Source organism: Alteromonas sp. WD8-37 (assembly GCF_055326825.1).
The window spans coordinates 980,413-1,095,755 of sequence record NZ_JBUZOV010000001.1; the positions used below are offsets into that span (position 1 = coordinate 980,413).

The 115,343-nt window shown below is 52.9% G+C and carries 95 protein-coding genes and 4 tRNA genes (2 of these 99 only partly in view); 43 read left to right on the forward strand and 56 right to left on the reverse strand.

The features are described from left to right. From ACTUJZ_RS04355 to ACTUJZ_RS04385, 7 genes are all read right to left on the reverse strand, one after another. On the reverse strand, nucleotides 1-716 hold the 5' portion of the coding sequence (locus ACTUJZ_RS04355; protein WP_463635030.1) for a response regulator. The gene continues 277 nt to the left of window position 1, outside the view; 716 of the gene's 993 nt are visible here — the first part of the coding sequence; its start codon is at nucleotides 714-716; its stop codon lies off the left edge, out of view. Beyond that, nucleotides 697-4,065 (reverse strand): MHYT domain-containing protein, encoded by a 3,369-nt coding sequence (locus ACTUJZ_RS04360; protein WP_463635031.1) that lies wholly within the window; start codon nucleotides 4,063-4,065, stop codon nucleotides 697-699. The genes ACTUJZ_RS04355 and ACTUJZ_RS04360 overlap by 20 nt, the downstream gene beginning before the upstream one ends. 236 nt (nucleotides 4,066-4,301) lie before the next feature. Beyond that, nucleotides 4,302-6,014, reverse strand: a complete 1,713-nt coding sequence (locus ACTUJZ_RS04365) for a thiamine pyrophosphate-dependent enzyme (RefSeq protein WP_463635032.1) — start codon at nucleotides 6,012-6,014, stop codon at nucleotides 4,302-4,304. Nucleotides 6,015-6,164: 150 nt separating this feature from the next. Beyond that, nucleotides 6,165-6,241 (reverse strand) — tRNA-Met (locus ACTUJZ_RS04370). Between the two features lie 43 nt (nucleotides 6,242-6,284). Further along, nucleotides 6,285-6,361, reverse strand: a tRNA-Met gene (locus ACTUJZ_RS04375). Nucleotides 6,362-6,438: 77 nt separating this feature from the next. Next, nucleotides 6,439-6,515: transfer RNA gene (locus tag ACTUJZ_RS04380), tRNA-Met, on the reverse strand. 180 nt (nucleotides 6,516-6,695) lie between these two features. Beyond that, nucleotides 6,696-6,998, reverse strand: coding sequence for a 4a-hydroxytetrahydrobiopterin dehydratase (locus ACTUJZ_RS04385; RefSeq protein WP_463635033.1), 303 nt, complete (start codon nucleotides 6,996-6,998; stop codon nucleotides 6,696-6,698). Between the two features lie 387 nt (nucleotides 6,999-7,385). On the opposite strand from ACTUJZ_RS04385, the gene ACTUJZ_RS04390 reads away from it, so the two are divergent. From ACTUJZ_RS04390 to ACTUJZ_RS04405, 4 genes are all read left to right on the forward strand, one after another. Continuing rightward, nucleotides 7,386-8,390 (forward strand): mechanosensitive ion channel family protein, encoded by a 1,005-nt coding sequence (locus ACTUJZ_RS04390; protein ID WP_463635034.1) that lies wholly within the window; start codon nucleotides 7,386-7,388, stop codon nucleotides 8,388-8,390. Nucleotides 8,391-8,466: 76 nt separating this feature from the next. Then, nucleotides 8,467-8,580, forward strand: a complete 114-nt coding sequence (locus tag ACTUJZ_RS04395) for an entericidin A/B family lipoprotein (RefSeq protein ID WP_463635245.1) — start codon at nucleotides 8,467-8,469, stop codon at nucleotides 8,578-8,580. A 154-nt stretch (nucleotides 8,581-8,734) separates the two neighbouring features. Beyond that, on the forward strand, nucleotides 8,735-9,664 hold the full coding sequence (locus tag ACTUJZ_RS04400; RefSeq protein ID WP_463635035.1) for a LysR family transcriptional regulator: 930 nt from the start codon (nucleotides 8,735-8,737) through the stop codon (nucleotides 9,662-9,664). 338 nt (nucleotides 9,665-10,002) lie between these two features. After that, a complete protein-coding gene (locus tag ACTUJZ_RS04405; protein ID WP_463635036.1) occupies nucleotides 10,003-10,398 on the forward strand; it encodes a DUF3718 domain-containing protein in 396 nt (131 codons plus the stop codon). A 261-nt stretch (nucleotides 10,399-10,659) separates the two neighbouring features. Here ACTUJZ_RS04405 and ACTUJZ_RS04410 read toward each other — a convergent pair whose 3' ends face one another. Beyond that, on the reverse strand, nucleotides 10,660-12,456 hold the full coding sequence (locus tag ACTUJZ_RS04410; protein ID WP_463635037.1) for an acyl-CoA dehydrogenase C-terminal domain-containing protein: 1,797 nt from the start codon (nucleotides 12,454-12,456) through the stop codon (nucleotides 10,660-10,662). Nucleotides 12,457-12,698: 242 nt separating this feature from the next. On the opposite strand from ACTUJZ_RS04410, the gene ACTUJZ_RS04415 reads away from it, so the two are divergent. Further along, on the forward strand, nucleotides 12,699-13,466 hold the full coding sequence (locus tag ACTUJZ_RS04415; RefSeq protein ID WP_463635038.1) for an SDR family NAD(P)-dependent oxidoreductase: 768 nt from the start codon (nucleotides 12,699-12,701) through the stop codon (nucleotides 13,464-13,466). A 327-nt stretch (nucleotides 13,467-13,793) separates the two neighbouring features. Here the strand turns inward: ACTUJZ_RS04415 and ACTUJZ_RS04420 are convergent, their stop codons facing one another. From ACTUJZ_RS04420 to moaB, 11 genes are all read right to left on the reverse strand, one after another. Further along, nucleotides 13,794-14,768 (reverse strand): NADPH:quinone oxidoreductase family protein, encoded by a 975-nt coding sequence (locus ACTUJZ_RS04420; RefSeq protein ID WP_463635246.1) that lies wholly within the window; start codon nucleotides 14,766-14,768, stop codon nucleotides 13,794-13,796. A gap of 20 nt (nucleotides 14,769-14,788) precedes the next feature. Next, nucleotides 14,789-15,817 (reverse strand): phosphotransferase family protein, encoded by a 1,029-nt coding sequence (locus ACTUJZ_RS04425; RefSeq protein ID WP_463635039.1) that lies wholly within the window; start codon nucleotides 15,815-15,817, stop codon nucleotides 14,789-14,791. 2 nt (nucleotides 15,818-15,819) lie between these two features. Continuing rightward, complete coding sequence (locus ACTUJZ_RS04430) at nucleotides 15,820-17,037, reverse strand: acyl-CoA dehydrogenase family protein (protein WP_463635040.1); 1,218 nt, start codon at nucleotides 17,035-17,037, stop codon at nucleotides 15,820-15,822. Between the two features lie 13 nt (nucleotides 17,038-17,050). Beyond that, complete coding sequence (locus ACTUJZ_RS04435) at nucleotides 17,051-17,710, reverse strand: histidine phosphatase family protein (RefSeq protein WP_463635041.1); 660 nt, start codon at nucleotides 17,708-17,710, stop codon at nucleotides 17,051-17,053. 150 nt (nucleotides 17,711-17,860) lie between these two features. Further along, a complete protein-coding gene (locus ACTUJZ_RS04440) occupies nucleotides 17,861-18,868 on the reverse strand; it encodes an ATP-binding cassette domain-containing protein (RefSeq protein ID WP_463635042.1) in 1,008 nt (335 codons plus the stop codon). Next, nucleotides 18,853-19,530 carry a molybdate ABC transporter permease subunit gene (gene modB / locus ACTUJZ_RS04445; RefSeq protein WP_463635043.1) on the reverse strand — a complete coding sequence of 226 codons (678 nt, stop codon included), beginning with the start codon at nucleotides 19,528-19,530 and terminating at the stop codon, nucleotides 18,853-18,855. Before modB ends, ACTUJZ_RS04440 begins: the two co-directional genes overlap by 16 nt. Beyond that, nucleotides 19,523-20,347 carry a molybdate ABC transporter substrate-binding protein gene (gene modA, locus ACTUJZ_RS04450; RefSeq protein WP_463635044.1) on the reverse strand — a complete coding sequence of 275 codons (825 nt, stop codon included), beginning with the start codon at nucleotides 20,345-20,347 and terminating at the stop codon, nucleotides 19,523-19,525. Before modA ends, modB begins: the two co-directional genes overlap by 8 nt. After that, a complete protein-coding gene (locus tag ACTUJZ_RS04455) occupies nucleotides 20,344-20,826 on the reverse strand; it encodes a molybdenum cofactor biosynthesis protein MoaE (RefSeq protein ID WP_463635045.1) in 483 nt (160 codons plus the stop codon). Before ACTUJZ_RS04455 ends, modA begins: the two co-directional genes overlap by 4 nt. A 1-nt stretch (nucleotide 20,827) precedes the next feature. After that, a complete protein-coding gene (locus ACTUJZ_RS04460; protein WP_463635046.1) occupies nucleotides 20,828-21,073 on the reverse strand; it encodes a MoaD/ThiS family protein in 246 nt (81 codons plus the stop codon). Continuing rightward, nucleotides 21,070-21,552, reverse strand: a complete 483-nt coding sequence (moaC, locus tag ACTUJZ_RS04465) for a cyclic pyranopterin monophosphate synthase MoaC (RefSeq protein ID WP_463635047.1) — start codon at nucleotides 21,550-21,552, stop codon at nucleotides 21,070-21,072. The genes ACTUJZ_RS04460 and moaC overlap by 4 nt, the downstream gene beginning before the upstream one ends. After that, nucleotides 21,549-22,058 (reverse strand): molybdenum cofactor biosynthesis protein B, encoded by a 510-nt coding sequence (moaB, locus tag ACTUJZ_RS04470; protein ID WP_463635048.1) that lies wholly within the window; start codon nucleotides 22,056-22,058, stop codon nucleotides 21,549-21,551. Before moaB ends, moaC begins: the two co-directional genes overlap by 4 nt. A gap of 125 nt (nucleotides 22,059-22,183) precedes the next feature. Here moaB and moeB point away from each other — a divergent pair, with 125 nt between their 5' ends. Both moeB and ACTUJZ_RS04480 read left to right on the forward strand, forming a co-directional pair. Then, nucleotides 22,184-22,939 (forward strand): molybdopterin-synthase adenylyltransferase MoeB, encoded by a 756-nt coding sequence (moeB, locus tag ACTUJZ_RS04475; RefSeq protein ID WP_463635049.1) that lies wholly within the window; start codon nucleotides 22,184-22,186, stop codon nucleotides 22,937-22,939. A 2-nt stretch (nucleotides 22,940-22,941) separates the two neighbouring features. Next, nucleotides 22,942-24,060, forward strand: a complete 1,119-nt coding sequence (locus ACTUJZ_RS04480) for a M14 family metallopeptidase (protein WP_463635050.1) — start codon at nucleotides 22,942-22,944, stop codon at nucleotides 24,058-24,060. A 6-nt stretch (nucleotides 24,061-24,066) separates the two neighbouring features. Here the strand turns inward: ACTUJZ_RS04480 and ACTUJZ_RS04485 are convergent, their stop codons facing one another. The 4 genes from ACTUJZ_RS04485 to recC all read right to left on the reverse strand — a co-directional run bounded on the left by ACTUJZ_RS04485 (nucleotide 24,067) and on the right by recC (nucleotide 35,279). Next, a complete protein-coding gene (locus ACTUJZ_RS04485; RefSeq protein WP_463635051.1) occupies nucleotides 24,067-26,478 on the reverse strand; it encodes a zinc-dependent metalloprotease in 2,412 nt (803 codons plus the stop codon). Between the two features lie 97 nt (nucleotides 26,479-26,575). Further along, nucleotides 26,576-28,441 (reverse strand): exodeoxyribonuclease V subunit alpha, encoded by a 1,866-nt coding sequence (recD, locus tag ACTUJZ_RS04490; RefSeq protein ID WP_463635052.1) that lies wholly within the window; start codon nucleotides 28,439-28,441, stop codon nucleotides 26,576-26,578. Continuing rightward, on the reverse strand, nucleotides 28,438-32,010 hold the full coding sequence (gene recB / locus ACTUJZ_RS04495) for an exodeoxyribonuclease V subunit beta (RefSeq protein ID WP_463635053.1): 3,573 nt from the start codon (nucleotides 32,008-32,010) through the stop codon (nucleotides 28,438-28,440). Before recB ends, recD begins: the two co-directional genes overlap by 4 nt. Further along, nucleotides 32,007-35,279 (reverse strand): exodeoxyribonuclease V subunit gamma, encoded by a 3,273-nt coding sequence (gene recC, locus ACTUJZ_RS04500; protein WP_463635054.1) that lies wholly within the window; start codon nucleotides 35,277-35,279, stop codon nucleotides 32,007-32,009. The genes recB and recC overlap by 4 nt, the downstream gene beginning before the upstream one ends. Nucleotides 35,280-35,712: 433 nt before the next feature. Between recC and ACTUJZ_RS04505 the strand changes: the two genes are divergently transcribed. Further along, nucleotides 35,713-36,366, forward strand: a complete 654-nt coding sequence (locus tag ACTUJZ_RS04505; protein ID WP_463635055.1) for a dUTP diphosphatase — start codon at nucleotides 35,713-35,715, stop codon at nucleotides 36,364-36,366. Between the two features lie 145 nt (nucleotides 36,367-36,511). Here ACTUJZ_RS04505 and ACTUJZ_RS04510 read toward each other — a convergent pair whose 3' ends face one another. Next, nucleotides 36,512-36,715, reverse strand: coding sequence for a hypothetical protein (locus ACTUJZ_RS04510; RefSeq protein WP_463635056.1), 204 nt, complete (start codon nucleotides 36,713-36,715; stop codon nucleotides 36,512-36,514). Between the two features lie 142 nt (nucleotides 36,716-36,857). Next, nucleotides 36,858-38,537, reverse strand: coding sequence for an AMP-binding protein (locus ACTUJZ_RS04515; protein ID WP_463635057.1), 1,680 nt, complete (start codon nucleotides 38,535-38,537; stop codon nucleotides 36,858-36,860). 226 nt (nucleotides 38,538-38,763) lie between these two features. On the opposite strand from ACTUJZ_RS04515, the gene ACTUJZ_RS04520 reads away from it, so the two are divergent. Next, nucleotides 38,764-39,222, forward strand: coding sequence for a (2Fe-2S)-binding protein (locus tag ACTUJZ_RS04520; RefSeq protein WP_463635058.1), 459 nt, complete (start codon nucleotides 38,764-38,766; stop codon nucleotides 39,220-39,222). Further along, nucleotides 39,219-41,474: a xanthine dehydrogenase family protein molybdopterin-binding subunit gene (locus tag ACTUJZ_RS04525; RefSeq protein WP_463635059.1), complete on the forward strand. Its 2,256-nt coding sequence runs from the start codon at nucleotides 39,219-39,221 to the stop codon at nucleotides 41,472-41,474. Before ACTUJZ_RS04520 ends, ACTUJZ_RS04525 begins: the two co-directional genes overlap by 4 nt. Before the next feature lie 252 nt (nucleotides 41,475-41,726). Here the strand turns inward: ACTUJZ_RS04525 and ACTUJZ_RS04530 are convergent, their stop codons facing one another. The 4 genes from ACTUJZ_RS04530 to ACTUJZ_RS04545 all read right to left on the reverse strand — a co-directional run bounded on the left by ACTUJZ_RS04530 (nucleotide 41,727) and on the right by ACTUJZ_RS04545 (nucleotide 50,603). Next, complete coding sequence (locus tag ACTUJZ_RS04530; protein ID WP_463635060.1) at nucleotides 41,727-45,920, reverse strand: EAL domain-containing protein; 4,194 nt, start codon at nucleotides 45,918-45,920, stop codon at nucleotides 41,727-41,729. A gap of 591 nt (nucleotides 45,921-46,511) precedes the next feature. Beyond that, on the reverse strand, nucleotides 46,512-47,918 hold the full coding sequence (locus tag ACTUJZ_RS04535) for a ribonuclease J (protein ID WP_463635247.1): 1,407 nt from the start codon (nucleotides 47,916-47,918) through the stop codon (nucleotides 46,512-46,514). A gap of 112 nt (nucleotides 47,919-48,030) precedes the next feature. Further along, nucleotides 48,031-50,205 (reverse strand): S46 family peptidase, encoded by a 2,175-nt coding sequence (locus tag ACTUJZ_RS04540; RefSeq protein WP_463635061.1) that lies wholly within the window; start codon nucleotides 50,203-50,205, stop codon nucleotides 48,031-48,033. A 149-nt stretch (nucleotides 50,206-50,354) separates the two neighbouring features. Further along, on the reverse strand, nucleotides 50,355-50,603 hold the full coding sequence (locus ACTUJZ_RS04545) for a DUF2789 family protein (protein ID WP_463635062.1): 249 nt from the start codon (nucleotides 50,601-50,603) through the stop codon (nucleotides 50,355-50,357). A 300-nt stretch (nucleotides 50,604-50,903) separates the two neighbouring features. Between ACTUJZ_RS04545 and ACTUJZ_RS04550 the strand changes: the two genes are divergently transcribed. Then, complete coding sequence (locus tag ACTUJZ_RS04550) at nucleotides 50,904-51,854, forward strand: transposase (protein ID WP_463635063.1); 951 nt, start codon at nucleotides 50,904-50,906, stop codon at nucleotides 51,852-51,854. A gap of 330 nt (nucleotides 51,855-52,184) precedes the next feature. On the opposite strand, the gene ACTUJZ_RS04555 is transcribed toward ACTUJZ_RS04550, so the two are convergent. From ACTUJZ_RS04555 to ACTUJZ_RS04575, 5 genes are all read right to left on the reverse strand, one after another. Beyond that, on the reverse strand, nucleotides 52,185-52,541 hold the full coding sequence (locus tag ACTUJZ_RS04555) for a DUF2750 domain-containing protein (RefSeq protein WP_463635064.1): 357 nt from the start codon (nucleotides 52,539-52,541) through the stop codon (nucleotides 52,185-52,187). Nucleotide 52,542: 1 nt separating this feature from the next. Continuing rightward, a complete protein-coding gene (locus ACTUJZ_RS04560) occupies nucleotides 52,543-53,952 on the reverse strand; it encodes a M16 family metallopeptidase (protein ID WP_463635065.1) in 1,410 nt (469 codons plus the stop codon). Between the two features lie 2 nt (nucleotides 53,953-53,954). After that, nucleotides 53,955-55,337 carry a M16 family metallopeptidase gene (locus ACTUJZ_RS04565; RefSeq protein WP_463635066.1) on the reverse strand — a complete coding sequence of 461 codons (1,383 nt, stop codon included), beginning with the start codon at nucleotides 55,335-55,337 and terminating at the stop codon, nucleotides 53,955-53,957. Between the two features lie 97 nt (nucleotides 55,338-55,434). Continuing rightward, nucleotides 55,435-56,283 carry a LysR family transcriptional regulator gene (locus ACTUJZ_RS04570; RefSeq protein WP_463635067.1) on the reverse strand — a complete coding sequence of 283 codons (849 nt, stop codon included), beginning with the start codon at nucleotides 56,281-56,283 and terminating at the stop codon, nucleotides 55,435-55,437. A gap of 106 nt (nucleotides 56,284-56,389) precedes the next feature. After that, complete coding sequence (locus ACTUJZ_RS04575) at nucleotides 56,390-56,554, reverse strand: hypothetical protein (RefSeq protein WP_463635068.1); 165 nt, start codon at nucleotides 56,552-56,554, stop codon at nucleotides 56,390-56,392. Nucleotides 56,555-56,860: 306 nt separating this feature from the next. On the opposite strand from ACTUJZ_RS04575, the gene ACTUJZ_RS04580 reads away from it, so the two are divergent. The 3 genes from ACTUJZ_RS04580 to ACTUJZ_RS04590 all read left to right on the forward strand — a co-directional run bounded on the left by ACTUJZ_RS04580 (nucleotide 56,861) and on the right by ACTUJZ_RS04590 (nucleotide 59,448). Continuing rightward, a complete protein-coding gene (locus tag ACTUJZ_RS04580; protein ID WP_463635069.1) occupies nucleotides 56,861-57,220 on the forward strand; it encodes a MaoP family protein in 360 nt (119 codons plus the stop codon). Nucleotides 57,221-57,399: 179 nt separating this feature from the next. Next, nucleotides 57,400-58,131 (forward strand): PRC-barrel domain containing protein, encoded by a 732-nt coding sequence (locus tag ACTUJZ_RS04585; protein ID WP_463635070.1) that lies wholly within the window; start codon nucleotides 57,400-57,402, stop codon nucleotides 58,129-58,131. Between the two features lie 3 nt (nucleotides 58,132-58,134). Continuing rightward, the gene (locus ACTUJZ_RS04590; RefSeq protein ID WP_463635071.1) at nucleotides 58,135-59,448 is read left to right on the forward strand and encodes a class II fumarate hydratase; all 1,314 of its coding nucleotides are present in this window, start codon (nucleotides 58,135-58,137) and stop codon (nucleotides 59,446-59,448) included. A gap of 2 nt (nucleotides 59,449-59,450) precedes the next feature. On the opposite strand, the gene ACTUJZ_RS04595 is transcribed toward ACTUJZ_RS04590, so the two are convergent. Further along, nucleotides 59,451-59,771 carry an ArsR/SmtB family transcription factor gene (locus ACTUJZ_RS04595; protein ID WP_463635072.1) on the reverse strand — a complete coding sequence of 107 codons (321 nt, stop codon included), beginning with the start codon at nucleotides 59,769-59,771 and terminating at the stop codon, nucleotides 59,451-59,453. Nucleotides 59,772-59,950: 179 nt separating this feature from the next. On the opposite strand from ACTUJZ_RS04595, the gene ACTUJZ_RS04600 reads away from it, so the two are divergent. The 3 genes from ACTUJZ_RS04600 to ACTUJZ_RS04610 all read left to right on the forward strand — a co-directional run bounded on the left by ACTUJZ_RS04600 (nucleotide 59,951) and on the right by ACTUJZ_RS04610 (nucleotide 63,412). After that, on the forward strand, nucleotides 59,951-60,301 hold the full coding sequence (locus tag ACTUJZ_RS04600) for a rhodanese-like domain-containing protein (RefSeq protein WP_463635073.1): 351 nt from the start codon (nucleotides 59,951-59,953) through the stop codon (nucleotides 60,299-60,301). 80 nt (nucleotides 60,302-60,381) lie between these two features. Next, on the forward strand, nucleotides 60,382-61,299 hold the full coding sequence (locus ACTUJZ_RS04605; RefSeq protein ID WP_463635074.1) for a LysR family transcriptional regulator: 918 nt from the start codon (nucleotides 60,382-60,384) through the stop codon (nucleotides 61,297-61,299). Nucleotides 61,300-61,534: 235 nt separating this feature from the next. Further along, entirely contained in the window at nucleotides 61,535-63,412 is a 1,878-nt protein-coding gene (locus ACTUJZ_RS04610) for a putative bifunctional diguanylate cyclase/phosphodiesterase (protein ID WP_463635075.1), read from the forward strand. On the opposite strand, the gene ACTUJZ_RS04615 is transcribed toward ACTUJZ_RS04610, so the two are convergent. After that, on the reverse strand, nucleotides 63,393-63,971 hold the full coding sequence (locus ACTUJZ_RS04615; protein WP_463635076.1) for an exopolysaccharide biosynthesis protein: 579 nt from the start codon (nucleotides 63,969-63,971) through the stop codon (nucleotides 63,393-63,395). The genes ACTUJZ_RS04610 and ACTUJZ_RS04615 overlap by 20 nt on opposite strands. A gap of 224 nt (nucleotides 63,972-64,195) precedes the next feature. On the opposite strand from ACTUJZ_RS04615, the gene ACTUJZ_RS04620 reads away from it, so the two are divergent. The 10 genes from ACTUJZ_RS04620 (at nucleotide 64,196) to ACTUJZ_RS04665 (ending at nucleotide 72,563) form a co-directional block, all read left to right on the forward strand. Beyond that, nucleotides 64,196-65,530 carry a sigma-54-dependent transcriptional regulator gene (locus ACTUJZ_RS04620; RefSeq protein ID WP_463635077.1) on the forward strand — a complete coding sequence of 445 codons (1,335 nt, stop codon included), beginning with the start codon at nucleotides 64,196-64,198 and terminating at the stop codon, nucleotides 65,528-65,530. Between the two features lie 14 nt (nucleotides 65,531-65,544). Continuing rightward, nucleotides 65,545-65,772: a hypothetical protein gene (locus ACTUJZ_RS04625; protein WP_463635078.1), complete on the forward strand. Its 228-nt coding sequence runs from the start codon at nucleotides 65,545-65,547 to the stop codon at nucleotides 65,770-65,772. Beyond that, entirely contained in the window at nucleotides 65,741-67,291 is a 1,551-nt protein-coding gene (locus tag ACTUJZ_RS04630; RefSeq protein ID WP_463635079.1) for a sensor histidine kinase, read from the forward strand. The genes ACTUJZ_RS04625 and ACTUJZ_RS04630 overlap by 32 nt, the downstream gene beginning before the upstream one ends. Next, nucleotides 67,281-67,733: a response regulator gene (locus ACTUJZ_RS04635; RefSeq protein WP_463635080.1), complete on the forward strand. Its 453-nt coding sequence runs from the start codon at nucleotides 67,281-67,283 to the stop codon at nucleotides 67,731-67,733. Before ACTUJZ_RS04630 ends, ACTUJZ_RS04635 begins: the two co-directional genes overlap by 11 nt. Before the next feature lie 20 nt (nucleotides 67,734-67,753). Then, entirely contained in the window at nucleotides 67,754-69,811 is a 2,058-nt protein-coding gene (locus ACTUJZ_RS04640; protein WP_463635081.1) for a response regulator, read from the forward strand. A 390-nt stretch (nucleotides 69,812-70,201) separates the two neighbouring features. Then, nucleotides 70,202-70,540 carry a DUF883 domain-containing protein gene (locus ACTUJZ_RS04645; RefSeq protein WP_463635082.1) on the forward strand — a complete coding sequence of 113 codons (339 nt, stop codon included), beginning with the start codon at nucleotides 70,202-70,204 and terminating at the stop codon, nucleotides 70,538-70,540. Nucleotides 70,541-70,555: 15 nt separating this feature from the next. Next, nucleotides 70,556-71,047, forward strand: a complete 492-nt coding sequence (locus ACTUJZ_RS04650; protein ID WP_463635083.1) for a hypothetical protein — start codon at nucleotides 70,556-70,558, stop codon at nucleotides 71,045-71,047. A 2-nt stretch (nucleotides 71,048-71,049) separates the two neighbouring features. Further along, nucleotides 71,050-71,301 carry a hypothetical protein gene (locus tag ACTUJZ_RS04655; protein ID WP_463635084.1) on the forward strand — a complete coding sequence of 84 codons (252 nt, stop codon included), beginning with the start codon at nucleotides 71,050-71,052 and terminating at the stop codon, nucleotides 71,299-71,301. Between the two features lie 9 nt (nucleotides 71,302-71,310). Further along, nucleotides 71,311-71,886, forward strand: coding sequence for a CC0125/CC1285 family lipoprotein (locus ACTUJZ_RS04660; RefSeq protein ID WP_463635085.1), 576 nt, complete (start codon nucleotides 71,311-71,313; stop codon nucleotides 71,884-71,886). Nucleotides 71,887-72,122: 236 nt separating this feature from the next. Continuing rightward, entirely contained in the window at nucleotides 72,123-72,563 is a 441-nt protein-coding gene (locus ACTUJZ_RS04665) for a DUF2383 domain-containing protein (protein ID WP_463635086.1), read from the forward strand. A 17-nt stretch (nucleotides 72,564-72,580) separates the two neighbouring features. On the opposite strand, the gene yfbR is transcribed toward ACTUJZ_RS04665, so the two are convergent. Continuing rightward, the gene (gene yfbR, locus ACTUJZ_RS04670) at nucleotides 72,581-73,228 is read right to left on the reverse strand and encodes a 5'-deoxynucleotidase (protein WP_463635087.1); all 648 of its coding nucleotides are present in this window, start codon (nucleotides 73,226-73,228) and stop codon (nucleotides 72,581-72,583) included. Between the two features lie 229 nt (nucleotides 73,229-73,457). Here yfbR and ACTUJZ_RS04675 point away from each other — a divergent pair, with 229 nt between their 5' ends. Together ACTUJZ_RS04675 and ACTUJZ_RS04680 are read left to right on the forward strand one after the other, a co-directional pair. Continuing rightward, nucleotides 73,458-73,634, forward strand: a complete 177-nt coding sequence (locus ACTUJZ_RS04675; protein WP_018982048.1) for a DUF1328 domain-containing protein — start codon at nucleotides 73,458-73,460, stop codon at nucleotides 73,632-73,634. A 23-nt stretch (nucleotides 73,635-73,657) separates the two neighbouring features. Beyond that, nucleotides 73,658-73,885 (forward strand): hypothetical protein, encoded by a 228-nt coding sequence (locus ACTUJZ_RS04680; protein ID WP_463635088.1) that lies wholly within the window; start codon nucleotides 73,658-73,660, stop codon nucleotides 73,883-73,885. Nucleotides 73,886-74,144: 259 nt separating this feature from the next. On the opposite strand, the gene ACTUJZ_RS04685 is transcribed toward ACTUJZ_RS04680, so the two are convergent. The 4 genes from ACTUJZ_RS04685 to ACTUJZ_RS04700 form a co-directional block, all read right to left on the reverse strand. Next, nucleotides 74,145-76,616 (reverse strand): efflux RND transporter permease subunit, encoded by a 2,472-nt coding sequence (locus tag ACTUJZ_RS04685; protein ID WP_463635089.1) that lies wholly within the window; start codon nucleotides 76,614-76,616, stop codon nucleotides 74,145-74,147. After that, nucleotides 76,576-77,463, reverse strand: coding sequence for an MlaA family lipoprotein (locus ACTUJZ_RS04690; protein ID WP_463635090.1), 888 nt, complete (start codon nucleotides 77,461-77,463; stop codon nucleotides 76,576-76,578). Before ACTUJZ_RS04690 ends, ACTUJZ_RS04685 begins: the two co-directional genes overlap by 41 nt. A gap of 294 nt (nucleotides 77,464-77,757) precedes the next feature. After that, on the reverse strand, nucleotides 77,758-77,940 hold the full coding sequence (locus tag ACTUJZ_RS04695; protein WP_463635091.1) for a hypothetical protein: 183 nt from the start codon (nucleotides 77,938-77,940) through the stop codon (nucleotides 77,758-77,760). A gap of 296 nt (nucleotides 77,941-78,236) precedes the next feature. After that, nucleotides 78,237-78,887, reverse strand: a complete 651-nt coding sequence (locus ACTUJZ_RS04700) for a BON domain-containing protein (protein ID WP_463635092.1) — start codon at nucleotides 78,885-78,887, stop codon at nucleotides 78,237-78,239. A gap of 523 nt (nucleotides 78,888-79,410) precedes the next feature. On the opposite strand from ACTUJZ_RS04700, the gene ACTUJZ_RS04705 reads away from it, so the two are divergent. Then, the gene (locus ACTUJZ_RS04705; protein ID WP_463635093.1) at nucleotides 79,411-80,229 is read left to right on the forward strand and encodes an endonuclease/exonuclease/phosphatase family protein; all 819 of its coding nucleotides are present in this window, start codon (nucleotides 79,411-79,413) and stop codon (nucleotides 80,227-80,229) included. Here ACTUJZ_RS04705 and ACTUJZ_RS04710 read toward each other — a convergent pair. After that, nucleotides 80,226-80,630 (reverse strand): response regulator transcription factor, encoded by a 405-nt coding sequence (locus ACTUJZ_RS04710; RefSeq protein WP_463635094.1) that lies wholly within the window; start codon nucleotides 80,628-80,630, stop codon nucleotides 80,226-80,228. The genes ACTUJZ_RS04705 and ACTUJZ_RS04710 overlap by 4 nt on opposite strands. Nucleotides 80,631-80,798: 168 nt before the next feature. Beyond that, the gene (locus tag ACTUJZ_RS04715) at nucleotides 80,799-81,386 is read right to left on the reverse strand and encodes a hypothetical protein (RefSeq protein WP_463635095.1); all 588 of its coding nucleotides are present in this window, start codon (nucleotides 81,384-81,386) and stop codon (nucleotides 80,799-80,801) included. Between the two features lie 313 nt (nucleotides 81,387-81,699). Here ACTUJZ_RS04715 and ACTUJZ_RS04720 point away from each other — a divergent pair, with 313 nt between their 5' ends. Together ACTUJZ_RS04720 and ACTUJZ_RS04725 are read left to right on the forward strand one after the other, a co-directional pair. Next, nucleotides 81,700-82,359 (forward strand): DsbA family oxidoreductase, encoded by a 660-nt coding sequence (locus ACTUJZ_RS04720; protein ID WP_463635096.1) that lies wholly within the window; start codon nucleotides 81,700-81,702, stop codon nucleotides 82,357-82,359. Nucleotides 82,360-82,409: 50 nt separating this feature from the next. Further along, a complete protein-coding gene (locus tag ACTUJZ_RS04725) occupies nucleotides 82,410-83,408 on the forward strand; it encodes an NADP-dependent oxidoreductase (protein WP_463635097.1) in 999 nt (332 codons plus the stop codon). A gap of 9 nt (nucleotides 83,409-83,417) precedes the next feature. On the opposite strand, the gene ACTUJZ_RS04730 is transcribed toward ACTUJZ_RS04725, so the two are convergent. Beyond that, nucleotides 83,418-84,548 carry a GGDEF domain-containing protein gene (locus ACTUJZ_RS04730; RefSeq protein ID WP_463635098.1) on the reverse strand — a complete coding sequence of 377 codons (1,131 nt, stop codon included), beginning with the start codon at nucleotides 84,546-84,548 and terminating at the stop codon, nucleotides 83,418-83,420. Between the two features lie 203 nt (nucleotides 84,549-84,751). Here ACTUJZ_RS04730 and ACTUJZ_RS04735 point away from each other — a divergent pair, with 203 nt between their 5' ends. Together ACTUJZ_RS04735 and ACTUJZ_RS04740 are read left to right on the forward strand one after the other, a co-directional pair. Further along, nucleotides 84,752-86,824: a catalase gene (locus ACTUJZ_RS04735; RefSeq protein ID WP_463635099.1), complete on the forward strand. Its 2,073-nt coding sequence runs from the start codon at nucleotides 84,752-84,754 to the stop codon at nucleotides 86,822-86,824. 220 nt (nucleotides 86,825-87,044) lie between these two features. Next, entirely contained in the window at nucleotides 87,045-88,928 is a 1,884-nt protein-coding gene (locus ACTUJZ_RS04740) for a monovalent cation:proton antiporter-2 (CPA2) family protein (RefSeq protein WP_463635100.1), read from the forward strand. A gap of 75 nt (nucleotides 88,929-89,003) precedes the next feature. Here the strand turns inward: ACTUJZ_RS04740 and asd are convergent, their stop codons facing one another. Beyond that, nucleotides 89,004-90,122, reverse strand: coding sequence for an aspartate-semialdehyde dehydrogenase (gene asd / locus ACTUJZ_RS04745; RefSeq protein WP_463635101.1), 1,119 nt, complete (start codon nucleotides 90,120-90,122; stop codon nucleotides 89,004-89,006). A 112-nt stretch (nucleotides 90,123-90,234) separates the two neighbouring features. After that, nucleotides 90,235-91,767, reverse strand: a complete 1,533-nt coding sequence (gene glpD / locus ACTUJZ_RS04750) for a glycerol-3-phosphate dehydrogenase (protein WP_463635102.1) — start codon at nucleotides 91,765-91,767, stop codon at nucleotides 90,235-90,237. A 143-nt stretch (nucleotides 91,768-91,910) separates the two neighbouring features. On the opposite strand from glpD, the gene glpK reads away from it, so the two are divergent. Next, entirely contained in the window at nucleotides 91,911-93,395 is a 1,485-nt protein-coding gene (gene glpK / locus ACTUJZ_RS04755) for a glycerol kinase GlpK (RefSeq protein ID WP_463635103.1), read from the forward strand. 92 nt (nucleotides 93,396-93,487) lie between these two features. Here the strand turns inward: glpK and ACTUJZ_RS04760 are convergent, their stop codons facing one another. From ACTUJZ_RS04760 to sbcD, 3 genes are all read right to left on the reverse strand, one after another. Next, nucleotides 93,488-94,789, reverse strand: coding sequence for an OmpP1/FadL family transporter (locus ACTUJZ_RS04760; protein WP_463635104.1), 1,302 nt, complete (start codon nucleotides 94,787-94,789; stop codon nucleotides 93,488-93,490). 305 nt (nucleotides 94,790-95,094) lie between these two features. Next, nucleotides 95,095-98,781 carry an AAA family ATPase gene (locus tag ACTUJZ_RS04765; protein ID WP_463635105.1) on the reverse strand — a complete coding sequence of 1,229 codons (3,687 nt, stop codon included), beginning with the start codon at nucleotides 98,779-98,781 and terminating at the stop codon, nucleotides 95,095-95,097. Beyond that, nucleotides 98,778-99,998 (reverse strand): exonuclease subunit SbcD, encoded by a 1,221-nt coding sequence (gene sbcD, locus ACTUJZ_RS04770; RefSeq protein WP_463635106.1) that lies wholly within the window; start codon nucleotides 99,996-99,998, stop codon nucleotides 98,778-98,780. Before sbcD ends, ACTUJZ_RS04765 begins: the two co-directional genes overlap by 4 nt. A 204-nt stretch (nucleotides 99,999-100,202) precedes the next feature. On the opposite strand from sbcD, the gene ACTUJZ_RS04775 reads away from it, so the two are divergent. The 3 genes from ACTUJZ_RS04775 to ACTUJZ_RS04785 all read left to right on the forward strand — a co-directional run bounded on the left by ACTUJZ_RS04775 (nucleotide 100,203) and on the right by ACTUJZ_RS04785 (nucleotide 103,896). Next, a complete protein-coding gene (locus ACTUJZ_RS04775; protein ID WP_463635107.1) occupies nucleotides 100,203-101,669 on the forward strand; it encodes a DUF3360 family protein in 1,467 nt (488 codons plus the stop codon). Between the two features lie 182 nt (nucleotides 101,670-101,851). Then, nucleotides 101,852-103,336 carry a bifunctional 2-methylcitrate dehydratase/aconitate hydratase gene (locus ACTUJZ_RS04780; protein ID WP_463635108.1) on the forward strand — a complete coding sequence of 495 codons (1,485 nt, stop codon included), beginning with the start codon at nucleotides 101,852-101,854 and terminating at the stop codon, nucleotides 103,334-103,336. A gap of 92 nt (nucleotides 103,337-103,428) precedes the next feature. After that, nucleotides 103,429-103,896, forward strand: coding sequence for an SRPBCC family protein (locus ACTUJZ_RS04785; RefSeq protein ID WP_463635109.1), 468 nt, complete (start codon nucleotides 103,429-103,431; stop codon nucleotides 103,894-103,896). A 30-nt stretch (nucleotides 103,897-103,926) separates the two neighbouring features. On the opposite strand, the gene ACTUJZ_RS04790 is transcribed toward ACTUJZ_RS04785, so the two are convergent. After that, the gene (locus ACTUJZ_RS04790) at nucleotides 103,927-105,357 is read right to left on the reverse strand and encodes a trypsin-like serine protease (protein WP_463635110.1); all 1,431 of its coding nucleotides are present in this window, start codon (nucleotides 105,355-105,357) and stop codon (nucleotides 103,927-103,929) included. A gap of 530 nt (nucleotides 105,358-105,887) precedes the next feature. Further along, nucleotides 105,888-105,964, reverse strand: a tRNA-Pro gene (locus tag ACTUJZ_RS04795). Nucleotides 105,965-106,291: 327 nt separating this feature from the next. On the opposite strand from ACTUJZ_RS04795, the gene ACTUJZ_RS04800 reads away from it, so the two are divergent. Next, entirely contained in the window at nucleotides 106,292-106,969 is a 678-nt protein-coding gene (locus ACTUJZ_RS04800) for a hypothetical protein (RefSeq protein WP_463635111.1), read from the forward strand. Nucleotides 106,970-107,070: 101 nt separating this feature from the next. Here ACTUJZ_RS04800 and dcd read toward each other — a convergent pair whose 3' ends face one another. The 4 genes from dcd to apbC form a co-directional block, all read right to left on the reverse strand. Further along, nucleotides 107,071-107,667 (reverse strand): dCTP deaminase, encoded by a 597-nt coding sequence (dcd, locus tag ACTUJZ_RS04805; protein WP_463635112.1) that lies wholly within the window; start codon nucleotides 107,665-107,667, stop codon nucleotides 107,071-107,073. A 77-nt stretch (nucleotides 107,668-107,744) separates the two neighbouring features. Further along, nucleotides 107,745-107,951: a hypothetical protein gene (locus tag ACTUJZ_RS04810; RefSeq protein ID WP_463635113.1), complete on the reverse strand. Its 207-nt coding sequence runs from the start codon at nucleotides 107,949-107,951 to the stop codon at nucleotides 107,745-107,747. An 80-nt stretch (nucleotides 107,952-108,031) separates the two neighbouring features. Then, a complete protein-coding gene (locus ACTUJZ_RS04815) occupies nucleotides 108,032-108,208 on the reverse strand; it encodes a hypothetical protein (RefSeq protein WP_463635114.1) in 177 nt (58 codons plus the stop codon). A gap of 109 nt (nucleotides 108,209-108,317) precedes the next feature. Next, nucleotides 108,318-109,406, reverse strand: a complete 1,089-nt coding sequence (apbC, locus tag ACTUJZ_RS04820) for an iron-sulfur cluster carrier protein ApbC (RefSeq protein ID WP_463635115.1) — start codon at nucleotides 109,404-109,406, stop codon at nucleotides 108,318-108,320. 107 nt (nucleotides 109,407-109,513) lie between these two features. Here apbC and metG point away from each other — a divergent pair, with 107 nt between their 5' ends. After that, nucleotides 109,514-111,577 carry a methionine--tRNA ligase gene (gene metG, locus ACTUJZ_RS04825; RefSeq protein ID WP_463635116.1) on the forward strand — a complete coding sequence of 688 codons (2,064 nt, stop codon included), beginning with the start codon at nucleotides 109,514-109,516 and terminating at the stop codon, nucleotides 111,575-111,577. 27 nt (nucleotides 111,578-111,604) lie between these two features. On the opposite strand, the gene ACTUJZ_RS04830 is transcribed toward metG, so the two are convergent. Continuing rightward, nucleotides 111,605-112,366, reverse strand: coding sequence for a methyltransferase domain-containing protein (locus ACTUJZ_RS04830; protein ID WP_463635117.1), 762 nt, complete (start codon nucleotides 112,364-112,366; stop codon nucleotides 111,605-111,607). Between the two features lie 86 nt (nucleotides 112,367-112,452). On the opposite strand from ACTUJZ_RS04830, the gene gloB reads away from it, so the two are divergent. The 3 genes from gloB to ACTUJZ_RS04845 form a co-directional block, all read left to right on the forward strand. Beyond that, nucleotides 112,453-113,250: a hydroxyacylglutathione hydrolase gene (gloB, locus tag ACTUJZ_RS04835; protein WP_463635118.1), complete on the forward strand. Its 798-nt coding sequence runs from the start codon at nucleotides 112,453-112,455 to the stop codon at nucleotides 113,248-113,250. An 84-nt stretch (nucleotides 113,251-113,334) separates the two neighbouring features. After that, nucleotides 113,335-115,014 carry a LysM peptidoglycan-binding domain-containing protein gene (locus tag ACTUJZ_RS04840; protein ID WP_463635119.1) on the forward strand — a complete coding sequence of 560 codons (1,680 nt, stop codon included), beginning with the start codon at nucleotides 113,335-113,337 and terminating at the stop codon, nucleotides 115,012-115,014. Nucleotides 115,015-115,022: 8 nt separating this feature from the next. Further along, nucleotides 115,023-115,343, forward strand: the 5' portion of a protein-coding gene (locus ACTUJZ_RS04845; RefSeq protein WP_463635120.1) for an ion transporter. 744 nt of this gene lie beyond the right edge of the window; only the first 321 of its 1,065 coding nucleotides appear in the window; the start codon lies at nucleotides 115,023-115,025; its stop codon lies off the right edge, out of view.

Here is a 115,343-nt window from a genome sequence, read left to right on the forward strand (position 1 = left end):
GTTTTGGCGATTTGCAGTAATTCACTGTCGGCATCGCCGAGAATTTCCGCACCGATTTGCGGATGGGTTTTCATTACCGCAAATTCTTCCTCGGTCAGCTTTCCAGGTTTAAGCATGATGCTATCGGGAATTCCGATTTTGCCGATATCATGCATGGGGGCTGCGTGCAGCAGCACTTCTGCTTGTTGCTCACTAAAGCCATAGGCCCGTGCCAATACTTTAGAGTAATGGCTCATGCGCAGCACATGCATGCCGGTTTCATTGTCTTTGTATTCGGCCGCTCGCCCCAGCCGCTGCACTACCTGCAACCGGGTACGCTTAAGCTCATCAGCCTGCACCAGCGACAAATGGGTTTTGACCCGCGCCAGCACCACAGGGGCACTGATGGGCTTGGTGATATAGTCAACCCCGCCTACTTCAAAACCGTGGGCTTCATCGTGCTCGTCGTTGAGTGCAGTGACAAAAATCACCGGCAGGTGCGCGGTGGCCGCGTCGGCCTTAAGCGCTTTGCACACCTCAAAGCCGGTCATATCGGGCATCATCACATCGGTAAGCACCAGGTCCGGGCGCTGTTCGTGGGCCAGCCGGATCGCCTGCTCACCATTTTTAGCAAAAATCAAATGATAGTACGGGGCCAGTAACTGTTTTAGCACCCGCAAATTTACTGGTTCATCATCGACCAGTAACAAAGAAGATTTAGAGGCTGTCGACGGCATGGCTGTCCTCTTGGTTCGGTTTCTCTTGGTTTGATTTGTTTAGCACAGCCTGCAACTGTTGCAATTGGCCCAGCGCTGTATCAAATTCAAAATCATCGATGGCCGTTAAGATGGTTTCCACAGTGCCCTGATAAGCGCCTAACGAGACCGCCTGCAACTCAGCGACCACTGCTTCATCTAGCTGATTGCGACCGACACTCAGTTGTAGCTGGTTAAGCTTATCGACCAGCCAGGTGTTTTCCACAGCCGGGCGGTCTACCTCTTTGATGGCATGTTCACGCACCCAGGGGTGGCGGCGTAGTGCCTGCTGCTGTTGCCCAATCTCTGCTAACTTGGTTTGCGCAGCCTGAGGGTCGTTATGCTGTTGCTCCAGCGCAGCAAACAAAGGGGTCAGGCTTATCAGGGCCAGATTGCCACTTACCCCTTTTAAGCTGTGGGCCAGCATTTTGAGCTGGCTAAAGCGCCCGGCTGCCAGGTGGCTGTCCAGTGCGCTGATCTCCTCGGTCAGGCGGTGTAAAAAGCGCTGTACCTCTAGACCCAGGCGCGGTTCATCGCCCCATAGCATCACGCCCTGACGCACATCAATCAGTTTGGCAGAGGCTTTTGGATGTGTAGCGGAGTCATCCGGCATGGCGGGTAGTGCCACTGATAACACCCGCGCCATTTCGGCATTCAGTTGCGTATAATCCACCGGTTTGTTGGCAAAGCCCTGCATTCCGGCAGCGTGGGCGGCATCTTTATCCTGCAGCAACACACTGGCAGTCAGAGCAATAATAGGCAGTGATGGCAAAGAATGAGCCTGTTCATACGCGCGCCGTTCGCGCGCGGCAGCCAATCCGTCCATCACCGGCATCTGCAAATCCATTAATACCAAGTCAAACGAATGGTCACGCATCATCGCCAAGGCTTGTTCGCCATTTTGCGCGGTAGTCACCGTATGGCCGTGGCGGCCTAGCAACAGCTCAATGAGATCCAGATTTTGCTGGATATCGTCCACCACCAAAATGCGTTGCGCAGGTAGCTCTGTCAGTTGCCCACTGACTTCCAGCGCCGGTGTGCTGGCTGGCTGCACTGGCAGTTCAAACCAGAACGTGGAGCCCCGGCCCAAGGTTGAATTGGCTTCGATACGCCCACCCATCAGCTCCACCAGTTGTTTGGAAATGGTGGTGCCTAAGCCGGTACCGCCATAGCGGCGGCTCATGGATGCATCAGCCTGGGCAAAGGCATCAAATACCCGCGCCAGTTGCTCCTCATCCATGCCAATGCCGCTATCTTCGATGGTAAATCGCACGCCGGTGGCCACCGGTGCCACAGTCACGGTCACCGCGCCCTGCTCGGTAAACTTGATAGCATTGCCGATAATATTAGACAGCACCTGACGCAGGCGCTCAGGGGCACCGTGAAACGCGCGTTGCAATCCGGTATCCAGACGCACTTCGAAATTCAGCGATTTACGCCGCGCTTCCAGCCAGAAGGTACTGATGACAGTGTCTACTTCATCGGCCAGAATAAAGTCGCGGTATTCTAAGTCCAGCTTACCTTTATCTAGCTTGGCACTGTTAAGAATATCATTGAGCAAGTGCAGCAAAGAGCGTGCTGAGCGGTTGATGGTTACCACATGTTTGTGCTGTTCTGCCGGTAAGGCCGAGTCCATTAACACATCGGAAAAGCCGATAATGGCATTCATGGGCGTGCGAATTTCGTGGCTCATGTTGGCCAAAAAGGCAGCGCGCGCAGCCGCAGCTTGTTCGGCGGCTTCTTTGGCCACCACCAGTTGCTCTTCCATTTCCCGGCGCGCAGTGATATCAAAAATAAATCCGTCTATCCAGGTGTCGCGGGTTTCAACATCACAAACTTTTACGCCCTGCTCCTGCAACCAGCGTATCCGGCCATCTTTGTGGATAATCCGGTATTCTAAAAAGAAAGCATTGTTGGTCGTGACATCTTTAAGCACATTGTCTTTGTCGTCGGGATGGTACAAATCGTTGAAGCTGCGCGTTGGGTTCGGTAATTCAAAATCGACGGCCGGATAACCGGTGATTTCTTCCACCGCGTCGGTGATAAACACCATCGGCCAGTCATTGTTATCTAAGCAGCGGTAGGCGATACCTGGTACGTGGTTGAAAAACGAGCGGAATTTAGCTTCGCTCTCGCGCAAGGCTTTTTCCATTTCAATGCGCTCACGGATATCACTGATAAACGCGACAAAATAATCGTTGTCATTGACGGTGGTATGCCCCACCCCGACGCGTACGGCTATCGCGTGGCCGGCTTTATGAATAGCAGCAACATCCCGGTTGGCTCCCACGATGTGCAGCCAGGCACTGCTGGTCTTGCGCTCACCGTTAAACAACTGCCGGTAGATACTGTGTTTGTCCTGCGGGATCAGACGCAAAATACTGTTGCCGCGTAATTCATGCGGTTGGTAACCAAAAATCAGGCTGATCGCCGGGTTGGTATTTAAAATGGTGCCATCACCGTTCAGGGTGATAACGCCATCGACCGCGGTATCCATCATCGCTTTTAACGTGCGCTCGCTTTCGTGGGCACGCTGCATGGTATTTTTATATTTCACCAGCAGGCTCACACCCAGCGCTAGAATGATAAATACAACGATGATAAAGGTGACCGCGGCAGCCAGCAGTACAGAAAACTCGTCTGCAGCAGTTGCCATATCCGAGCCAGCAGGCCGCACAAACCGCGCCGCCGCCATGCCAGTGTAATGCATACCGCATATCGCCAGTCCCATCACCACACTGGCGATCGCAGTGACAAACCGGCCGGTACCGCGCAATATTTGGATGCGGTTTAACCCATATCGGATCCATAACGCCAGCATCGCCAGGATCACCGCTACACCGATAGATAAACCGAAAGTAGCCGGGTCATAGCGCAGCATCATAGACATTTTCATGGCAGCCATGCCGGCATAATGCATGCTGCCAATGCCAGCACCCACCAATATGCCACCGACCATAATGTGCATGCGGTTGAGCCGTGGTCGGCTCAAAATGTGCAGCGCAATCCAGGCAGCACTCCAGCCAGGTAAGAAGGACACAGCAGTCAGCCCCCAGCTGTATATTACCGGGGTACCTAAATTAAACGCCAGCATGCCCACAAAATGCATGCCCCAGATCCCAGTGCCAAGCGCCAGACTGCCCACCGCCAATAGCAAATGCTTTTGCACAGCTTTGGTGACCACCGCTGCCTGGCCGGCAACAGTAAAGGCCATAAACGAGGCAAAAATTGCAATAAATAACGACAAACTGACCAGCGGCAGGGAATAGCTGCCCTGCATCACAGTGCCGGATTGAGGGATGGCGAACTGCGCAAGTAACCACTCAAGCATGAGGTAAATTCCGTATCACAGCTATCAGGGCACCGGGACGGTATCGGGTACGATGCGTATCAGCACCTGATGAGTATTAATAGCGGCTTGTTTTGACGACAAAAAAAGCGCTCAACCAGGGCCTATACGATAGCATTAGCCAGGCTGCAGCCCTACGGCCGAGCCTGACTGGCAGTGATACAAAGGTATTGTATTTTGTACTTAAAATCTAAGTTATTGAGTGATCCAACAACGAATCAGCGTAAAAAATTATCTTTTAGCAGGTCAATCACTTCATCCGTGCGCCCGTTAAGCACGGCTTTCATACCAAACAACGAGGTCTTGGCCACCTGCCCGGCTTCGATTTCTGGCGGCATTACCAGCTCCATGCGATTGACCTTTACGTCCAGCAGCGCTGGGCCGTCGTGGGCCAGCCATTGTTGCACCGACTGCTCAAGCTGGTCAGGGTGCGTAACCTGCCAGCCAGTCATACCGCAGGCTGCGGCCACATTGGCAAAATTCGGATTTTTCAGACCGGTGTAATTGTCCAGCATGCCTTCCACCCGCTGTTCCATTTCTACAAACCCCAGCGACGCATTGTTAAATACCGCCAGTTTGACCGGCATTTCTTGTTGCACCAGGGTCAGCAAATCCCCCATCAACATGGTCATACCGCCATCCCCGCACAGCGCAATCACCTGGCGTTGCGGGTATGCATGGCTGATCCCCAGCGCCTGCGGATAGGCATTGGCCATGGTGCCGTGTGACATACTGGCTAAAAAGCGCCGGTCGCTGTGGGCCCGGATATGGCGTAGCATCCATACCATGGGAGAGCCGCCATCAGCGGTAAAAATGGCATCGTCAGCAGCGTATTGATCAATATACTGGGCCAGCCGCTGCGGATGAATCAGGCCCTTATCAGAGCGGGCGCTCTGTTCATAGTGTGCCAGATCATCCTGCCACTGCGCCTGGATAGCGTCCAGATGCTGGCTGTCGGTGTTATCCGGACAGTGCTTCAGTAATTCCTGTGCGGTATGTTTGGCATCCCCCACCAGGCCAATATCCACCGGCGCCCGTTTGCCAATATTGGCCGGATTGGTGTCAATCTGCACAATGGTCGCGTGTTCTGGCCAGTACTGGGTGTAGGCAAAATCAGTCCCAAAGCACAGTACAAGATCGGCTTCCTGCATGGCGCGCAGCCCGGCTTTGTTGCCCAGGATACCGGTCATGCCAACACTTAACGGGTTATCTCGCTCGATAAATTCTTTGGCTTTAGTAGTATGCACAATCGGTGCGTTGAGCTTGTTGCCCAGAGCAATCAATTCATCGCGCGCCTGCCGGGCACCGATTCCGGCATAAATAGTGATTTTGCTATGCTCGGCCAGCAGTTGGCGCACCGGTTCAAGCGCTTGTGGCGATGGTGTAATGTGCGGCGGGCTGACCCGCACCTGCCAGGGCATGGAATCATCACATTGTTGTTTAAACATATCGCCATTGACCACGACCACTGCCACGCCACCTTTGGCCAGTGCCGCCTGTGCGGCCATGGTCACCATGCGACGGGTTTGATCAGGGTGACTCAGGCGCTCACAAAAGACCGAGTATTGTTCGTACAACTTTTTTTGGTCAACTTCCTGCGGAAACTGAAAGCCTTCTTCGGCGCGATCGATATTGGTGGCAATAAATACCACGGGAGCGCCATTGCGATGGCTCTCAAACAGGCCATTAATAAAGTGCAAGCTGCCCGGGCCACAGGTGCCGGCACACACCGCCAGCTGGCCGGTCATGTAGGCCTCGGCGCCAGCGGCAAATCCGGCCACTTCTTCGTGGCGCACCGACACCCATTCCAGATCAGAACCGGCAATAGCATTGGTAAAATGATTGATGGTGTCGCCCACAATGCCATAACAGCGGCGTGCGCCAGCCTTTAATAAGGTGGTAGTGATAACTTCTGAAACGGTTTTGCTCACAGGAATGCTCCATGCCAGTGACAGAGCCAGGGGTGATAAGAGCGGCTCTGTGAAGAAAGATGGCATAGGTACGCGCCGCTAAGGAAGCCGGCCCAGCCGGACTAACGCGCATACAAAAAAACCGCTGATTTCAGCGGTTTTTTCAAAATGTGGTTGCGGGAGCTGGATTTGAACCAACGACCTTCGGGTTATGAGCCCGACGAGCTACCAGACTGCTCCATCCCGCGCTTGTATTGTATATGCCTGTTACTGGTATAACAAGCTAAGTGCTGGTTGCGGGAGCTGGATTTGAACCAACGACCTTCGGGTTATGAGCCCGACGAGCTACCAGACTGCTCCATCCCGCGCTTGTGCACTTATTGTCACGCAGCATCGCTATGCTTATCTGCGTATTTTATTGGCTGGTCTTACCGGCCAATAAAGGTGGTTGCGGGAGCTGGATTTGAACCAACGACCTTCGGGTTATGAGCCCGACGAGCTACCAGACTGCTCCATCCCGCGTCTGAATCTTGTTTGAACTGTGAGAGCTTCTGGTGTCTCCCGTTCAAGTGGTGCGTATTATACATAGCGTTTGAGGCTTGGCAAGAGCCACAACAACGAAACTCGTAAACTTTTGATTAAACGCTGCTTTATTAGCCAACCTGCTGATTAAACCGGCAATACCGCCTCTTTCAGCCCACCCTAACGGAATTTTTCCATCTTTTCAGCCAGCTTAAAATCCAGTTCTGTTAACCCGTCGGCATCATGGGTAGTCAATGTTACCTCTACCTTATTATATACGTTGAACCACTCTGGATGGTGCGACAATTTTTCAGCCCAAATGGCAATTTGCGACATCCAGCCAAATGCGCGGATAAAACTTTTGAATTTAAATGTCTTGCTGATCTTATCGCCTTGCTGCTGCCACTGGGCATCGTCGGCGGCCAGCTGATTAAGTTGTGCCAGTGCTGAATCAATCTGTGCTTGCGAAAGTTTATCTGCCATATCTGCTCCTGTAGCCGGCTGGGCCGGTTGCTATATTGAAAAAACTACGTTAGCACGAAGTATGCAGAATTTTTGCTCAACCTGGGCAAATTTTTCGTATAAACCGCACATAAGAGTTTACAGCTTGATTTTATAGCAAATTTTCACTGTATCGGTAGCTTTTACCGGCGGTCTGTCGCGCTGAGTAGTCAAAACAGGACGGCCAGTGTGGTGGCATGACTGGCTTTAGCCGGGCGAGGACAAGGCTCCTGCCGGTATTGCACCCCAAAGTTGGACGGCGCGCTCATAATGGAACAGATTTTGATTCACTGGAACAGATTCTGATAGTGCTATTGCATAGTGGCTGGTAACCAGGCTGACCTGCGGTCGGTAAGATAAAGGAGAGGCATGGAATTTCCGCAATTAGACAAAGTCTATGAGCTGGTAAATGGTAAGTTACAAACCTGGCTGGAAGAAGGCATTAAGCATCTGCCTAATCTGGTAGTGGCTATTTTGATTGCCATCGTGTTTGGCATTTTAGCCAAAACCCTGGGCAGCGCGTTACGCCGCATTCTGCGCCGGGCCTTTGAATCGCGTCAGATTGCCGATTTGCTTACTGCCATTGCCAAATCCGTGATTGTCATTGCCGGGATATTTATTGCACTGGATTTTGTCGGCCTGCAGGGCACAGTAACCTCGTTGCTGGCTGGTGCCGGTATAGTAGGCCTGGCCATCGGCTTTGCGTTTCAGGATATGACCGAAAATTTTATTGCTGGCATTGCCATGGGGATCCGCAAGCCTTTTGAAATTGGTGATGTAATAAAAGCTGATGGGGTATTTGGCAATGTAAAGTCGATAAATTTGCGAAACACGCTGGTGGAAACCTTTTATGGCCAGCTGGAGATCATCCCTAACAAGATCTTGTTTCGCAATATTTTGACTAATTACAGTGTGCTGGGCTACCGGCGCATTGAAGTGCCGGTGGGCATTTCCTACGCCGATGATCCGCAAAAAGCGCGCGAGGTCATTGTGGCGGCGTTAAAGGAAAAGCCTTATGTGATCCGTAAAGAAGAAACCAACGTGTATGCCGAATCGTTTGGCGACAGCAGTGTGAATTTGCTGGTTTGGTTTTGGATCCAATACCCGGGCGAGCATGATTTTATGAGTGTACGACATGATGCGGTGGTGACAGTGCGGCAGGTCTTAAATGACAACGACATTCTCATCCCCTTTCCTATTCGGACACTGGATTTTGATGCCAAGGGCGGCAAACCCCTGGACGGCATGTTGCAAAATGTCCGGCCAGCCACGCAGGATGCGTCAACCGAGCAACACCCAGATTCAGACCACCAGCGTGGCGCGACAGGCAATGCCGATGCGCCCGACCAGGGCGAGTCTGCACCTGATCAATAAAACCCAACGTAAGGAGCTACACATGAAAGCATTGTTTACTTCAAGAACTGTCAGAACCCGTTATTTTGTCATTTTAATGGCCTTTTTGGGCTCGCTGATGACAGGGTGCGCCACGATGGAAGGTGCCGGCGAAGATATCGAGTCAGCCGGTGAAGAAATATCTGAAACCGCAGAAGACGCTTCAAACTAAGATCACAGGGCCGCTCAGGCCCTGTTCTTTTTAAGTTTATCGTCCTGCTACTCATCCATCTTACTGGCCACCCAACGAATATCACTATCAAAGCCTTGTATGCATCCGCCTGTTTTTTATAAGATGCAGTTATTATCCAGCACAGAGATAGCATGTGACAGGCACGCGGCAACCCCTACCGGTAAATCTTAATCGAATCGACCTCAATTTATTTGCAGTGTTTGACGCTATTTATACTGCAGGCAGCCTGACCAAAGCTGCTGATGTGTTATGTATCACCCAGCCGGCAGTATCTAATTCACTGGCCCGCTTACGCGACATGCTCAATGATCCCTTATTTGTTCGTACCGGCCATTCCATGACCCCTACGCCAGTAGCCCAGAATATCATTGTGCCGGCCCGCGAAGCTCTGCGGTTGTTACGCACCAGTGTACAAGATAGCCATGTATTTAATCCGCAAACCTCGCAAAAGTCCTTTAATTTTGCCAGTCGGGACTTGCTGGAAGTCAGTATCATGCCGCGCCTGATGGCTCGATTACAGCAGGTTGCGCCCGGGATCAGCCTGACCAATTATGAAATCAGCCGGGCCCAGGTGGTGGCAGCCATGGCCAGCGGCAGCCTGGATTTTTTTGCCGATGCCTCAGCATTTACCGACCCGCATCTGTGCAAACAAAAAATTGCTGAAGATCAGTTTGTGGTGCTGGCTCGCCCGGATCATCCAGCACTGCAGGATGGCCTGGATTTGAAAACCTTTTTGCAGCTGGGACATATTCATGTGTCACAGCGTAAGAGCGGCCCCGGTCCTGTAGATATCGAATTAGATAAATTAGGCAAAAAACGTCGTATTGTGATGCGTGGCCAGCATTTTTTGACAGTCCCCAGTGCCATTGTAAAAACCGACCTGATTGCGTGTATGCCTTATCATCTGGCCAAACATTATGATTTGGCTATTTTTGACCTGCCTTTTGAATTGCCACCCATCGAGTATTTTTTATATTGGCATGTGAGTGCTGATCATGATCAGGCCCATATGTGGATGCGCGATCAAATCACCCGTGTCGCTACGGCTTACCAACCGCACTGATGATTGGGCGCTGTTGATTGCGTACTGCTTATCGCTCTGAACACGAACCTGCCAGTCAGGCTCACGCTCAATCCCTGCGCTAAAATGTTAATTCACCCCAGCAGAATGTTATAACTTGCTGATCATGCGAAAAATATTTCTAACCTTCCTGCTCACGTATTGACTAAAAAGCTTTATTTTCAAACACTTGATTGTGAAAAAACACACTTATGCAGGGTTTTGTTATTAAGCAACATACTTAAGTATCGGCGTTGCTGTTTTTCTAAACAACGGATTTTTGTTTAATAGCTCCCGAACAAACACACCGCTCGGTATTAAAAAGCAATTAGGAAAAAACCATGTTGAAAATCGTTAAAACCTCTTTAGCTGTTGCTGCTGCTTCTTTGCTGTTTTCAGGTTCTGCTAACGCAGGGGTTGAAGATGCGCTGGCCAACATTTGTACAATTGTACAAGCAAACGACAAGGGTGAACTGCGTAAAAAAATGCGTGCTGTTCAGTCGGATTACCGTTTAAAACTGCATGATTACTATGCAGGCGTGAGCTGCAACGGCCTGAGCCTTATCCGTACCGCCATTGAAAGCAATGCGGTAGATGTAGGCACACTGCTGGTGAAAAAAATGCCTTCTCGCGAACTGCAAAACCCTGAAGCTGATGGCAAAACGCTGCAAGCGTGGATTGCTGAAAATGGCTTTCAAAGCAGCCCTATCGCCAGTGAGCTGCAATCACGCATCTAAGCGTGCCAGTTACATGACCATGTACCCTTTCAACATGGTTGCGGGCTTCGGCCCGCGCAAGCGGCCCTCATTGAGGGCCGCGACTTATTAAGCGTGTTGATGACACACGCAACCTAAAAACGACCTGCGGGTCGTTTTTTTGTGCTTAATATTTGCCAGCCTGTTATCTTTTCACGGTCAAAAAGCAAACCTGCATCTGACTCAAATAAAAAAGGGTAAGCCTCAAACCGGCCTGCCCTTTTTTAACATAATGTCAGGCTCTTAAGCCGGACGGAACATCTCCTCGCCCATACTCATCAGGGTATCTGCACCGGCGGTGATGGCACTGGCGTGAGCACCTGCCCGCGGCAGTAAACGCCCAAAATAAAACCGGGCAGTAGCCACCTTACCTTCGTAAAAGGCTGTTTCTGATGCCCCTTCGGCCAACTTGGTCTGCGCCACACTGGCCATTTTCAACCAGTAATAGCCCAGCGCCACGTAGCCAGAGAACATCAAATAATCCACTGCCGCACTGCCCAGCTCATCAGGGTTTTGCAACGTTTGCTGGCCCACCTGCTGGGTCAGGGTTTGCCATTGCTGCAGGTAGGTCTGCAGCTGACCGGCCCAGTGCGCGGCTTCACCATCCAGTTTGGTCTGATCGCAGAACTTGCGGATCTCGTCCACATAGATTCCCAACAACTCGCCTTTGGTGCCCAAAATTTTGCGGCCCAGCAGGTCCAATGCCTGGATCCCGGTGGTCCCCTCATATAGCGCACTGATGCGGGTATCCCGCGCCAGCTGTTCCATGCCCCATTCCTGAATGTAACCGTGCCCGCCCAGTACCTGGATACCATGACTGGTGGATTCCTGCGCGGTTTCGGTCAAAAAGGCTTTTACGATAGGCGTGAGCAGCGCCAGACGCGACTGAGCCAGCTGGACCTGTTCCGGGCTGTCACTGTGCTGGGTAATATCAACCTGTTGCATACAGTCATAAGCCAGCGCCCGGCTGCCTTCGGCAAAGGCTTTTTGGGTTAACAACATGCGCCGCACATCCGGATGAACGATTATCGGGTCCGCCTGGCGTTCGCCGCTGCGCTGGGTAGGTGAACGAAACTGCGTGCGATCCTGGGCATAGCGCAGCGCGCCCTGAAAAGCGGCTTCTGAGGCCGCCAGCCCTTCCAGGCCAGTGCCAATGCGGGCAATGTTCATAAAAGTGAACATATGGTTGAGGCCGCGATTGGCTTCGCCCAGTAGATAACCGGTGGCCCCGTCAAAGTTAATCACACAGGTGGCACTGCCTTTGATGCCCATCTTGTGCTCAATACTGCCACAGCTGACCTGATTGCGTTCGCCTAGCTCCCCGGCTTTGGTTACATTGACTTTAGGCACAATAAACAGGGAAATGCCCTTGGTGCCGGCCGGTGCATCTGGCAGACGCGCCAGCACAATATGCACAATATTATCGGCAAAATCGTGTTCTCCGGCAGAGATAAAAATTTTGGTGCCGGTGAGTTTGTAGCTGCCATCATCAGCCGGCTCGGCTTTACAGCGTAACATGCCCAAATCAGAGCCGCAGTGCGCTTCGGTTAGACACATGGTGCCGCACCAGGTACCTTCCACCAGCGCCGGCAAGAAGCGCTGTTTTTGCGCATCAGTGCCGTGGGCCAGAATGGTCGAGATACAACCCTGCGATAAGCCCGGGTACATCGCCCAGGAATGATTAGCGCCGGAAAAATACTCAGCAATACTGGTGGCCAGCGAATAGGGTAAGCCCTGACCGCCCCACTGCTCCTGGTGCGCCATGCCCGGCCAGCCGCCAGCCACATATTGTTGATAGGCTTCTTTGAAACCTGGCGGAGTGGTCACCTCGCCATCCTGCCACTGGCAACCGTGCTGATCACCGGCCTGATTGATGGGCGCCAGTACATTGTCAGCAAACTTAGCTGCTTCGGCATGAATGGCACTGACCAGGTCCTGAGTGACCTCGCCTAAACCCAGCTGTTCATAGTGCGACTGAAAGTCGAACAGTTCATAGGCAACAAAGCGGGCATCGCGTTGGGGTGACTGATAATGTTCCATGGACAATCCTGTAGAAGATTTTTACAAAAAAATTACGTCTGACGATACTAAGAAAGCACAGCGAATCAGCCAAGTTGATTGGGTTAATAACCTACTATCACAAATTTGAATACATCAGCGGGATAGGCACGCTATGCTGAAGCCACATTGAACACTGTCGCTTGCGTTGCACCACTTTCAAAAATGCTACGTAACCAGTTGTTTATCTTATTTTTCAGCTAACTTTGCAGGGAGTTTGGGGTATGGACCAACTACTTAATTTTCAGGGCCAGGTAGCCATCATCACCGGCGCAGCAGACGGTTTTGGCCGCTTGCTGGCCGACGCACTGGCCTATCGCGGGTGCAAACTGGTGTTAACCGATATTAATGAAGAAAAGCTGGCCATCACTGTCAAAGATTTGCGGGAAGCTGGCGGCGATGTGGTGAGCATGGGCGGTGATATCGCTCTGGAAAGCACCAACAAAGCCCTGGTTGCGCTGGCACTGGAAAGCTATGGTCAGCTGGATATTGCGGTTAACAATGCCGGCGTAGCACACACCCCGGGGGCTTTACACACGCTGGATGAAAGTGTCATTGATCAGCAGTTGGCGGTCAATTTAAAAGGTGTGATGCTGGGCATGAAACACCAGGTACCGGCCATGTTAGCCAACGGCAAAGGGCATATTTTAAATGTCAGTTCAATGGCTGGCCTGGGCGGCGCGCCGAAAGCTGCTCCCTACGCTGCAGCGAAACATGCGGTGGTGGGCGTGACCAAAACAGCAGCGGTGGAATATGGCCGCAAAAATGTGCGGGTGAATGCTATCTGCCCGTTTTTCAGCCCGACCAATCTGCTCAATCTGGGCGGCTTTACCAGTGATGAAAGCCGTGCTCAGCTGGCCACTGGCAGCCCGATGAAACGCATGGCTGACCCGCAGGAAGTGGTCAATGCGATGGTGTTGCTGCTGTCACCCGGCAATTCATTTATGAATGGTCAGGCTATCGCCATTGATGGCGGCATGAGCAGCTGGTAATACATCTGACTGATTAATGATAAGAGCAGCCTGAACCTGCCTCAGCGTATCAGGCCTGATACTTCGGTATGGCTGTATACCTTTCGCCCGCCCGGCGAAACAGCTTTAATATACCCAAGTATCCTGGGAACGCGCGGCAGGCTGGCAACCCGTCACTGTTTTTCGCTGTTCTGCTCTTTTATCGCGTCCCCGCCGATACTTCGACCCGGCAAATGGAATGTTGCCAACCACAAACGACGATCGCGCAATCGCAACGTCAGGCAGCCCCGTCACTGGGGCTGTTCTCTTGTTATCGGTATTACACGTTTACACCGTTCGCTGTCAGGCTCAGGGCACCAACACCAACTTTCCCTGCACTTGCCGTTCGCTTAATCGTTGTAGTGCGGTGGCTGCTTCTGCCAGCGGCAGCGCGCTGTCCACAACCACCTTAACCTTGCCTTGCTGGTACCACTGCATCAGCTGCTGCATATTGCTGGCAAACACTTTAGGCTCTTTTTGCGTGAAGGTGCCCCAAAAGACCCCCACCACGGCGTAGCCTTTTACTAACGGCAGGTTGACGGGCAGTTTTGGAATTTCACCACTGGCAAAGCCGACAACCAGCAAACGGCCATTCCAGGCCATACTGCGGCTCAAGGTGGCAAAGGTATCGCCGCCCACACACTCATACACCACATCAGCGCCGCGCCCGTCGGTCAGTGCTTTAAGTGACTCTTTCAGATCTGCCTGGTGATAGTTGATGCCCTCATCCGCGCCGTGGGCTTTGGCTAGCGCCAGCTTTTCTTCGCTAGAGCACACCGCAATCACTCGCGCGCCCATGGCTTTACCGATTTGCACTGCAGCCAGGCCGGTGCCGCCGGCTGCACCGGTAACCACCAGGGTTTCGCCAGCCTGCAAATTGGCCCGCTGTAACAGGCCATGGTGCGCGGTGGCGTGAGCAGTAATGAGTGCCGCCGCTTCATTGTCGGGAATAAAATCCGGCAGTGGCATCACCTGGGCTGCCGGCACCACAACCTGCTCGGCGTAACCGCCCACCTGACAGACCGCCACCACTCGCTGGCCCGGTTTAAGATGTTCGACGCCCTCGCCGGTTTCCATCACCGTACCGGCTACTTCGCAGCCAGGAATAAATGGTGTTTCCGGCTGAATTTGATACAGCCCCTGCACCAGCAGTGCATCGGGAAAATTCACCCCGGCAGCATTCACAGCAATGCGCACCCCGCCACGAGTCAGCGCCGGTGCCTCTGTTTGGGTATACTGTAAATTCGATAATGGGCCAAATTCATTGCAGACCATGGCCTGCATCATGTTTATTTCGGTCATCGTTAATGTCCTTTTTTCACCACATCCAGCGCCATATTGGCCAACGGCTCAACCATGGTGCCGAGTGTTTTGGCTTGTTCACTGGAGGCATTGCCTGCTTCGGCCCGTTTGGCCACTCCTTGTAAAATTGCCGCCAGGCGGAAAAAGCTAAAGGCCAGATAAAACGGCCAGTGCTCAATGGCGTTTATATTACGCCGCGCACAGTAAGCTTCCACATATTCCTGTTCCGAAGGGATCCCCAAATCGGCCCGATCAACCCCGCCCAACCCAGGTGCCTGCGGCAGGTTGGCCGGCAGGCGTAGCTGCATACATTGATATGCCAGATCCGCAAAGGGATGACCCAGGGTAGACAGCTCCCAGTCCAGCACGGCCAAAATACGCGGACGCTCGGCGTGTTTGGAAAAAATCATATTGTCGAGGCGAAAATCACCGTGCACCAGTGCTACCTGGCCATCATCGGCGGGCAGATTTTGCGCCAGATAATCCATCAGGCTTTCCATGCCAGGCAGGTTTTGGGTCTGCGAGGCGCGGTATTGCGTGGTCCAACGCTCGACCTGGCGAGCAAAATAGTTACCCGGCTTGCCAAATTCCTCCAACCCGAGTGCGGCAGGATCCAAATTATGCAAATCAGCCAGCGTCTGGTTCATGGCATCATACATATGGGCGCGGGTATCGTTATCAGCCACCTCACTCAGTGCAGCCTGCCAGTAGATATTGCCCGGCACATATTCCATCACATAAAACATGCTACCAATAATGTCAGGGTCGCGGCACAGAGTCAGCACCTCGGGCACCGGAACTGGCGTGCAGGCCAGCGCCCGCATCACGGTAAATTCGCGGTCGACCGCATGGGCGGATTTAAGCAATTTACCGGGGGGCTGGCGGCGCAGCACAAACTGGCCACGCTTGGTGGTCAGCAAAAATGTGGGGTTAGATTGCCCGCCACTGAATTTTTCATACTGGCTGATGGTGCCGATGGTCTCTGCCAGATAGTTATTGAGTACCGCTAGATCCAGTTGATGTACACTCATCTTCAGCCCTCCTGCGCACGCTCGATCAGGCTTTTGCCTAGTTGCATCATATGCACCTGGTCTGGACCGTCGGCTAAGCGTACAGTACGGGCATAAGCGTACATGGCTGCCAGCGGCGTATCCTGGCTGGTGCCCTGGGCACCATGCATCTGAATGGCTTCGTCTATCACCCGGCAGGCCATGGCCGGCGCCACAATTTTAATCGCAGCAATCAAATCTTTGGCGACTTTATTGCCATAGCGATCCATCTGGTCGGCGGCTTTAAAGGTCAGTAAGCGCGCTTGCTCAATCTCACAGTGCATGCTGGCAATACTTTCACGCACAGACTGTTGCTTGGCTAACGGCTTTCCGAAAGCAACCCGCTGATTGACTCGACGGCAGGCCAAATCCAGTGCGCGCTGGGCACAGCCAATCAGGCGCATACAATGATGGATGCGGCCCGGCCCTAACCGGCCCTGGGCGATTTCAAAGCCACGGCCTTCGCCCAGAATAATATTGGCCGCCGGCACAGTGACATTATCAAACACAATTTCAGCATGGCCCACGGGCTCATCCAGGTAACCCATGGCGCCCATGGGTCGCACTATGGTCACTCCGGGCGTGTCCATAGGCACCAGGACTTGGGATTGCTGCTGATGACGCGGCGCATCCGGGTTGGTTTTGCCCATTACAATCATCACCTGGCAGTTTTTGTTCATGGCGCCACTGGTGTACCATTTTTTGCCATTGATCACATATTCATCGCCACGGCGCTCGATCCGGGTTTCGATGTTGGTGGCATCGCTGGAGGCCACATCCGGTTCGGTCATGGCAAAGGCGGAGCGAATCTGGCCTTCTAACAAAGGCTGCAGCCACCGCGCTTTGTGTTCTTCGCTGCCATATTTAGCCAGCACTTCCATGTTGCCGGTATCCGGCGCACTGCAATTAAATATTTCTGCCGAGAAAGGCACCCGGCCCATGATTTCGCACAGCGGCGCATATTCCAGATTGGTCAAGCCAGCCCCGTAAGGCTTGTATTCTTCGGGTAAAAATAAATTCCACAAGCCGGCCTCACGCGCTTTGTGTTTAAGCTGCTGCATGAGCTCCGGGGTCACCCAGGGATCGTCGGCCTGTTGCAGACTGTGATGGTAGTCGTGTTCGATGGGGTAAACATGCTCTTCCATAAATGCCGACAGCTTTTCTGCCAGCCCCTGGGTTTTGGTATTCGGTTCAAAATGCATACGGATTCCTGCGTTATGCGTAAGTAACAGATTCTGCGCGCGCGGTACTGCTAAGGTGCGGCAGGCAATTAAAGCTGTGCAGCGACCAGTGTTGATTACTGCAAAAAAATCGGGTGACGCTGGTATTTTGAATTTGCAGATTCAGCCGGATGATGGCAGCTGCATCCAGACCCAGCGCGTGGCCCATGGCCATGGCGATGACACCGCCCGAGGTCACTACCAACACTCGCTTATACGATTCGTTTAACTGAGCATGAATGGCATCGTGCACCCGCGTGGCAAAGCCCTGCCAGGTTTCAGCGCCCTGTGGCAGCGCCAGATCATTGTGCGACCAGCACTGCATGCTGTCGCGCAAAATGGTAAACCAGTCGCGGCGGGTAAGTTGGTCTTTGCGTTGTGCAGGATGCTGGTGCAGATAGGCATTAACCACCTGCATAAAATCAAACTCATTGAAGCGCGGATCCTGCTCAGCCGGCTGGCCGGGGGCGATCTGTGCCAGCGTATCGACCTGGCGCACCAGGCTGCCGGAGATCACGGCATCAAAACGTGCGCCACTTTGGGTAAAATGCTCGCCCAGCCAGCGCGCCTGCTGGCTGCCCAGTTCGCTTAGGGCGTCATAATTATCCTGCCCCAGTGAGGCCTGGCCGTGACGTATCAATATCAGTTCTGTCATGAAGAGGTCTGCTGGCAAATGTTGATTTTATGTTAGAAAACTCGCCCGCATAAGTTTAATTATTATTGTGAATGAGGTGTTATTCAGCCAGATGATAGAGTAAGGGGGAGTTGGCTTGCGGCGAGAGCCACTGCATTTAAGCGGTTTGTATTAAAACGCCGCAGCAAAACAGGCCACCACAGCCTGCCCTGGATGTAGCTGCAAATTGTGCAGAGCCTGAGATGAGATCTCTGCGTAAAGAGTTTGCCCACCCACGTTGAGGGTCACCAGGTGATGGTTGCCATCAGCATAGGGCATTGGCGCAATGGCCATTACTGTGGCATCTAGCGCATTTTCCAGGCTGGTGGGCAACCCTGGCTGGCTATGCAATATAACGGCGGCTGCCGGCACACTCAGGCGGCCCGAATCGCTTTCGCTACCCTGGCGGGTGAGCACGCGTTGCTTGCCCACGGTAAACGCCTTATACCCGGCCGGGGCGCCGTCAGTCGTGGGCCCGCTTAGCACACTCACCGTTTCGCCGGCTGCGTCAACGCTGTGGGTAAAATAATGATCCAGCACCTGCTGGGCGCTGCCTTGATGGGTGAGTTGGCCATTTTCCAGTAACAATACCTGCTGGCAACAATGTAGCAGGTCGCTCACATCATGGCTGACCATAAGGATCTTGAGCCCCGTATCGGCCAGCCCGGCCAGATAGTGCAGGATCTGCTGGCGGGTCGGTCCGTCTACAGCACTTAAGGGTTCATCCAGTAACAACAACCGGGGCTGGTTCATCAGCGCCCGGGCCAGCGCCACCCGCTGTGCTTCACCGCCGGACAACTCGGTAGGATGGCGGTCAATAAGGTGCGCACAGTGACAGCCTGCGGTAATCGCGTCTGTCTCCAGCCAGGCGGGCCCGGCATAGCGCCGCGCCAGGGCCAGATTTTGCGCCACTGTTAAATGCGGGAACAGCAGATTGTCCTGAAACACCAGCCCCACCGGCCCATGTTCTGTCACTGGCCGGTGCAAGGTGGCGCCGGCTTCCAACCCGGCCAGCGCGCGCAACAGCGAGCTTTTGCCAGCGCCGGACGGGCCGGTCACGCCGCAAAACGCCTGCTGCAATTGCGTATCGATGTGCAGGGTAAATTGCGGCGGGCGGGCAAAGGTTAGCGAAAGGTCCACTGCCGCCCCCCGCCACGGTTAAACCGGTACAACAAGCACAATAAGGCAAAGGCTGCCACTACCAGGCCCAACGCTAGCTGATGAGCGCGGGCAAAATTGCCCTGCTCCACTTCATCATACAAGGCGATGGACACCACCTGAGTCACCCCGGGAATATTGCCGCCAATCATCAGCACCACCCCGAACTCGCCCAGAGTGTGGGCAAAACTCAAGCCGAAAGCGATAAAAAAGTAGCCCTGGCACAGCGGCAAAATCACATGCCGGACCCGCGCCAGGCGGCCCATGCCTAACACCTGGCCAGCTTCCAGATAGCGCGGGTCGAGCTGGGTAAACCCGGTATACAGCGGTTGAACTGCAAATGGCAGTGAGTAAATTACCGATCCCACCACCAGACCGGCAAAGGAAAACGCCAGCGGTCCGCCGGTCAAGCTTAGCCAGGCCTGGCCTAACAGGCTGTCTGGCGCAAATGCCAGTAACAGATAAAAGCCCAGCACGGTTGGCGGCAGTACTAACGGCAAGGCAATGATGGCCAGCACGCCTTGTCTTATCGGGTGTTGCCAGTGGGCCAGCCACCACGCCAGTGGCGTAGCTACTACCAGTAGAATCAGGCTGCTGACCAGCGCCAGTTGCAGGGTCAGCCAGACCGCATCAAGATTAGCCATCAGCAGCGCATGCTCCGCTTGCCGCGCCGGGTTGATAGCCCCACTTTGGTAATTGCTGTTGAACAGCTGCGGATAACAGCCAGCAGCTAAACTGGCGCGCCCGGGTGGGCTGCGGGGCTTGTTTGGGAATGATGAGCTGCTGCCGGACCGGCCGGTACCAGCTAGCGGGCAATGGCATGGTGGCATGGGGGCTATCCAGTACCAACGATGCCGCCACCAGCGCACTGTCCACCAGCCCGGTCTGCAGATAGCGATAGGCCTGCAGCACATTGGTGGCGCGCACCAGGCGCGGCTGCATGGTTTCCCACAGGCCCAGCCTGGTCAGCACCTGGCGGGCAGCCTGGCCGTAAGGCGCCAGCGTCGGGTTGGCAATGGCGAGCCGCTGGCTACTGTTGCTCAGCTGCTTCACAAGCAGAGCTTGAAGATCAGGATTTGTAGTCGATATCCCCGCTGGCAGCTGCCGGCTCACCCATACCAATTGCCCCACCGCATAAGTGGCGCGGCTACCCGGTATGATGCGCTGTTCACCGGCCAGCCGCTGCGGGCGGGCGGTATCAGCAGCCAGAAACACATCGAAAGGGGCGTGCTGTTGCAGCTGGGCAAATAAGGTGCCGGTGGAAGCCACCGTGATAACCACCGGAATGCCGGTTTGCTGTTCAAATTGCGGGAGCAATGCCTTTAGTGGCGCAGCAAAATTGGCTGCCACCGCGATACGCAGTGGCTCAGTCGCGTAGGCCGGGTTGCCAACACCCGCCAGCAGCAACAGCATTAGCCCTGCCAGCAGGCGTGTTGCGTCCCACCCTGCATATTTTTTCATGCCGACTTATCGTCGTCGGTGGCTGTGCCCAGCCAGCGCTGCGCTGCGGCACGGTCACTGGCTTTGGCTGCCACCCAGTGCGCCTGGCCATCCTGAAATTCTTTTTTCCATAAAGGTACAGCCTGTTTGAGCGTGTCCATGATATAGGACGCGGCATCAAAGGCTGCCTGACGATGCGCTGCAGCGCAGCCCACCCAAACAATAGGCTCAGCATTATGTAGCCGGCCAACCCGGTGCACAATGCCTGCGCTGGTCAGCTTGAAAGTGCTGCTGGCCTGGTTTGCCAGCGTGTGCATAACCTGTTCGGTCATACCCGGGTAATGCTCCAGTTCCAGCCCGTCGATGGGCCCTTGGGTATTATAATCACGCACCAGGCCGGTAAAAGTGACGATGGCACCAGGGCACTGAGCACAGTCGTCGCGCAGCTGATCGTACAAGGTTTGCTGGCAAAACAGCTCATGCTGCACAGTTACAAACATATCAGCCCCCGGTCACCGGTGGGAACAGCGCCAGTTCATCACCGTCACGCAATGGCTGCTTTGCATCGGCCAGAGTTTGGTTTACCGCAATCAGTACTTCCCCGGCCAGCGCCTGCTGCCAAGCCTCTGAACGGGCTCGCAGCTGGGCCAGCGCCTCGGCCACAGTGGTGATGCCGGTTGCCGGCAAGGCCAGCTGATCGGTGCCACACAGTTCACGGATTTGAGCAAAACATTTAACAGTGATCATACCGGCGCCTGCCAATGGCCGGACTTGCCGCCCTGTTTATCCAGCACCCGGATATCGCTCATGCGCATGGCCGGGTCGACCGCTTTACACATATCAAATAAAGTCAGTAGCGCGACATTGACCCCGGTAAGGGCTTCCATTTCCACTCCGGTAGTGCCGGCCAGCTTGCACAGGCAGGTCACCTCGATCCGCTGCTGATCGGGTTGAATGGCAAAATCGACACTGACTTTTGACAGCGCCAGTGGATGACACAATGGGATCAGCTCGGCGCAGCGTTTGGCGCCCTGGATCCCGGCTACCCGGGCCACCGCCAGCACATCGCCTTTGCCTAATGTGGCATCGGCCAGGCCATCAAACACCGCCTGGTTGGCATATAAATAGCCCTGGGCCAGCGCCTGGCGTGCGGTCACCGGTTTATCGGTCACATCCACCATGTTGGCTTCACCGCGGGTGTTGAGATGGCTAAAGGGCTGACTCATATTGCCCCCTGCAGATGACTGACAAAGTTACATGGTTTAAAGTGGGCGTCTAACTGACTGGCGATGATCTGCTCCCAGCCTGTGCGACAGGCACCGGTGGAACCAGGCAAACAAAAAATCACCGTATGATTGGCAAAGCCGGCCAGCGCCCGGGATTGAATAGTGGCGGTGCCAATTTCGGCATAACTGAGCTGACGAAACAGCTCGCCAAAGCCGTCCACCTGTTTATCAAACAAAACAGATAAGGCTTCCGGGGTGGAATCGCGCCCGGTAAAGCCGGTGCCGCCTGTAGTGATCACCGCCTGAATATCGGGCCGGGCGATCCAGGCTGACACCAGAGCACGTTGCTGATAAATATCGTCTTTGACCAGCGCCCGGTCGGCCACAGTATGGCCGGCGTCGGTCGCGGCGGCCACCAGATAATCACCAGATTTGTCGGTCTCCAGACTGCGGGTATCAGAAATGGTCAGCACCGCAATGTTCAGTCCGGTGGTTGGCTGTGACATAGTACTCCTACAAGATAAAATTGCCTGACAGGCGTTCATGTATGCTAGGATTCAGGCTCGATCAGCTCGCGGTTACGCCTGCTATCACGCGCCTGTTTGCAACACAATTTCAGTAAGTTATCACTATGCCAGATTCCATCAGCCATGCCCAGTTAATGCGCTTTAATCGCCAGATTGTTCTGCCCCAGGTGGACATTGACGGCCAGGAAGCGCTGCTGGCCGCCAGCGTATTGGTTATCGGTTGTGGCGGTTTGGGCTGCAATGCCTTACAGCAGCTGGCTGCGGCTGGTGTGGGCCGGCTCACCCTGGTGGATGATGATACCGTGAGCGCACATAATCTGCCGCGGCAGATCTTATTCAGCGATGCCGATGTGGGCGCGCGTAAAGTGGATGCCGCGCAGCAGGCGCTGGCACGGCTAGCGCCCCACTGTGAGATCACCAAAGTGGCGCAGCGGTTGGCAGAAGATGATTTGATTCGCGCGGTAGGCAAGCACGATCTGGTACTGGATTGCACCGACTCATTGGCCAGCCGGCTGCAGCTGAATCATGCCTGTGCCCGCGCCGGCGTGCCACTGGTCAGTGGCGCTGCCATCCGCTTCGAAGGCCAGCTGTTTGTCACCGACTACAGTGCCGGGCAGCCCTGTTACAGCTGTGTCAGCCAGCTGTTTGCCGAGCCAGCCCAAAGCTGTACTGAAACCGGGATCTTCGGCCCGGTGGTTGCCACCATCGGCGTTCAGCAAGCCCAGCTGGCCATGCAATGCCTGATTGGCTTTGGCCGACTGCCACTGGGTACACTCATGTTATACGACGGGCTGAGCGCACAGTGGCAACACTTTACTGTGCCTCGCCATCCTTCTTGTTCTGTTTGCCAGCCAGATTAATTATGACAACCTCAATTACAAAACATCATATCGTGGTGGCGCAAAATGCCTCCGGCCGCAACATGCAGGTTCCGGTGTACCGGATGAGCAGCGGCCTGCCCGGCCCCACCGTGTATATTCAAAGCTCTATTCATGGCGCTGAAGTGCAGGGCAATGTGGTGATTTACCAGCTTATCCAACAACTGCGTGAGCACACCGTGGCCGGTGAAATCATTTTAGTGCCCAACTGCAACCCGGTGGGCACCAATATTAAAGCTGGTGAGTACACCTTAGGTCGCTTTGACCCGGTCAACGGCACCAACTGGAACCGGGGCTATTTTTATAATGAAGCACGAGTACGCGAGTTCGCCGCGCAAGTGACATCCTCAGCTCCGGCAGAAATCAAGCCGCAGTTTAAAGCCTTTTGGCGCCAGGCCATTGAAGACAAGCTGGCCAGCCCGTGGGGCTTAGGCCTGGCCCAGCAGCTGAATTTAAAACTTCAGCGCCTGGCGGTGGAGGCCGACATTGTGCTGGATTTGCACAATGGCCCGGTGTCTACCCGGCATATTTATATTCCTGAATATGCACGCGAAGTCGCACCCTGGTTTAATATTCCCCACTGTATTTTTATTCCTAATGTGTTTGCCGGCGCGCTGGACGAGGCCACCTTTTGCCCCTGGTGGACGCTGCAGGACTGCCTGAGCGAGCGGTTTGGCCAGCAAGTTCACTTAGGTGTAGAAGCAATGACGCTAGAAATGGGTAGCCAGGAAGTGATCGACTTTGATGAAGGGCGCACCGATGCCAACAGCATTTTGAGCTATCTGGGCCAGCGCGGCGTGCTGCCGGCGTGTCCGCATCAGCCACAAGCTATGACCCGTTATGGTGTTGCACTTAGCGATTACAAAACCCTGTTTACGGATTTTGGTGGCATGGTGGAGTATCTGGCCAAACCGGGCACGGCCGTGTCGGCCGGAGAGCCGTTGGCCAGGGTGTTAAATATCGATGAACTGGATAATGCGCGCGCCACCTTTACGGTGGACGCGCCGTGCGATCTCATCCCTATCCTGCACTTTCCGTCAGCGTCGGTGTTAAGCGGCACCCAACTGTATAAGGTGTTTACCCGCTACACCCGCCTGACCTGAGCAGGCTTAAATTGGCGAACCCGGCGGTAGCGCCGGCACCTCAAATGCGCCCGGCCAGTTGCCGGTTTGCCAGTAGGTTAACAGCTGTTGATGTAAAACCGGCGCCGCCGCCAATTCGCTTTCATCCGCCAGCCAGCGGGTGAATTTCATCACCACCGCCTGCATGTCGGCACGCACCTCCGGGGCCAGTTGGTCATCTTTTAGGGTGCGCATGACCGCATTTAACGCCACCATGGCCAGGCGTTGATTGAGCCCGTAATCTGCAGTGTTGGCATACCAGTGGGTTTCAAACAGACGAGTGACCACGGCATCCACCCCGGGGATGCCGCGCTGCTGGCTAGCTTGCCAGGCCAAACGATTTAAACGCTGCGGCGAAAGCAATAATTCCAGGCTGTAATTGGCAGCAGAGGCTGCTGCGGTGACCGGGTCCAGCGGCGTACCCATACGACTGGCAAAGTCTTCGCGGCTGATGTCCTGACCAAAGGCGGTGGGCGTCAGCAGGCTAAGCACCTTATCAGGCATGCGTAAAAAGGCCGGAGAAGTGGAAGCAATCAATTGTTTGATAGCCGATTTTTGCTGCTGGGCAGGCACCATACTCACCCCTTTGGGGCTGTCGTGGTCGCCTTTTAATTCATAGCTATAATGCACGCCGCCCACTTGCTTGGCCACCGCCTGCAGCTGATAGCGGTGCAGCAGATACACCGGCACCAGATACGATTCCAGCGCTGACAACGCCTCACCTTCGCGCAGGGTATTCTGGCCTAAGTTATCCAGTGCCCTGCTGCGCAGTCCGACAATCTGCTCATAAGCGGCCAGCGGATCGCCACCATTGTCCCACATGTGGCCATCGGCAGATGCCGAGGCCGGATTGCGGGTATCAAAATCGGTTTTAAATGCCAGCCCAGCCTGCCGGGCCTGTTCAATCTGTGCCGCCAGGCCATTTTGCATCGACGCCTCATCGGCATAATCCTGATAACCATAAGCAATGGCGTGCTTGTCCCACGCGCCCATGCCACTGTCATACGCCTGACTTAAATCCACCTGGCCATTTTTAAACCGGATCAGCGGATGGGGATAGTCCATTACCGAAGCACGGCTGTTTTCGCTGGCGGCAAAGTTATGCGCCAGGCCCAGGGTATGGCCAATCTCGTGGGCCGATAATTGCGCTATGCGAGCCAGCGCCATATCCTGCTGGCGTGAGGTGTCTGGGTTTTCACTGTCAAACGGGCTGGTTAGGCCCAGCGCAATCAGATAATCCTGGCGCACCCGCAGCGAGCCCAGGGTGACATGGCCTTTGATAATTTCACCGGTGCGCGGATCCACCACCGAGCTGCCGTAAGACCAGCCGCGGGTAGCCCGGTGCACCCACTGAATGACATTATAGCGAGCATCCATGGGGTCGGCATCGGCGGGTAAGGTCTTAACCACAAACGCATTGTCATAGCCGATGGCGTCAAACGCCTGGTTCCACCAGCGCGCGCCTTCAGTTAATGCCCCGGCAATTTGTTCCGGCACGCCCGGATCCAGATAATACACAATGGGCTCGACCGGCTCGCTGCGCTCGGCTTCAGGATCTTTTTTGTGTAAGCGATGGCGCGTGATATAGCGCTGCTCCAGGGGGGCATCAATGGCGGCTGAATAATCAAAATGGCTGGTTTTCCAGTAGCCGGAGTACGGGTGAAACGGCCGTGGCTGATAGCCATCATCCGGCAAGCGCACAAACGAATGATGCAAATGCACGGTTAAACTGGTGGGTTCGGGCGCCACCTGGCGCACATACTGGCCGGGTTTGGACCCGGCATAGGTAACCACTGCTTCCAGCTCGGTATTATCGGCAAAGGCTTTGGTGCGCGCCGGATACACCGCGCTGCGCTTCGGGTCCACCGCATAACTGCCTTGCTGCTGGCTGTCCAGGCGCGGGCCCACCTGGTGAATGTCACTTAATAAAAACGGCGTGTAGTCGATGAGTACCTGGTCGTCAGTGCGCGCCACAATCTTAAAGCCGGCCAGCACCGAATCGGCAAAGGCTTCATCCACACTCTGGCGCTCTGCGGCGTTGCTGGCACTCGCGCGATAAGCGGTATTGAGCTGCTTTAATAATACCTTGTTGCCGTAGCGTTCAAACTGCACCAGGCGAGTGTCGCCCAGCTGGCCGCGGTCCAGGCCGATGTCATTGGAGCCTAAGCCATGGGGCATGGCTGAATGAAACAGCATGGGCTGATTAAAGCTTTTGACCGACACATACAGCTTGCCACTGGCTTCATCATAATAAAACGGCACAAAGCCCTGCTGCACCTGCATGGATTCGGTGTATTTGCTGATGGCCGGAATTTCATCAGCCATGGCGGGTAGCGGCATGGCCAGCGTAGCCACGCAGGTCGCTACAGCAGCCAGTTTAAACAAAGGGTTACGCAGCATAGTCATCCTTTTCCTTATTATGTTTTAGAGGGCAATCAGGCATTTATCTACCCTAGCCCATCCGTGGCGCGCGTGTCTATCTTTTCGCCTTTCAGGCTTAGCAGCCTAGAGCATCCTGCTGCGCGCTCAACTGGGCCGCCAAGCCCGAATGACGCTGCTGACGGGTGGCCACCACCTGTTCAAAACGGCGGCTGCCGGAAACCACCAGGCAGCCTTGCTTGGCCCGGGTCAGGCCGGTGTACAATAACTCGCGGGTACATAGCTGGGCCATCTGCGAGCTGCTGGGTTCGGGCAACGGCAGGATGACCCGGGCAAATTCTGAGCCTTGGGATTTATGCACAGTCATGGCAAACACCGTCTCTACTGCCGGTAGCCGGCTTAAACTGACTTTTTTGAGCCCCTGCGGGGTCTCAAACCAGGCTCTAAGATGCTGGTTTTCATCGGGCCAGATGATGCCCACATCGCCGTTAAACAATTGCTGGGCATAGTTGTTTTGCACCACCATCACCGGCCGGCCGCGATAATGGCGACCCGGCGTGACCGTGATCCCCAAGGCCTGTTCGATGGCCCGGTTTAGCTGCACCACGCCCAGCGGCCCCTGGCGCACCGGCGTCAGCCAACGCCAGTGCTGCAGGCACGCTAATGCTTCGGCAGCAGAGCCTGCTGAGCGCACCGGGCCAAAACACCAGCGCGCCAGTGCGGACAGATCATCATTAAACGGCTCGACTGCCAGTTGGGCCACGCCCTGTAACTGGGTCACGGTGCTGGCCAACAGCGGTTGCAGGGTATACATGTGACTTTGCGCTGCAGCCGTATCACCCGCCTGAATCGCCTGGGCCACCTTGCCCAGATCACCGCCAAAGCGGCGGCTGACCTGCAGGGTTTGAATATCATCGCGGGCCTCATCACTTTGCGGCAGCGCCGGTAAATGCGGGCAAAGTGTTTCAAGATGCCGGGCCAGCGCCGGGCTCACCTGGCCCGGGCTGGCCCCGCTCATCAAAGCCTCAAGCACATTACCCGACTCCACTGCTGGTAGTTGGTCGGCATCGCCCACCAAAATCAGGCTGGCATGGGCAGGCAATGCTCGCAGCAAACGGGCCATCAGCGCCATATCGATCATCGAGGCTTCATCCACGATAAGCACATCACAATGTAAGGGCTGCTGCGCATTCATTTTTGCCTGTATCCCTAACCGGCTGATTTTAAGCAGCCGGTGCAAGGTGATGGCATCGGTAGGTACCGCATCAAGCAAGCTATCACTGACGGTGCCACGCAGCGACTGCAAGGTGGCCGCCACCGACTCATTCATGCGTTGGGCAGCTTTACCGGTGGGTGCCGCCAGCTGAATGGTCAGCTGCTGTTGGTGCGCGCACTGCAGTGCCAGCAATAAACGGGTAACTGTATAGGTCTTGCCGGTACCAGGGCCACCATTGATAATACAAAAGCGTTGTTGCAGCGCACTGGCGGTGGCCAGTTGCTGCCAGTCCGGCTGGCTGGCCGGCTTCGTGTCAAACAGTGCCGGCCAGAGCGCATTAAGCGCGGCATACTGGCTATCGCTTAGCACTTCTGCCTGCTGACGCCGGGCAATTCCCTTGGCAATATCCTGCTCAAATTGCCAGTAACGGCGGGTATACAAGCGTTGCCCGTCCCAGAACAACGCCTGATGGTGAGCACAGTGCGCGATGGCCTGGCCGATGGTGTCGGCTAAACTATCGGCGGAATCAAATTGAAAGCCGGGCAATTGCTGTTCGGTATCGGCAAACCAGGTGGTACCGGCGAGCAGCGCTGGCTGTAGACAAGTGTGGCCCTGGCGCTGCAATACTGACAATGCCACCAGCAGCATAAACCAACGCGGCTGCTGCGCATGGTCGGCTGGCAAAGCAAACTGGCTGGCAAAATAGCCGTCGATCATTTCTACCCCGGCCAGCTCATAAAACGCAGGCGAGCATTTCATCTGATTCATGCTGCGCTCCCGCCGGGGCCAAAGATGGCACTGAGTTGGTTGAGGCTCGCAGCGTCCGGGCGGGTAAAAAAGATCCCTTCGTGTTCCTGATTGTCCGGGTGCATACCGCGCAAATACAGATAATACACGCCACCAAAATGCTGTTTGGGATCATAGCCGGGCAACTGATGTTGCAAATAACGATGCAGGGCGGCGGCATAGATCAGATACTGCAAGTCGTATAAGTGGGCCTGGTTGTTATGCCGCAACCTCGCCGGGGCGTACTGACTCATGCGATTACCCAGATGGGTGGATTTGTAGTCGGCCACATAGTAGCGCCCCTCATGGCAAAAAATCAGGTCGATAAAGCCGTGCATCATCCCTTCTAACTGGCTGGCATCAAAGCGCGGCAGCAGCGTATCGGCATGTTGGGCCTGACGGTGCTCAATCAAAAACCGGTTTAGCGCCGGCAAGCTGACCTGTTCCAGCGGAAAGTAAAATTCTGCTTCGCGTAAGGTGGCGCTTAATGGTAAATCCGCCAGGCACAGCCCACTGGGATCCAGCGGTGCCTGCAAGATGTCATCCAGCCAGGCAAAAACAGCCTGCTGGTCCGCCTCGTCGCTCACGCCAAACAAGGTCAGGCGCTGGCTGGCATGCTGCTCCCAGTCCGGCTGGCTAAAATCGGTATGTTCTAAAATATCGTGCAGCAGGTTACCGGCGCTGGCCCCTTTTTCAAACGCAAAACGGGTGGCCAGGGTCGCCTGGGGATCCGTCGCGATCAGCGGTTCGTCCACGCTTTCCTGTTCGCGGCGGGTTTGGTTGACCACCTGCTGGCGCCGGGCCAGTGCCGAAAAGGAATATAACCGCCAGGCTTCAGTCACATCGCCATCAAAGGTATCCAGGCGCAGCGGCGCGCTAGCCTGGCGGGCTGGCGCCGCCAGCTGCACCGGCTGACTGGCCGCCACATCCAGCCAGCCGGTGTGGCCCTGGCCGGTTTGGCTTATCCGCTCGATGGCTTCAGCCCAGTCGTGGCTTTCACCCAGCCCCAGGGCTTTGGCCAGCGGGCTGTGCTGATGCTCATCAAACGGGGCCACGCCCAAATAACAGCGATGAGCAGCGCGGGTGACCGCCACATACAGCAGACGCATGGCCTCTGCATCGCCTTCTTCGCGCACCCGTTGTTGCACCGACTGGACCTGGCCGAGTTGCAGCGCCAGGCCGCCCTGGTCGGCATTATAATAGCGATAAAATGCCGGGACGGTGTTGCCCTGTTTTAACGGGTTGCGATAGTCACTGGCAAAGGGCACAAATACTACCGGGTATTCCAGGCCCTTGGAGCCATGCTGAGTCACCAGCTGAATAAGGTGAGCATCACTTTCCAGGCGCTGTACCTGCTCGGCCGCCAGCGCCGGCTCGCTGATCTGGCGATGCAACCAAATCAGCAGCTGATCCGGGTGGGCCTGATGAGCAGCCTCGCGCTCCAGCACTTCGGCCAGATGCAGATAATTGGTCAGTTTGCGCTCCATCTGCTCATCACTGGCGGCAAATGAGGCTTCCAGTAAATGCAAAATCAGGGTCATGCAGCCGCGCTGCAGCCACATGGTGCGAAGTAACACCACCCGCTCCATCAGTGCATCCCACAGGGCATCGTCGTTGTGGTACAGCAGGTCCACTAACGTCTGATGAGATAAACCAAACAATGCACTGCTTAGCGCCGCAGTCAGCCGGGCTGGTTCCTGATAATGCCAGATGCCATCTAACACCCGGTACAGATCCTGGGCTTCATGAGCACTGAACAGGTTGTCGCGGTTGCTTAAAAACACCGAGGCCAGATTGGCTTTACGCAGGGCCGCCTGCACGATACGTGCTTCGTTGCCGCTGCGCACCAGGATCGCAATATCCTGGGGTGCCAGGGCTCGCTCCCCGAGCTGCGCCTGATCCAACAAACGCACAATTTCAGCCGCCACCCAGCTGGCCAGCTGTTGCTGCAGCTGATGCTTGGCCGGGCTCTGATTGCTGTCATCAACCTGCACAATGGCGTAGGTCAGAGCCGCGCGATCATCGGCCGGGTCGCTTAGCGGATGGTTATTGGCCTTGGCACTGTCGGCGGCGTTGACCGGCTCGTAGCCGATATTAAAGCCGAACACCTCGGCGGGCGGGCCATCAAGGGGTGCTCCGTAAAACAAGCGATTGTAGCCACTGACCATGTCCGCTACCGATCGGTAGTTGGTATCCATTACCCAACGATACGCCGCCTGCTTACCCGCTTGCAGATAGGTAAAGATATCGCCGCCGCGAAAGCCGTAAATTGCCTGTTTGGGATCGCCGATCATTAACAGCAAATGGTTGTCGCTATCGGCCGGATACATGTTGGCCAGGATTTGATACTGGTTAGCATCGGTATCCTGAAACTCATCCACCAGAGCGGCCGGAAATTTTTCGCGCAGGGCCTTGGCCAACGGCGTGTCTGGCGACTCGGTACGCTGCGCCAGCATGGCAATCAGATCGTCAAAATCCACAATGCCCTGCTGCGCTTTTTGCCGCGCCACATGGTTACGGATGAAGGCAAAACAACTGGCTACTACTGCCAGCGCCGGCGCCTGCTCTAGCTGCTGGTCACGCTGTTTGTCCAGCGTTTGGCAGGCTGCTTTGACCGCGCTGATGAGATCTTTTAGCGGGGCCAGGCCGGCTTTTAGTTCAGGCGCACTGCGCAGACGGTTGCCATGGATTAATTTGCCTACAGATTCGGGCGGAGCGACCAGCTTGCCCTGCTCTACCCAGGTGAGCGTATCGGCCCATTGCTCCTCGCGCAGCGCGCTATCTTTGCCCTTGTACACCAGGTGCTGTTCAATCTCAGCACGTTGCACCTGTAACCCGGCCAGCACTTCGGCAAATGTATCGGTTAATTGCTCAGCCTGACTGGCCAATCCGTTGCTGTATTCCTGCTCGATGTGTGTCTGATTGATCACCTGCGGGGTCAGCGGGCTGCGGATGGCACTTTCAAAGGTGCCCAGCAAGCGTTCCGGAGTGTGCCAACCACAGGTCATCAGATGGCCGTAGGCAGTGGCGTCGCGCGCCTGGTTGCGGATCCAGTCGCGCGCTGCTTGCAGATACAGTTCGCGGGTATCGGTGCTCAGGCTCAACTGCATGGCCGCACCGCCGGCAAAGGCCAGTTCGCCCAGCACCCGGTTACAAAAGCCATGAATGGTATACACCGAGGCATCATCCATTTCCAGCAGTGCCGCCTGCAACAATTGTTCGGCTTCCAGCCCGGGATGCAACGCATATAAGCGGGCAAAAATAGGGTCAGCGTCTGGGGCCTGGCCCAATCTCTGTTGTTGCCAGTAAGTCAGCGCCTCGGTCAGTGTTTGCGCAATGCGCCCGCGAATTTCTTCGGTGGCCGCGTTGGTAAAGGTCATCACCAGAATTTGCTGGACGCTAAGCTGTTGTTCCAGCAACAAGCGCAGATACAGGCGGGTGATATTAAACGTTTTGCCGGTGCCGGCGCTGGCCTCGATAAGGTGGCGCCCGTGTAATGGCAGGGTCACCACATCAAGTGGCTGAAATGCTGTGCTGTCCTGCTGACTCATACTTTTTTCTCTTTATAATCGCTGACCAGCGGCTGGTACACATCGGCCAGCGTGGCCACGGGCACCGCCTCCAGGCTCAACCCGTGCGGGTAAAACCAGCGGGCATAGCTATCCTGGCCTAGACCAGGCGCTGCCGGGCTGCCTTCCCATAATTTTTGCCATTCGCTTTGTGCCTCGGTGCCATCCAGCCAGTCGGCCAGGTCGTTCTCTCCGACTTTTTTCAGCAGGCTGACGATGGCGCTGACAAAACAGGGTAGCGGCTGGGCGTTGAGCTGGCGAAATACCGCCAGGCATTGTTGCAGCCGGGCGTCGGCCTGTTCGGCCGATACCGCCGGTAACATGGCCTTGCGCAGGGCCGGCTGGCCTTTGGTCCAGGTGATAAAAAACGCTTCCAGCGGTAAGGCGTGGCCAAGTGCGTTAAATACCAGCAAGGTCAGATATTGCTGCAATTTGCGTTTATCTGACTGACCGCCGGTATGCCACACCGCCAATGCCTTGGGCCCGATACTGGCCTGAGCACGAATACAGACCTGCCCGCTATGCCATTGTTCGGTTTGCGCCGCTGCGGCGGGTAACACCGCGGCTAGTTCTGCACTGATGGTTTGCCAGCGGGTCAGTGCTTCATCAGTTAACGGGGTCGCCGGCAATTGCCCGCTCAGCTTTGAGGCGGCGATCAGCGGCGCAGGATCCTGCTGCTCCAGCTGGCTCTCGGTAAGTTGTGCCAGTACCTGATAACGGGTCAGCGGATCGCTGTCAAACGGCTCTGCATCTTTGAGTGCTGGAGCCGCAGTATCCAGGTACAGCCCCAGTTGCTGGTTGGCAAAATAGCGAATGGGTTCGGCCATGCTGCGGGCCAGTACATCACAGGACAACTGCTCCGGCTGATTGGGCGCCGCCAGCGGCTCGATACTCGCCTCACGGGCTTCTTCGCGGGCTACAATGGCCTTGGCCAACCGGTGCCAGCCCTGTTCAAAGCCGGGCCGTGCGGATTGAAAGCGCGACACACTGAACGGGTGCAGAGCCAGCGTTTGGTGGAAGCTGGGGTCAAACTGATAGCCGTGGTGAAGAAGCCGTAGCAATTCACTGAGCACCAGGCTGGGCTGGCGTTCGCTGTTATCCTGGGCACTGTTGGCCTGGTAACTCAAATACAAATGCTGACGCGCCGAAATGATGCCTTCCAAAAACAGATAGCGATCTTCTAAGCGCCGTGAACGATCGCCCTGGCGATGGCTGCCGGCGGCCATCAAATCGATACTGATGGGCGTGGACTGGCGCGGAAATTCGCCGTCATTGAGGCCCAGCACACAAACCACCTTAAACGGAATACTGCGCATGGGTAGCATCGAGCAAAAAGTCACCTGGCCGGTTAAAAAATGGTTGCCGGCATCCGGTGATGAAAACCGGCGCACCAGCACATCACGCACCTGACGTAAGGTCAACTCACTGGCATAGCCCGCCTCAAGACAATGCGCAGCCAGGTCGGCGGTGGCCCGGCCGATGCTCTCCCAACTGTCCTGATGTTCTGGCTGCGGAGCAAAACATTCATCGCGCATGTCAGTTAAAAATGTGTGCCACTGGCCGGCGGTGCGCGGTTGTTGCAGTTCAGCAGCATAATGCTGCAATTGCTCGATCAGTAAAATCAGCTTGCCCAGCGCCACACTTTGCTGGCCTTCCACATCCGGTACGCTGAGTAACTCCTCCATGACCGTTGCCTCATCGGGCATGGCCATGCCTACCAACAGGCGGGTCAGGCCCCAATGCCAGCTGAACATGTCGCTGTCGTCGGCGCCCTGGGTGATAGCCTTTTTGTGCGCGCGGTTTACGCCCCAGTGCACATGGGCCTGCTCTAACCAGTATTGCATGGTGTGCAGCTCTTCAGGATCGATACCAAATTTGTTGCGCAAGGCATCCAGACGCAGGTAGTCCATGATTTTAGTGACTTCGAAACGGCTGTCAGGCAGGCTGAGCATGCTGATAAAGGCGGCAATCAGCGGGTCGGCATCCAGTGGTGAGCGATCCGCGATGGAGCAGACAATCCGCGGCGGGGTCTGTTGCGGCGGTGCCGGGGTTCCCACGCGATGAAATACCGCATCAATCAGCGGCGCATATTCTTCGATGGCCGGGCACATGACCACGATGTCAGACGGCTTTAGCTCAGGATCCTGTTGCATCAGGTACAACAGATTATCGTGCAGACCCTGCACTTCGCGTAGCGCACTGTGGGCCTTGACTACCATCACACTGTCATCGCCCGGCTGATAAGTGTAGTCGCCGTCAGGTGAGACACCGTGCAAAATATCCTGCTGGATCTGCTGCAGCAAACCTATGGCGCTGTCGGACTGCGCGGGCGGCTCTGTTTCAAAGGCGCTGACTTCAAAGGTGTCCAGCTCGGTGAGTAGATTAAACAGATCCCGGCCCTGCTGGCCCAGATTGCCCAACAGTGGGTTATCCTGCTCATTATCACGCCACTGCTCAATGCCCTGCTGACGCAATAATCTGGCGCGCTGGCGGTCACTTTTACTTTCGCCCCAGTAGCTCACCGACGGGTTCAGGTGAAATACATGGATATCGGTATGTAATGCCAGCGCATCAAAAAACTGCACCAGTTGCGGGGCCATGGTGTTGATGGCAAACACAATCACCCGGGCAGGCAAGGCCACCGCCTGACCATCGTGCAGGGCCTGCACCGCCTGCTGATGCAACCGGGCCGGATGCAATGGCGCATCTTTGACCAGTGCCCGCCAGATAGCAGCCTGCCAGCGCTCATCGTCATTGTCGGCAAAACTGAGCTCGCCGGCTTCCCAGGCAAATAACCATTGTGGCCGGTACAATAAATACTGCTCAAATACATCGGCCAGCGCAGTGGCAAATTGCAGGCGCTGCACGCCCTGCTCGGCCGCGGTGGGCAGATGTTGCCAGTAGCGGCATACTGGCTGGGCTTCAGGCAACGCACAAAAATCTTCGTGCTGTAAAATATGATCGATGCGCCACACCAACACTTCGCGCCGGTAGGCCGACTGGCGCGGAACTTTGTCTTCGCCCAGAATCAGGCGGGCGATATCCCACATAAAGCGTACCGGCAGCGGAAATGCCAGGTTCATGGCCACCCCTTGTTGCCGGGCCAGCTCCATGTTGAGCCAGTGCTGCATGCCCGGGCTTTCCACCAGAATGGTTTCCGGTTGTAACACCGGGCCGGGTTGTTGTTTTAACAAAGCAGCCAGCAGGTAGCTAAGATGTTCAAGCTTGTTTGAGGGGTACAGGGCAAGCAAAGGCGCAATCTTTTTTTATTAGCGATGAGCCAGAATTTAGCGTAAATAGAGGCGGTTGGGCAATGGCTGTGGCCGGATAAAAAAACCCAAACAGACTTCAGGACACGAAAATCTGTTTGGGCAGAGTCGTAAGTTGCCGGGATACACCCGCTTAACCATGTTGCCTGTCATGGTCAACCGGTACGACGCGCACCCAGAGGAGTTACAACATACAAACTCTTTCATAACCCGTGCCACTCTTAGCAATCTTCGCAAGTTATTGTTTTAAAAATGTTTTACCGATATACCAGATAGCTTAGCCCGGTCTATCATCATCCTTGGCCACCCGAAACAGTGCACCTGCACCAAAAGCGAACACGAGCAGACGGCGCTTTTTTCCGGCTGCCGGCTTAGGTACAATCGCCCGCTTTAGTGGTTTTTACAGGAACGCGCCATGCTTAGCGAACAACAACTGGCCACCATGCTGGCCTTACAGGGTAAAATGAATACAAAGGTTAACCCACAGTGGTTAACTGCCGGCTATGGCTATTTACGTGCCGCCATGGTGGAATCCGTCGAGGCCATTGAGCACCACGGCTGGAAATGGTGGAAAGCGCAGCAAAAAGACATTGCCCAGTTGCAAATGGAGTTGGTGGATATCTGGCATTTTGCGTTATCCGATGCCCTTATTCGCCATCAAGGCGACATTGAAGCCACCGCTGCCGAATTGACCGACCAACTGGCCCAGACCTCCCAGGCTGTCACCTTTGATGGTCAGGAGTATGCATTTGACAATATGACCTTATTGCAAAATCTTGAGCTGATGGCCGGGCTATGCGCCGCTAAACGCTTTGACGTGCGGCTGTTTATGCATATTGCCACCCAATGTGAGCTGTCCGCCGGCGCGCTGTACAGCCAGTATGTGGGCAAAAATGTACTGAATTTTTTCCGCCAGGATCATGGTTACAAAGATGGCACCTATCAAAAAACCTGGGCCGGCCGTGAAGACAATGAACATTTGGTGGAAGTGCTTGAGGCGCTGGATACCGAGCTAAGTGACTATTCTGACAAGATTTATGAAGGCTTGCGGCTGCGCTACCCTAGCTAGCGCTTGAGACTTTTTCAGCGCGCTGCACAACAGCGACTGCCCTTGTTATTGCGCCGCAGACAGATTTTTCTGCGTGCGCATGCAGGCGCTGCATTCAAGGCTAAGAATGCGCCCCTTACCTGCCAGATGTTAATCCGCGCTTAAATTATTTGCCCGATAATACGGCCAGACGGCTGCGTTTGGGCTGGCGAATCCGCTGGATCACAGCGGTGATAGTGCACACGGTGAACAACGCTAAAAATACTACGCTGCCGATAAAATCCTGTTGCGCTATATTGATGGTAGCTGCGGCGGCGGCAACACCGGCAGCGATAAAATTAAGCTGGCTTTTATGTAGGGGGTTTTTCATTCTGTCTCTGGTTGAGTGGCGCTTGTGCTTAACCGGCCTAAGCAGTATCAGGCGGGTCAGCGTGCAAGCAAGACGCTCATAATGCGTCAAGACAGGCTGCAGGGTCAAGAAAAACCCCGGCAGCCGTCATACATATGGATGTCTAAGCGTTGTCGACAAATTCCACCGGACAATCATATTGCTCGTGAATCAAATCATCAAATCGCTTTTCCAGCACGTGTCGCTTCACTTTTAACGTAGGCGTCAATAAGCCGTTTTCGATAGTCCAGGGCGCATCCAACACCACCACGTGGTCCACTTTTTGGTGGCTTTCCAGGCGCTCGTTGATGCGCTGCAAGGTGCTTTGCAACGAACGCTGGACATCGCCGCGGTCCTGATCATCTGCAGACTCGCTCAGTACCACCAACGCGATGGGCTGGGCTAGATTGGTGCCGGTCACGCATACCTGCTCCACCAACGGGTTTTCCATAAAATTGGCTTCGATGGGTGCCGGGGTCACATATTTGCCCTTGGCGGTTTTAAAAATATCTTTAAGACGGCCAGTGATACGGATATAGCCTTCGGCATCCATCTCGCCCTTGTCACCGGTACGTAAGTATCCATCCGGGGTCACCGCGTCGTGGGTTTTTTCCGGCTCCAGATAATATTCCACCATGTTACACGGTGATTTGACCTGAATCTCGCCCTGGTCTGAGATGCGAATATCGACTCCATCATAGGCTTTACCAATGGTGCCGATCTTATCTGCCCGAAACGGCAGGCTGGCCGTGCCATACGCGCTGTTTTCGGTCATGCCCCAGCCTTCAGAAATATAAATGCCCAGCTTGCTAAACCAGCGGATCACCGGCGGTGCCAGTGGCGCTGAACCGCTGGCCCAGAACCGTGCCTGATCCAGTCCCAGGCCCTGACGGATCTTGCGGGCAATCAATTTATTTAACAACGGTACTGACAATAAAAACGACAGTTTGCGTTGCGGGATCTTGGCCAGGATCCCCATTTGAAACTTGGTCCATAAGCGTGGCACTGACACAAACAGCGTTGGCTGGCCAGCTTGTACATCACGCTGAAAGGTATCTAAGGATTCGACAAAAAAGATTTGCGGGGCTGAATAAAATGCCGACAATTCGATCAGTACCCGCTCGGTGATATGAGCCAGAGGCAGATAACTCATCAGGCGATCATCATGACCCACACCCAGCGGGCCCAGAGAATTTTGCGCGGCCCAGCAAATGGTGCGATAAGTGTGTACTACGCCTTTGGGCTGGCCGGTACTGCCCGAGGTATAGATGATCGTCATCAACGCATCCAGCGACGGCTCGGGCGAGTCGCTGATAGGGTCGCAATCGATAAAATCCTGCCAGGTTTGTTTACCACTGATACCAGGATAATCGTAATACACGGTGTGGTATTTTTCCGGGATAGCAGGCAATTGTTCCTTGGCGTTGTCCAGCTTGCCCACAAACAGCATTTTGACATCGGCGTGTTGGAGAACATACTCGATGGTACTTTTGCCGGCAGAGCCAAAAATTGGCACCGACACATGCCCGGCCAGCATGATGCCTAAATCGGTGATAAACCATTCGGCGCAGTTTTTGGCAAATATTGCGATACGGCTACCGGCCGGATAATCTTGCTGGCGCAATGCTGCGGCCACCCGGCGTGCCTCATTGGCCACCTGAGCCCAGGTGTAGGTTTGGGTCTGGCCATCCCGCGGCTGATGTAAAAATACTGCGTCGGCCCGCTCCCGCTCCCATTTATACAGCATAGAAACCGGCGTGGCGGTGACCTCGGCAACGGTGGCGTTACTTGAATCCAATGGCATAAGTATTCCCTTTTCTCGCAACATTATTTACAGCCTTTTCACAAATATATAATAAGGCTGTTTTCAGGCTCAAGCACTATCGCATAATAACTTTGCATAATCAGATATAAATCAGGCCAATAGTAATACTGGCCGGCACAAATATCCGCCTTTGCCTTGCACTTTGCGGTCAATCCGTGTACCGATAGAACAATCAATTGCACACACCAGCAGGGGCTTTGCCGTCATGATCACATTTTCACTCAACCAGCAGCCGCAACAATACGACGGTGACCCGCAGATGCCCTTGTTGTGGTATTTGCGCGATAACCTGGCCATGACAGGGACCAAGTATGGCTGTGGCATGGCGGTGTGTGGCGCCTGCACAGTGCATCTGGATGGCCGCGCCACCCGCGCTTGTCGCCTGCCCATGGCGGCCATTAAAGATAAATCCGTGACCACCATTGAAGGGCTGGATGACCAGCATGCGCATCCGGTGCAAATTGCCTGGGCCGAGCATGATGTGCCTCAGTGTGGTTACTGTCAAAGCGGGCAAATTATGCAGGCCGCCGCGCTACTGGCAGATGTGCAAGACCCCACCGACCAGCAAATTGATGAAGCCATGGCCGGTAATATTTGCCGCTGTGGTACCTACCCGCGGATCCGGGCTGCCATCAAAGCCGCAGCCAAGGGGAAATCAGCATGAGTACATTTAATGCTAACCGCCGGCAATTTATTAAACGCGTCAGCACCGGCGCCGGCCTGACTCTGGGCCTGACCCTGTTGTCTAAACAATATGGCATGGCCGCTGATTCGGCCAATCCGACCCAGCTTAGCCCTAATGTGTTTGTTTCTCTCGCGGCTGACGGCCAGTTGGAAGTCACCTGCCACCGCTCAGAAATGGGCCAACAGGTGCGCACCGCCATCACCCAGATAGTTGCTGATGAACTGGATGCGGACTGGAGCCGGGTGTCCACCTTACAGGCCGACGGTGACAGCCAGTATGGCGACCAGAACACCGATGGCTCGCGCAGTATTCGACGCAATCTAGGCCGCTTGCAGGAAGCCGGTGCCACCGCGGCGTACCTATTACGCCAGGCTGCTGCAAAAGGCTGGCAGGTGCCGATAGAAGAATGCCGCTGTGACAACCATGCAGTGGTGCATACCAATAGCGGGCGCCGCGCAGACTTTGGCGAACTGGTAAGCGTGGCAGCCGGCCTGCCCCTGCCGGAAGCCGGGCTGGTGAGTGTAAAACCCCGTGACCAGTGGCGTTATGTGGGCAAGGGCATTCGCAGTATCGACATGCAGGCGGTGGTGTCTGGCAACACTGAATTTGGCCAGGATGTGCGCATTGATAACATGTTGTATGCGGTGATCCAGCGTCCGCCGGTAATGTTTACCCGGCCAACACGAGTGCAGGATAAACAAGCCCGGGCGGTCGCCGGTGTCAAAGATATCATCACGCTTCCCGATGCCAGTGCACCCGCCATGTTTAAACCCTTGGGCGGCGTGGCGGTGCTGGCTGAAAATACCTGGCAAGCCATGCAGGGTTTACAGGCACTGCAAATTGACTGGAGCACTAATGAACACAGCCAGTATGATTCAGCCAGCGAGCAGGCCGAACTGGAAAAAACCGCCCGCGCCGCTGGCACTGTGGTGCGCCAGCGCGGTGATGTGAAAAAGGCCATGGATGCTGCCAGTCAGACCCTGGAAGCCACGTATTTTGCGCCCCTGCTATCCCAGGCGCCTATGGAGCCGCCGGCAGCGCTGGCGCGCGTTACCGATAGCGAAGCTGAAATCTGGACCAGCACCCAAACCCCGCAGGCCACCAAAGCACTGGTGGCTGAAGTGCTCAATATGCCGGAAGAAAAGGTTACCGTGCATGTGACCTTGCTGGGTGGCGGTTTTGGCCGCAAATCCAAACCCGATTTTGCCGCGGAGGCTGCCTGGCTGGCCCGCAAGGCCGGCCGCCCGGTCAAAGTCATCTGGCGGCGTGAAGATGATATCCAGCATGGGTTTTATCATACGGTCAGTGCCCAGCATTTGCGTGCCGCACTGGACGCCAACGGGCGCACCACCGCCTGGCAGCACAATACAGTGTTTCCTACCATCAGCAGTACCTTTGCCAAGGGCGCTGATACCCCCAGTGCCGGCGAACTGCGCCTGGGCTTTATTGATAACCCCTTTGCCATTGATAATCTGCAGCTTAGCAAAGGTCAGGCTGGCAACCACCTGCGTATCGGCTGGCTGCGCTCGGTGGCCAATGTCTACCATGCCTTTGCCATCCACAGTTTTGCCGACGAACTGGCCGCCGCCGCCGGCCAAGATCCCAAAGCCTATCTGACCCAGTTGATTGGCCCTGCGCGGCACATCGATCTGGCTGACGATGGCGCTGAATATGACAACTATGGCGACCCGCTGGAGACCTACCCTATTGATACCGGGCGCTTGCGCAATGTGATTGAACGGGTGACCGCCATGGCCGACTGGGATAAGCGAAAGCAACAAAACCGGTTTTTGGGCCTGGCCGCCCACCGTTCATTTTTAAGTTATGTGGCCACGGTGGTCGAAGTGGTGGTCGAATCGGATGGCCGCTGGCACATTCCGAATACTTACATGAGTATTGATGCCGGTACGGTGGTAAATCCCGAGCATGTCAAAGCGCAGTGTGAAGGCGGCGCCATCTATGGGTTAAGCTGTGCCATTGGCAAGATCACAGCCCGCGATGGCCGCATTGAACAATCCAACTTTCACGATTACCAGGTAGCGCGCATGCAGCACGCCCCGCGCAATATTGATGTAGATATTGTAGAGAGCGACGCCGCCCCAGGTGGTGTGGGTGAACCGCCTACCCCGCCGTTTACTCCGGCGCTGGTCAATGCATTGTTTGCAGCCACCGGACAGCGGTTGCGTACCCTGCCGATCCCGCTGATCTTGCCTGAGACCGGTGCAGCGTAATTCGCGCTCCATCATGGATGTTGGCTAGGCGGGCAAGCAAATCGCGCGCTGATAGACAGAACCATGCAATTGCCGGCCCTGGTGCTCATAGCCATAGGGCAGGCAAAGCTGTGGGCTAACCCCGTTGGTGGCCAGCAAAATCGGCGTTTTCTGGGTGCCACCGCATGGTTAAAAAAACGCCTTGTTAGCCTGCTCCAAGGTGAGTAAGGTCGGCGCCTGCGTTGCGGCTATCGTCACAAAATGGTGCAAGACTTAGCCGTTGCCGCTACCCGTTTGCAGCAAGGCCGGCTGGCGTAACAAATCGCTAATCTGGTCAGTCGGCAGCGGCCGGGCATAATAAAAGCCCTGATGATGACGGCAACCAAGACGGTTGAGCAACGCTGCCTGCGACGCCGTTTCCACGCCTTCGGCCACGCAATCCATACCAAAGGTGGCGGCCAGCTGAATAGAGGTTTTTACCAGGGCGGCAGCCATTTCATCGGATTCAATATCCTCGACAAAACTGCGGTCGATTTTCAGCACATCTAACGAAAAGTTTTTTAGATAGCTTAACGATGAATAACCGGTGCCAAAATCATCCAGCGAGAAGGTAAAGCCTGCCTTCTGAAATTGCGCAATCTGGGCCATGGCAAAGGCGGTGTCATCCATCAGCAAACCTTCGGTGATTTCAAAACGCATGGCAGATTCGTTAAGACCACGGGCGTACATCATCCGACGCAACAGGTCCAGATACAGTTCTGCTTTAAAATGCAGCGCCGAGATATTAATAGACACATAGCCTTCAAAGCCCAGCTGGCGCCAGGCCGCCACATCATCCAGTGCCCGCACAATGGCTTTGCGGGTAACATCTACAATGTAGCGCAGCTGCTCCAGGACCGGCACAAATTCGCCCGGGGACATGGGCGCATCGGCACTGTGGCAGCGCAACAGCAGCTCCACCCCTTCAATCTTGCCAGCCGCGGTATCTACAATGGGTTGATACACATTATAAAAACGCCCTTCCTGATACGCCAGTTTGACCTTGTTTTCCAGCAGCATCAGGTCTTTGGCCCGGTCATTCATGTCGCGGGTAAAATAGACAAAGCCGTCGACGGTATTTTTCTTAGCGGTATACATGGCTACATCAGCCTGTTTTAACAACTCGGCCGGGGTCTGGGCATCTTCCGGGTAAAATGAAATGCCCACGCTGCAAGAGATACATAGCACCTCATCGCCCAGCGCGATGGGTGTTTCGATAGCGGCAATAAGCTGGCCGACAAAACTGTTGATGAGCTGTTCAGATTCCATTTGCGGCCGCACGATGACAAATTCATCGCCTCCCAGCCGGGCCACAGTATCTTCCGGGCTGGCAGCCGCAACCATGCGCTCGGCCACAATTTTAAGCAATTGGTCACCCTGGTCATGACCCAGGCTGTCGTTGATACCTTTGAAGCGGTCCAGGTCTACAAACAAGACTGCCACGCGGCGTTGATGCTCGGCTGCCCCCTCCAGCGCCTGTTGCAAATCTTCCAGCAGCAGGCTGCGGTTGGCCAGGCCGGTCAGGCTGTCGTAACGGGCTAGACGCATTAACTGGCGCTCAGCCGCTTTCTGTTGGGAAATATCACTGATCACCACCAGATAATGGTCGGTATGGGGCTGACCGCCCTCATCGGCCACGGCGGTAGCATCAATGATCACATCATGATGCAGGCCATCGGCTGCTGTGAGCCGGGTTTCACGCTGACTGTAACCGCCGGGGGCCAGCGCCAGTAACGGTTGCTGTAATTGGTGGGCCAGGCGACGCTTGTTGCGGAATAAGTCGATCAGCGCCTGAGTTTGCTGACGCTCATTATCGGCCAGGGCAAACGCCCGACAAAAGGCGGTATTGGCGGCCACCGGGGTTAAGTTGGGATCAAATACAATTACCCAGTCACGGGTCTGGCTAAATGCTTCGCCCATGATTTGCAGCTGGCGCTGAGTCTGCGCCTTGACCCGATTTTGATACCGCCGGTACCAGCCAAATAGCGCCATTAGCAGCACGACAATGGCAGCGTAAAGAGCCAGCGCAGCTGGCGAGCGAAGCGGCGCGTGAGCGATGGTGAAGGTAATATGCGCAGGCGTTATTTTATAATCAAATCGATCCACCACCGGGGCCACTTCAAAGCGATATTCGCCTGGGGCCAGAAAGGCAAATGCAGCGCGACCATCAGAGGTTAGCGACCGACTGATCACCTGATCATCGCGCAGCAGAGTATACGCATAGCTGTCGGTGTGATTGAAACTGCGCAACGCGTGGGTGAATGAGATAGTGAGCCCATAGTCATCGTGATCAAGCGCTAAATGGGTGCCGGCCAAGTCTTGCAAAGGGAGCGATAACGAGCGTGAGCCAACGCTCAAATTGCTAATGACTAAAGGCACGGTGGGCCGGGACATCGAGGCCTCGCTGGCAGGTTGTGGTGTAAAAATAGCAATGCCGCGGGTTGAGCCAAAAGCAATCCGACCGTCGGCTAATTTGGTGCCTGCTCCGCTATTAAACTCTGACACATTGAGTTCGCGGCCGAAGGCAAAGTCCTGCAACAAATGCTGGCGCGGCGAAAAGCGGTAGACTCCTTGATGAGAGCTGTACCAAAGATGGTTGCTGCTATCGGCGGTGACATTATAAACCACATCTGTGCTAAGCAAATTAGAGGTGTTGAAGCGCTCCACCACCTGTCCGGTTTCCATCTGGACACCCACAATGCCAAAGCGCGGAAAACCCAGCCACAAAACATGGTTTTCATCCACTTCCCACGAGGTGACGGTGGCATCGCTGTGCTTTTCTACCGGCAAATACTGATACACCTGGCGTGCCTGTAAGGTCTCCGGATCAACCAACCACACCGCCTCTGACGAGGATAACAGCATCTGCCCGTCCAGGCGCTCTGAGGTACCCAAAAACTGACTGACCTGGGTGACATCCGGCACATCGCCGGAAAATTCCAATTTTTCAAGCCGTTGCTCCGCCGGTAAGTAACGGTAAAAATCATGGGTTAAAAAGTACAACCGGCCTTTGGCATCCACTGCACTGCCGTACAGATACCCATCAAGAATTTTCTGGTCGGCCGGGTTCTGCGTCGGTAGCGACGCTGTGGTGCCGCTGGATTTATCAAACAACTTCAGGCCACTTTGGGTGCCCAGAATCAGCTTGTCCTCCCCAGCCGGATGGATAGTATGCACCGCATCATCGTCAAAATACTCGCCCTGCTTGCGCAGATAAAACTGAGACTGCAATGTTTCAAGATCCAGCCGGGTCAGGCCATTGGCGGTACCCGCCCACAAAATACCGGCGGCATCCTGATGCAGCGCCCAGATGATATTATTGGTCAGCACCGGTGGTTCAGAGACGGTATTTTGAATGTGGGTAATTTGCTGATTTTCTGGCCGCCAATACATCAGCCCTCCTAATTCTGTGCCCAGCCATAGATTCCCCAAAGCATTGACAGTCATGGTGCGGATTTTACTTTTTGCCAGGTCCTGTTGACCATGCTGGGCACGTAACAGATGCAGCGTCAGCCAATTGCCTTGAAGATCCTGAGTTAGTGAAAACAATCCATTATTAGTGGCAGCCCAGAAACCTCCAGCGTCACGCTCAATGATCTTCCACACATTTTGCTGCGCCATGATTACGTCAAAGTTGACGGGCTGACGGGTTTGCAAAGCGCGCTCCACCTGCGCCTGAGGCGCCATGTACAGCCCCTCCACAGTGCCTATAAACAGCCGTCCGTCGGAGTCAGTATGGAGAAACTTTGCGTTTTGATTGGCCATATTGGCCGGCACCTGGCCCAAATAATCCAGCACCAGCGGCTCAGCAGTCGGGCGGGTTCGGTGTTTGGCAAATACCCCGTGAGTCGACGCAATATAGGTATAGGTTTCGCCCAAATGTACCGCCCGAATCCCCTCATGGCGTTCACGCATTACCTGTGGCAGAGTGAATCTGACTTCGTGATGGACCAAATCAGCTGATACTTTAAGCACTTCGTGGTCCAGCGCCAGCACAATATCGCCGTCTGCGGTTTCACGAAAATCCTGAGCACTTTGCGCCCAACCAGTGGAGTTGAGTGCCGGACGCAGGACTTGCTGGGTAACCGTACCAGTGGCGAGATTGAGCGTGTAAACCCCGGAATTGGCGGTGCTGATCCATAACCGGTCGCGGCTGTCTAAAAACAGTTTTTTGATACTGGCATTAACAAAGATATTATCCGGCCCGTCGATGGACAAAATATGTTGCCCGTCCCATCGATTCAAACCGCCATCGGTGGCAATCCACACAAAGCCGGCGTTGTCGATGATGACATCATTGATGGTGTCTTGACTTAAGCCCTGCTGAGTGGAAAGAACCGGTAAATTCAGCTGAGAGATGATCGGCGACGCCTGCGCTACGCTTCCTGCGCCAACCCAAGTGAACAGTGTGCAATACCAAACGGACAACCACCAACTCAACCAATTTTGTCTCGAGCGCTTGTGAAAACCAGTGACCTTATTCACATACTACCTTGCACACATTGCGTAAAAAATCCACGACAGTCGGTATCATACCAAAATCCACATGCATTGCACCTGCGACTTTAAGCACAACCCGCAGCTGCGTGGCTTCAACTTTGGACAGCCATATCTTCGAACTTGGACACCCATGCGCTTTTTGATGCTGGAAACACAATTTTAAATTGAAACTCGATGCGCTTTTGATTTTGGACACACACCGTTCTAAATTGGCTCACGATCTGCCTTTCCCCTGCGCATTCGATATTGGACAGTCACCATGAATATCTGGACATACACTTTTTGTAGCATTCGATACCCAGGTTTCGCCATTTATAAGTCGCTAACAACTATTTGATTCTCACGGCGCGGTGCCCGACGATGATTGTCTTCGCCCTTTTTTCTTGCGAGATATGTTTGCAATATTCGAAGTGCGCCAGGGGCTCTATCTTTGCACTTGGCGCTGCCAATTATCTGTGGGTGTCCAGTGGTTGCAGGTGTCCAGTGAAAAGTACGCGCAACACGGGGCTGCGCCCGAAGTTACTGTTCAAATTGGATGGGGATCCGGCCTGTTTTGATCACCTGCCGTCGGATTCCGCTTACCGGGGCAAGTTTGTAAAGGTCGCCATTTAAACCTACATAACGTTTTTTGATGCCAACTCGGCCCGCCACATCGGCATGCGCTTGTAAATGCTCGGATTCGCCGTGAACTGGAATTGCGATTTGTGGCTGTACCCACTGATACATGAGAGCTAACTCTTCCTGACAAGGATGGCCGCTGGCATGAATAGGCAATGAACTCTCGGCGCTTTGTAGTGTATCGACACCCAGGCCATCCAGTTGCGTGACCAACCGGGAAACCGCGGCCTCGTTGCCGGGGATTACTATGCTGGAAAAAATGACCAGATCATTTTTTTCCAGCACCAGCTGATGATGGCTATCTCTGGCCATCCGGCTAAGCGCTGCACGTGGTTCTCCCTGGCTACCGGTGGCCACGGCCAGCACTTCTTCGGGCGGTAAATATCCCATATGTTCAGGAGCAATTAACGGCAATTCTTTTGGCCAGATACCTTGTTGTTGGGCAATGCTATACATATTTAACAGTGAGCGTCCGTACAGCGCCATATAGCGGCCAGTTGCCTGAGCAATTTTTGCTAACGAAATCAGCCGCGCCACATTGCTGCCAAAACAGGCCACCACCACGCGCCCGGTACGCGGACGGATGGTTGCCAGCAGCCCGTCATAACAGTTGCGCTCTGAAATTGAAAAGCCGGGCTTGGTCGCATTGGTGGAGTCGCCCACCAGCGCCAGAATATTTTCCTGCTGCAGCCGGCTATAAAGCGCCGGATTAAACGGTGCACCAGTCACAGGCTGGGCATCGATTTTCCAGTCCGCTGTATGCAGCACCTGCCCCGCAGACGTGGAGATTTTCAGGGCATAGGGATCAGGAATGCTATGAGTTACAGCCAGCCATTGCAGCGTGAACGGGCCTATTTGGTATGGCGAAAGCGTGTCAACTTCGATAATAGGTACCTTGCCGCTTAGTCCCACCTGAGCAAGCTTGCGACGTAGCACCTCAGCGGTAAATGGCGTGGTATAGACCGGGCAGCGCAGGCGCGGCCACAAATATGGAACAGCACCCACATGGTCCTCGTGAGCATGGGTAATAACCAGGCCAACCAGATTGTCCCGCTGCTGGGTAATAAACGTTGGGTCGGCGGCCACGATATCAAATCGCGTACTTTGCAACAGCGCCTTTTCTCCATTACCAGACGCGTGTAACGGTTCATCAAAACTTACCCCACAATCAACCATCAGCCATTGCCCGTCATGACCATACAAGTTCATGTTCATGCCGATCTCTCCTGTTCCTCCTAGGGGAACAAACCACAGGTCGTCTGGACCGGGATTGAGTAGTGAAATAACTTTCTCCCTATAATTACACATGCCTTGAGCGTGATTACGCGCTAAACACGGCGAAGTGTCAATTTGTTGATCATCTGACATAAAAAAGGCAGGTCGAGCCTGCCTTTTTTACATCAATTTCAAGTTAAGCTAACTACTGATTTTGGATGATGGTCATCTCATCAATCAGGTTTGTTGCGCCATCAACATACTCCATTACCCACAACATGTAACGGGTATCGACATGGATGGTACGCGTTGTTTTCGGGTCAAAATCCCAGTCCGAGTTAACACTTTCGAAAGTGCCGTCAAACAACAATCCGACCAATTCTGCGCGGCCATTTAATGTCGCCGAGCCTGAGTTGCCCCCGGTCGAATCGAGATCAGATAAGAAGTTAACCGGAACACTGTTGATAGAATCCAGTTTATACGGCCCATACTTTTCTTGCTTAATTAACCTAAGCTGTTTGTCCGGGGCATTGAAGGGATGCTGCCCGGTGTCCTTCTCAACGATGCCTTGCAGACGGGTAAAGGGCTCGTAGATCAACCCATCTTTTGGTGAGCCACCCAGCACATTACCATACGTCACGCGCAACGTACTGTTCGCATCCGGATAAGCGACACTGCCCTGCGCTTGCTGCCAGTCGATAATCGCTTGCATATAAATGGGTGTTAGTGCCTTGGCTTCGCCAGATAATGTTTTTTCCCGGTCTTCATTGGCCATTTCTGTATCATACAAAGCCACTGCCAGCTGCATAAACGGGTCATCGCTGCTACGCAGCTGCTCAGGTGTCTTTTTCAACATAGCCAGGCGCTGTGCTTCTTCATCCAGCGTAGTTTGCGTGTAGTACTGGTCTAAGATGCGCTCTACATCAGCGTCAGACGGATTACCAGTCAGCCCTAACGCTTTATCAAATGACGCCACACGGGCGGTGGCCGGTTGGTCCAGATACTCACTGATAAATGACGCCCAGATTGCTTTATCAACACCAGCATCAAAGCGCCGGTCAATACGTTGCATACTTTCTTTTAAGCGGCTCTGGTCACGTTCCTGATAACCCGGTTCCCGCGCCTGATCCGGTTTTTGCTGCTCAATAGCATTGCGGTACAGTCGTTGTGCAGCATTAAGCAATTGAGGCCGCGTCAGGTTGTTGTACCAGAATGTTTGCTGGCTCAAGGCTGCCTGCTCTTCGGCTACCGCATCCAATTTATCAATCTGCGCGCGACGGCTTTCGCCTTGGGGCGTTTCTTCCAGCCATGTATTGAGCTGCGCTTCACGCTGAGCACGACGCTCCACCAAGCCGACACGCTGCGCGCCTTCAATCTGGCCTTTGGTGTTTTTAAGAAAGTTATTCAGGCCAGCCAAGAGCGCTTCGTATTTAATGCGGGCTTCACTGCCTTCGGGCGCTGCTTGCTCGATGGTGCCAATCCAGTTTTCAATCAGATCCAGGTAAGTTGGGTACAACCAGTTAAACATGTGCTTCACAGAGACCAGGCGAGCATAACGATTGGTTGAGCCGGGATACCCTGCTGCCATGACGAAATCACCGTCTTCCAGCCCTGCAGCAGACACCTTGAGCACATGCTCTGGCTCATATGGCACATTGTCTTTAGCATAATCAGCCGGCTTGCCGTCTTTGCCGACATAGGCACGATAAAATGCAAAATCACCGGTGTGGCGTGGCCACATCCAGTTGTCTACATCGCCGCCGTACTTACCCACCGAGTCCGCTGGTGCATAGGCGATACGCACATCACGAATTTCCAGTTGCTTGATCAGCTTGTATTCTTTGCCATTGTAGAAGGAGGGCACTGAACAGCGAAAAGCCGGCTCTGATTCGCACTCGGCGATCAATGCTTTTTGATTATTCACAATTGCATCAAAGCGATCACGGCCCGATAAATCCTTGTCTAACCCGCCTAGGATGGTGTCTGTAACATCAGAAAATTCAACCGTGACCCACATTCTGGTGCCTGGCGCAGCAGGTAATTCCTGCTCATAGGACTTAGCCAAAAAGCCCTCTTCCAGATAGTTATTTTCGGGGGTTGAGTTATATTGCACTGAACCACGGGCGCAGTGGTGGTTGGTAACGGCCAGGCCAGTATCAGAAACAAATGATGCTGAGCAGCCACCTAATGAAACAATGGCGCCCATAGGAAACTCGGTAAGATCGCTAAGTGATTCGGGCGCAATTTCCAACCCGGTTTGCTTCAGATCTCCACTGATAAGTGGCAATTGTTCAGGCGTGTACATTCCTTCTTTGGCCAGCACCGGTGTATTGAGAGACAATATAACCGCACCAGCGAGCAGGCTGATTTTACGTGACATTACAGGTCCTTATTGATATTCACTGTGAGAACGTATCGATAGTACCCTGTAATGTCACGTGAGCACACGTTTGCTGCAGCTTTTTGTGCTGTAAAAGTGTGTAAAAGTGTTTCAGTTACAACAATATCGCAGATTACCCTGTGCTCAACTTACTGACCGGACTGGTCATGATGCAATTGCGCATTAAGATCATCGATGATCACCACCCATTCAGCATCCTCGTCAATGGCTTGTTTTAAAAACGCACACTGGGAAGCATTCCAAAATGGAGCCTCTTCAATATGTCGGCTCTTGTTCATGCCTTTGTGATCTTCGATGAATTTATCAATGCCCTCATCCGAGGCATCCAGACCTAACTGGGTGAACAGGTCGTGCATAGTAGGTTGCTCAGTATACATTGTGGCTCCTTTATAATGACTCTTTGGGTATAAACGCATATTCCCTGTGCAAAGATCTCAGTGGGCCTCGCACCGACCAGGCAAAAAGCGTTCTCATTGTTGGTTAAAACATGGACACCTACTCATTGAACTTGGACATCCACTGGTTAATACATGGACACCCACCCATTGAACCTGAACATTGAACCTGGACATCCACCAGCGCATTGGCCCGCGACAGCATCCTCTCTTTATACAAGTAAGGTGCAAACTGTTGTGACTTAGCGGCGACAAACAGACATATCGGTCAGGTGACAAAACATGTTAAGCCGGATGAAAATACAGCACCATTCATCCACTGAGGACCGTGCCGTGCCTTTACCCCGAAGCAGACTTATCGACATAGCTCGGACGCCATTTTACCATTGTGTGTCACGTTGTGTGCGCCGTGCCCACCTGTGTGGTAAAGACTTACATACCGGAAGATCTTTTGAGCACCGCCGCCAATGGGTAGAAAACCGGTTGCTCCTGCTAAGCCAGATATTTGCTATTGATGTCTGTGCTTTTGCTGTGATGCACAATCACACCCATCTGGTATTGCAGGTTCAGTTGGCGCATGCGGCAACGTGGAGTGATGAAGAAGTGCTGCGGCGCTGGTATCGCTTACACAAACCCGCGCCCTGCTGCGTGAAATTTTTGGACCCGGTTCTACGACAAGCACTTAGCCAGACTGAGCTAGAAACAGTTAGCCAGATGGTTAAAGAGCTTAGAGAACGACTCTCCAGCATCAGTTGGTTTATGCGCTTGCTAAATGAGTACATCGCACGCAAAGCGAATAAAGAAGACGATTGTACCGGGCGGTTTTGGGAGGGACGGTTCAAATCCCAAGCTCTGCTGGATGAAGCAGCAGTCGCAGCTTGTATGGCATACGTTGACTTAAACCCGATTCGTGCAGGGATCGCGACTTCGTTGGAAACCTCTGATCACACAAGCATCAAATACCGCCTGGCACAGTCAAAACGTGCGCGTCAGTTAGCTCAATTTACCTCAGAAGTATCTAACCCCGCAAACTTACCCATTCGGTGGCAGGATTATCTGGCTCTACTAAATTTGATGCTGGTCCAGCCGACCTCAAAATCTCGACGACCACAAAAGAACCCGTTATTGACAAAATTATCACCCGCTCACTGGCTGGATTTTATCCGCAATATTGAGTCCAAATTTGGCAATCTGATCAGCCTGCCATGCGCCAGACGAAAATTGCTGAATTAAAAAAGTTTGCACTCAGTTGAATCGCTGTAGGCTACTACATTGTTTGTGATAGCTAGAAAAGCGCTTGCGCCCTATGGGGGTATTGCAGTGACCTGCAAAATAAAGTCACACAATCATGAGCACTTTAACATGTCGCACGAAAAAATCACTTGTTAAACCAAAATCCCTTTAAAAATCAAAAAGATGATGATCGATTTGTGTGACCTGAGGATGACTGTCCAGGTCGGTCAACATTAAGTGTGCCGGGTGAGTGTCCACTTAAGCCAGTGGCTGTCCCCATGCAGATAAAAAAACGCCCTGCAATTGCAGGGCATTTTAAGAAATGCTTAATTACATCAGCTTTTCGGCCAGCTCATCAGGCTCCATCACCTCGCCGTCTTCGCCGGGTACCGGGCAAATCATTACGGTGAGTTCGTCCTGCATAAGTCCAGGGGTCCATTTTTTTAACCAGTCCTCAAGCGACACTGACATCGGCTCACAATCGGCCCAGTCTTCTGTGGCCCACAGCAATGCCATACCGGCATCCGGCCACACAGGAACTCCGTCTTCGTCATCCGTGCTCAACATCACGCATCCATCTGCATCTTTCAAAATCCATACTTTCTGATTTTCTTTGATGCCCGCAATGGTTTCTTGCAACCGCAGTGATGCACTTACACCCAGCAGCGGATGTTCATCTAACGCCATATCATTGTCCTATAGTTTGAATAACCGGCAGGCCCTGCACTTGATCCAATTCAGATTTCATCTGTGCATCGTCACCTACCACAACGAGCGACATTGTAGCTAAATCCAGCTCGCTTTGCGCTCTTTGTTGTAACGCTTCGGCAGAAACTGCATTGACCAGCGACACATACTCAGTCAACCGGGTCTCGGGCAACTGGTGGGTGTCCAAATAAATCAGTTGGCCAATCAGCCCGTAACGGCTGGAATTTCGTAGCACATAAATGCCAGCCATGTAATTTTTTACCCCTTGCAGCTCGTTCGGATCAGGTTGTTCCTGCTGCAATCGGGTGATCTCCTTGATGATCTCATTGAGCGCTTCGCCGGTGCTTTCAGCCTGGATATCCGCCGCCTGATACCACACCGAGCTATCCACTTGCTCAGACACTGTGCTACTTGGCGAGTAAGTGTACCCTTTGTTTTCACGGATATTTTGTGTGATCCGGCTGGAAAACATGCCGCCCAGCAAAGTATTGGTAACCGTCAGGCTGATGTAATCCGGATGACTGGGTGGCAGTGTGCGTGTCCCAAGGCGGATGGTGGATTGTGGCGCATCCGGGCGGTCGATGACAGTTAAGGTGGGTGTCCTGGTCACAGGCGGGGCAGTAATCGCCGGCGCGACGCTGCCAGCTGGCATTTCACCAAAAGCTTCGGCGATGGCTGCGTGCAAGGCCGGCTGGTTGAATACCCCGGCCACATACAGGTGCGCACGCTGTGCCACCAGCGCCTCGTCAGCAAATCCCTGCACCGCTGCTAACTCAAGCTGGCTGATTTGCTCTTCGGTAGGAAACATCATGCTGTACGGGTGATCCGGATACATATCCTGCATAAAAGCTTCGCTGGCGGTAAACTGCGGACGCGCCCGTAACAGTTGTGCGCGCCGGGCCATGTTGGCGCGGGCTTTTTCCCACGCGGCTTCGGCAAATACTGACTCGGTGGCGACCTGCGCCAATAACTGCGCTGCCGGGATAGCCGAATCGCTAAGCACTTCCAAATAAAGGGCACTACTATGCATGCCCACCGACGTGCTTAGCTCGCCTCCCATGCCGGCGGCAGCACGGGCAATCTCACCAGCATCCATCTGCGATGTGCCTTTGGTTAACAATTCAAAGGTCAGATCCGATAGGCCATTGAGCGTGTCATCATACGCATTGCCGGTATCAAACTGCAGTGCCATCGACACTTTGGGCGTGCTGCCATAAGGAATAAAGGTCACTTGCATGCCATTTTGCAGGGTCACCTGCTGACGTTCAGGCAAGGTAAAGTCTTTGGGCTTACCTGGCTTCGGCGGTTGCTCAAGTGGCTGTGCAATACTCAGTGGAGCTCCCGCTAAGCTGACCAATACCACACCGTACTGAAAAATTTGCTTAATCATGGCTATTCTCCCTGCCCTTGTGCGGTTTCGATAACAAATTCTGACCGGTTATTTGGCGCCAGCCACTGCTGGGCGGTGCGCTGAATATCCTCCGGCGTTATCTTTTCAAATTCGGCTTCCAGCTGATTGATACGCTGAGGGTTGTCTTCAAACAATGCCAGGGTGGCCAGCAAATCCAGTTTGCCAATGCCATAGCTGCCATCCAGCGTGTCATACAAATCTGAGCGCAATTTGACCTTGGCTCGTTGTAAGGCATCTTCGCTCACCAGGTCTTGTTGCAACTGAGCCACCGCATCTTGCACCAGTTCCTGGATCTTATTCAGTCCAGTTTCCTGGTCATATTGAAACGAAGCGGTCCACAGCATCGGACCATTGTAGTTAAACATGTTACCCAATAAGTTGATCCCACCATTTACTGAGCTGGTCACTGCATGCTCTTCCACCAGCTGTTGATACAACAAGCTGTCTTCACCTTGCAGTAACAACTGGTCGATCAGTCCCAGAGCATAAAATTCAGTGCTGTTCTTAGGCGGCATGCGATAAGCGATGGCGTAGGCCGGTTTAGGCGCCAACGGGTCCACGCGACTAGCAAAACGTGCTTGCTGTTGCGGCGCTTCACTGATATCAGGCAACGTCACTGCCGGACCGGCCGGAATGTCCGCAAAGTATTGCTTTACCCAGGCCATGGTCTGGGCCGGGTCGACATCCCCGGTCACCACCAACACTGCATTGTTGGGGGTGTAATATTTATCAAAAAACGCATCAACATCTTCTAAGGTGGCAGCATCCAGGTCACTCAGCTCACCATAAAAATTATGCGCGTTATACCAGTTATCAAAGGCCAGTTGCGGCATATCAATCCAGGGAAAGCCGCCATACGGGCGATTGAGCACATTCACTTTAACTTCGTTTTTCACCACACCTTGCTGATTGGTCAGTTCTGCCTGGGTAATATTCAACCCCGACATCCGGTCTGCCTCTACCCATAAAAAGGTTTCCAGGGTATGCGCCGGCACAACCTCGTAGTAATTGGTGAAATCAAACCGGGTCGAGCCGTTATTGATGCCCCCGTTGCCGTTAACCAGCTTATCAAATTCGCCTTTGGGCAGGTTTTTCGAGCCCTGGAACATCATATGTTCAAACAAATGCGCAAAACCGGTGCGATCCTGCGGCTCAATTCGAAAGCCGATATTGTAGTACACCCCAATGGTAACAATGGGCGCGGTGTGATCTTCTGACACCACCACTTTTAAGCCATTGTCCAATGTTTCGTACACCACAGGGACACTCAGCGAACTGGATTGAGTCAGTTCGTTTTCCGCTGGTTCGGGCGACTGACACCCACTCAACCAGGCCGCGGCAAGCACGCACGTCAGTTTTTTCATACGAATTCCTTTCAAATACGAGGCTGGTAAATAAAAACAGGGCAGCCATACTGCCCTGGGCAAAAATTAACTTAATCTATTTACTGTCTAGCAGCAACTATTGTGCTGGCGTGGGATTGGCGTGCGCGATGACCGCATCGATAAGCTGGGTCAGTGTGGACCGTTTGACTGTTTTGAGATGGCTAAGATAAACACTGGCGGTAACATCGTCCAGCGGTCGCAACAACTCACAGGTCCAGCGTGGATGGCCGGTAGCCAGCGTTTGCGGTAATACTGCTAAGCCGCCCTCTTCGTCCAACGCGCGCAAGGCCAGTTGTAAGGAGTTGGTGCGTAATTTGGCTTCACGTAAGGCAGGAAAATGTAACAAAACTTGTTCACTGACCTTACTGCCCCAGTCGATAGCAATAAAGTCGGCCGCCTGAACCTCCTGGTCGGCACTGCGATTGATGGCGTACAGGCCTAAGGCTTCGGAACTAAGCGGGCGGCTGAATACTTCTTCTGATTTTAACGGCTCAGACGAAAACGCAACATCAATCACCCGTTCGTGCAATTGACGCAGCAAATTATCTAATGTCAGTACTTCAGCTTTTACCGACCAGTCTGGAAAGGCATCATGAATGCAGGACAAGGATTCGGTCAGCTGCAGTTCACTGGCCAGCTGGGTAGCCCCACACACCACATACTCACCCGACTGCAACTGCAGTTCGCGTTTGGCGTCATTAAGCGTATCGCTGAGCTGATGCGCATACGGCAACAATTTCTGGCCGGCTGGAGTGAGCTGGATACTATTACGATGGCGGATAAATAACGTGGTCTGAAAATATTCTTCCAGCAGTTTGATTCGGGCACTCACGGCTGACTGCGTGAGAAAGAGGTTTTCCGCAGCTTTGCCGAAATGACGGGTATTAGCCACTTCGATAAAGGTCGATAAAAAACGAATATCCATGCTTTACGGGCATTGTATTAATACATGCCCGTAAAGCTGTCACATAAGTGCAGATTTGTAAAACGTTTTACTGGTAAAATCCCGGGAATTCAGTTCCCGGTAACCATCAAGGGCTTTCCTGATGCAAACGACGTTGCTTTTCGCGTCGTTGCTCGTCCCTTCTCTGTTTAGTTTTTACCTGATGACGACGATCGGTATGTTTTTTACCGTGCGTGTCTTCATCTTCTACCGAGTCCCATTCGTCCCGCTGGTAACGATAGTCTTTGCTCATTGCTGTCTCTTGTTTATTAATGACAAACTAATTATCTGTGCTATTGGTCAAATTTAAAACAAATATTAATCATCGTAACGATTAAAAATTTTTTGCATCTACTGGCAATCTAAATGTTTGTCAGGCTCGTTAATCATAGATTGGGTTTTCGCCTAACCGCATCATTTCATACCATTTTTATGAGGCTTTCCAGCCCGCTTTCTTGAAAACATTTTTTTGTGTCAAAGGACAAAAAAATTTGTTTTAATTTTACCGAGATTTCTTCTAAAAGGTGCTTTGAAACCCCTTGTTGAGAAGAGAACACTCATGAATACTCCTGATATTCGCCCTGCAACCAAACCGTTTGCTGATCGTGCAAAATTTCCTTATGGTTTTCGCAAGTCCGGTGATTTCAGTATCACAGAAGCGGATCTGCTGACCCGTTATGGCAATACACTGCTGGCACTGGAACAGCAGCAACTGACGCCACAGACCCTGGATGAAACCCATTTTATCGAGGTGATGCAAGGGATCCAGGCCGCGCACACTGTGTTAGAAAAAGCCTGGCTCAAATACGTGCGGCTGGCACGGGGCAAACGGCATTTTTACACCCTACATAGTTCGGCCAGTAATCAGCCTGATTTTGATGAAGATTTTTCTGCCGACGAGTATGATGTAGCCGGTTAGTCCTCACCCTGGATGCAGGCTGGAGCAATCTAGCCTGCATACTATCTTGCAGCGCCTCGCCCTCACCGCCTCTCAGGTGATCTTTCGTGTTCCTTATCACGAATTTACCAATAGTTGCTTTATACGCAGTGCACCTATGGTGTGACTGCGCCAGGGACATTATGAGGGAGTGCGGCACCATGATTTCACACAAACAAATTACCCACTATTCGATCCATGCCACCGACGGTGACATCGGTAAGTGCAAAGACATTCTGTTCGATGACCAGGATTATGTTGCCCGCTATATAGTGGCAGACACCAATAGCTGGCTGCCAATGAGCCGCAAAGTGGTGATTTCACCGATCTCGGTCGCCAAGGTAGACACTGACGAGCAATGGCTAACCATCAATATGTCATCACAGGAGCTCAAAGACAGCCCGTCTATTGATGAGCACAAACCTGTGTCACGGGAATACGAAGAAACCCTGTTTACTTATTTTGGCTACGGCTATTACTGGATTGGCCCGGGCGCCTGGGGAGATTTTGCTCACCCCACCGAACTGGCCGATAAAGAAGTCAGTCAGCAAGTGGAAAACAAAACCGCCGAGCACACTAATCATTTGCGTTCGTGCAATGAGGTACACGGTTATGACGTGGCCACCGCTGATGACGACGTAGGCCACATCACCGACTTCATTTTTGACCATAGTGGCTGGGCGCTGCACTTGTTAATCATCGATACCCGCAATTGGTTGCCCGGCGGTAAAAAGCTGGCCATTGCTCCGCGCGATATAAAAAACATCGACTGGTCCAGCCACAAAGTTCATGTCAATCTGAGCCATGATGAGCTAATGAATAAACCCGAGATTGATATGGACCGGCTGGGCGATGCAGCCTACCTTAAATCGATCATTACCGACACGGAGTAAGTCATGGCCGAACCGCTTTATCAAAAACAAACCGCTCTGGCGGTAGAAAATTTTGCTATTAGTCATACTGGCATGCCAGCGGCATTTATTCATGCGTTAGGCTATGTCAAAGCCGCCTGTGTTACAGCCAACCAGGAACTGGGCTTGATCGACAACGACCGTGCCGAAGCGATTCATAAAGCCGCCATGGCGGTGGCCGCCGGCGAGCATGATGTGCAGTTCCCGATAGATGTATTTCAAACTGGTTCCGGCACCAGCACCAATATGAATGCAAACGAGGTGATTGCCACCCTGGCCTCTCAAGGTACCCATCGCATCCATCCCAATGATGATGTGAACATGGGACAGAGCTCCAACGATGTGATCCCCACCACCATTCATGTCAGCGCAGCTTTACAGTTACAGCGCTGCCTGCTGCCGGCGCTCAATCATATTGATGAGGTGTTAAGCCAGCGGATCGACAGCTTACAAGAGGTGGTCAAAACTGGCCGCACTCATCTGATGGATGCCATGCCGGTTACCTTTGGCCAGGAGCTATCCGGATGGCGCGCGCAGCTGCGGCAAAACCGCCAGCGCCTGGATGATACCCTCACCCGCCTGACTCGGTTAGCCATCGGCGGTACCGCGGTGGGGACAGGCATCAACACGCACGAAGAATTTGGCGGCCGGGTTTGCGCGGCGTTAAGCCGCCAGCTCGACCTGTCGTTTTCGGTTACCGATAATCATTTTGCTGCTATTTCGGCTCAGGATACAGCGCTGGAATTGGCCGGCCAGTTAAACACGCTGGCTGCCTCGCTGATGAAAATCAGTAATGACCTGCGCTGGATGAACAGCGGCCCGCTGGCCGGCCTGGCCGAAATTGCCATGCCTAAATTGCAGGCAGGCAGCAGTATCATGCCCGGTAAGGTGAATCCGGTGATCCCAGAAGCCGTGGCCATGGCATGCGCGCAGGTCATGGGGTATCACACCGCAGTAACGGTGGCCGGACAGTCCGGTAATTTTCAGCTCAATGTGATGTTGCCTTTGATTGGCCAGAATCTGCTGCTGAGCATCGAGCTGATGAGCAATTCCTGTGAGCATCTGGCCGACAAGGCTATCGCCACGTTTGAGGTCAACCAGGATCAGGTCGCCAAGGTGCTGTCGAAAAATCCAATTTTGGTCACAGCGTTGAATCAGAAAATCGGCTATGAAAAAGGTGCGGAAATCGCCAAGAAAGCGTATGAGGAGCAGCGCGACATTCTGGAGGTCGCAAAAGAGATGACCGAGCTTGACGAGAACGAGCTTAAAGCATTGCTCGACCCCGCCAAACTGGTTTAGAGTTAATCCTGGGAATCAAAAAAGCTGTTAATTAAATTGATGACCTCGGCCACCCGCTCATCGGTCAGGCGATAAAAAATTACCTGACCCTCACGGCGTGTGGCCACCACCCGGGCTTCGCGAAGCAGCGCCAGATGTTGTGACAAAACCGGCTGAGTCACATTGATCCGAGTAAGCAAATCTGAAACCGACAACTCCTGGCCGATTAACGAGTACAACACCGTCAGGCGTGTCTTGTTGGCAAGCAATTTTAAAAATTGCTCAGCTTCGTCAACGTACTCTAAAATAACATCATTGTTTTTTGTTTCGTAAATAGCAGACATTCAGGCAACGTAATGTTTGTTATAAAGGCATATTGAAACGCGTGTTTAGATCTCGCACAAGTGCGTTTATCGCACAAATATGACAATCTAAAGATAACCACTGGATTTACGCCTAGCCCTTGTTCATATTAGGGTTTGCTAATGATTTTGTGGTGTGTCAAATCAGCAACGGAGAGTGTATGTTAAAGTCGATTCAGGAACGTTTAGCCGGCTTACCTGCCGAATTGCGCACTGTCACAGCTGCAGAGGCTAAAGCTGAGCTGGCAGACAATAAAGGTGCCTTAATTGATGTGCGCGAACCATCTGAAATGGCCGAGGCGCCGGTTCCCGCTTCTTTTATTATTCCCCGGGGTGTGCTTGAGATGAAAGTGCTTGAGCAATTCAAAAACCCTGATAAACCCATGTATCTACATTGTGCCTCCGGCGTCCGCGCGCAACTTGCTGGAGAGCAACTGCTCGCCATGGGCTATACCAATGTCACCGCTATTGTCAGTAATATCAAAGATATCCAGGCAGCTTTTGAGGGCTAGCCGGATGCCCTGCGCTGGTATTTGCCAGTACTAGCAGGCATCATACCGGCCTTGATAAGCAAACAGTGTGATAGGCGGGCATGATTAAGGCAACCCTGGAACAATGGCGGATGTTTAAAGCCGTGGCTGAGGCTGGCGGTTTTAATCAGGCTGCGCAGGCTGTGCATAAAAGCCAGTCGTCCATTCACCATGCGGTGCATAAGCTGGAACAAGCCTTAGGGATTGCGTTATTTGAAAATGACGGCCGCCGCGTCCGGCTGACCGATGCCGGCACCCTGATGCTACGTCGAGCCCGCTTTTTATTAGACGAAGCGCACAAGGTCGAGGCTGTGGCAGCCAGCTTGCAGCACGGTACCGAAACCCAGCTTCGGGTCGCGGCTGATATCATTTTACCGGCCGAAATGCTGTATCGGGTGTTAAATACAGTGTCAGACGAATACCCGCTATTGCGCATCGAAATCATGGAAACTGTGCTTTCAGGGGCCAATGATTTGCTCCGTCAGGGCAAAGCCGATATCGCGATCTCGCCGTTTGCGCTGGATAATGGCTTTAGCGAGCATTTATGCGAAATAGAGTTTTTACTGGTGGCGCACCCCGACCATCCGCTGCATCAATATCAGCGCGTTCTCACTTCAGAAGATCTAAAATCCTACCGCCAGATTGTGGTGCGTGACTCATCCAGTGAAAAACGCGCGGATGCCGGCTGGCTGGGTGCAGAGCAGCGCTGGACAGTGAGCCACACTCGCACCTCCATCGACATGATCAAGCGCGGGCTGGGCTATGCCTGGCTGCCGGTGGCCATGATTCAGGAGAGCCTGGATGAAGGCAGTCTGGCTCCTTTGCCGGTGGAGCACGGCGGCCAGCGTCGTGCATTGCTCAATTTATGTTTTGAAGACGGTGACCGACTCGGCCCGGCAGCGCGCACCTTTATCGGTGAACTGCGCTTTCAGTCGATGCAGTTACCCGGCACTGCGGTGGTTTTCGGGATCGACGATTGAACCAAATCGGCATTAGCGTTATAACTATCAGGCAGTAGCATAGAACACCAACGCACCGTAGCCAGTGCGATTGGTCTAATAATAACAATTTGCTAAGGGCGCCTCATGCTTGTACAACGGCCAGGTCGGCCCGACACCTTAATTTTGCACAAACAACCCTGTGTAGCCCTGGCGGCTGCTCCGGTGCGCGCTAACCGGCAGTACGTTGTGGCGATAGCAGGCTTTTGGGCCAGTGATGCCAGATAATCTCGAACTGATAAAAAGTGACAGTAATCTTCGCAAGCGGCTGTTGATCGGCTCGATTTTGTTGTCGCTGCTGGTCATCACCATTTTTTGCTATGTAGGCTATAACCTGCTGCTGGAAATGGAGGAAGACTTAGAACGGCAGGCTTTTGAAGAACAATACACCGATGTGCAAACCTTACTGGCACCGGTAATTAATGATCCCGGCGAGGCCGAACCGCCGACGCTGGTGCCCCGCGATCTGTCTATTCTGGCTGATGATATTGTGCTGATTGAATTGGCCAATCAGGAATTGTATCGCGACCCGCAGCTGGCTCCGCAAACCTACCTGCAACCGCTTAAACAAACCGGCTTTTTTGAAGAAGCCGAACAGCAGTATTACGTCCACAGTGAGGTATTACCGCCAGACAATGTGGCGCTGACAGTGATTTGGCGCTCTGAAGATATGGCGCTGATTTCTGACCGGGTGATTAGCCGCTTATCGGTGGCGGCGTTTTTAACCTTTTGGTTGTCGGTGTGGACTGCGCTGATCATGTCTGCATTTATTGCCCGGCGATTTGAAAGTGCCAACCGCAACTTAGAAAAACTGGCGCTGATTGATAATCTCACACGCTTGTATAATCGCAACGCACTGCTGTCTGGGCTGGATCTAAGCGATAAACAAGGTGCATTGTTTTTTTTAGATCTTGACCGTTTTCGCGATATCAATGACGCACTGGGCCACGATATGGGTGACAAGCTGCTGCGGGCCTTTTCGCAGCGCCTGCGCCAGATCACCGATGAAGAGATGATGTTGTACCGGTATCGAAGCGATGAGTTTGTGGTGTGGATGCCCAAACTGCCCAGTGATGATGTGATGAGCCGGGCCTTTACCCTGTTATATGAATGCCGTGAGCCACTGAATATCGGTAAGAGTGCTTTTGAAATTGGCTGCAGCATCGGTGTGGCCTGTGTACCGGAGCATGGTCATCTGGTCGAAACCCTGGTGCAAAATGCAGAAAATGCGATGCTGCGGGCTAAGCGCATGCGCTTGGGGATCCAGGTGTATAACGAACGACTGGCTTATAACAGCACGGTAGAAGTCACATTGCGCAGTCAGCTGCGCTCGGCCTTACAACAAAAACAATTTGAGTTGTACTATCAGCCCAAGGTGGATCTGATCAACGGCGAGCTGGCCGGGGTAGAAGCAATGGTACGCTGGAACCACCCCGATGAAGGCGTACTGTCACCGGCGTACTTTATCGAGCTCATAGAACAAAGCGGCATTGTGCATGCCTTTACCCGCTATACGGTGGAAAACGCGGTGGCCCAAATCCGCGAGTGGGAAAACCAGGGAACCCCGTTACCGGTGGCGGTGAACCTGTCCGCCTATAATCTGATGGACAGTGCCTTTGTCCCCTTTGTCGAGCGGTTACTAACCACCAGCGGCATCACCCCTTCCCTGCTGGAATTTGAGCTAACCGAAAGTGCGACCATGGTGGATGTGGCAGTAAGCCAGCGCATGATTAATGCATTTAACCGCCTCGGCCTGAAAACCTCTATCGATGACTTCGGAACCGGCATGAGCTCGTTTGCCTACCTGCGCGAACTTAATGTGCATACCATCAAACTGGACCGGGCATTTATTACCAACGTCACCGACAACCATAAAGACGCAAAAATCGTTGAGGCCATGATTGCGCTGTGTCACAACCTGGACATCACAGTGGTGGCTGAAGGCATTGAACAGCAAAGCCAGGTGACTCTGCTACGTAATATGCAATGTAATATTGGCCAGGGGTATTTTTTTGGAAAACCCACCCCGGCCAGTGGGATTGATGCCCTGCTCAACGCACGTGATTCCGTACTGGTTAACTCGTTAACTCAATAATTTGCTGCGCGCCCATCACAAAGCCTAAAATGGCCAGCGATAAACCTAACAGGGCCACGGCACCATCATCGGTGGTCATGCCGATAGCCATGGTGAAAACCGCCAGGGCTGGGACCAAGCCAAGAAAAGGCACCAGCTCCAACGGCACCATCATCAAGCCACACAGCGCACAACTAATGGCAATCAGACTTCGAAAAAAAAACTGACGCATAAAAAACCAGCGTGGCATTAAAAATTTATCCACTCGGGTCACAATAGGTCTAAAGCTATCCACCCCACTATTCAGTGAGTCGCGGCTGATGCCTATATTGGTAATAGTATCGGGCAGCCAGGGGCTATTTCGGCCCAGTAAAACTTGCAGCGAAATGAGAAAAATAGTGATACCTGTCACCGTGGGGATGCCCGGGATGGCGCCGATAGGCGTGGAGCAGATGAACGCCGGCACGGCCAGCATAGGGCCAAACCCACGCTTTTGCATTACCGTCAGCAATTCTCCGAAGGTAATTTTTTCCTCATTATTATCATGTTGCATGCGACCGAGCAATTCATGCAAACTCATCGAGCGCTCTATAGCCATGCTTATCATCTACGCTTACCTGTTAAGTCACATTGTGACGACAATGTAATGTGTAGCTAAATATGTGCCATCAATGTTATTCTTAGAAAAATTGTTCTTATATCAGTCGATTACACATAAAAAATTTGATAGTCGTGTGATCCTACCAAGCCGATAACCTGTAGTTTATTTATTGGCAATGTATTTACAGCAAGGGAAACAATCTGGTGTTAACTGTTTTACTCGTTGACGACGATCCTGAATTTACTGATGTCGCCTGTACTATCATTGAATTTCTTGGTCACGAAGTACTGACCGCCGCCAATCTGGCCGAGGCTCGTGACTGGCTAACTAAAGAAAGTTTTGACCACATCCTGCTTGATTTTATGCTGCCCGATGGCAGTGGTGTCCATTTATTTGACGAGCTAGATGCGCTGGGCAAACGCCCCCGGGTCACGTTGATCACTGGCCACCCTTCGGTTCGCGGTATTATCAAAGGCCTTTGCGGGCCGAATATTGATTATCTGGTCAAGCCTATTCAGCGCGAAGAAATTGAAGCGGTGCTGACCGGCAAAACCGAAAACCAGAGCAAAAAATCTGGCTCAAACATCAAGCGTTACTTTGGCCATTTAATTGGTGAATCAGCGCCGATGAAAGAGTTGTATAAGCTGATTGAACGGGTCAGCCGAACCAGTGCCAACGTAATGCTGCTGGGCGAAAGTGGTGTGGGCAAAGAAGTGGTGGCAGAAGCCATTCATGCAGCCTCCGATGTAGAAGGCCCTTATATTGCTACCAACTGCGGTGCGTTTTCAAAGGAGCTAATCGGCAGCGAGCTGTTTGGTCACGAAAAAGGCGCCTTTACCGGGGCGGTGGGTCGTAAAACCGGGGTATTTGAACAAGCCGAAAACGGCACGCTGTTTTTAGACGAAATCACCGAAATGCCCATTGATATGCAGCCTAATTTGCTGCGGGTATTAGAAAACAAGGTAGTTATTCGAGTTGGCGGTACCAAGGCCATTCCGATTAATTGCCGTGTAGTATCGGCCACTAACCGTTCCATGGAAGCCATCGCCCAAAGCAAGGTGTTGCGCGAGGATATTTATTTTCGCTTAGCGGTATTCCCTATTACCATTCCGCCGCTGCGTGAACGCCGGGATGATATCCCTCTACTGGCCACCGCTTTTATCGACGAGCTGAATATTGAAAATAAAACCCAGTTTCAGTGGAAAGAAGGCCAACTGGAAACCCTCAAAGAATATGACTGGCCGGGCAACGTGCGTGAATTGCGCCACTTTGTGCATCGTGCCGCGATCATGAGTGACCCTGATAAAACAGAACTGGAATTGCCAAAAACCATTGAATCGCCGTTTGCGAAGAAACAGTCCACCACCCCAGCTTTGCAAGCTGGCCGCACCATCGAGGATGTGGAAAAGGAACTGATTTACGCCACTTTAGAAAAAGTAAACGGCAATAAAACCCTGGCTGCCGAAATGTTAGGGATCAGTACCAAAACATTGTACAACCGTCTGCACGCCTATGGCGATCTGAGCAAGGACGATTAATCGTCGAGGAAGTTATGACAGAACAAGAATTTGCGGACTTAGCGGCGCATGTCCATGATGCGCGTAAACCGTTAAACCGTATCTCCATGCAGGCTGAATTGGTGAAAATGGCGCTCGACGGCGATGTGCCGGCCGAGCGCGCCAAAGATGCCCTTAATAAGATTATTTCTAGCACAAAAGATTGCAGTGAGGCACTCACCGAAATGATGGATGCCTTTAACGATTCAAATTCAGGCTCCTGATCCCATGCTCAATAAGTTTATCCAATCCATCTACAGTTGGATTATTTTGGTGGGTGTGATTGTCTTTGTAATCACTGGCAATTCATTTTATGTGGTCAGTACCCTGGATGAACTGGCCACCTTAGAATCGCGCTTATTTACCACAAATCGGGTCATCAATGCAGTCAATACCCTGCATAATGCGGTGCTTAAAGCTGAGTCTGGTGAACGCGGTTTTTTGCTGACCCAGGACGAGGCGTACCTGAAGGATTATCATGCGACCTTGCGTCATCTTCCTGGCCTGATTGATGAAGTGACTGCCAGTGTGGCAGCTTCAGGATTGCCGCAACAAGAAGACAATATCGATGAATTGGTAACGTTAAGCCGGGCCAAAGTTGAGCAGATGATGCGAACCGTGCAGTTGGGCGCAAATGGCCAATTTGACCAGGCCAGAGCCCTGCTCAGCTCCAACCGCGGACTGCAGATATACGAAGAGTTTGAAGCCAAGTTTCTCCAGATTGACGAGTCTGAGCGCCGAATTCAGGGAGAGCATTTGGCTAACCTGATGCAGCTGCGCCGCGATTCGGTAAACACCTTAATTGTGTCCAGTGTGACCACGGCTTTATTGATTATCGCTATCTTCATTTTGCTGAAAATCAACATGCGCGAAACCATTCGCCATCAGCGTACCTTAGAAAACCTCAACGAGGAGCTGGAGTTTAAGATTGATCAGCGCACCCAGGAATTGCAGGTGTATTCCGAGGAATTAGCCCGTAGCAACCGGGAACTGGAAGATTTTGCTTTTGTAGCGTCCCATGATTTGCAGGAACCGCTACGCAAGATCCGCGCATTTGGTAACCGTATCGACGATGGCTACAGCGAAGTCATTGATGATCGGGGCCGCGATTTTTTAAAACGTATGCTTAATGCCGCTGAGCGGATGTCCATGCTGATCAGTGACCTGCTAGCGTTTTCCCGGGTTTCTACCCGGGGTAAAGAGTTTGTCGAGATTGACCTCAATGAGCTCGCCACCACCGTGGTGGACGATTTGGAAATTGCCATTGAAGAAGCGCAGGCCACCGTGGATGTTGGCCCGCTGCCCACCATCCATGGGGATAAGTCCCAGATCGAACAGCTGATAATGAACCTGTTATCCAATGCCATAAAATTCAAACGCGACGACGAGCCGCCGCTGATCTCGGTGGCGTCACGCGCGCCTCGAGAAGAGGAGTTGCTGAATTTACATATGGCGAATCAGTTTGACTGGGTGGTCATTACCATACAAGATAACGGGATTGGCTTTGACCAGGCCTTTTCAGAAAAAATCTTTGCGCCGTTTCAACGCCTGCATGGCCGTACTGCCTATAAAGGTACCGGCATTGGCCTGGCTGTGTGCCGACGGATTGTAGAGCGTCACAACGGACAGATCACAGCCCAAAGTGAGCCTGGTCAGGGTGCCAAATTTACTATTATTATTCCGCAAAATGGTGAGCCATTTGCGAATCCCTCAATTGAAGGAGTTGTAACTCATGACAGCTAAAAGCCCTATGCCCATCAATATTTTGATGGCCGACGATGATGAAGATGATCGTTTGCTGACGCTGGATGCCCTCAAGGAAAGCCGGGTACTGAACAACCTGTATTGCGTTGAAGATGGCGTGGAACTGCTGGAGTTTTTGCGTCGTGAAGGTCAATACAGTGATCCGAAAGATTCGCCGCGCCCCAGTTTGATCCTGTTGGACTTGAACATGCCTCGCATGGATGGTCGCGAAGCCTTACAGGAAATTAAATCCGATCCAGCCTTACGGGGTATCCCGGTGGTGATCCTAACCACCTCCAAAGAAGAAGAAGATATGTTGCGTGGCTACGATTTGGGCTGCGCTTCGTATATCACCAAGCCGGTCAATTTTGATGGCCTGGTGGATTTAATGCGTGCCTTGGGCCGCTACTGGATTGAGTTTGTAGAATTACCGCACGATTAAGTGAGGGTATGGGATAAGTTTTGAGTGAAGTAATCCGTGTACTGTTGGTTGAAGATGATGAAGATGATTATTTTCTGACCGCAGACTATTTATCCCAGTGCAAAGAGCCCCGGTTTGATATTACCTGGGTTACCAACAGTGCTGAGGCTGTGGCCGCCTTTCGCTGTAAGCAGTTTGATATTTGCCTGCTCGATTATATTCTGGGCGCCGAAAACGCTGTCGATGTTCTGAATATCATCAAATCTAAGGGCATCAGTATTCCGGTGGTCATTCTTACCGGCCAGTCGGATGCCAAGGTTGATGAAGCGGTGATGCGTGCCGGGGCGGCCGATTATCTCAACAAAAGTGAGATTGAATCGCCCCGCTTCATGCGCACTATGCGCTATGCCATGGTACGTCGTGAAATCGAAAATGAGCGTATCGAGCGGCATAAAGTCGAACAGCAAAACAAGGCCAAAGACAAATTTTTAGCCCATCTGGGTCACGAGTTACGCACCCCGCTCACCTCCATCTTAGGCTATACCGAACTGCTGTTGGACGATGCGGCCAACGAACGGCTGCAGCAAGAATTGTCGATCATCCATACCAATGGTAAACATCTGCTCAGCCTGCTCAACGATTTGTTGGACATGTCACGGATCATGGCCAACAAGCTTGAGTTATCGCCCAAAGATATTAACTTGTCCGGCTTTATGACCGATGTGCATTCGTTGATGAATCTGGCCGCAAAAGACAAAGGCCTGCGTTTATCTATAAATTGCCAGACCCCGTTACCCGAAACCATCAAAGCCGATCCCACCCGTTTGCGCCAGGTATTGATTAACCTTATCAGTAACGCGGTGAAGTTCACCGATTCGGGCAATGTGGATGTGTCGCTGGAAGTGTTCCAGGCACCCACTCCCCGGGCCAAAGAAATGCTGCGCTTTCGGGTCAAAGACTCCGGTATTGGCATGCCACCGGATAAGCTGGATGATATTTTTCATCCATTCGAACAGATTGAGGATGTGATGCGGGCCAATCATGGCGGCGCTGGTTTGGGTTTGGCTATCTGCCGCGAGCTGGTGCACAAAATGGGCGGTGAGATCTCTGTCGATTCCACTTTCGGCAAAGGCAGTGTGTTTTCCTTTACCATGGACCCGGGTGATATCGGTGACGAGCCACGAGAGGAGCTCAACCTGGCCGTGCCCAGTTCTCGCACACCTGGTGCCATGAATCTTCATGTCTCGGGCCGCGTGCTGATTGTGGATGACTTGCGCGAATTACGCCGCCTTACCGGCCATTTAGTTAGCCAGTGCCACGCCCAGGTCGCCTATGCCGAAAACGGCGTTAAAGCATTGGAAGCGGTACTGTTGGCTGAGCAGGAAGGCAAGCCGTTTCATTTGGTACTGATGGACATCCACATGCCGGTGATGAATGGCATCGATGCGCTCAAAGCCATGCGTAAGCATAACTGCAAAACCGCAGTGGTGGCCATTACCGCGGCCAGCCGCAAGGGCTTGCGTCAGTCGCTAATGGACGAAGGATTTGATGATATTTTGGGTAAGCCTATCGAAAAAGGCGGTCTGATGCAGATTTTGGATAAATATCTGATTCGCACCAATTCGGTGGAAGCGGACCCGTATAGCCTGCCCAATGGGGTTAATGATAATCCTGAGACTCCGACTGAACAGGCAGAACCAGCCGCAGAGCCTGCTATTAAGTCAGACAGCTCGCCGCGTCAGCCGGCAGCAGCGACTGCCAAACATGTGCTGGTGATTGAAGATGATCATGATGCCGCTGATTTAATGGAGCTGTTACTGACCTATCAGGGCCATACTGTACAGGTGGCCAATACCGGTGATGCCGCGCTCACAGCCCTGGCCTCTCAGACATTTGATGTGGCGTTGTTAGACCTTACCCTACCTGACTATCACGGCTTTGATCTGGCTGACAAAATGCACGCCCAACATCCGGACTTGCAGGTGGTGGTGGTCAGTGGCCGAGAGCCTGAAGCCCAGGATCTGGCAAATCACAATATCCACCAGGCTTTGCTTAAGCCGGTCAGTAAAGACGATTTAACTGCCTTGCTAAGCGCCTGAACCACCTTTTTCTTTACTTTTGCACGCTCTGGCGGTGCCAGTCGCTGAGCGTGCTGAGTGCTGTATTTAAGTCAGAAGATGGATTCTGAACACCCACACCTTGCCTAATACTGAACGCTGGCACAAGATGGTTAATGGACACCCATGTGTCCGGTCATCCTGAAAAAAAGTCACATTATTTTTTCTGGACACTCACATCCCAGTGCACTTCCAACACTTTCTGCCAACACGAAAGAATTACATTGTCATGCAGTTTTTACCTTGGTCAACCATGTGTCATTTATAGAGTTTTTTATAACTTACTGTATTGAATAAATTTAATTTAGTGATAGTGACTGGTACGCGCTTTGCAATTTGCTTATGCATTCATAACTTAGCAAGGAGATGAATATGGCTACGCAAACTAAAGCACCGGCAGGAGCCGCTACTAAACCCGATACCACTAAACCTAACGGCGTCACGGAGTCCACACACCCTATGACAGATAAACTTCAGGAAACATTGCATTCTTCAGTAGATAAACTTGCTACTTCAGCAGGCCGCGCAGAAGAGAATCTGCGTACCACAGCCAATGACTCAGCGGAAAATATGGCGGCACGTAAACGCCTGGCAGAGAAAAAATGGCAGACCTCGGGTGTCCGTAAATATTGCGTAGAAAACCCGGTCGCTGCAGCAGGTATCGCCTTCGCTGCAGGCATGTTAGTAACGTCTCTGCTCCGCAAAAAATAATTGCGGTGGCAGCAGATGGTTGATTTTTCTACCGCATCATTCAGGCCCCATGGGCCTGTTTCACTAGGCCCAACCAGAGATTCTGGTTGGGTTCTGGCGTGTGTAACCGAGCCTTCCGCCTACGAAGACACCACCTTAAGTGACACCATTGATGCCTTGAAGGAAATGTTTTCTGCTAAGCGTACCCAGTGGACAGCACTGTCGGAAGTTGTTGCTGCAGAAACAGCGTTGGCGAAAAAATCACTGATCGTCACCTGCATAGGGCTGGGCGGCGCATTTGTTTTAAGCTGCATTTGTTGGGTTATTATCAATGCAGCATTGGGTGTAGCGATGGATCGCGCGGGCTTGCCACTGTTGGTGACCACTCTGATTTTGCTGGTACTAAACGGAGCGATTATCGCTGTTTGTGTTAAGGCAGTGTTGGAGGGGTATAAACGTATCACAGTAATGCCCATCTGGCGTGCGATTACCGGACAGGCCGGTGTCGACCGAGAACAGGACTCTTAAGCATGTTTTTATCTCACGAGAAAAAAAATGTGCATGATGCACATCTTAATTACACACGCACCCGTAATAATGCCGAGCATGCCACGCAATTGGCAAAACATCACACTCGATTGATGGTAGCCAAGCCTGCTGTCCTGATGAGTGTCTTTGCGGTGGGTGCATTCAAGGGTGCCACAACCAGTAACCCTAAATCGAAGCGTAAGCACGCATTGATTTCATTTTTACGGACGGCCTTTTTTCATTTTGTGACATAAGGATTTATTATGCCGGCACGGCGTTCCCCCCGCCCTATCCAGGCGTTACTCGCTACGTTAATTCTCACCGCAAGCCTTGGCGGTTGCTCCAGTTTTACCTCAACCGAAGCAACCCCATTCAAACCGGCCAAATCGGCCGATGCCTATGGTTATTCCAGTATGGAATTGGCAGATAGCCAGTACCGGGTCATGTTTAAAGCGACCGAAACCACCCCCGCGGATCGCGTTCAGGAATACACCTTGTTACGCGCAGCTCAACTAGCCAACGAACAGGGATATGACTGGGTGTCGATAGTCAAAACTGACATCGAGAGAAAAGTGAACAAGACCCAGCGAATTGTACGCGAAAGCAAAAACACCCTGCCGCCGGTGCTTAAGGAAGAACAATGCACCATGTCAGGCTGCAATGAAGTGGCCCAGCCCTTTGAGCCTAGTGATGCTGACTTACGCACTGAAGAAGCACGTGCCAAGGATGTCTATTATTCGATTGTGGTGCGCATGGGCGATAGTCAGGTCAGCACCGGGCAAAATGCGTTTAATGTTGCAGAGCTTTTGCAGCGCTTGCCAGAATCTCTGGAACTGTAGCGCGACGGCGTTGCAGTTGTTTCGCTTTTACATAAGGCTGGCAAATTCTTCCCAGCACCTTCTGACTGTTTCGATCCTGCTTCTGTACTTGCCTCACCTGCTTCGCTAATCGTTTGTTTTAATTAGGTTTAATTTTTAATATTCAGGTTTTTTTATGCATACCTTTGGAATAAAGTCTGCATTACCTCTGTCATAGATTGTGTTAATCGTAAATGGCCTTTTGTAAGGAGAACAATGTGAATCAAATTCCTCCTAACGCTGATAAAGTCGCTGACATCATCAAGGTGTTGAACAGTGGCATTGGGTTTTATCAGCGCGGTATCGCCCAGGTTCAGGGGGCGGCCACGCGCGCCATTTTTCATCGCATGCTGGAAGAAAAACAACAGGCTGTTAAAACTTTACAACCGCACGTGCAACAAGAGCACAGTGACCAAACAGACTGGACTGTCGGGCTACGAAAGATGTATACCGATCTGACCAAAAACCTTTCTGCTACTAACGACCCAGCTTTTACTGATCAATTACACACAGTTGAATATAAAATTCTGACATTGATTGATGATGCGCTGGATGAGCAACCCCCTCAGGCTTTTGCCTGTGAATTGCGTTGCATCCGTAGCCGCATGCAACAATGCCTGGATGAAATGCGCTCGCTACAACGTGCTCACGCCTGTTAGCTAGCCTGCTCGGCTAGCTACAGATGTATCTTGTTGGCATTTTCTACCCAGTCCAGATCCCGGGTTTGCTCGTCCAGCGTCCCGGTTGCCCCTTCTAAAAAGACCTGACAAAAATATTCTACAGCTTCATGCATTTCCCGATATTTAGTTAATTGCAACTCCATCTCCTCCAGTGCGTTGGCAAACTCATTGTTGGATTTCGACATTTCATAGTCACATTTTAGGTAAGCACACAAAATATCTGCGGCTTTGGCAAGGCGCACATGAATATCTTCTTTATCCTGTTGAATCAAGGGTTCATAGCGCTGTCTCAGCGGCTCTGGCAACGTTTGTAAGAGCATTCCCTCAAATCGATGCTCAAGCTTTTTGATGGCTGCAGTAGTAGCCGGATCGTGATACTTGACCGGGCTTGGTATATCACTCATACCCGCAATTTCACTGCCCTCATGAAAAATAGCCATGGCAGCCACCCGGTCAGGACTTACATCCTGCCCGTAAACATCGGCAGCAATCGCACCCAGCATGTGTGCGATGACCGACGCTTCATAAACATGGGTAGAGAGCATTTCTTCCTGAAACTGGGCCATCAGAGGCCACCTTTTGACATTGCGGGCCCGTTGCATCAGGCCGATAAACGCAGATTTGGCTTTCATCTCATTTCTCATAGCACGCGAAAGTGCTCAGTGTAGCAGTCACCTCATCAATCTTCAGCTAGCCTGAACAAATTTGAGAGTTTTCATGTAAAAAGTGCAGGAGCGCTTGTAAGAGTGATGAAAGAATTGTAAGAACCCCTAATCCTTTACAGTTTTTTCTTTAATTATCAGCACTTTGCGATTTGGCACAATTTGAGCATTAGTTACTTCGACTTTATGGAAACAAAACGAGGATAAATTCATGCTAGGTTGGGCTATTACATTTTTCATTATTGCCATTATTGCAGCAGTTTTTGGCTTCGGTGGCATTGCTGGCGCAGCAACAGGCATTGCCCAATTTTTGTTTTTTGTTTTTGTAGCGCTATTGGTGATCTCACTGATTGCTAATGCATTACGCGGCAAATCGCCGAAAGTATAAATAACCTGTAAGGAGCAAGGACTATGTTGTCGTACAAAAATCTGCTAAAAACCCTATTTATTGCAGGCTTTGCTATGTCTGTCGCCGCATGCGATGACGGCGGTGCCGAAAACGCGGGTGAAGAGCTGGATGAAACCATGTCAGAAGCCAGCGAGAAAATGGAAGACTCAATGGACGAAGCAGGCAACGCGGTTGAAGATGCCTGTGAAGACGTCAAAGAAGGAATGGATGCAGAAGATAAAGACTGCTAATAGCTTCCTTTAATCAAAAAGCCCGGCCCCGCGCCGGGCTTTTTTGATCTTATTGCCGTCACTGGACACCCACCAGCTATTACTGGGCCCACCTGCTATCACTGGACACCCACCAGCTATTACTGGACACACATCTGCTATTACTGGACACCCATCTGCTATCACTGGACACCCACCTGCTATCACTGGACACCCATCTGCTATCACTGGACACCCATCTGCTATCACTGGCCACCCACTTCGCGAGTAAAGTTTCAATCTAGTTCGCTGGTGCCTGGTCCGCTTCACTGGCATCGTCGCTGGAATCGGCTACCAACCAGTTAAGCAAGGCGGGCAGTAAGGTGACGTCGGTGACAAGTGCAAAAACCATAGCCGAGGCGGTAAGAAGGCCAAAATTCACGCTGGGCACAAAATCTGAAAATCCGAACAGTGAGAAGCCTACCGCAATGATGGTGGTGGTGACCATCAGCGCCAACCCGGTATGACCAAACGCAGATTCACTGGCCCGTGCGGCGGGCGAACTGCCTTTACCGGTTGTTCGGCCCCGCAAATAGGCGTGTAAGAAGTGGATGGTATCATCCACCGCAATGCCCATGGCAATGGCTGCAATGGTGATGGTCATAATATCTAACGGGATATTCAGCCAGCCAATCACACCCAAAATGCCCAGGGTGGTTAAGATGTTTGGCACCAATGCAATTAACGCCACCTTCAGCGAGCGAAAAATTGCCAGCAATACAAGTCCGAGCACAGCATACACAATCCCCAAGGTCGTGATCTGCGAATCAAACAAGCGGCTCAAAATATCCTGATACAGCACAAATAAATTGGTCAGCATGACGTCATCGGGTGCCACTCCCACTGTCTGCAGGTCCTGCCGTAGGTTTTTCATCAGCTCATCGCGCCGCAAACCTTCAGTGGTATCCTGAATGCGCACCGCAATGCGCAATTGTTCATTTTCAGCAGAAAAATACGAGCCTACTAGCTGGTCCACCACTTTTTCATCCAGCAACCGATAGATGGTGGTCAGCTCATACTCGGTTAACGGTTTATTGTCGTTAAGTTGCTTCGCCAGTTGCGTAAAATTGGCCACCGACGTCACACTGCCGGTTGCTTCAAAGGCATTTACCGCGGCCTGCACTAACTGCAGTTGATTGACCGCATTGGCGGTAAGCACCAGTTGGTCATTATCATTGACCTCAGCCACATCCAGAATGATATCTAACGGGGTAGACCCGCCAAATTGCTGGTCAATAAATGCCAGTTCCTGATACACCTGCGTGTCATTGGCAAAATAGTCGATAAAGGAATTTTCCACATTGAGCCGGCTGATGCCGGTAGCCAGCCCCACAAATACCAGGGCCATTACCACAATAACAGTCTTAGGCGCGCGCAAATTTAACCGGCGCAGCCCATCCAGTAATCGGGTGATAAAGGCATACTCGCCCGATTCACGCCGTGCAGGTAACAGCGCCAGCACTGCAGGAAACAACAGAAGGCTGACCACCATAGTGATGACCATGGCGCTAAGCATCATATAGCCAAAATCGACTACCGGCTGCAGGCCGCTAAAGATCAGTGAGCCAAATCCCACAGAGGTAGTAAGGGTGGCAAAAAAGCAAGGGCTGAGTTTTTCATCCAGGGTGGCGATGATGCGCTCATGCTGGCTAGAGTTTGGCGTTTCGCGGCTGTGCTGTCGATATGCGCCGATTAAATGGATCATGACCGCCAGAGTAAGAATTAGCTGCAAGGCAATAAAGTTAGCTGAGATCACTGTGGTACGCATGTCTAAAAAACCAAACAGTCCCATGGTCAGTGTCACACTTACTGCGCAGGCACCCAATGGAAATATTACCCAGCGGATAGTGCGATACAGTACCAGCAGCAGTACTGCAATTACCGCGGCAATGGCACTGCCAAAGATGCGTAAATCGGACTGAATAATATCAATCAGATGCTGACCCACCACATAAGAGCCGCCCAGGTAGGTGTTGGCCTGCTCGCTCACTGCACCAGCAATATCGTTGATGGCGGCAATCTCTTGTTCACGGGTTTGGGTTAACTGCTGGCGTATGGGATCAGCTTGTTGCTGGAGAGCCTCAAGCCGCTGCTCTTCTTCTGCGGTAAGCGGCCGCTTCAGTATCGTTTTCTGTAAATTCGTAATCTTGCGCTCTAATTCCGCCAGCTCAGGGTGTGCCTTAAACACAATTTGAATCGCGGTGGCGGTGGCTGCCTGATTCACCAGCAAATCAGTAAAAATAGGATGCCCCTTAACAAGGCTTTCCATCTGTTGAGGACTATAGCGCTGTTTCTGCCAGGTCAGCGCGCTCACATCCGTGTTACCGGTGAGCGCTTCGGCATCATTAATAAGCGGCACGGTTAATATTGAGGTGACACTGGCCACCCGCTCTATTTTTTTAAGCTCATCTGACAGAGCCGCGATATCAGCAAATGTCTGGTTACTGAACAATGGGTGGGCGGTGGGCTCATAGGCCAGCAAGATAAACTCATCCGGTGAAAAGGTCTGGTTCACCACCTGGTTCTGAATATACAGTTCGTTATTTTTAACCAGCAGCGTATCGGCCGACGCATCAATTTTAAACTGGCTAAGCTGCATGGCAAAAAAGACCAGCGCCAGTACGAAAACGCCGATGATTGGCCAGCGGCCGGCAACAATGATGCCGGCAAGTTTATGGCTGAGTGTCGCCCTGGCGGAATTGGAAGTACTCATCGCGGCGCTGTCCCTGAATATATTGGTTTCTAAAATAGATATACGGATCGTCGGCTTGTTGATGCAGGGTCTCGTAGGTCTCCGCCTGCTGCGAAAAATCGTCAAAGCCATCAAATGCCCGTAAATAATAGGATTCTGGCGCATCTACCAGTTGATTGATGGGATGGATAAAGCCTTCGGTGACCACTGAAAATGCGCCGCGGGTATCACCGGGTCCTAAGATGGGCAGCACCAGATACGGGCCGGCATCTACATCGTAATATTGCAGGGTATCTGCCAGCGTGCGCGGTTGCGGTTGGATCTCAAACCAGTGTAAGGCCGGGTCGAATAATCCAAACAAGCCCAGCGTCGAATTAATGATAAACCGCCCGGCATTGGCACCAGCCTGACGAAACTGGCCACTGGCCAGGTTATTAAGTAAATTCAGCGGCTCACGAATATTGGCAAAGACATTGCCAATTTTGTCTCTGGCCGCCGCAGGCACCACAAACCGATACCCATCGGCTGCTGGGATCAACACATAACTGTAGAGCGTATGATTAAATGAAAATATCGCCCGGTTAGCGCTTTCCCAGGGATCGTAGTAAGCCACCTGCCCGGTGACCGAATCCGCTTTGGCCTGAGTGGCAGGCATGGCCACCACGGTAGGCTCGACCTCTATGGTTCCCTGGCTAGTTTGTACACTGACTGATTTACCGGCACTGAGCTCAGACACCGCCTGCTTACCGGACTCTGCCTGGCTTGTTTGCACTGCAGCGGCTTGCGGGGGTTGGTCGGCGGTGCTGCTGCAGCCTGCCAACAACACAATAACAAACCAAAAACTGTATAACCAACGAGAAGAATTCACTATGCCAGGCCCTTTTTGAAAGTGGGTCACTTCACCCTACCACCGGTTCTGCCACGAACCACACCAACCTGGCTGTACTGCCAAGTGATTGAGATTATGAAATTAATTACGCAGTTTCGGGAAATTCGATCGTCCGGGAGAGAAATCTGCCAGTCATTACTGAAAATGTAATTAAATGATGACGAACATCAGCGCACAAATGACTGAATTGATTATGTGTCGATTGAATAAATAATAGTGCATGGATACATCCTGTGAGCAACGCGGCGGGCGCCGCGTTGCTATAATTTGTGCTTATTCGCCAACTCGTTTGGCGATCCAGTTTGTAGACGTTTCGGTACTTTGCAGATTGCCGGCAGCGCCAGACACATCGGCTTTTTCGTAACGTTCGAACCAGTTGAAAACCGGCTGACTTTGCAGGTATTTTTGAAAGCGATTGGCTGGTTGAGGTTGACGCTTTGGCTTTAGGAATTTCATATTACCCGTCCTTCATTACAAAGTGTGTACGTTAGATAAGTGCTCATACTTATCTTCCTTTAATGGTAACCATTCAAACATTACGCCAAGTTTACAAAACGACAAAAACTGCTCATAAGCCAGTAAAATCAACGGCTACAGAAAAAGTTGTAGGGAATTTTAAAATTAGACCGAAGACCCATATGCATAAGTCTTCCCATGGTCGGGAAATTTTTACATAACATCTTCATCGCACTGATCTGCGCAGATAAAAAAAGCGCCCGGGTGGGCGCTTTAATTGGTTGAACCACCAGCCATTACTGGGGATCATTCATGGCCACTTTGCTTTTCACATGCAGATTGTTCTCTACATTTTTCACATCTGAGGCATTTTGCGCAATTTCGACCGCCAGGTCGCGCTCGGCATCTGATTTTACTTCACCGGTCAGTGTCACATTGCCCTGTTCCACATCCACATCAATATCAAAACCGGAGATATCTGAGTCCATTAACAGACGGGTTTTAATGACCGTGGCAATTTTTGCATCCACCAATTCACTGGAGGTCGATTCGGCAGCGGACTCCATTTCGTTTTCCACTTCACTGTCGGCCATTTCGCTGTCGGTATCGCCATCAGATGAGGCCATCATATCGCCCTGCTCTTCCATGACCGTCAGATTATTTTCCACAGACATCACACCATCGATATTTTCCACCAGCTCTTCTGCCAGCTTTTTATCAACCGAGGTGTCCACTTTGCCGGTCAGGATGACTTTGCCATCTTTAACATCGGTATTAATATCAAATGAGTTAAGGTTACCGTTAAACAGCAAGGTCGCTTCTGCTTTGCCATCGATCCAGGCATCCTTAGCACCTTTTTCCCAATCGTTCTGGTTATTCATATCTGCAGCAACAGCACCTGTACTTAATGTACCTGCTACCAGTAAAGAAAGTATTGTACGTTTCATAGCTACATCTCCTTTTTAAAGACAAGGTATTCTAGCGAAGTTCATGCCAACACGTACTTCTAACAAGTTAGCTAAGTGCTTGAAAGCAGCCGCAAGATTTTTAGCTTGCCAGCCCTATGCTGCAAACGTGCAAGCTTTACCGGTTTCGACAGGAAAAATTTTCCTCTTAAAACAATCTTCCTGGCGTTTGCTTTTCATCAGGACAGTTTCTGAACTTAACGCGGGGGGCCGCGTAGAATTGTTACACCCACTGAAAATTACGCTTCTGTAATCTTCTTATTTGCCGTTGTAAAGAAGGATTGTACCTATGTTTGAGGCTTTGGCCGCTTTCAGCATATTTTTAGTATTTACCACAGTTGCCCCGCACCTACCCGGCAAACACTGGTTGATTCGCGTATGGGAATTTCCCCGGGTTCAGATTATTGTCCTCATGTTGCTCGCCCTGGCCGGATGGGCCGGATTAATATATCTGACTGGTATAAGTACACCGACCATAATGTTTATTGGCTTATTGACAGCCTGTATGGTCTACCAGGCTTTTTGGATTTTTCCCTACACCCTGCTTGGCGGCAAGGAAGTCAGCCGTATTGATAAGCCTTCGGATGCGCGCAGTATCAGCATTCTCAACACCAATGTGTATATGCACAACACCAATTATCAAGGCTTGATAGATCTTGTCGAGACACACCAGCCGGATATTGTGGTTACCCTGGAAAGCAATAAAGACTGGGAGCATGCACTAGAGCCGTTACACGATGCCTACCCGTACCGCGTTCCATGTGCGCTGGAAAACCTGTATGGCATGCATCTGTACAGTAAAAAACCGTTTAAACAGCAAGAGCTGCGTTATTTGGTAGAAGACGATGTGCCGTCGATAATCATTGAACTTGAGCTGGATGGCGAAACAATTCGGTTATACATGTTGCATCCCAAACCGCCCAGCCCCACAGAAAATGAAACCGCCGGGCCACGCGATGAAGAGCTAACTTTAGTCGGTCAGGAAATTGCCGAGCAAAACGTTCCTATCATTGTGGCCGGCGACCTTAATGACGTGGCCTGGTCCCCTACCACCCGCAAATTTAAAAAATTCAGCGGGGCGCGTGATCCACGGTGTGGCCGCGGCTTTTTTAATACCTTTCATGCCCAGCACAAACTGGTGCGCTGGCCGCTGGACCATGTTTTTCACACCGACCATTTTGATTTGGTAGATATTAAGCGCCTGCCAGGTTATGGCTCAGACCATTTCCCGTTGATGATCACCTTGCACTTAAGCCGCGAAGCTGTGCACTGTGAATCGTCTTCGGCACCACAAACCGACGAGAAAATTTTACCTGACAACTAACCTGTCAGGCTCTGGGCAGTACTCGCAGCCGCGCAGGCGGCCAGGCTCTGGCACAAGGCCACCAGCTGTTTGGTGTCGGCCACATCCGGCAACAGGGCATCATGAGCAGTGAGGGTTAAATGAATATCCTGTTCGGTGCTGGCACGCATAAATAGCACCGGCAATGCCTCGCCCCATTGTGCTTTAAGCAGCTTATACACATCGATAGAATGCATATCTGGTAAGGTTATATCCAGCAACACCACATCATACTGGCGTTGTTGTTGTAACTTGATAGCCACCCGGCCACTGGCAGCAAAATCGACCTGCCAGCCTAAGCCGGCCAGCACGGTGGTAATGGAACTGGCGGTTACCGGGTCATCTTCAACGACCAGCACCTCTAAGGGGGTTGCTTGCTGCATGTTGCGTTCCTATCAGCGGCGTGGGCGCTGGATTACGTTGATGGGTTGGTTATGGAGATCACGCGCGCTCCACCCTGTTTATCCTAAAAGGCTTCAAGCAACAAGCATGACTCAGGCCAGGCCATCTTAAATATTATGTAATGATTACGAATCAAACCACATTTGGGCTTAACTTGCACTGTTTTGCTGATTTTTCGCCGTTGTTTCAGCACCTTGCGTATGCACCCCGACAAACTGCCGAATCTGGCTCACCGCTCTGTCCCGACTCACATAGTGCGCCAGGGCCAGCAATCTGTCCTCTCGCGGCCACACCGCCTGTTCCAAAATGGTGCGGTCCTGCTCGTTGAGCGCCGCGGTCTGCAGCACCACCGCAATGGCTTTTTTATTCGGTTTAATCACAGTCGGTTCCACCGCGCTGATGAGTTCACGCGGCACACAAAAAAACTGCCGTGTGTAAGGGTCGCGCACCATCAATAGATGATCCTGACCGGCCAGCACAGCCGGCCACCCTTCAAACAGGCGGCTTTGTGCAAACATGGCCAGCGTAAATACCACCAGACAGCTTAAGGTAATCAAAATGAATGTCAGGCTCAGCGCAGGAGCAAAAATAACCAGTCCACTGACCACGGCGACAAATGCCAACCAGGCATAAAACACGCGCTGCATGGCTTTGGGGCTGATTCCGGAAAACACATTGGCTTCACGAATTTCGGATTTTGTAAGGGTAGTTAATGACAAATGAGACGTAGAAGCCAATACAGCTATTCCTTTATTGATGCATCCTGCAGGTAAAACCTGAGCTTAGCATGCATTTTACTGCACGTACTAAAGGCTTAGCAAAGGCTTTGATAAGTATAACATTGTACCTTATTCAAGTCGGTCGGGATCAGGTCAACTTATCGGTTACTTGTACAGCCGCCGGCCAGACGCCGGGGCTGCTTTACAATGGGTCCGCAACCCTTGTTCATGCGTATTAATAACACCAACTACAATTATCATTGCGTCGGGCCCACTTTAAAATTACTGCACTATCCTCATTGTAGAGGGACACCCACAATTGAAGGTAGTTATGACCACATTAACCATCGACCTTGTTTCTGATATCGCCTGCCCCTGGTGCGCCATTGGCTATGCCCGCCTGCAAGAAGCACTTAAGCAAGTGCCAGAGCTGGATATTGCGCTGACCTGGAGGGCATTTGAACTCAACCCGGACCCCAATGCCACGCCTGAGCCCATAGGCCCCGCGCTGGCCAAAAAATACGGCATGGATGAACAGCAGGTCGCCCAAACCCAGCAGCAGATGAAAGATGCCGCCAGTGCACTGGGGCTGGATTTTACCAACATGGCGTCACGCTACACCTGCAATACTTTTGATGCCCACCGGCTGGTCAAATGGGCTGGTGAATTTAATCAACAAACCGCCATGAAGCTGGCCTTGTTCGATGCCTACTTTGGCCGGGGCGAGTCAGTAGATAAACGCGACGTGTTGCTGCAATGCGTGGAAGATGCCGGGCTGAATCGCCAGCGCGCGGCTGCGATGCTGGACACCGATGACTATGCTGACGCTGTGCGCGACGAAGAGCACACCTGGCAGCAAGCAGGTGTTACCTCGGTACCGGCGTTTGTGGTTAATCAAAAATATCTCATCTCTGGTGCCCAGGAGCCGGATTATCTGGCCGGTGTGTTACAGCAAATTGCCGAGGATGAGCAGGATCATCAAGCCAAATAGGCAGCTGGAGCGTACCGGTATCTCAACCAGAAATTCTGTGGAGCAAATTGATGTCTACGTATACTGAAATTCGACTCACGCAACGCCCGGAAGATGGCAAGATTGGCCCTTATCTGTTTGATGTTAAAGAGCAGTCTGTGCCGGAGCCCAAAGACAACCAGATTCTGATCAAGCAAACCTACATGAGCCTTGACCCGGCCATGTTAGGCTGGATGACCGCTGATGAAGAAAGCTATATCGCTCCGGTGGAACTGGGCGATGTCATGCGCTCCAGCGGTGTGGGCACGGTGGTTGCCTCGCGCCATCCGGATTTTGCCGAAGGCGATAAGGTCATGGGCATGATGGGCTGGCGCGAATATGCCTTAAGCGATGGCAAAGGCATGACCAAGCTGCAAAAAGACATTGATGAAGAAACCGCGCTCTGTGTGTTTGGTCTGCCCGGCCTGACCGCCACCCAAGGGCTACTCAATATCGGTAAACCCAAAAAAGGCGAAACCCTGATTGTGACCGGTGCGGCTGGCTCGGTGGGTTCGATTGTTGGCCAGATTGCCAAGGCTGAAGGCTTACGAGTGATTGGTGTGGTGGGCTCGGATGAAAAAGCCCAGTGGATCACCGAAGACCTGGGTTTTGATGGAGCGATTAATTATCGCACCGACAACCTGGAGCAAAAGCTCGAAGAGCTTACGCCGGAGCGCATTGATGTATTTTTTGAAAATACCGGCGGCCCCATTCAGGATTTGATTGTGAACCGGATGAATGCCCATGCCCGTGTGGTGGTGTGTGGCCTGATTTCAGATTATCAGGCTGACGAGCCCGCCCCCGGCCCTAACTGGCTGCCCTTGATTAAAAAGCGGATCCGTGTGCAGGGCTTTGCCATGCCTGATCATCTGGATAACAGTGATGAGCTTATCAAACAACTGACGCCGTATGTGCAGCACGGTAAGATCCAATACCGTTCGCATATCATCGACGGACTCACCAGCGCGATGGACGGCCTGAACCTGTTGTTTGAAGGCAAAAACAAAGGCAAATTGATGGTCCGATTATAGGCCAGCTCCTCAGCCGTGCTCGCAATGCCGCACTGCCGGATTGTACACTGGCTGACGCCGATAAGGGGTGATCACATATCGCCCCTTACCTTCATGTTTGGCCTGGTACAACGCCTGGTCCGCCCGCTCAATCAACTGCCCTAAGTTTGCCTGCGCAGCATTCTGGCAATACACCGCGCCAACCGAGCAGCTCATGACCGGCTTTTTTGCATTAGGGGCATGCCGCAGCTGAGCTTGTTGCCAGCGCTCTAAAATTTCGGCACACAGAATGTCTAATTCAGCCTGCGTTAATCCGCTCACCGCTACCATAAACTCCTCACCGCCGTAGCGACCTAGAATATCACTGTCGCGTTTAAATACCTCCCGCAAAATCACCGCTTGATGCATGATGGCTTCATCGCCCTGCTGATGACCGAAATGATCGTTGTACCGTTTGAAGTCATCTAGATCCAACAACAGCACTGCTACGGGGCTTTGCTGACGGGCAGCTACCGCCAGCAGCGAACTGCTGGCATGCATCAAAGCGCGCCGGTTAAACAGCTCGGTCAACGCATCCTGGGTGCTCAGCCTGGCCAGCTCCTGATTACGGTTTTTCAGCAGTCGCAGGGTGTTATCTAAGCGAAATTTGGCATACACACAGATGAACAGCCCGCCGGCCACAAAGGAAGCGGAAATCGCACTGCGCTCACCATACACCATGGTGATTGCCATCAGGCCAATAAACCCGGCCAGCGCAATCAGGCTGCTGGCCAGCATCAGCCAGGCTGGCATGCGCAAAGCAAACGCGCAGTAAAAGGCGTATAAAATGGTACCTTCATAGGGAAAGGCGAAATCAAACTGTACCCAGCTTTGATAGATCAGCCAGTAGTTGGTAAAGACCAGCCACAGCAGCAGTGCGGCAAAGATCCAGTGTAAAACCCGGTCACAGGCGCGATAAAATGCTGCGCCCACAGTAAGCAGTACCACTGGCAGTTGCAGTGCCAGGCGGTTAGTCAGATACAGAGTGTGCATCGGGTCAGGCAGTAACATCAGGTCCGCTGCCATAAACACCAGAATGATAAACGGGCCGACCAACACAGCGATTCGAAGCCGCGTATGTTCTTGTTCAAATGCCTGATTCATCAAAATTTGATACCACATCCACCTCATAACTAAGTATAAGCTTAGAACGGGCTCACCCTGAATGACCAGCTTTGTTTAATTAAAACGCGTAAATTTAGCCTTTCGTCGCACTGGTTTATTAAATTCCCCTTTGATGTAATCCGGTCATTGGTTGGCAAATGTAGCAAGCTTGAGTCGGTGAGCAGTCCGGCGACTTTACCCTCCCACTTAAGGAAATGAGAATGGCAGAATCGTTTACATTTGATAATCAGCGCGGCCAGGGCGGCGAACTACATCAAACACCTAAAAATGGCGACCAGGTAATGACCACCGCCCAGGGCTGTCCGATTAGCAATGACCAAAGTTCACTTAAAGGCGGGCCACGAGGGCCTTCTCTGCTGGAAGACCATATTCTACGTGAAAAGATTTTTCATTTTGATCACGAGCGCATCCCAGAACGTGTCGTTCACGCTCGTGGCTATGGCGCGCATGGTTATTTTGAAACGTATGAATCGCTAAGTGATTTGACCTGCGCTGACTTATTTCAGCGCAAAGGGGAAAAAACGCCGGCCTTTGTCAGATTTTCAACTGTGGCGGGCAATCAGGGCTCGCCGGATCTGGCCCGGGATGTACGCGGTTTTGCGGTAAAACTTTATACCCAGGAAGGCAATTGGGACTTAGTGGGTAATAATATTCCGGTTTTCTTTATCCAGGATGCTTTCAAATTTCCTGATCTTATTCATTCCGCCAAACAAGAGCCAGATCGAGGCTTCCCTCAGGCACAAACCGCGCATGATAACTTCTGGGATTTTGTCAGCCTCTCGCCCGAAGCTATGCATATGGTGATGTGGGCCATGTCGGATCGCGCCATTCCTCGTTCTTTTCGCTTTATGGAAGGATTTGGCGTGCATACCTTTAAGTTCATAAACCAGGAAGGTACGGAAAAATATGTCAAATTTCACTGGAAGCCAAAACAAGGGCTACAGTCAGTGGTGTGGAATGAAGCATTAAAAATCAATGGTGCCGATCCAGATTTTCATCGCCGCGACTTGTGGGCTGCCATTAATGCCGGGGATTACCCGGAGTGGGAACTAGGGGTGCAAGTTTTTGATCAGGAATTTGCCGACAATTTTGAATTTGATGTGCTGGATGCCACCAAACTTATTCCTGAGGAGCAGGTGCCGGTACAAAAAATTGGCCGGCTGGTACTTGACCGCGTAGTTGACAATTTTTTTGCTGAAACCGAACAAGTCGCATTTTGCACGCAGAATATCGTGCCGGGTATCGATTTTACCAACGATCCCCTGTTGCAGGGCCGCAATTTTTCTTACCTGGACACCCAACTAAAACGCTTGGGGGGACCAAACTTTACCCATATTCCGGTCAATGCGCCCAAATGCCCCTTCCGGCATTTTCAACAAGATGGTCATATGGCCATGCACAATCCTAAAGGTCGGGTAAATTATGAACCAAACTCCTGGTCCAGAGATGAGCACAACCCACGGGCCTGCCCGGAGCGCGGCTTCAGTAGCAGCCCGGAACCGGTGAGCGGCGAAAAAACCCGCTATCGCTCAGAGACATTTGCCGACCACTATAGCCAGGCAATTCAGTTTTATCGCAGTCAGACAGAGGTGGAACAACAGCACATCCAAAATGCTCTCGTGTTTGAGTTGTCCAAAGTGCAACATGAGCCGATTCGCGAACGCATGGTGTCACATCTGCTCAATATTGATGAGCAACTGGCTAAAAGCGTTGCAGATGGGCTGGGCTTTAAAGAAATGCTAGCAGCTGCAGAAGCAGCCATGGCCCCACGTACCGATTTACCAGTCTCAGATGCGCTAAGTATTTTGAAAAATGCCCCCTCTTCGTTTAAAGGGCGCAAGCTTGGGATCCTCGCTTCCGATAACATGGATGAAGCCTTGTACGAGCAACTGACCAGTGCTTTAGAAGCTTGTGGTGCTATGTTTGAAGTTGTCGCCCCGACGGTGCACGGCGTAGTCACAGATAAAGGCACCCATGTCCGTGCTCAGCAGGTTATAGATGGTGGCCCGTCCGTATTGTACGACGCTGTGGCTGTACTGGTCAGTAAAGATGGTGCTGAACATCTTGCCTCCCGTGCACCCGCCAGAGATTTTGTAACTGATGCTTTTGCCCATCAAAAATTTATTGGGTTTACGGAAGCCGCTAAGCCGCTTTTTGAAGAAGTAAACCTTGTACAAAAAATGGATGATGGCTGTATCGATCTTAAGCAGCACTCTGCGGACGACTTTATCGAAACCCTCGCCGGGCTTCGGTTCTGGTCACGTAACCCGTAGATACTGCGTCCGGCTGCAGGCGCTCAGCGCCTGCAGCCGGGATATTTTATACAGTCACCCCAAGCTCACACTTCCCTGCTCTACTAATTCCAATCATCTCACCAGTTAATGCCAAACACGTGTTCACACGTAGTAGGTGTTAGATGCGCCCGAGCTGATGCATCGGTTAAACGACTACCGACAAGCGCAGCGGTGTCCAAATCATAGGAGTTCCGTCTAAATGACAGGTTATTTTTTACAGGCATTTATCTACCTGGCGGCGGCGGTCATCGCTGTACCTATTGCCAAGCGCTGCGGTCTGGGATCGGTGCTGGGCTATTTGTTAGCAGGTGTAGCCATTGGCCCGCTATTTGGGCTGGTGGGCGATGAAACAGAAACCATCAAACACTTTGCCGAATTTGGTGTGGTGATGATGTTGTTTCTGGTTGGCCTGGAGCTGGAGCCGAAGACTCTGTGGGCTATGAAAACCCGCCTGATGGGCCTGGGCGGGCTACAGGTTGGCTTAACCATCGCCGCCACCACACTGATTGCTTTGTGGCTTGATTTTAGCTGGCAGCTTTCGGTGGCCATTGGCTTTATTTTAGCCTTGTCCTCCACCGCCATTGTATTGCAAACCCTGCAAGAAAAAGGCTTACAGCAAAATGAAGGGGGCCGGGGCGCATTTTCGGTGTTGTTGTTTCAGGATATCGCGGTGATCCCGATGCTGGCTGTGATCCCACTATTGGCCGCCCCGGAGCTGGTGGCACAATCAGCTGGAGCCAGCGAGGCGCAGGGTCATGGCGCAGCCCAGGGGTTTGTAGCCGGCCTGCCAGGGTGGGCCTATGGGCTAACGGTGATTGGTGCAATTGCGCTGGTTGTTGTAGGCGGGCATTATCTGAGCCGCCCGTTGTTTCGGTTTGTGGCCGCTTCAGGCATTCGGGAAATATTTACTGCTACCGCATTAATGCTGGTCATCGGCATTGCGGCGCTGATGAGTATTGTCGGCTTGTCGCCAGCGCTAGGAACTTTCTTAGCCGGCGTGGTACTGGCCAACAGTGAGTTTCGCCATGAACTGCATTCCAATGTCGACCCGTTCAAAGGCCTGCTGTTAGGCTTATTTTTTATAACAGTTGGCGCTGGTATCAATGTATCTGTACTGAATGAGTACATGGTGATTGTGCTGTCTTTGACAGTGGCGGTGATTGTGGTTAAAGCCATTATTATCTTTGCTATTGCCCGACTATTTTCCATTCAGGGGAGTGATCGCTGGCTATTGACCCTCAGCCTGGCGCAAGCCGGTGAATTTGGTTTTGTGCTAATATCCTACGCCACCCAGAATAATGTGCTGCCGGAGCCGGTGGCCCAGGTACTGTTGCTGGTTGTGGCGCTATCTATGTTTTTAACTCCGGGTCTGTTTATCTTGTTTGATAAGCTGATTTGGCCGGCCTATGTTAAAAAAACCAACCGTCGCCAGCCGGACACGGTCAACAAGAAAGCCCCGGTAGTGATTGCTGGGATTGGCCGCTTTGGTCAGATTGTGAATCGCTTACTGGTAGCCAGCAAGGTGCCCACCGTAGTGTTGGACGTTCGTTCAGAGCAAGTAGAAGCAATGCGCCGCATCAACACCGAAGCCTATTTTGGCGATGCCTCCAAACCAGATATTCTGGCCACGGCCGGTGTCGAACAAGCCTGCATGATGATTGTGGCGATCGATAATCGCCAACAAGCGATAGACATGGTCAAGTATGTACGCAAACAATTTCCCGATGTGTATGTGCTGGCACGAGCTTTTGATCGTGGCCATGGCTACCGACTGCGTCACGCCGGGGCGCACTATACGGTGACGGAAACCTACCACTCAGCGCTTCAGCTAAGTGCAGGGGCACTGACCCGTTATGGGTATGACGAAGACCAGGTAGCACGGCATATAAGCCTGTACGAAAAAACTGAAGCCCAGCAGTCAGATAAGCTGTATGAAGCCTGGTTAGATGACACGTCTGGAGTGCGAGTGGACAATAATTATCTAAAATTATTTATGCAGCTTGAAACATTGTTTAACGAGGCCATCAACAAGCAAACATCGGACGATACCCGGCAGTCTGCCGACCGCGATAATGAGACCTGACATACCGGGTGAGTGTTTCTGGCTTATCAAAAGTACACCGCCCTATGCGCTGAGCAAGGGCGGTGCAACACTTTCCTAGTCTACCAGAATGCGCAGCATGCGCCGCAATGGCTCGGCTGCACCCCACAAGAGCTGATCACCCACCGTAAAGGCGCTGATGTATTCCGGGCCCATGGCTAACTGACGAATGCGGCCAATGGGGATCTGGAGCGAGCCGGTCACCGCCGCCGGAGTCAGCGCTTCCATAGACGCCGCTTTGTCATTGGGGATGACTTTCACCCACTCATTGTGCGCTGCCAGCTTCTCTTCAATCTCGGCAATCGACACAGCTTGCTTTAATTTGATGGTCAGCGCCTGGCTATGACAACGCATGGCCCCTACCCTGACACACAAGCCATCAATCACCACCGGCTGCTGTTGGCGGGCCAGAATTTTATTGGCTTCGGCCTGAGCTTTGTACTCCTCACGGCTTTGGCCGCTGGGCAGCTGGCTATCGATATACGGGATCAGGCTGCCGGCCAGGGGCACACCAAACTCATCGGCGCGGTTTTGATTTGAGCGGATATAATCAGCCACCGCCCGGTCGATATCTAAAATAGCTGAGGCCGGATCGGCCAGCTGATCTTCGACCTGCTGATAGATGCCACCCATTTGTTGGATAAGCTCTCGCATATGGCGGGCACCGGCACCTGAGGCTGCCTGGTAGGTCATCGGCGTTACCCACTCCACCAGGTCTTCGGCAAACAAGCCGCCCAGCGCCAGTAGCATCAAAGACACAGTGCAATTGCCGCCGACAAAGGTTTTATCGCCGTTGGCCAGCGCCTGGTCGATTTGGTCGCGATTAACCGGGTCTAACACGATCACCGCGTCATCCTGCATGCGCAGCACCGAGGCCGCATCAATCCAGTAGCCCTGCCAGCCATTGCTGCGCAAACGCTTGTATACCTCATGGGTGTAATCGCCGCCCTGACAGGTAATGATAATCTCCTGGCTGGCCAGCGCCTCCAGATCAAAGGCGTCCTGTAAAGCCGCGGGCGCATCCTCACTGACCTGCGGGCCTGGCTGGCCGGCCTGGGAGGTAGTAAAAAAAGTAGGGCTGATCAGCGCAAAATCACCTTCCTGCTGCATGCGGTCCATTAATACAGAACCCACCATACCCCGCCAGCCGACGAGCCCAACTTTTGTTTTTGCCATAATCAATACCTTCCAAACGAAATAAACAAGGCCGGCTAAGTAGCCGGCAAAATGGATTGTGCTGTAGCAGCGAGTCTATAAAGAATCCGGCAAAATTGCTATGCCAGATTCGCTATGGTGCTGAAGCCTGCCGGGTGGCCAGATAGTCATCCAGCGCAGCAACTTCGGCGGCCGAAAATAGCAGGCCCAGTTTGGTCCGCCGCCACAAAATATCGGCACTGGTCTGGGCCAATTCGTACTCTAGCAAATAATCCACCTCGGCCTGCGGCAGCGTTTGCCCAAACCAGCGCCCCAGCTGGGAGCGATGCTGGCTGCCATCTAAAAATTGCAGACACAGGCTGCCGTACTGGCGCACATAGCGCTGCCGGGTGCAGCTGGGCAGCCACACAAAGCGCTCCTGCAGATAATCATCAAACCAGGGCTGGCTTTTGATATCCGCACCCGGCAATAAGGTGGTGGCAGTCCAGGGGCCACCCAGCGGCTGCAAGTACTGGCATAATTTATCCACGGCCTGTTCAGCCAGTTTGCGATAGGTGGTAATTTTACCGCCAAATACATTTAGTGCGATGGCCTTGCCGGCAGTGAGCTGGCAATCCAGAGTGTAGTCCCGCGGTACGGCCTGCGCCGGCGTATCATCACCATGCTCATCGGCAAAAAGCGGGCGTACGCCGCTGTAGGTATGAACCACATCAGCGGTGGTCAGCTGGCGGGTAAAATATTGATTCACGACTTCTAACAGATAATCAATTTCGTGAGGGCTAATTTTGACATCCTGGGGCCGCCCCTGGTATTCCTCATCGGTGGTGCCAATTAGGGTAAAATGCTGTTCATACGGGATGGCAAATACAATACGTTTGTCGCTGTGTTGCAATATATAGGCTTCCTGGCCAGGATGTAGCTTGGGCACCACAATGTGGCTGCCCTTAACCAGTCGCAGAGTAACGGGTTTGGACGGCAACCCCAGGGCCTGATTGATGTGCCCGGCCCATGGCCCCGCGGCATTGACCACCGCCCGGCAACGCACCTCAAAAGCCGGCCCGTCGGCTGGGGTTAGAGTGGCTGTCCAGGTGTTATCGTCGTTAGCACGAATGGCGCTGCAGCTGGTGCGTACATGAATCTGCGCGCCCAGTTGTTTGGCGCCGATAGCGTTGAGAACCACCAGCCGGGCATCATCCACCCAGCCGTCCGAATATTCGTAACACACCTTGTACTGAGGTTGCAGCGGGCTGTCGGGAGGATTGCGCAGCCGTGATGAACGTGGTGAGACCTGCCGGGGCGCCAGAAAATCGTATAAAAACAACCCGGCCCGGATCATCCAGCCTGGCCGCATGTAACGGTTATGCGGCAGCCGAAAACGCAGGGGCCACATAATATGCGGGGCTTTTTTCAACAACAGCTCGCGTTCGCGCAAGGCTTTTTTGACCAGCGCATACTGGTGGGTTTCCAGATAGCGCAGGCCACCGTGCACCAGTTTGCTACTGGCCGAGGAGGTGCCGCTGGCCAAATCGTGCTGTTCACACAGGGTAACACTCAAGCCGCGGCCAGCAGCGTCCAGCGCAATACCAGCGCCATTTACGCCACCGCCGACCACCAGCACGTCGACCGGCTTTCCTGGATCATCAGGGTTGGAACTGTGTTGCGACATGGTTATGGGCCCCTTCAGACAAAACACCCTTGTTAATCAGCATACCATCGCTGCGCAGGATTGCATGGGCCGGAGGTCTAACATTGTGAATTAATTGTGAATCAGGCACACTTTGCTCTATTCGCTTTAAGGGAGTTACACCGTTGACCCGCCACATTATCGCCATCGACCAGGGGACCACCAGCACCCGCTGTATCGTATTTAGTGAGCATGGCCAGCTACTGGCCATGGCGCAACAAGAGCTGACCCAGCATTATCCTAAAGACGGCTGGATTGAGCACGACGCAGAGGAAATCTGGCAGTCGGTGCTAACCACTTTCAATCAGGTATTAAAAAAAGCCAATTTGCAGGCCAAAGATATTGCCTCGGTGGGGATCACCAATCAGCGTGAAACCACCCTGGTGTGGAACCGCCACACCGGCGAGCCGGTACATCGGGCCATCGTGTGGCAGGACCGGCGCACAGCGGCCAAATGCCGCGAGCTGGCAGAAGATGCTGACCATCGGGAGTATGTCAGCGACAACACCGGGCTATTGCTGGACCCGTATTTTTCGGCCACTAAGCTGCAATGGATTTTAGATAATGTAGACGGTGCCCGGGAGAGCGCCGAGCAGGGCGAACTGCTATTTGGCACCATGGATACCTTTCTTATCTGGCGCCTGACCAGTGGCCAGGCCCACAAAACTGATGCCACCAATGCTTCGCGCACTATGCTATTTAACATTCACAAGCAATGCTGGGATGACACCCTGCTTGAACTGTTTGACGTGCCTGCCGCCATGCTGCCTGAGGTAGAAGATTGCGCCGCAGATTTTGGCCAGATTGATGAAGCGCATTTTGGCTACCCTATTCCCATTCAAGGGGTTGCCGGCGATCAGCAAGCCGCCCTCATCGGCCAGGCCTGTTTTGACAAGGGCATGGCCAAAAGCACTTACGGCACCGGTTGCTTTATTATTCTGAATACCGGTGACACACCGTTACAATCTAAAAACCGCTTGCTGACCACAGTGGGCTATCGCATCAACGGCAAAGTGACCTATGCCCTGGAAGGCAGTATCTTTATGGCCGGGGCTACCGTGCAGTGGCTGCGCGATGGCTTACACCTGATTGATAATGCTGCCCAGTCTGAAATGCTGGCAGAACGGGCGCGCAAGGACAACGGCGTGTTTTTGGTTCCAGCCTTTACCGGCCTGGGCGCCCCATACTGGGACCCGGATGCCCGTGGGGCTATTTTGGGCCTGACCCGGGATACCGGCATCAGCGAAATCGTGGCCGCCGGATTGCAGTCAGTGTGCTACCAAACCAAAGATTTGCAAAAAGCCATGGAAAAAGACGGGGCCCGTCCCAGTGAGCTGCGGGTAGACGGTGGTATGGCCAGCAATGACTGGGTGATGGGCTTTTTAGCCGACATCCTGGGCGCCGAAGTCCAGCGCCCCACTATCACTGAAACCACCGCAGTGGGCGCGGCCTTTTTAGCCGGCCTGCAGGCGGGGATTTATGATGATTTGCAGGCATTATCGCAATGCTGGCAATGCGAGAAAGTGTTTACCCCGCGGCTGTCCAAAGCCGAGCGCGATACCGCGTATGCCGGCTGGCAGGAAGCGGTGCAGCGCATCCGCTGTGGCTAATCCGGTCCTTATGTAAGGTTTTGCCAGTTAACGGCAAAGCCCAAGACACAAAAAAGCCGGGCGATTGCCCGGCTTTTTCAGCAGTATACTGCTTAGAAGCTGCTGTTATACTGCACACTGAAGATATGTGCGTTGGCAGATTGCCCACCTGTGAAGGTCGATACAAAACCGGCTTCAGCAAATGTGTTGTCAGTCTTGGCAACACGGGCTTCACGGCCGTTAATGTAAGCATAGCCCAGGTCGATGGATTGTGTATCAGCCAGCGCATAGCTTAAACCAGCCGTGATCCAGTGACGGTCTGTATCCGGAATGCTCAGTGAACGATTTTCTGTGGTTACCGCACCATCGTCATAGGCATAACCGGCACGCAAGATCACTTCGCGGTTTAGCTGGTATGTCACACCCAGCGCACCGCGCCAGGTATCATCAAAGTTTTCTTCTTTGATGGTTTGGCGGAAACCGTTGTCCAGTTCCATTTCCAGCGTGTCGAACGTACTCCAGTCGGTGAATACCACACTGGCCTGCACCGCCCAGCGATCGCTGATCTTTTGATTTACCGCCAGCTCAGTAATTGCTGCCAGGTTCAGATCCAAACCACCGCCCTGATTTAGCGCGGCATTCAGGTCAGAAGACACATCACCTTCTAATTCCAGTTCTGTTTCGGCGCGGTAAGATAAACCAACACTGGTGCCTTCCAGCGGCTGCCAGAAGAAACCGGCGTTCCAGCCAAAGCCCCAGTCGTCACCTTCTAAGAACAAAATCGACGCATTACCCGGCAGCGCGCCGCCAGTCAGCTGGCCTAATGCCGCAGGTGTAGAAGTAGAAATCTCGGCTTCTGCATAGGTGGCGCTGACACCAAAACCCATGCTCAAGGTGTCGGTCAGCTTGTATGCCACGGTAGGATTCAGTGTGACTGATTTAACCTCAGCAGTATCAGCAAAATGCAGCGCAGTGAAATCATCGCTGTAATCGGTGCGCAAGCCGTACGTGGTGAAGGCGCCAATGCCCACGGTCCATTTGTCATCCACCGGCGCAATATAATAAGCAGACGGTACGATGGCTGAGTCGGCGATATCGTCTTCGCTGGCGTCAAATGTTTGCGTCATCGGCCCCATGGGGGTTTGCAAAGTAGCATCCAAAGATCCTTCCACATCAATATTCGGGTTGATGTAGCTGGCACTAATACTGAACTGCTGACGATCAAACTGGCTGATGGCCGCGGCATTGGTGGTTAGCACAGTCGCATCTTCAGGGGTGGCAGCCTGCCCGGCAAAAGCCCGGCCCAGGCCACTGGCGCTGTGCTCGTTGACCTGAAATCCGGCAGCCATAACCGATGACGATGCGCAGGCTAATGCCACGCCCACAGATACAAATAATTTAGTGTGTTTGTACATAAAGCTCTCTGGTTTTTTTGCTTGTTCGAGACTGGCCGCAGCAGTCACAAAGGTGCCAGGCAGGCCATTTAGTACGAGAGCTTACGTAGAAGTGATACGCCCTGCAATATCCGCTGGTCGCAAATGAGTGTTATTTGAGCGAACAATTTACTAATTTTTTATTTAAGCGCAGTTAACACACATTTAGCTAACATATTTAACATTTTTGTATCATTTTTACGCTTAATTCAGTTTTGATCACATAGCTAAAATGCAACTTCAGCGTACACCATGTTTCACTTAGTTGAAGTGATACTGCTGCAGGATCAGGCTGGTTCGGCCTGCTCCACCACACGAAACTGGCGCTCCAGCTCGCTAACCCCGATGCCGCTTTTTTTGCTAACCTTAAGCTGGACGGGAATGCGCTCTTTCAATGCTTCAATATGACTGATGACGCCAATCATCTTGCCACTGGCATGCAGATTATCCAGTGCCGCCAGCGCCATATCCAGGGTACCGGCATCCAGGGTGCCAAAACCTTCATCTAAAAATAATGAGTCGATGCTGGTCTTGTGGCTGACCAAATCGGATAGCGCCAGTGCCAGCGCCAGGCTGACTAAAAAGCTTTCGCCGCCGGATAAGGTTTTGGTGTCGCGCCGCTCATCCGCCTGCCAGGTATCAACCACCGCCAGTGCCAGCCCTTCGCTGTGGCTGCGTTGCAGCAAATACCGCCCATGTAGCCGGGCCAGTTGCTGGTTGGCCAGATACACCAGATTATCCAGCGTCAGGCCTTGGGCAAATTTTCGGAATTTGTCCCCACTGGCTGAGCCAATAAGCGAATGTAAATAGCTTAAATCGTCATAGTGCTGCTGTTGGGTGTCGATGCGCTGCATCAACGCTTGGTGGCGTTCTCGCTGCTGGGCATCGCTGCGTAATTGCTGGGCTATTTCGCCTAACTCCCCCACGATAATTTCACGCTGTTGCTGCGCTGCCTCCACACTAGCGGTGACCTCGGCATGCGGAGTTGCCTGCCAGGTGGAAGCATTAGTATGATGGTGCAGCCGCTGTAATTCTTCTACTGCGGTGTCCAGCAAAGTCGAGGCTTTTTGCAGCGCCTGATCCTGGGCTTGTTTTTGCTGCTGCCACTGCGCTGCCTGGTCAGCATCTAGCAGCGCCTCGGTAAAGGCCTTTTCATCGGCAAAGACGCTCTGGCCAAGTTGCTGCTGCCACTGCGCATGATACTGCTCACAGTCTTGTTGCACCTGCTCTGCCCGTTCGCTTAAATAGGTCAGCCGGGACTGCTGCTGGGCGAATGCCTGTTGCGCCTGATGGGCCTCGTCCACCGCGGCCTGGTGATCGGCACCAGCCTGGCTGGCCCGGCGGCGCAGCTGCTCACGCTCTGCCAGCGGATCTTTATCCTGATACAGCTGGCTACGGTCTAGGCGCAATTGCTGAACCTGACGCTCGGCGTCATCCAGGGCCTGGCGGGCGGTCTTAAGCTGCTGCTGATGTTCGGCGAATTGCTGCTCACACGCATCCAGCCTGGTGCGCGCAGCATCGCGGGCACTGGCCGCCTCTTGCTGCGCTTTTTGCTGCGCACTGTAGTCGCCGGCATCCTGCTGTTTTTGTTCCAGCCATGCCGCCAGGTCGTCAGGCAAGTCGGTATAGCCTTTAGCAGCTATCTCGCGATGTAATGCATCGTGCTGGTCGGCCACAGTGGCAGACAGCTCATCACAAGCTGTCTGCATCGCTGAATGATTGTGCGCCAGCTGTTCTACCTGCTGTTCCAGATACTGAATTTGCTGGGTGAGCTGGTCGCTGGCATGGCGCTGTTCATCGTAGTCACGCTGGCATTGCTGCTGCGCGCTACCCGCCTGCCGCAGCGCCCGTAGCGCCTCCTGTGACCGGCTAATCTTACCTTCCAGCGCACCGCGAAGCTGACTGAGTGCCTCCGCGTCATCAATTGCGGCGGTGGTATTTAAGGCTGCCACCGCCTGGGTCCAGCGCTGTTTGGCCTGCCCCTGCTGCTCGGTTAACCGGGCCTGGCGGGTTTGAGTCTGGGCCAGCAGCTGACTGGTGGCCGCCAGCTCTTCTTTGCACTGGCGGCCCTGCTCTTCAATCTCGGCCATTTGCCGGCGGGCTTCATCGCGGCGGATTACGGTATCGGGAATGTCAGTGTGGGGCAGCTCTGGATGCTCGGTAGCGCCGCACAAGGGGCAGGCTTCATGCTCTTGCAGGCGCTGGCGAAATTCGGCCAGAATCGCTTCCTGGTCCACCAGCCGCGCAAGATCTTCTGCATGGGCGCGCTGCTGGCGATAGTCCTGTTGCAACCGGCTGCGTTTGGCCGCTAGCTGCTGTTCCTGCTCCACCAGATCGGTATGCTGTTGCGCCACCTGGTGCGCTTCTTCTGTATACTGGACATAAGCCTGGCGGGCAGCTTCGGCTTCATGAAAATGTGGCCACTGGCCATTGGCCTGGCTGATTTGCTGCTCAAGCCCGGGCTCATCGCCATGAGTTTGGCGTAGCTGCTCCACCTGCTGCTGTGTACTTTGTAGGGCTGCTTCACCGGCGGCCAGTTTCTCATGGGCTGGTGCCAGCGCCTGCCGGGCCTTATCTAACTGCGTTTGGTGTTGCTGCCACTGGGTGTGAGTATTGGCCAGCGCGCTGTGCTTGTCGGTCAGCTCGGCTTCAGCCCGGCCCAATTGTTGCCACTGCTGTTGCCAGACCTCCAGTTTGCCGGCTAACGCCTCATCGGCAGCATGCTGGGAAAGATAGTCCTGGGCCTGTTGCCAGCTAGCCTGCGCAGCGTCAACCTGCTGGTGTAATGCTTGCTGCTGTTCGTGCAAGGTTTTGCAGCGCTGTTCAGCCTGCTGGAACTGTTGCTGATGCTGGTCTTGCTCGCGTTGGGCCTGGGCCAGCTGGTTATCCAGCGGAATGACCTGTTGTTCAATGAGCTGTTCTTCACGCTGCAGAGTTTGCCGGGCCTGTTCGGCAGCCTGGCTGGCCTGTTCGGCCTTCTCATTAGCGTCTTGTGCCTGCTGCCGGGCCTGCTGCACACTCGCTTGTTGCGCAGTTAATTGCTGGCCCACCGCATCGCGTTCCTGTTCGGCCTGTTGCCACTGCCGCCAGGCCGGCTGAATTGCCTGGGCCTGCTCATGCGCCTGCAGCGCGCTGCGCTGGTCAGCTGCCTGCTCAATGGCGATATTGGCCGCATGGCAGGCTTGCTGGGCGCTTTGCTGTTGCTGCTGGGTCTGCTCGACCCGCTCCCACCATTTTTGCTGTTGCTGCAATTCGTTTAACTGGCCATCCAGTATTTGACGCTGTGCCTGCAAGGTCTGCTGGCGGCTGGCCAGCGCCGTGGCGTCTTGTTCGGATAAGGTGTCAATGCCCTGGGCCATGGCCCGTAACTCGCCGAGCGCATTTTTTGCCTCGCTAAAGCGGGCATGCACCGCCTGGGAAATCTGACCGTAAATTTCGGTGCCGGTGAGCTCTTCAAGCAATTCGGCGCGATCAGCCTCATTGGCATTTAAAAATGCAGCAAAATCGCCCTGGGCCAGCATCATAGATTTGGTGAAACGGGCAAAATTGAGCCCGGTGAGCGTTTCTATCGCCTGGCTTTTTTGCTTTACCTGGGTGGCCAGCACTTCGTGGGTATCCACCCGGGCCAGCTCTACATCGGCCGGCTGCAAATTACCATCGGCTTTACCGCGGGCCCGGCGCATGCTCCAAAATGCGCGGTAGGCAACGTCTTTGACTTCAAATTCCACCTCGGCCAGGCATTCTGCGGTACCGCGTGACATGATCTCATTAGACGATTGCGAGACCGCGCCCAGCCGTGGGGTTTGGTGATACAGCGCCAAGCAAATGGCATCCAGCAAGGTGGTTTTACCCGCCCCGGTGGGCCCGGTGATGGCAAACAAGCTGTTATCGGCAAATACCCCGCGGGTGAAGTCAATCTTCCACTCGCCTTTGAGCGAGTTTAAGTTTTTCAGCCGCAATGACAAAATTTTCATGCCTGCTCCTCCTTGACCTGTGCACAGATGCTGTCAAAACAAGCCTGGATGCGCGTGACCTGGCGCTGTTGGGTCTCTGTTTCAAAGGTTTCGGCGGCCAGCCGGCGGGCAAACACTTCTTCCACCGACAGCTCGGTGAGGGTTTCGCGCTGCTGGCGGCTCAGGGCCACAGTGCGGTTGCGGGCGCGGCGCAATTGCAGCACCTCTACATTGAGCGCTTCGGTCATCGCCTGCACCCGCTGGTGCAGATCCGACAGATAATCCTGGATGTGCACTTCCAGGCTAAGCCATACTGTGGTGTCGGCATCCTGATATTGTTGCAGCTGCGCTTCAAGCCCTTCTAAATCGCCGCTGTGGCTGGCCATCGGCTGAAACACCGGCACCGCTAACGAGGTAATGTGTGGCGTGGTGCCGGTAGCAAAATCGGCCAGCACCACCTGTTTGTCATGTTTAAGCTCATCAAAGCTCAGCGCAATGGGTGAGCCGCTATAACGGATGGTGTCAGACTTGGCTACTTTTTGCGGCCGGTGAATGTGGCCCAACGCGATATAATCGGCGGGCGGAAAGCCCTCCGCTGCAAAACCTTCCAACGTGCCGATATAAATATCGCGCACACTGTCGGACTGCTTTACGCCTAGCGCGGTAAGATGGCCGGTGGCAATAATAGGCACATCCCGGTCCAGGGCGGCGCGCATATCGCAAGCCTTTTGATACAAAGTGGCATAATGATCTTTGATGGCCTGGCCCAGGGCCTGGCGCTTGTCCTGCCCGCTTTCGCCAGCCTGACTTTGCAGCACATCGCGCGGACGAATAAAGGGCACTGCGCAGATGATGGCGCCCACTTCACCTGCCCGGTTTTGCATTGTAAGCACCTGTTCCTCCACGGCCAGGCCGGTACTGGCGATCACATGGGTATTGAGGCAGGCCAGCACCTGGCGCGACTCATTTAGCACCGACACCGAATCATGGTTACCGCCCAGCACCACCAGCACGCACCCGCGCGCCTGCAAGTCCACCACAAACTGGTTGTATAACTGCCTGGCATAGCTGGGCGGCGTGCCGGTATCAAACACATCACCGGCCACAATCACACAATCCACCGCGTGCTGCTCCACCTGCTCCAGCAGCCAGCCAAAAAAGGCCTGGTGCTCGGCATGGCGCGACTGAGTAAAAAATGTCTGACCCAAATGCCAGTCTGAGGTGTGCAAAACTTTCACGCAGATCTCCCGCTACGATTGCCAGCAAAAATACAAAGCGGGCATGGTAGCGCACTTGCGCGCACCACGGCATTACCTTTTATCATAAGTGCTGAAAAAGCCATCAGCGATGCCTTCTTCATCATCTACGACTAGGGTCGCATTGTGGCCCTTGCTCACACTTCATACACTCACCGTTAACCAATAATTAACACAGAGGTAACTATGTCGGAACAAACTCAGACCGATTATGCATCGATGTGCCGGCCTCGTTCTTCGTTTGCAAGCCGCAACGAGTACTTAGAGCACGAGCTGCAGGTAATGTCACCGCGGCGCTGGCGCCCCAACCTGCCCTTTCGCGATTACCGTTTTGAATGGGAAGATCTGGTGCCCGGCATGGCCGCCACCATCGGCAAAATCGTCATGGTGGCTGCCATTGTCGGTGCATTTGCTGCGCCGCTGGGCTTAGACTCTGCCTTTGTGATTGAAAATGTGCGCTTTGAACTGCTCATCGCTGCTGTGCTGTTTGTTATTTTGATCTCAGGCTTTTTAAACCCCTCGGCCAACCTGGCCGGCACCCATGGCCCGCTAATCCCCCTGGTGCCATTAATTGTCGCCTCCGGCGGCCACCCCATGGCATTAGGCTTACTGGTAGGAGTCTTTGGCTTTTTACTGGGGATCACCAAAGGCGGCAGCTTGCTGGCCAAGCTGACCAGTAATGGCGTGTGCGGCGGGCTGTTGCTCTACCTGGGTTTTATCGGCATTTCCGGGCAGGTGCAAAAGATGTTCACCTGGGCAGAAGGCTTCGACATGGGCTACCTGGCGTTTATTGTGCTGGTAGCCACCATTGCCATGTATGCCTGGCTGGAGCATATCCAAAAACGCTGGCTGGCGATCCCGCTAGGCGCTGGGATGGCAGCAGCCATTGCGCTGATCATGGGTGCGCCGTTTGAATTTACTACCCAACCCGGCATGCCCAACCTAAGCCCGTCTTACTGGTGGGGTGAAAACACCGGCTGGCAGCTGGGCTGGCCTGACTGGTCACATTTTGTGGCGGTATTGCCCTTCGCGGTTTTGGCCGTGGCCATGTGGTCGCCAGACTTTCTGGGTCATCAGGTATTTCAAAAAATCAGCTACCCGGAAAAAACCGAAAAAGTGCGCATGAACATTGATGACACCATGATGGCAGCGTCTGCGCGCCAGGCCGTGGGTAGCTTTTTGGGCGGCGGCAATATCTCGTCTTCCTGGGGCACCTACATTATCCCGGCATCGATTGCCCGGCGTCCCATTCCGGCCGGCGCAGTGGTCACTGGTGTCTTGTGCATTATCGCGGCCTTATGGGGTTACCCCATGGACCTGGCGGTATGGCCGCCGGTGCTTAGCGTGGCACTAATAGTAGGTGTATTTTTACCGCTGATGGAAGCCGGCATGCAAATGACCCGCGAAGGTAAAACCACCCAGTCTGCGGCAATGGTAGTGATCTCCTCGGTCTTGGTTAACCCGGTGTTTGGCTGGTCGTTTGCCATGTTACTGGACAACATTGGCTTGATTGGTTGTAAGTCGCGGGCCCAGGAATTAGGCAAACGTGGCCGCTGGATCATCCCCGGCATCACCTTTGCGCTGCTGTGTACGGTCATGGCCATCATCGGCATGTTCCCGGGAGTACCGGCACTGCTGGATACCTTCAACTAAGTTCACCCTTCACCCGACCCCGTTGGCGCTTCCTTACCGAAGCGCCTTTTTTTTTTGCAAACTTACTCATGTAAATCAGACCAAACACCTTCCTGCCCGACTTTTGCCGGTGTTCAGGCATCTCATTTTTATCTGCGGCGTACAAACCACACCGCATGCCAACAACCGGTAAGGAGACTCCCATGGCGTTTAAAGGTGAACATAATACCCGCCCCGACTACGATACCGTGATCCAGGATATTGCCGACTATGTGATGCGCGAGGATATCGCCTCTGATGAAGCCATCAGCACCGCCCGCTATTGCCTGATGGATAGCCTGGGTTGTGCGCTTTTGGCGCTGCGCTTTCCCGAATGTACCAAGCACCTGGGCCCGAGCGTCTCTGGCACGCTTGTGCCAAACGGAGCGCGTGTTCCCGGCACTCAGTTTTGCCTGGACCCGGAAAAAGCTGCCTGGGACATTGGCTGTCTTATCCGTTGGCTGGACTACAACGATACCTGGCTGGCCGCAGAATGGGGGCACCCTTCAGATAACCTGGGCGGTATCCTGGCGATGGCCGACCACATCAGCCAGACCCGGCGCGCCCGTGGCGAGGCCCCCCTAACCGTTGAGGATGTACTGCTGGCCATGATCAAAGCCCACGAAATTCAGGGTGTGCTGGCGCTGGAAAACAGCTTTAACCGGGTGGGCCTGTGCCATGTGTTGTTAGTACGGGTGGCCACTACCGCGGTAGTGGCGCAGTTGATGGGCGGCACCCGCGAGCAAATCATGGCAGCGGTGTCCCATGCCTGGGTTGACGGGTCGGCGCTGCGTACCTACCGGCATGCACCGAATGCAGGCTCCCGAAAATCCTGGGCGGCCGGCGATGCCAGTGCCCGCGGTGTGCGCCTGGCCGATATCGCCCTGCGCGGCGAAATGGGCATTCCGGCGGTACTTACCACCAAACAATGGGGCTTTTACGATGTGGCGTTTAGCCATACCAATAAGGATTTGGCGCTTAAACCCGAAGGACAGCGCCAGTTTACCCGGCCGCGCGATTACGGTTGCTATGTGATGGAAAATATTTTATTTAAGCTGTCGTTTCCGGCCGAGTTTCATGCCCAGACGGCTTGTGAAGCCGCTGTCCAGCTGCACCCGCAGGTGCAAGGTAAGCTCGATAAGATTGAGCGCATTGAACTGACCACCCACGAGTCGGCCATTCGCATTATTTCAAAACAGGGCGCGCTGGCGAACCCTGCCGACCGAGATCACTGCCTGCAATACATGACTGCGGTGCCGCTGTTGATTGGCGAACTCAGCGCCGAGCATTACGAAGACGCTTTTCATGCTGACCACCCGCAAATCGATACCTTGCGCAAAAAAATGGTGATCACGGAAGACCCCGGCTACACCGAGGCGTACCTGGACCCGCACAAACGCGCCATTGCCAATGCGGTGCAGATCTTTTTTGACGACGGCACCGCCACCGATAAAGTCGAAGTGTTATACCCCATCGGTCACCGGCGGCGCCGAGATGAAGGGATCCCGGTACTGGAGCAAAAATTCAAGCGTAACCTGGCCACCCGCTTTCCGGTTGCACGCTGCCAAACAATCACCGAGCTGTTTGCCCACCATAAGGCACTGGATAACACCGCTGTAGATGAGTTTATGACAATGCTGGTGATTTGAAGCAGGCGCAGGTGCGATTTTGTGCTATCTGATTGGTATTTTTGAGCAAACACATCTACGTTTGAACAAAACCATCATCAAAATAAATGCTCATGAACCTGACAATTCGCACCTATATCAATGCGCCGGCTGAGACAGTGTGGCAGGCAATTTCTGATATCGAAAATTGCCAGCAATGGATTTCGGCCATTAAGAATATCGAAATCCTACAGCGCCCGTCTGATGGCCTGACCGGGTTAAAATGGGCAGAAACCCGGGTGATGTTCGGTAAAGAAGTCACCGAAACCATGTGGATCACTGAATATACCCCCGGCACTTCTTACAGCGTACAGTCCGAAAGCTGCGGCGCAATTTTTGACAGCCAACTGACTCTTTTTGAACAAGCCGAGGGCGTAGAGTTAAGTATGCAGATTGTCACCCGCGAACTGACCATGGGGGCAAAAGTATCCGCCCTACTGCTCGGCTGGCTGATGAAAGGCCAAATGGAAAAAGCCTTGCAGCAGGATCTTGAAGATATTAAATATCATTGTGAAGCAGAATTGGTTACACAGGCGGGGTGATTAAAAGCACGATCCCCCCTTCGAAGCGCGTTAATGCCTGGCCAATAACGCTAGAATTTCAGCACGTTTGGCGCGCTTAGCAATGTCCACTGCGGATTGACTACGGTTGTTGGTTTGCGTGACATCACCGCCATGCGCAAGCAAATATTCAAACTGTGCTGTTTTACCCAGGTAGGCTGCGTCCATTAATGGAGTATCGCCGTTATTGTTTCCCTGATTTATGTTAGCGCCAGCCTCAACTAATAATTTTATCAACGCCAGGTTATTAGTGTTCCAGCCAGTGATAATAAGAGCAGTATCGCCTGAGCGGGTCACCGCATCAATATTTGCGCCCTGCCCCAATAATAGCTTTACGCCCTGAATAATATCCGGCGACTCAAGATAGTAAGCAACATAATAAGGCAGTACCGCACTATTAGCATCGTGTTGAGTAGGATGCGCAGCAAAGTGCGCCATAAAGACATCGACAATGTCAGATTGCCCTTGTCTTAGTGCAAACTCAAACGGCGAGTAATGGCTGACTTTTGCCGACATCACGTTAAAGTTACTATTGAGTAGCGCTTTAGCCATAGACGGTTTATTTTGCATAATGACTTGATAAAGCAATTCAGCAAGCACGCCTGATTGCCAAGAGTCTTCGTTAGAAAAGGCTGCAGTAAAGGCTGTCAGGTTATCCTGATAAACAGCATCGATGGCCGGATGGTTGGCTACCACAGGTTGTGGGGCCTGCTTCATTGTGCTGGTGATCCACGGCCTGTGCGAAGACACCCGCGTATAATATTCTCCCACGCCATAATTGCCTTCCTTATGGCCGCGGCTGATTTGATAGGAACTTATCCCAATCACATACCGTTTGTCGTCCTGGATAAAAAAAGCCGGACCGCCGCTGTCGCCGCGCGAACTTATCCCTTCAAGCTCAGTGGCGTGAGGCGGTGCATCAAACGTAAATGACACAACATGCTCGTTCACATCATCGACGGTATTCGTTGCGCCGCGCTGTTTACCATCGTCGCGAATCAACCCGTCGCGCCCGTTGCCATATGTGCCCCGGCCCACAAAAATCACCGGCATGTCTGATTCATCGCGCTGAGCATAGAGGATTGCTGGATGGCCTTCATCAATGGCGTCTTTTAACTGCACCAGGGCGATATCGTTGACTTCATCATTATCCGAAGAATAATCAGGATGGATGAAGATGGTCTCAATGCGGTATTTTTGGTTTTGGTGACGGGCAAAAACCAGCTCGTGCTCTCGGTTATACAGGCAGTGAGCGGCAGTCAGAATCCAATTGTTATCAATAAGTGTAGCAGCACAGCCGCCTACATAAGCCACAGAAGCAGAATAACGCTCACCTAATTCAAGATATTCGTCATCACTTTTATCGTGCCGAATCACTATCGCGTTGGCCATAGCAGACAACACCAACAATATAAGGCCGGTGAATACACGTACTCTTGTCACGATTAAATTCCTTCTGGTTTTTACCGATGCTGACGCTGCAGGGGGGCAGATTTGCGCGTTTCCTGCGCAGAAAACGTGACTCCTGCTAGCCGTGGTCTCAAGGTAAGCATATTTGCTAAGCTTTATAGCCACTGAGTAAAGATAGTAGTGACCTCGGTCAGGTCCGGCAATACCAGCTTTGTTTCACGATGTTTCATACGCATCAAGTAGCAGAGTTGCATATTAAACGTGAGTTTACCCAATTCTAAATAACTGACAAGAAGGTGAAGTCGTACACAATTAAGAGCTAGCTTGATACCTGACCGTCACTCAGTTTAAGAGAGTTATCATTCAATTAAAGCCATGCAGACCAGGGCTTGCAAATATATCTATGTCGCTATTGAGGATGAGACGACTATTGATCGAACGGTTGGGATGAATTTCTGTAAACACGAAATACCTCGGAAGAAAAACTTACGAAGTTGCTTAATGTATAATATCTATTTTGTTTGATAGCGCTTGAGGATCAAGCTAGCGGGGAAGAGAGAAGTTGGTCGGTGTGAGAGGATTTGAACCTCCGACCCCTGACACCCCATGACAGTGCGCTACCAGGCTGCGCTACACACCGACCGAAAGAGCGGACAAGTCTACCCATTTTTTTGCTGATTGCAATCCAGAAGAGGTATTTTTTAGCGTCGTTCTGTTTAAGCGGTGTATTTTTAAGCTAGTAATTCAATGCCCTAAACAATTTGTCTAGTTTCCGTCCAATACTGTCAGGTATTTTTACAGCTTTGCGGTCAGCGCAAAGTGCACCTCTGCTAAAAATTTGAATATAATAATTTTTTTATACATGGCCTGATCCTTGTAACCCCAAAAAGTGACAGCGCCTTGTTGTTACCCCGCGTAAAGCCACTGCCATCTATCTGCAAAAAATATCCTAAGTCTGGAGATCAACATGAAAACCTTTTGTCGTTTTCTATTACTCAGTTGTATCACGTTGTTCAGCCTGCAGGCGCAAGCTGTAATCATTTCATGGACAGATTGGATAAGTTCAGCCACCACCAGCAGCGCCATGGGTGAACTGGATGTTAACGGTACCATTGTTGATGTTGAGTTTAGTGCAACGTCGCCCTATTCCTTTATTCAAACCGGCGCCGGGACGAACTACTGGACAGGTCCGGCGTACACCAACGGTAATGTAGAAAATTCCCCCACACCTTCTGAACAAATTGCATTGAATCAGGGCGGAATGGTCACACTGACATTCAGTGAAGCCATTCAAGATGTTTATATTGCGATGAATAGCTGGAATGGCAATGTGGTGGAGTTTGATACTGATATTATCATTGAAAGCTTTGGTACAGGCTTCTGGGGCACCGGTACAGCCGTGGTTAATGGTGACGGCGATGGCTTCACCGGAGCAGGAGAATTTCACGGAATAGTATTGGCAGAAGGCGAGTTCAACAGTATCTCTTTTAGCCATACCAGTGAAAACTGGCATGGGTTTACCCTGGGTGTGGCTGCGCTAGCCGGCACACCTCCACAACCACCCACCAACGTTTCTGCACCGGTCACTCTAAGTCTGATGCTGAGCATTGCAGGTTTGTTGGCTTGCCGTCGTAAAGTAAACTAACCCCTTCTAGCCAGGTCAGGCGTCTATCTGTGTTGGGCGCGTTTGACCTGGACCTTACAGTATTTATGCTGTTCGACGGCGTAGCTTTAGTTGATAAATTATTATTCTGAGTCTTGCTTGTCAGCGCTAATCCGGCTGGCATCGGCGCCGGCCTGGCCTTTGTATTTGGCATCGGCGCGGGAGTTGTAGGGCTTTTCGGCTGGCTGGGACAGCAGTTCAAAGCTGAGCGCGCCAATGGTCATTTTGGGGCGCAGCGCCAGAGGCAGTTTGCCGCTGTTGAAAAATTCCAGTACCACATTGCCCGACCAGCCCGGGTCGATTCGATGAGCAGTAACATGCACCATCAACCCGAGTCGTGCCAGCGACGAGCGGCCATCTAACCAGCCGACAATATTATCTGGCAGGGTGACTGATTCATGGGTGACCGCCAGGGCTAATTCGCCTGGATGTAAAAAGAAGGCTTTGCCATCGGGCAATTCAATCTCATCGCTCATCACTGAATTGAGCGCCGCCTGCACTTCTTCTTTGGGGCCGCTTAAATCAATATATGGCGCCTGATGATCTTCAAACACCCGAAATTTGTTGCCCAGCCGGATATCCACGGTCACACCGCTGATTTGATTGTAACTGGGCATGGGATCGATGCTGATCTTGCCGGTTTGTAGATGCTCAAAAATGTCGCGGTCGCATAAACGCATGAAGTTATTCCGATGGGTCGCAAATGGCGGCTATTATGCGCGCTCTGCCTGGCGTGCACAACTGATCTCACCGCGGGTTAGCGGCCTCCCGTTGCGGAAGAAAAGTGTTTTTCAATGCGTTCGAGCTTTGAAAGCACCGTGTGTAACATCACACTCAATAGAGAAAGCGCCGCAAACGTCAAGTAGGTAGCATAAAGAAAAGTTTCTTCACTATTGAAAAATACGAATACCACTAAGAGTAAAAATAAAATATAGGCTACTTTAAACACATTTAACTTATTCATTATTAGTACGTCTCATTAATAGAAATATATAAATAAAGTCTGCCACCGCCCACTTCATCAGTGGGCGACCAAAAGCTTGTTTAAGGGTGTGCATAATGGCCAATAACGAGCATTGAACCACCGACAGCTAATCCAAAGAGAGCAGTAGCGGGGCCGCCAGCAAAGCCCAATCCTATAACTGCTAAACCTCCACTGTCCCAATCTAATCGTGCGCCAGATACCAATTGAACTTCATTTTTTTCAAGTACTTTCATCATGATTCTTTTCTAAAAACAGATATTGTGTGCTTCATTTCACACACGATACATAGTGCCATGTCTCAAAATGAATATAACTGTACTCAAGCATGGAAAACACCGTTACCAACTACACCGGTTTAAAACCGATGGGATCGCCTTTGATGTGGGTGTCCTGGGTACTGGCCGGTACACTTAGTGCCAGCTGCATGGAGGTGGCGCGGGCGATTTCGCGGTACAGCTCGGCTAGCGGGCTGTCCGGCTCGGTCACCACCAGTGGCGTGCCGGCATCGGCATGTTCGCGGATGCGGGTATTCAGTGGCAATGCACCTAACAGCGGCAGCTGGTATTTGTCGGCCAGGGCTTCGCCGCCGTGCTGATCAAAAATGGCATCTTCATGGCCGCATTTTACGCACTGATAAAAACTCATATTTTCAATGAGCCCTAACACCGGCACATCCACCTTATTAAACATGGCAATACCTTTTTGCGCATCCGCCACCGCCAGGTCTTGCGGGGTGGTGACAATCAACGCGCCGGTGACCGGCACTTGCTGAGCCATGGTCAGCTGGATATCGCCGGTGCCCGGTGGCATATCCACAATCAGATAATCCAGCACCGGCCACAGGGTTTCATCCAGGATCTGTTTGAGCGCACGGCTGGCCATGGGGCCGCGCCAGACCGCAGCATCTTCCTGCCCCACCAGATAGCCGATGGAGTTAGCCACAATGCCCCAGGCTTCGGGCGGCTGCATATGTTTATTATCGCTGCTGCTGGGATGGGTGTCCGGGTTACCCAGCATGATGGGCACCGACGGGCCATAAATGTCCGCATCCAAAATGCCCACCCGAGCACCTTCCTGATGCAGCGCAAAGGCCAGATTCACCGCGGTGGTGGATTTACCCACCCCGCCCTTGCCGGAGGCCACCGCAATGATATTTTTTACATTGGTTACCGGCGTATGCTTGGCTGCGCCGCTGGCTATCTGACTAATGATTTTTACCGACCAGCCTGACACGCCCTGGGCATCAAGTTGCTCGGCAAGATGGGCGCGAAGCGCCTGATGTTGAGAGGCGCACGCAAATGGCAGAGTTACTGTCACCTCAGGCTTGGCCGTGTGCACCCAGCCGGCTACATCGTGTGTGTCTAACGAAAAGTAAGCTGCCAGCGCCTCGCTCACAGTCTGTTGGCATTTTTTGTCGCCGCGCTTGAAGATCATACTTCGCCCTTTATTGGTCTGGAGGTGCAATTACGTAATGCAAAAAAAGCGATTTTCAGCTAGTATTTGCAGCCATTTTTGAGAATTGTTGAACAGTAAAAGTCTTTATGCCACAGAACACACCGTCTTCTACTGCTCCGGATGCCGCTAACAAGCGCCGCATTCTGGTGACCAGTGCATTGCCCTATGCTAACGGCTCTATTCATTTAGGCCACCTGTTAGAGCACATTCAAACGGATATCTGGACCCGCTTCCAGCGCCTGCGCGGCCACGAGATCTACAGTGTGTGCGCCGATGATGCCCATGGCACGCCAGTGATGCTAAAAGCGCAGGAGCAGGGCATCACACCAGAAGAAATGGTGGCCCGCACCCGTGCCGAGCACCATCAGGATCTGTTGGACTTTTACGTTGAATACGATAACTATTATGTGACTCACTCGCCTGAAAACAAGGCGTTATGTGAAGAGATTTATACCCGGCTCGACAATGCCGGCTATATCAGCAAGCGTGTTATCAATCAGCTGTACGATCCGCAAAAAGAAATGTTTTTGCCGGACCGCTTTGTCAAAGGCACCTGCCCTAGCTGTGGCGCAGAAGACCAGAACGGCGACAGTTGTGATGTGTGTGGCGCTACCTACAGCCCCACTGAGGTGAAAAACCCGCGCAGTGTGGTCTCCGGTGCGACGCCGATTTTAAAAGAATCTGAGCATTTCTTTTTTGATTTGCCCAAATTCGAAGACATGCTGAAAGGCTGGATCCGCTCTGGAGCATTGCAAGATGAGATGGCCAACAAACTTCAGGAGTGGTTTGAAGAAGGCCTGCAACAGTGGGACATCAGCCGTGATGCGCCCTACTTTGGCTTTGAAATCCCCGGCACCACCAATAAATATTTTTATGTGTGGGTCGATGCGCCGGTGGGCTACATGGCCAGCTTCCAGCATTATTGCAATGAGCACAATATCGATTTTGACAGCTTCTGGAAGGCTGATTCTGACGCCGAGCTGTACCACTTTATCGGCAAAGATATTACCTATTTTCACTGCCTGTTCTGGCCAGCCATGCTGGAAGGCGCGGGTTACCGCAAACCAACCGGGGTCAATATCCACGGCTTTGTGACGGTAAATGGGGCCAAGATGTCGAAGTCCCGCGGCACCTTTATTAAAGGCCGCACCTTCTTAGAGCATCTGAACCCGGAATACCTGCGCTATTATTTTGCCGCCAAACTGGGGGATGGCGTGGCTGATATCGACCTGAACTTTGCGGATTTTGCCCACAAGGTGAATTCAGATCTGGTAGGCAAGGTGGTCAATATCGCCAGCCGCTGCGCCGGCTTTATCACTAAAAAATTCAATGGCACCCTGTCTGATACTGTGGCCGACGAAGCTTTACTGGCCCAGTTCCACGATGCGTCGGAGCATATTGCTCAGCTGTTTGAAAGCCGTAAGTATCACCAGGCGGTGCGTGAAATTATGCACCTGGCCGATAAAGCCAACCAGTATATCGATGCCAATGCACCGTGGGTCACCATCAAAGAAGAGGATAAACAGCAGTTTACACATGATGTGTGCTCACTGGGTATCAATATGTTCCGTATCCTGGTGGTATACCTGAAACCAATCCTGCCGGTGCTGGCCGAACAAGCCGAAGCCTTCTTGAATGACGAGCTGCAATGGAGCAGCAGTCAGCAGGTGCTCACCGGCCATGCCATCAACAAGTTTAAGCCGATGATGCAGCGCGTTGAGATGGAGAAAATTGAAAAAATGATCGATGATTCCAAAGAAAGCCTGGCGGCGGCCCCCAGTCAGCCAAAAGCTGACAGCCCACTGGCCAGCGACCCTATCAGCGAAACCATCAGCTTTGATGAGTTTGCCAAGGTGGATCTGCGCGTAGCTAAAATTGCTAATGCCGAACATGTGGAAGGCGCAGATAAGCTGTTAAAACTGCAGCTGGACTTGGGCGGTGAAACCCGTCAGGTGTTTGCCGGCATCAAAGCGGCTTACGACCCGGCCAGCCTGATTGGTAAGCATACCGTGATGGTAGCCAACCTGGCACCGCGTAAGATGCGCTTTGGTTTGTCTGAAGGCATGGTGCTGGCGGCCGGCCCTGGTGGCAGTGACCTGTACATCATGGAGCCGCACGACGGCGCCAAACCAGGTATGCGGGTTAAATAAGCATATTTCAGGATTGAAAAAGGCAGCTTACGAGCTGCCTTTTTTTGTGGCTTCCACACGCTGACGATACACGCTGGCCCCTACCGGCGAAAAATGCGGTTTGAGCTTCCACTTAGGCCGGATGGTGGTCATCGGCCACACTCGCTTGCGCGCCACAATCACATACACCGAGGCACACCAGGGCATGTGTTTGGCCAGCCGGTTCTGCCAGCGTAGCGGCATCACACCACGGCGATTAAAAAACAGCATAGAAAACAGCAAATGGCGCTGGTCGAGCACTTCAAAGCCTAGTAGGTTGAGCCAGTCTCCAACCCGGTTGGCCGAAAAAAAGCGGGCGTCGTGCAGGATGTTGTCACGCTTGATAGGTAAATACTTGCACAGGCCGGTCAGGCTGTAGGGGTTAAAGCCACTGATGATGACATAGCCGCTTTGGGTGATACACCGGTCCACCTCGCGCAAGATCTGATGGGGATCTTTGGCATAGTCGAGCTCGTGTGCCAGTAAAAAACCATCGATGCTATTTTCCACATACGGCAATTCGCCAGAAGCTGCCAGTACCCCGGTGGACTCACCAGGCACGGGCGATTGATGAATATGGTGGGTGACCGAACAATGTGGCAAAGCAATCTGGCTGCTGAGGCTGCCCAGTTTGACCATATGATAGCCAAAAATCCGCTGGCTAAACGCATCACAGGTGCTAGCCACTGCCTCGTGGATCGTTTCACCACCGGGAAAGGCAGACCAGTCAGCCGGGTACCGCGGGGCCTGTTTTAACTGCGCTGCTTTCATATAAATGCACCAACCCCTTACGGTTGCAGTGTGGCGTGGATATTTCTATAGTATCCCAATCATTTTATATCTCAAGCAGGTACGTCATGCATACCCCTCACAATGCTCTTCCCGAAGGTATCTGGGTTGAGCCCATTCGCGCATTTTCGGATAATTATATCTGGTGTTTGCACGATGGCACTCATGCTGTGGTGATCGACCCTGGCCAGGCCGAGCCCGTTCAGGCTTTTTTGCATCAAAATAATCTGCAGCTTAGCGGTATTCTGATCACCCACCATCATTATGACCATACCGGCGGCATCACCAAACTGGTGTCGATGCGCCCGGATATTCCGGTCACTGGCCCCGAAGGCGGCCATATTCGCGGCATCACCCATGCGGTGCGCGAAGAGGATACTGTCACCCTGCCCCAGCTTAACTGTACCTTTTCGGTCCTGGCGGTGCCCGGGCATACGCTGGACCACATCGCGTTTTATGGCCATGGCGCGCTGTTTTGTGGTGACACCCTGTTTAATGGCGGTTGTGGTCGGTTGTTCGAGGGCAGCGCCCAGCAAATGCTGCAGTCGCTGAGCAAATTCCAGCATCTGGCCGAAGACACGGTCGTGTATTGTGCCCACGAATATACCCAGGCCAATCTGGCCTTTGCCCGGGCGGTGGAACCTGACAACGAGACTCTGGCCGAGTATCAGCAGGAAGTCGCTCAGCTACGTAAAAAAGACCGCCCGACAGTACCGACCCGGCTAAGCCTGCAATATCAGATCAACCCGTTTTTACGGGCCCATGAGCCCACGGTGGCCGCGGCTGCGCGCCAGAAAAGTGATGAGTCACTAACTGATGAGGTCAGTGTTTTTGCCGCTATCAGGCAATGGAAAGATAACTTTTAATGCATTTAGTGGATATCCGAATTACAATAACCCAATAACATGACCGAACGCGGTTTATCTTTTTTAAAACATAGGTCTGGGTTTATGCAACAACCATGGTTTGCCGTTTCGGCCATTCTGATGACAGCTATTTTGACGGGCTGTCAGTCTTCAACGTCTGGATCGCAGGCACAACACGCCCACGATAAATGTGTGGTGGGCGATACCCCTATTGATGGCGAACAAGATTGTCAGGTCGCCAAAGAAGGCGTGATTGATGTGATTCATCCGCGCCAGGCCAAAGGCGATCCGGTGGATGCCGAGACAGTCAAAGCCGGTAAGGCAAAGGCCACCAAAACTAAAACTGAGGCCACTGCACCGATAGAGGATGTGTGGCAGCGCATTGCTGGCCAGTTAGCCTTTGAGGTGCCCGATATTCGGCGGGTCAATGTGCAGCGCAACTGGTATTTGAAGCATCCTGAGTATATGGCCCGGGTGAGCAAACGGGCTGAGCCGTTTTTGTTCTATATCACCGAGCAGCTTGAAGCCCACGATATGCCGCTGGAGCTGGCGCTACTGCCCATCGTGGAAAGCGCGTTTGACCCCTTTGCCTATTCCCATGGCCGCGCCGCCGGCATGTGGCAGTTTATTCCCGGCACCGCCAAGCGCTTTGGCATTCGCCAGTCCTGGTGGTATGACGGCCGTCGTGATGTGGTGGCCTCCACCCAGGGGGCGCTGGATTACCTGACCTATCTGAATAATATGTTTGACGGCAACTGGCTGCATGCACTGGCTGCCTACAACAGCGGTGAAGGCCGGGTGGCCCGCGCCATTAAGCGCAACAAAAAGGCCGGCAAATCCACCGATTTCTGGTCGCTGGACCTGCCCCGCGAAACCCGCGCGTATGTGCCTAAACTGCTGGCACTGGCTGACATTCTTAAACATCGTGACCAATACAACTTTGCCTGGCCCGGTATTGATAATGTGCCGGTAATCGAAGTGGTCGATATTGGCGCGCAGCTGGATCTGGCTTTTGCGGCCGAGCTGGCTGACATGCCGCTAGAAGAATTACAGGCGTTGAACCCTGGCTTTAACCGCTGGGCGTCGGATCCGGACGGCCCGCATCACCTGGTGTTGCCCATTGATAAAGCCGAGGCGTTTAGCCAGCAGTTAGCCCGCATTGACCGGGAAGAGCGCCTGAACTGGGTGCGCCACACTGTTCAGCGCGGCGACAGCCTGCTAAAACTGGCCAATGAATACCACACCACGGCGGCGGTGATAAAACAGGTCAACAATCTGTCTGGCAACATGATCCGCATCGGTGATGCCATCATGGTGCCGGTGGCGCTTAAAGAGCTGGATGCCTATATCTTGTCACAGGACCAGCGCCTGGCCTCGTTGCAAAATGTGGAACGGGCCAGGCACAAGCTGACCCACACTGTGGCTCGCGGTGATACCTTCTGGGATATCGGCCGTAAGTACAACGTAAGCACCAAATCGCTGGCCAAATGGAACGGCATGGCGCCTAGCGATCCGCTCCACCCTGGTAAAGAATTGGTGGTGTGGGTCAATCAAATCAGCAAAAAACAGCAGCAGGATGCAGTGATCCGGGCATTTACCTACACGGTAAAACGGGGAGATTCTTTGTCGCGCATTGCAGCCAAATACAATGTGCGCATCAACGACATAAAAAAATGGAATGACATTCAGCAGCAGCGTTATCTGCAGCCTGGCCAACAGCTAAAATTATATGTGGATGTCACACGGCTTAAAAATATAGGATAACCGCTTTCATGTTCAGTATTAACCGGGACAAGCTCAAGCAAAGTCATCAAGCGCCCTGGTTAATACTGGATATTGTGATGCTGGTACTGCTGCTCATAAACCTGGCCTGGCTGGTATTTGATGCGCTCTACGCCACCAAGGCATTACAAAACCTGCTACAGACTCACCTGCCCTCGCTGTACACTGCTTATAAACCGATCCACGAAAATTTTTTACTGATAGACCTGGTCTTTATTGCCATTTTTTTCAGTGAATTTTGTTTTCGCTGGGCAGTGTCGCTTTATAATAAAGAGCATCTTCGCTGGTATTTTTTTCCGGTGATCCACTGG

Excerpts from the sequence above, each read along its gene's own strand:
- ACTUJZ_RS04460 (WP_463635046.1), bottom strand. The coding sequence starts at position 21,073 with ATGATCACTGTTAAATGTTTTGCTCAAATCCGTGAACTGTGTGGCACC.
- ACTUJZ_RS04485 (WP_463635051.1), bottom strand. The coding sequence starts at position 26,478 with ATGCTGCGTAACCCTTTGTTTAAACTGGCTGCTGTAGCGACCTGCGTG.
- ACTUJZ_RS04580 (WP_463635069.1), top strand. The coding sequence starts at position 56,861 with ATGAATACTCCTGATATTCGCCCTGCAACCAAACCGTTTGCTGATCGT.
- ACTUJZ_RS04765 (WP_463635105.1), bottom strand. The coding sequence starts at position 98,781 with ATGAAAATTTTGTCATTGCGGCTGAAAAACTTAAACTCGCTCAAAGGC.
- ACTUJZ_RS04545 (WP_463635062.1), bottom strand. The coding sequence starts at position 50,603 with ATGTATACTGAGCAACCTACTATGCACGACCTGTTCACCCAGTTAGGT.
- ACTUJZ_RS04360 (WP_463635031.1), bottom strand. The coding sequence starts at position 4,065 with ATGCTTGAGTGGTTACTTGCGCAGTTCGCCATCCCTCAATCCGGCACT.
- modA (WP_463635044.1), bottom strand. The coding sequence starts at position 20,347 with ATGAAAAAATATGCAGGGTGGGACGCAACACGCCTGCTGGCAGGGCTA.
- ACTUJZ_RS04645 (WP_463635082.1), top strand. The coding sequence starts at position 70,202 with ATGGCTACGCAAACTAAAGCACCGGCAGGAGCCGCTACTAAACCCGAT.
- ACTUJZ_RS04565 (WP_463635066.1), bottom strand. The coding sequence starts at position 55,337 with ATGAAAAAACTGACGTGCGTGCTTGCCGCGGCCTGGTTGAGTGGGTGT.
- ACTUJZ_RS04760 (WP_463635104.1), bottom strand. The coding sequence starts at position 94,789 with ATGTACAAACACACTAAATTATTTGTATCTGTGGGCGTGGCATTAGCC.
- dcd (WP_463635112.1), bottom strand. The coding sequence starts at position 107,667 with ATGCGTTTATGCGACCGCGACATTTTTGAGCATCTACAAACCGGCAAG.
- ACTUJZ_RS04535 (WP_463635247.1), bottom strand. The coding sequence starts at position 47,918 with ATGTGTAATTATAGGGAGAAAGTTATTTCACTACTCAATCCCGGTCCA.
- ACTUJZ_RS04635 (WP_463635080.1), top strand. The coding sequence starts at position 67,281 with ATGACAGCTAAAAGCCCTATGCCCATCAATATTTTGATGGCCGACGAT.
- ACTUJZ_RS04800 (WP_463635111.1), top strand. The coding sequence starts at position 106,292 with ATGAAAACCTTTTGTCGTTTTCTATTACTCAGTTGTATCACGTTGTTC.
- apbC (WP_463635115.1), bottom strand. The coding sequence starts at position 109,406 with ATGATCTTCAAGCGCGGCGACAAAAAATGCCAACAGACTGTGAGCGAG.
- ACTUJZ_RS04510 (WP_463635056.1), bottom strand. The coding sequence starts at position 36,715 with ATGAAAAACCCCCTACATAAAAGCCAGCTTAATTTTATCGCTGCCGGT.
- ACTUJZ_RS04420 (WP_463635246.1), bottom strand. The coding sequence starts at position 14,768 with ATGCAGGCCATGGTCTGCAATGAATTTGGCCCATTATCGAATTTACAG.
- ACTUJZ_RS04570 (WP_463635067.1), bottom strand. The coding sequence starts at position 56,283 with ATGGATATTCGTTTTTTATCGACCTTTATCGAAGTGGCTAATACCCGT.
- ACTUJZ_RS04650 (WP_463635083.1), top strand. The coding sequence starts at position 70,556 with ATGGTTGATTTTTCTACCGCATCATTCAGGCCCCATGGGCCTGTTTCA.
- ACTUJZ_RS04395 (WP_463635245.1), top strand. The coding sequence starts at position 8,467 with ATGGCCTTTTTGGGCTCGCTGATGACAGGGTGCGCCACGATGGAAGGT.
- ACTUJZ_RS04590 (WP_463635071.1), top strand. The coding sequence starts at position 58,135 with ATGGCCGAACCGCTTTATCAAAAACAAACCGCTCTGGCGGTAGAAAAT.
- ACTUJZ_RS04605 (WP_463635074.1), top strand. The coding sequence starts at position 60,382 with ATGATTAAGGCAACCCTGGAACAATGGCGGATGTTTAAAGCCGTGGCT.
- ACTUJZ_RS04815 (WP_463635114.1), bottom strand. The coding sequence starts at position 108,208 with ATGATGAAAGTACTTGAAAAAAATGAAGTTCAATTGGTATCTGGCGCA.
- ACTUJZ_RS04810 (WP_463635113.1), bottom strand. The coding sequence starts at position 107,951 with ATGAATAAGTTAAATGTGTTTAAAGTAGCCTATATTTTATTTTTACTC.
- ACTUJZ_RS04550 (WP_463635063.1), top strand. The coding sequence starts at position 50,904 with ATGTTAAGCCGGATGAAAATACAGCACCATTCATCCACTGAGGACCGT.
- ACTUJZ_RS04660 (WP_463635085.1), top strand. The coding sequence starts at position 71,311 with ATGCCGGCACGGCGTTCCCCCCGCCCTATCCAGGCGTTACTCGCTACG.
- asd (WP_463635101.1), bottom strand. The coding sequence starts at position 90,122 with ATGGCAAAAACAAAAGTTGGGCTCGTCGGCTGGCGGGGTATGGTGGGT.
- ACTUJZ_RS04560 (WP_463635065.1), bottom strand. The coding sequence starts at position 53,952 with ATGATTAAGCAAATTTTTCAGTACGGTGTGGTATTGGTCAGCTTAGCG.
- ACTUJZ_RS04585 (WP_463635070.1), top strand. The coding sequence starts at position 57,400 with ATGATTTCACACAAACAAATTACCCACTATTCGATCCATGCCACCGAC.
- ACTUJZ_RS04840 (WP_463635119.1), top strand. The coding sequence starts at position 113,335 with ATGCAACAACCATGGTTTGCCGTTTCGGCCATTCTGATGACAGCTATT.
- ACTUJZ_RS04600 (WP_463635073.1), top strand. The coding sequence starts at position 59,951 with ATGTTAAAGTCGATTCAGGAACGTTTAGCCGGCTTACCTGCCGAATTG.
- ACTUJZ_RS04655 (WP_463635084.1), top strand. The coding sequence starts at position 71,050 with ATGTTTTTATCTCACGAGAAAAAAAATGTGCATGATGCACATCTTAAT.
- ACTUJZ_RS04480 (WP_463635050.1), top strand. The coding sequence starts at position 22,942 with ATGACAACCTCAATTACAAAACATCATATCGTGGTGGCGCAAAATGCC.
- ACTUJZ_RS04385 (WP_463635033.1), bottom strand. The coding sequence starts at position 6,998 with ATGGCAGATAAACTTTCGCAAGCACAGATTGATTCAGCACTGGCACAA.
- ACTUJZ_RS04410 (WP_463635037.1), bottom strand. The coding sequence starts at position 12,456 with ATGGAACATTATCAGTCACCCCAACGCGATGCCCGCTTTGTTGCCTAT.
- ACTUJZ_RS04430 (WP_463635040.1), bottom strand. The coding sequence starts at position 17,037 with ATGCATTTTGAACCGAATACCAAAACCCAGGGGCTGGCAGAAAAGCTG.
- ACTUJZ_RS04595 (WP_463635072.1), bottom strand. The coding sequence starts at position 59,771 with ATGTCTGCTATTTACGAAACAAAAAACAATGATGTTATTTTAGAGTAC.
- ACTUJZ_RS04515 (WP_463635057.1), bottom strand. The coding sequence starts at position 38,537 with ATGCCATTGGATTCAAGTAACGCCACCGTTGCCGAGGTCACCGCCACG.
- moeB (WP_463635049.1), top strand. The coding sequence starts at position 22,184 with ATGCCAGATTCCATCAGCCATGCCCAGTTAATGCGCTTTAATCGCCAG.
- ACTUJZ_RS04730 (WP_463635098.1), bottom strand. The coding sequence starts at position 84,548 with ATGTGGTATCAAATTTTGATGAATCAGGCATTTGAACAAGAACATACG.
- ACTUJZ_RS04705 (WP_463635093.1), top strand. The coding sequence starts at position 79,411 with ATGGTCTACCAGGCTTTTTGGATTTTTCCCTACACCCTGCTTGGCGGC.
- ACTUJZ_RS04415 (WP_463635038.1), top strand. The coding sequence starts at position 12,699 with ATGGACCAACTACTTAATTTTCAGGGCCAGGTAGCCATCATCACCGGC.
- gloB (WP_463635118.1), top strand. The coding sequence starts at position 112,453 with ATGCATACCCCTCACAATGCTCTTCCCGAAGGTATCTGGGTTGAGCCC.
- ACTUJZ_RS04735 (WP_463635099.1), top strand. The coding sequence starts at position 84,752 with ATGGCAGAATCGTTTACATTTGATAATCAGCGCGGCCAGGGCGGCGAA.
- ACTUJZ_RS04740 (WP_463635100.1), top strand. The coding sequence starts at position 87,045 with ATGACAGGTTATTTTTTACAGGCATTTATCTACCTGGCGGCGGCGGTC.
- ACTUJZ_RS04540 (WP_463635061.1), bottom strand. The coding sequence starts at position 50,205 with ATGTCACGTAAAATCAGCCTGCTCGCTGGTGCGGTTATATTGTCTCTC.
- recD (WP_463635052.1), bottom strand. The coding sequence starts at position 28,441 with ATGAATCAGATGAAATGCTCGCCTGCGTTTTATGAGCTGGCCGGGGTA.
- ACTUJZ_RS04525 (WP_463635059.1), top strand. The coding sequence starts at position 39,219 with ATGAGTACATTTAATGCTAACCGCCGGCAATTTATTAAACGCGTCAGC.
- recB (WP_463635053.1), bottom strand. The coding sequence starts at position 32,010 with ATGAGTCAGCAGGACAGCACAGCATTTCAGCCACTTGATGTGGTGACC.
- metG (WP_463635116.1), top strand. The coding sequence starts at position 109,514 with ATGCCACAGAACACACCGTCTTCTACTGCTCCGGATGCCGCTAACAAG.
- moaC (WP_463635047.1), bottom strand. The coding sequence starts at position 21,552 with ATGAGTCAGCCCTTTAGCCATCTCAACACCCGCGGTGAAGCCAACATG.
- ACTUJZ_RS04575 (WP_463635068.1), bottom strand. The coding sequence starts at position 56,554 with ATGAGCAAAGACTATCGTTACCAGCGGGACGAATGGGACTCGGTAGAA.
- ACTUJZ_RS04455 (WP_463635045.1), bottom strand. The coding sequence starts at position 20,826 with ATGTTTGTAACTGTGCAGCATGAGCTGTTTTGCCAGCAAACCTTGTAC.
- ACTUJZ_RS04700 (WP_463635092.1), bottom strand. The coding sequence starts at position 78,887 with ATGAAACGTACAATACTTTCTTTACTGGTAGCAGGTACATTAAGTACA.
- ACTUJZ_RS04725 (WP_463635097.1), top strand. The coding sequence starts at position 82,410 with ATGTCTACGTATACTGAAATTCGACTCACGCAACGCCCGGAAGATGGC.
- ACTUJZ_RS04785 (WP_463635109.1), top strand. The coding sequence starts at position 103,429 with ATGAACCTGACAATTCGCACCTATATCAATGCGCCGGCTGAGACAGTG.
- ACTUJZ_RS04720 (WP_463635096.1), top strand. The coding sequence starts at position 81,700 with ATGACCACATTAACCATCGACCTTGTTTCTGATATCGCCTGCCCCTGG.
- ACTUJZ_RS04610 (WP_463635075.1), top strand. The coding sequence starts at position 61,535 with ATGCCAGATAATCTCGAACTGATAAAAAGTGACAGTAATCTTCGCAAG.
- yfbR (WP_463635087.1), bottom strand. The coding sequence starts at position 73,228 with ATGAGAAATGAGATGAAAGCCAAATCTGCGTTTATCGGCCTGATGCAA.
- ACTUJZ_RS04830 (WP_463635117.1), bottom strand. The coding sequence starts at position 112,366 with ATGAAAGCAGCGCAGTTAAAACAGGCCCCGCGGTACCCGGCTGACTGG.
- ACTUJZ_RS04695 (WP_463635091.1), bottom strand. The coding sequence starts at position 77,940 with ATGAAATTCCTAAAGCCAAAGCGTCAACCTCAACCAGCCAATCGCTTT.
- ACTUJZ_RS04625 (WP_463635078.1), top strand. The coding sequence starts at position 65,545 with ATGACAGAACAAGAATTTGCGGACTTAGCGGCGCATGTCCATGATGCG.
- glpD (WP_463635102.1), bottom strand. The coding sequence starts at position 91,767 with ATGTCGCAACACAGTTCCAACCCTGATGATCCAGGAAAGCCGGTCGAC.
- ACTUJZ_RS04390 (WP_463635034.1), top strand. The coding sequence starts at position 7,386 with ATGGAATTTCCGCAATTAGACAAAGTCTATGAGCTGGTAAATGGTAAG.
- ACTUJZ_RS04435 (WP_463635041.1), bottom strand. The coding sequence starts at position 17,710 with ATGACAGAACTGATATTGATACGTCACGGCCAGGCCTCACTGGGGCAG.
- ACTUJZ_RS04555 (WP_463635064.1), bottom strand. The coding sequence starts at position 52,541 with ATGGCGTTAGATGAACATCCGCTGCTGGGTGTAAGTGCATCACTGCGG.
- ACTUJZ_RS04520 (WP_463635058.1), top strand. The coding sequence starts at position 38,764 with ATGATCACATTTTCACTCAACCAGCAGCCGCAACAATACGACGGTGAC.
- ACTUJZ_RS04780 (WP_463635108.1), top strand. The coding sequence starts at position 101,852 with ATGGCGTTTAAAGGTGAACATAATACCCGCCCCGACTACGATACCGTG.
- ACTUJZ_RS04405 (WP_463635036.1), top strand. The coding sequence starts at position 10,003 with ATGTTGAAAATCGTTAAAACCTCTTTAGCTGTTGCTGCTGCTTCTTTG.
- ACTUJZ_RS04630 (WP_463635079.1), top strand. The coding sequence starts at position 65,741 with ATGCCTTTAACGATTCAAATTCAGGCTCCTGATCCCATGCTCAATAAG.
- modB (WP_463635043.1), bottom strand. The coding sequence starts at position 19,530 with ATGGCTAATCTTGATGCGGTCTGGCTGACCCTGCAACTGGCGCTGGTC.
- ACTUJZ_RS04775 (WP_463635107.1), top strand. The coding sequence starts at position 100,203 with ATGTCGGAACAAACTCAGACCGATTATGCATCGATGTGCCGGCCTCGT.
- ACTUJZ_RS04680 (WP_463635088.1), top strand. The coding sequence starts at position 73,658 with ATGTTGTCGTACAAAAATCTGCTAAAAACCCTATTTATTGCAGGCTTT.
- ACTUJZ_RS04685 (WP_463635089.1), bottom strand. The coding sequence starts at position 76,616 with ATGAGTACTTCCAATTCCGCCAGGGCGACACTCAGCCATAAACTTGCC.
- moaB (WP_463635048.1), bottom strand. The coding sequence starts at position 22,058 with ATGTCACAGCCAACCACCGGACTGAACATTGCGGTGCTGACCATTTCT.
- ACTUJZ_RS04710 (WP_463635094.1), bottom strand. The coding sequence starts at position 80,630 with ATGCAGCAAGCAACCCCCTTAGAGGTGCTGGTCGTTGAAGATGACCCG.
- ACTUJZ_RS04505 (WP_463635055.1), top strand. The coding sequence starts at position 35,713 with ATGCTTAGCGAACAACAACTGGCCACCATGCTGGCCTTACAGGGTAAA.
- ACTUJZ_RS04615 (WP_463635076.1), bottom strand. The coding sequence starts at position 63,971 with ATGAGTTTGCATGAATTGCTCGGTCGCATGCAACATGATAATAATGAG.
- ACTUJZ_RS04425 (WP_463635039.1), bottom strand. The coding sequence starts at position 15,817 with ATGAGTGTACATCAACTGGATCTAGCGGTACTCAATAACTATCTGGCA.
- ACTUJZ_RS04675 (WP_018982048.1), top strand. The coding sequence starts at position 73,458 with ATGCTAGGTTGGGCTATTACATTTTTCATTATTGCCATTATTGCAGCA.